The sequence below is a fragment of the Actinoplanes ianthinogenes genome (genome assembly GCF_018324205.1).
In the GTDB taxonomy this organism is placed as follows: domain Bacteria; phylum Actinomycetota; class Actinomycetes; order Mycobacteriales; family Micromonosporaceae; genus Actinoplanes; species Actinoplanes ianthinogenes.
In genome coordinates this window covers 2187501-2300878 of record NZ_AP023356.1, presented here as the reverse complement: position 1 = coordinate 2300878, position 113378 = coordinate 2187501, and the positions used below count along the sequence as shown (strand labels likewise).

Below are 113378 nucleotides of genomic sequence, written 5' to 3'. Positions count from 1 at the left end.
GGTGGCGACACTGATCGGCCGCGAGCCGGCCGACCAGTGGGAGGTGGTCACCTTCTCGCTCCCCGCCGAGCTGGCGAAATACGTGGTCGAGAAGGGCTCGATCACGGTCGACGGCGTCTCGCTGACCGTCATGGCGGTCACCGAGGACACCTTCTCGGTCGGGATGATCCCGGCCACCTCCAAGCACACCGTGCTGGGCAGCAAGGCCATCGGCGAGCCGGTCAACCTCGAGGTCGACGTGATCGCCAAGTACGTCGAGAAGATGCTGGGGAGCCGCAATGTCTGAGAGCATCGAGCGCGCGATCGCCGAGATCAAGGCCGGCCGGCCGGTGATCGTGGTGGACGACGAGGACCGGGAGAACGAGGGCGACCTCATCTTCGCGGCCGAGTACGCCACCCCGGAGCTGGTCGCCTTCATGGTCCGCTACACCTCGGGCTACATCTGCGTGGCGATCCCGGAGGCCGAGGCCGACCGGCTCGACCTGCCCCCGATGGTGCAGACGAATCAGGACAACCTCAAAACCGCCTATGCCGTGACCGTCGACGCGCGGCACGGCGTGACCACCGGCATCTCGGCGGCTGACCGGGCGCACACCATCCGGCTGCTCTCATCGGCCTCCAGCGGGCCGGCCGACTTCAACCGGCCGGGCCACATCGTGCCGCTGCGCGCCAAGCCGGGTGGCGTGCTGCGCCGGCCCGGGCACACCGAGGCCGCGGTCGACCTGGCCGTGCTCGCCGGTGGCCGGGCGGCCGGGGTCCTCTGCGAGATGGTCAACGACGACGGCACCATGCAGCGCCGCCCCGACCTGGAGAAATTCGCGGTCGAGCACGACCTGGTCCTGATCACCATCGCCGACCTGGTGGCCTACCTGGGCGATCGTGCGGAGAAGCAGGTCGAGCGGGTGGTGGAGACCGCGCTCCCCACCGAGCACGGCGTCTTCACCGCGGTGGGTTACCGCACCGCGGCGGACGACGGCGAGCACGTCGCGCTGGTCTACGGCGACCTGAGCGACGGCGAGGACGTGCTGGTCCGGGTGCACTCCGAGTGCCTGACCGGGGACGTCTTCGGCTCCCGGCGCTGCGACTGCGGCCCGCAGCTGGACGCCGCCCTGGAAAAGGTGGCCGCCGCCGGGCGCGGGGTGGTGCTCTACATGCGCGGGCACGAGGGGCGGGGCATCGGCCTGCTGCACAAGCTTCAGGCGTACCAGTTGCAGGACCGCGGGTTCGACACGGTCGACGCGAACCTGGAGCTCGGCCTGCCGGCCGACGCCCGCGACTACGGCACCGGCGCGCAGATCCTCTACGACCTCGGCGTGCGCTCGATGCGCCTGCTCACCAACAACCCGGCCAAGCGGGCCGGGCTGGAGGGCTACGGCCTGCGGGTCACCGGCCGCGAGGAACTGCCGGTCCGCCTGCACCCGGAGAATGTCCGATACCTGCGGACCAAGCGGGACCGGATGGGGCACCTGTTCGAGGCGTTGGGCTGACCCCGTACGCAAGCAGGGGTGAAAATGACGACAAAGGGGGGTTCAGATGGCCGGCTTCGGTGATCCGCACACACAGCCCGTCGATGCGGCCGGGCTGCGGCTCGGCATCGTCGGTTCGCGCTGGCACAACGACCTGGTCGACCACATGATCGACCGGGCCCGGGCGGCCGCCGAGGCGTGCGGCGTCACGGACCTCGTCGTGGCCCGGGTGGCCGGCTCGGTCGAGCTGCCCGTGGTCGCCCAGGCGCTGGCGAAACGCTGCGACGCCGTGGTCGCCCTCGGCGTGGTGATCAAGGGCGAGACGCAGCACTTCGAGTATGTCTGCGACGCCGTCACGGCCGGCCTGACCCGGGTCGCGCTGGACGAGCAGACCCCGGTCGCGCACGGCGTGCTCACGGTGCACAGCCTCGGCCAGGCCCGGGACCGGGCCGGCCTGGAGGACTCGATCGAGGACAAGGGCTGGCAGAGCACGGTCGCCGTGCTCGACGCCGCGCTCGCCATCCGTGAGATCCAAAAGGACTAGAGCCGACCGGCTTCGATGATGCGGGTCAGGAACTGCCTGGTCCGCGCTTCGACGGGGTCGCCCAGCACCTGCTCGGGCGGCCCCTGTTCGAGGACCCGGCCGGCTTCCAGGAACGCCACCCGGTCGGCCACCTGCTTGGCGAAACCCATCTCGTGGGTGGCCAGCACCATGGTCATGCCCTCGCCCTTGAGGTCACGGATCATGGCGAGCACCTCGCCGACCAGCTCCGGGTCGAGTGCCGAGGTGACCTCGTCGAGCAGCAGCAGCCGCGGGCTGTTGACCAGCGCCCGGACGATCGCCACCCGCTGCTGCTGGCCGCCGGAGAGCCGGTCCGGATACGCGGTGGCCTTGTCGGCCAGCCCAACCCGGCTCAGCCAGGCCATCGCCGTGTCGCGGGCCTCGGCGGCCGCCCGCTTGTGCACCCTCGTCGGGGCCAGGGTGATGTTGTCCAGCACGGTCATGTGCGGGAACAGGTTGTAGCTCTGGAAGACCAGGCCGATCTTCTGTCGTACCAGATCGGGGTTGATCCGCGGATCGGTGATCTCCTCGCCGTCCAGGTGGATCGTCCCGTCGTCGATCTCGGTGAGCAGGTTCACGCAGCGCAGCAGCGTCGACTTGCCCGAGCCGGAGGCGCCGATCAGCGCCACCACCTCGTGCTCGCCGACGTCCAGGCTGAGGTCGTCCAGGACCACGTGGCCGGTGAAGACCTTGCGGACGTTCCGGCAGGAGAGCAGCACGTCAGGCCCCCGCGTTCTGTGCCCGGGCCGCACGCAGCGTCACCCGGTCGGTGATGGCGATCAGCGGCAGGGCGAGCAGGATGAACAGCACGGCGGCCACCACGTACGGGGTGAAGTTCCCGCTCTTGGCCACCCCGATCTGCGCGGCCCGGATCGCGTCGATCGGACCGGCCAGCGAGATCAGCCCGACGTCCTTCTGGAGCGCCACGATGTCGTTGAGCAGCGGCGGGGTGACCCGGCGGACGGCCTGCGGCAGCACCACGTGCCGCATCGCCTGCCGGTAGCTCAGGCCCAGCGACCGGGCCGCCGCGACCTGGCTCGGGTGCACCGACTCGATCCCGGCCCGGAACACCTCGGCCAGGTACGCCCCGTAGGTGATCACGATGGCCGCCCCGCCCAGCACGACCACGTCCGGGGTGCCCTGCAACCGCAGCCCGGGGATGCCGAACGCGAACAGGTAGATCGCGATGATCAGCGGCAGCCCCCGGTACGAGTACGTGTACCCGGCGGCCAGCACCCGCACCGGGAAGGTGACCGGCCCGCGCAGCGTGCGCAGCACCGCGATCAGCAACCCGAGCGCGAGCGCCAGCGGCGCGCAGACCACGAACAGCCGCACGTTGAGCCAGAAGCCCTCCAGCACCGCCGGGAAGTACTCCCGCGCGACCGTCAGGTTGAAGAACGACTGCTTGACCCGGGGCCAGCCGGGTGACCCGGTGACCCCGAGGACGAGCAGGGTGCCGACCACCGCGGTGGATCCGGCGGCGAGCAGGACGGAGCGGATCGCCTGCCGGCGACGGTAGGCGAACCGCTCCCGCTGCCGCTCACTTGGCGCGTATGTCACTTGAGCTCGGGCGCCCCGGCGTCGGACAGCCAGGTCTTCTCCAGCACCGCGAGGGTGCCGTCACCGCGCAGCTGGTCGACGGCCTGGCTGACGCAGCCGGTCAGCTTCGAGCCCTTGTCGAGGACCAGGCCGAACTGCTCGGGCACGCCGACCTGCGGCACCTGGCCGACGATCACGCCGTCCTTGAGCTCGGCGCCGGTCATGTAGAACGCGGTCGGCAGGTCGACCACGATCCCGTCGACGGTGCCGTTCTCCAGCGCCTTCTTGGCGTCGTCGTTGTTGTTGAAGACCGACGGCTTGGTGGCCGGCTTGATGACGTCGGTGATCGCCTGGTAGCTGGTGGTGCCGACCTGGGCGCCGAGTTTCGCGCTGTTGAGCTCCGCCAGGGTCTTGGCGCCGGCGATCTTCGACTTCTTCGTCGTGATGACCGTCTGCCGGACCAGGTAGTACGGCGAGGAGAAGTCCACCGCCTGCTTGCGCTCGTCGGTGATGGAGAACTGGTTGATGTCGAAGTCGAACGCCTTGGGTCCGGGGGCGATCGCGTTGTTGAACGTCACCGACGTCCAGACCACGTTCTCCTTCGAGTACCCGAGCCGTTCGGCGACCTGGTAGGCCACCGCGGACTCGAAGCCCTGCCCGTTGGCCGGCTTGCTGTCTTTGAACCACGGCTCGTACGCCGGGTCGTCGGTGCCGATGGTGAGCTTGCCCGCGGCGACGGTGCCGAGGGCGCCGGACGGACAGGCGTCCGCCGAGGAGGAGGAAGGGGATGCGCCGGAGGCGTTGCTGTCCTCGACCGGGGAACAGGCCGTGACAGCGGTGAGCGCCAGTGCGGCGCCACCCACGAGGAGGGGGGTGAAACGGCTGACCATGCCGGGCAGCTTAAAAGACGTCCCACGGGCTGGGGGTGTTCGTCGTCAGACCGTAATGAGCTGCAACAATCGTTCCCCGTGAAGACGTTCGAAGAACTGTTCGCCGAGTTGCAGCGCAAGGCGGCGGAACAGACCCCCGGTTCGGGCACGGTCGCCGCGCTCGAACGCGGAGTCCACTTCATCGGGAAGAAGGTCGTCGAGGAGGCGGCCGAGTCCTGGATGGCCGCCGAGCACGAGGGCCCGGAACGGGCCGCCGAGGAGATCTCGCAGCTGCTCTACCAGGCACAGGTCCTGATGATCGCCACCGGCATCGAGCTCAAGGACGTGTACCGACATCTCTGACGTACGGCCCCAGGTCCGTCCGTCAGAGAACGAAGGAGCACGTCCCATGCTGCGTATCGCCATCCCGAACAAGGGCACTCTCTCCGCACCGGCGACCCAGATGCTGAAAGACGCCGGTTACCGTCAGCGCACCGACCCGAAAGACCTCGCCTGCCGTGACGAGGCCAACAACGTCGAGTTCTTCTACCTGCGGCCGCGCGACATCGCGACGTACGTCGCCTCGGGTGATCTGGATCTCGGCATCACCGGCCGCGACCTGCTGGTCGACTCCGGCGCTCCGGCGTCCGAGCTGCTCGACCTGAACTTCGGCAGTGCGACGTTCCGCTGGGCCGCCCCGGCCGGCACGCTGACGTCGGTGGAGCAGATCGCCGGCAAGCGGATCGCCACCGCGTTCCCCGGCCTGGTCGGCAGCTACCTGACCGAGCACGAGCTGAAGGCCGACGTGGTCCGCCTGGACGGCGCGGTGGAGAACGCGGTCCGCCTCGGTGTCGCCGACCTGATCGCCGACGTCGTGGAGACCGGCGCCACGCTGCGGCAGGCCGGCCTGGTGACGCTCGGCGAGCCGCTGATGCGCTCGTCGGCCATCCTGATCGGCCGCTCGGCCGAGCCCCCGGCCGCCGCCACCCAGCTGCTGCGCCGGCTCAACGGCGTGCTGGTCGCCCGCAACTTCGTGATGCTCGCCTACGACGTCCGGGCCGACCTGCTGGAGCAGGCCACCGGGCTCACCCCGGGCATCGAGTCGCCGACCGTCTCCCCGCTGCACCGGGAGGGCTGGGTCGCCGTGCAGGCGATGGTCCAGCGCAGCCAGGTGCACCGGGTGATGGACGAGCTGTACGAGCTCGGCGCGCGTGCCATCCTGGTAACCGACATCGCCAATTGCAGGTTGTGATGACTGACGTCGTTTTCCGCCCCAAGAAGATCCGCATGGTGGCCGCCCCGATCGCGGCCGCCGTGGCGATCTTCTTCACCGTGCTCAGCTTCGGGCTGCACGGGCAGGCCGGCTTCGAGAACGCCGGCCAGATCGGCTCGGGCAGTTTCCAGCGCGGCGACCAGGCCGCGATGATCGGCCTGGGCATCCTGATCGGCCTGGGCATCCTGGCGTTCTGCCGGCCCCGGGTCAGCGCCGACGAGCAGGGCGTGCACGTGCGCAACGTGGTCGGCGGCTACGACCTCCCGTGGACCGTGGTGCGCGCGGTGCGCTTCGACCGGAACTCGGCGTGGGCGCATCTGGAGCTGCTCGACGACGAGCAGGTGTCGATCCACGCGTTGCAGGCCGTCGACAAGGACTACGCGGTCGACGGAGTCCGGACGCTCCGGGCCCTGCATTCCGCTTCGCAAGAAGCCTGACCAGAGGCCTCCCGGGAGGCCTGATAGACTAGCGGGCAGTCGACCACGCCTTGCCTTGAGCAGGGCGCGAAAGAGGAGCCCGCTGGTTCCCACCCGAGTCACCGACTGTGGCCGGGTCCGGTCATCCGAGCAGGGATTATTCCCTGTCCGGGGCGCGTCCTCCCTTGGGCGCCGATGACCGGTCGAGCGGGCCTCGGCATGCATTTCTGAGCTAGCTACCTCAGAGTGCGGCCGAGGTCTTCTGCTTTCCCGGCCGTCCCGTGGTCCAGCGGGACGGTGAACTCGGGGCCGACCGACATTGGCAGAGTAGGTACGTTCTGAGGAGGCCCCATCAGCGTCGAACCACGCGTGAACGAACAGATCCGGGCTCGTGAGGTCCGTCTGGTCGGTCCGGAGGGTGAGCAGGTCGGCATCGTGCCGCTCGAGCGCGCGCTCCAACTGGCCGCGGACGTGGACCTGGACCTGGTCGAGGTTGCTCCGATGGCGCGGCCGCCGGTGTGCAAGCTCATGGACTTCGGCAAGTTCAAGTACGAGAGCGCACTGAAGGCCCGCGAAGCGCGGCGCAACCAGCAGCAGACCGTCATCAAGGAAATGAAGCTGCGGCCGAAGATCGACCCGCATGACTACGAGACCAAAAAGGGTCACGTGGTGCGGTTCCTCAAGGCGGGCGACAAGGTCAAGGTGACGATCATGTTCCGCGGCCGTGAGCAGAGCCGCCCCGAGCTGGGCTTCCGGCTTCTCCGCCGGCTCAGCGAGGAGATCTCCGAGCTGGGCTTCGTGGAGGCCAGCCCGAAGCAGGACGGTCGGAACATGATCATGGTGCTGGCGCCGCACCGGGCCACGAAGGCCGCTGCGGTCGCCGCCACGGCGGCCGGAGCCAAGCCCGCCCGTGAGCCGCGCGAGGGCGACGGTACCGAGGTGCCCGCCGCTCCTGCCGACACCACCGCAGATTAGACAGCTTTTCTGAGCGTCCCCCGGGCGTACGGAAAGATCATGAAAGAGGCGTTCTAAAGTGCCGAAGATGAAGAGCCACACCGGCATGGGTAAGCGGGTGAAGGTCACCGGCAAGGGCAAGATCGTGCGCGAGCAGACCGGCAAGCGCCACCTGCTGGAGCACAAGTCCTCCCACGTTACCCGCCGGATGACCGGCACTGTGGTGGTGGCGAAGGCTGACACCGCGCGAGTGAAGAAGCTTCTGGGCCGCTGACGCGCGCCTGACACGTTCCCCTGTAAGGAGTACTTGAAATGGCACGCGTCAAGCGGGCGGTAAACGCCCAGAAGAAGCGCCGCACCCTGCTCGAGACCGCGAGCGGCTACCGCGGTCAGCGCTCCCGCCTGTACCGCAAGGCCAAGGAGCAGGTGCTGCACTCGATGCAGTACTCGTACCGTGACCGCCGTGACCGCAAGGGCGACTTCCGCCAGCTGTGGATCACCCGTATCAACGCGGCCGCCCGCGCCAACGGGATGACCTACAACCGCCTGATCCAGGGCCTGAAGCTGGCCGAGGTCGAGGTCGACCGCAAGATCCTGGCTGACCTGGCGGTCAACGACGCCACCGCGTTCGCGGCCATCGTCGAGGTCGCTCGCGCGGCCGTCGCGGCCGAGGGCACCGGCGGCGCCGCCGCTCAGGCTGCCTGAGTTCGCGTTTTTCCGAGGCGCCCCCCGAGCAATCGGGGGGCGTTTCCCTTTGCCCCCGGAAGCCGGAGACATGTTCACACCGCGTACCCCGAGAATCGTCGCCGCTCGCCGCCTCCAGCGGCGCCGGGACCGTGACCAGGCCCGCCGCTTCCTCGCCGAGGGTCCGCAGGCCGTGCGTGAGGCCCTCGCGGCCGGCGTGGTCCTGGAGCTGTTCGGCACCCCGGCCGGCCTGGAGAAGCACGCCGAGCTGACCGCGCAGGCGCCGGAGGTCTCCCCGGTGACCGACGAGGCGCTCGCCGCGCTCGCCGAGACCGTGCACCCGCAGGGCATCGTCGCGCTCTGCGAGCAGGTCGACGTGTCGATCACCGAGGCCCTCGGCAAGCAGCCCCAGCTGGTGGCGGTGCTCGCCGAGATCCGCGACCCGGGCAACGCCGGGACCATCCTGCGCACCGCCGACGCCGCCGGCGCCGACGCGGTGATCTTCGCGGGTGACGCGGTCGACCCCTACAACGGCAAGTGTGTCCGGTCGTCGGCCGGCTCGCTGTTCCATGTGGACGTGGTCCGCGCCCCGCTCGGCGTGCTCGGCCTGCTCCAGGACTCGGGTCTGCAGGTCCTGGCGACCAGCGGCACCGGATCGGACGACGTTGACTCGCTGCTCGACGGCGGGCTGCTGAGCGGGCCGACCGCGTGGCTGTTCGGCTCCGAGGCGCACGGCCTGCCCGGTGAGCTGCTCAAGGCCGCCGACCGCCGGGTCCGGGTGCCGATCTACGGTGGCGCGGAGAGCCTCAACCTGGCCGCCGCGGCCGCGGTCTGCCTATACGCGAGTGCCCGCGCTCAACGGTGACGGTAGACTGGCCGCCATGTCAGGTCTGAGGGAACTGTTTAGCCGGCCCGCTGGTCGCGGGCGCCGGATCTGACACACTCCTGCGCGACTCCCGTGACCGGCGGGCTGCGGCCCAGCCGTGCCTCCGTACACTGCCGATGGTTACCCGGTGTGAGGGAGTTCGCCCGACCATGTCTTACCGCAACGATCCGTACGATCCGAAGCAGGCCGCCCTGCTCGCGCCCGAGGCCCTGGAGGCCGCGGTCGCCGAGGCCGAGAAGGCCTTCGCGCAGGCCACCGACCTCGACGCGCTCGCCGCGCTGAAGCCGGCGCACCTCGGCGACCGCTCGCCGGTGTCGCTGGCGCGCCGGGAGATCGGCTCGCTGCCCCCGGCCGCGAAATCCGACGCCGGCAAGCGGGTCAACGTGGCCCGCCAGGCCGTGCAGGCCGCATACGACGCCCGCCAGGCCGAGCTGGAGGCCGACCGCGCCGCCCGGGTGCTGGTCGAGGAGCGCGTCGACGTCACCCTGCCGTGGAACCGGCGCCCGCGGGGCGCCCGGCACCCGCTGACCACGCTGATGGAGCACATGGGCGACGTCTTCATCGGCATGGGCTACGACATCGTCGACGGTCCCCAGCTGGAGCTGGAGTGGGCCAACTTCGACGCGCTCAACATCGGGCCGGACAACCCGGTCCGCGGGGCCTCCGACACGTTCTTCGTGGACGTGCCGGGGCTGGTGATGCGGACCCACACGTCGCCCGGGCAGGTGCGCACCATGCTCAGCCGGACGCCGCCGATCCGGGTGGTGAGCCCGGGGCGGGCGTACCGGACGGACGAGCTGGATGCCACGCACACCCCGGTCTTCCACCAGATCGAGGGCCTGGTCATCGACGAGGGCATCACGATGGCCCACCTGCGTGGCACCCTCGACCACTTCGCCAAGGCGATGTTCGGCACGGAGGCGCGGACCCGGTGGCGGCCGCACTACTTCCCGTTCACCGAGCCGTCCGCCGAGTTCGACGTCTGGTTCGCCCAGCACCGCGACGGCCCGCGCTGGGTCGAGTGGGGCGGCTGCGGCATGGTCAACCCGAAGGTGCTGACCGCCTGCGGCATCGACCCGGCCCGGTACTCCGGGTTCGCGTTCGGCATGGGTGTCGAGCGGACCCTGATGTTCCGCAACGGCGTCAGCGACATGCACGACATGGTCGAGGGCGACGTGCGGTTCACCACGAACTTCGGAATGGAGTCCTGACGCAGATGAAGACGTCACTGTCGTGGCTGCGCGAGTACGTCGAGCTGCCCGCGGACCTCACCGCGGAGCGGCTCGACCTGGCGCTGACCAACCTCGGCATGGAGGTCGAGTCGATCGTCGACCAGGCCGGCACCGTCAAGGGCGACCTGGTCGTCGGCCGGGTGCTGACCATCGAGGAGCTGACCGGCTTCAAGAAGCCGATCCGGTTCTGCACCGTGGACGTCGGCCGCGCCGTGCCGCAGGAGATCGTCTGCGGTGCCCGTAACTTCGCCGAGGGCGACCTCGTGGTGGTCATCCTGCCCGGCGGTGAGCTGCCGGGTGGCTTCACGATCGGGGCGCGCAAGACGTACGGCCGCAACTCGCACGGCATGATCTGCTCGGCGCGTGAGCTGGGCGTCTCCGACGAGCACGAGGGCATCATCGTGCTGCCCGCGGGCACGGCGGCGCCCGGTGTCGACGCGCGCCCGGTCGTCGGCCTGGACGACGTGCTGGTCGAGGTGGAGATCACCCCGGACCGCGGCTACGAGATGAGCGTCCGCGGCATCGCCCGGGAGCTGGCCACCCACTTCGGCGTGGCGTTCACCGACCCGGCCGCGATCGAGGCCGCCGGCAGGACGGCGGATGTCCCGTGGGCGGTCACCGTCGAGGACACCGTCGGCTGTGACCGGTTCTCGGCCCGCGTGGTGCGCGGCATCGACCCGGACGCGAAGTCGCCCGAGTGGATGCAGCGCCGGCTCATCACCGCCGGGATCCGGGCCATCTCGCTGCCGGTCGACATCACCAACTACCTGATGCTCGAGTTCGGTCAGCCGATGCACGTCTTCGACCTCCAGCGGCTGCGCGGCGGCCTGACCGTGCGCCGCGCCCACCCGGGGGAGAAACTGACCACCCTGGACGGCGTCGCGCGGGTGCTCGACGCCGAGGACATGGTGATCTGCGACGAGACCGGGCCGATCTCGCTCGCCGCGGTGATGGGCGGCGAGACCAGCGAGTGGCAGCAGGGCACGGTCGACGTGCTCCTCGAGGCCGCGCACTGGGACCCGGTGATGGTCGGGCGTACCGCCCGCCGGCACAGGCTGTTCAGCGAGGCCGCCAAGCGCTGGGAGCGGGGCGTCGACCCGCAGCTCACGCTGGCCGCGCTGACCAAGGCGGTGGAGATCCTGACCACGTACGCCGGCGGCACCGCCGACGAGCGGGTCCTGGACATCGACCACGTCGTCCCGCCCGCCGCGATCCACCTGCCGGCCGACCTGCCGTCCCGGATCATCGGCCTGCCGTACTCGCCGGACCGGATCGCCGAGCTGCTGACCGCGGTCGGCTGCACGGTCGCCGGCAGCGACGTCGTCCCGCCGAGCTGGCGGCCCGACCTGCTCGCCCCGATCGACCTGGTCGAGGAGGTGGCGCGGCTCGGTGGGTACAACGACATCCCCAGCGTGCTGCCGCCGGCCGGGGCCAGCAAGGGCCTCACCCCGGCGCAGCGCCGCCTGCGCTCGGTCGGTCGCGCCCTCGCCGAGAACGGCTACGTCGAGGTGCTGTCCTACCCGTTCGTCGCGCCCGGCGCCGCGGACCTGCTCGGACTGCCCGCCGACGACCCGCGGCGCAGTGCGGTCCGGCTGACCAACCCGCTCTCCGAGGAGGAGCCGCTGCTGCGGACCAACCTGCTCGGCCCGCTGCTCGGCACGCTCAAGCGCAACCTGGGCCGCGGCCACCGGGACGTCGCGCTCTTCGAGACCGGTTCGGTGTTCCTGCCGCACCTGTCCGCGACCGCCCCGCCGGTGCTCGGCGTCGACCGGCGGCCCACCCCCGAGGAGTGGGCGCAGGCGAACGCGATCGTCCCGGAGCAGCCGTGGCATCTCGCCGTGGTCCTCGCCGGTGACGTGTCGCCGGCCGGCTGGTGGGGTCCGGGCCAGGCCGCGAGCTGGGCCGACGCCATCGAGGCGGCCCGGATCGCGCTCAGCGCCGCCGGTGTCCCGGCCCGGCTGGTCTCGGTCCGCGCGGCCGAGCAGGCGCCGTGGCACCCGGGCCGCTGCGCCGCGATCCTGGTCGGCGACGAGGTGGTCGGTTACGCGGGTGAGCTGCACCCGGCCGTGGTCTCCGCCCTCGAGCTGCCCAAGCGCACCAGCGCCATGGAGATCGACCTGGACGCCCTCCCGGACGCCGGGGTCGTCGACGCACCGACCATCTCCACGTTCCCGGCGGCCCTGATCGACGTGGCCCTGGTCCTGGACCGCACGGTCCCGGCCGGTGAGGTGCAGGCCACCATCGCCGAGGGCGCCGGGCAGCTGCTGGAGACGGTCGCGCTCTTCGACGTCTACGAGTCGGAGCAGCTCGGCGAGGACAAGCGCTCGCTGGCCTACAAGCTGACCTTCCGCGCCCCGGACCGCACCCTCACCTCGGAGGAGACGATCGCGGCCCGCGACGCGGCGGTCGCGCTCGCGGCCTCCCGTTTCGGCGCCACGCTGCGCGGCGCCTGACGGTTCGCCGAGGGACTCGCGGTTCGCCGCGAGTCCCTCGGCTCGCACTCGGCCGGGTCAGGAAACAGGCCTCAGTCCCACCAGAACTCCCACTCGGTCTGCCCGACGAGCTCAGTCGCATACTCCCTGACCTCGGTGATGCCGCCCACGGTGTCGGAGCAGAAGGCGAGATGCTCGGCGGCCAGCAGCTGCGCCGCCGGGAGATCGGCCGGCGGCGCGGCCACGCTGAGAATCATCTTGTCGAAGCCGAGTGACAGCAGCCGGACCCCGAAACGCTCCTCCCAGCTGCGCAGCACGGTGCAGAACTTGGCCGTGTCGTTCTCGTGGTTGACCGGCCCGGTCCAGCCGATCAGCGCCGGGATGTCGGCGGAGCGCTCACACCGGACCAGCCCGAGCCGCGCGCCGGTCATCCGCTCCGAGCCGGCCAGCAGCTCGGCCACCTCGGCGGCCCGCTGCTCCGGATCCACGCCACCGGCCGGGGCCGGCGTCAGCCCGGGCCACTCGGCCGGGAAGGTGGCGAAGTCGAACTCGTCCTCCTCCTCGGGCACCTGACCCTCGAACCACTCCCGCAGCAGGGCGGCCGGGTCGTGGTCCCCGGGCCTCGTCCTGATCAGGCGCGGATTGAGCTCGTCGGTCTCCCAGGGGCGCAGTGGCGGCTCGGCATAAAGCCCCCTCAGCAGCAACGGCCACAGGCCGCTCGCCGCGAACTGCGCGTGCACGGTGCTCCACCAGCCGGGCTCGACGGTCGGCCGGCTCACCCAGAGCAGCCCCTGCGCCGAGCGCCAGGCGCCGCCGACCGGGTCGTCATCCAGTTTCGGGCTCTCTCCCACGGACATGCGCCGAACCTACCGACCCGGTCTGACATTTCCGAAGCCGCGCTTGGTCATCGGCCTTTCAGCAGCTGCCGCGCCTGCGGCCGCTCCGCCGGATCCAGCCGGGCGCAACCGGACTCCAGGACCCGCCACGGCCCGGCCGCCAGCCCCGCGTCGATCGTCGACCGCACCGCGTCCACCCGATCCGGCGCGGTCGCGAAGAGCACCCGCAACCGCAGCCGATCACCCTCCACCGACCGCGCGGTGTGGTGCGACGCCCCACGCAGCGCCTCCGTGATCAGGGCGTCCGGCGCCGCGGGATCGGCCCCGGCATCGAGGACGACCGTGGCGTGGTGCGCGTAAACCTGCCGCATCCCGCCACGGTAGCCCGCGATCAGTCGATGGTGTGGCCGCCGTTCACCGTGATCCGCTCGCCGGTGATGAACCGCGACGCGTCCGACGCCACGAACGCCACCACGTCCGCGATGTCCTGCGGTGTGCCGATCCGTCCGAGCGGGACATCCGCGACATACCCGGCGGTGTCCGCGTCCCCGTGCCGCTCCACCGGGATCCACCCGGGCGCCACGACGTTCACGGTCACGCCGTCTCTGCCCAGCTCGCGAGCCCACGTCCGGGCCAGCCCCAGCTGCGCGCCCTTGGCCGCGTTGTAGGCCGACATCCCGGGCAGCGCCCGCTCGAACGCGTCCGAGCCGATGTGGATGAACCGGCCGCCGCCCAGTTCCCGCATCCCCGGCAGGGTCGCCTGCAACAGCAGCGTCGGACTCTTCACGAAGAACTCGAGCTGGTCCAGGTGATCCTGCCAGCTGACCTCCTCGGCCGGGGCGGTCGGCTGCGGGCCGGTGGCATTCGCCACCACGACCCGGATCGGCCCCAGGCTGTCGGTGGCCAGGGACACCATGTCGCGTACGCCGTCAGCATCCGTCACGTCGGCCTGAATCGCCACCGCCCGCCCGCCACCGGCGACGATGTCCGCGACCACGCGGTCGGCCCCGTCCCGGTCCGACCGGTAGTTCACCGCCACCGGCCACCCGTCCGCCGCCAGGCGCCGCGCGATGTGCGCCCCCAGTCCTCGCGATGCCCCGGTAATCAAAGCCGCGCCGTTGATCGTCACGCTGCCACCCTATGCGCGTGATCAAGGCCCGCTTCCCGGGCGGTCGCTCGGTTCGCTCCACGAGGAGGCCCGGTGGACGACCCCGCCGGTGTCCGGGTCCGAGGAGCCAGGGACACCGGCGAAGACTGCCTCAGTTCTTGGAGATGTAGAGGCGCTGCCCGGCCGGCCGGAACCCGACCCGCTCGTAGACCCGCCACGAGTCGTCCCCGGACGCCTCCAGCCAGGCGATCTCCACCCCGGCGCCGAAGAGCCGGCGGACCACCGCCGCGGTGATCGCCGCGCCCACGCCCTGCCGCCGGAAGGGTGAGTCGACGGCGATCCCGGCGACCTCACTGATCCCGTCGCTCGGCACGGACGACACCGCGCCACCGGCATAGCGGCCGCCGGTCGTCCGGGCGGCGACCAGGACTCCGCCGCGCTGCTGGTTGCGGCGCTGGCGGTCGGCCTCCGCCGGGTTCGGCGTGTAGAGCTCACCGAACGCCGCCGACTGCACCGCGATCATCCCGTGCAGTTCGTCGTCGCTGACCGGCTCGATCAGCGCGAAGCCGTCCGGGGTCGGCGGCTCGACGAACGTGGACGGGGTGCAGACCAGGTACTCGTGCCGGACCTCGACGGTGAATCCGGCTTCGATCAGCAGCTTCTCCAGTGCGGGGGCGCAGCTGACGACGTACTCAAGCCGGGGTTTGCGATCGCCGAAGGCCGCGACCAGGGCAGCGACATCGGCCGCGGTGATCTCCGCGCCGGGAACCGGCGTGGCGTAGTTGATGAACGGACTGTCCGAGCTGTCGTCGAACCCGATCACGAACGGCCCGCACTCGACGGCGTTCGGACGGTTGGCGAGGTTCGCGACAACGGCGCGCTGAATGCGCAGATCCATGGTGAGGTGACCCTTTCGAGGGCTCGAAAAAGAAAGAAAGAAGCGAGGGCAGACGTCTTAGCGGCAGAGGCCGCTGAGCACCGCGGGGATCACAGGCTTCACTCTTTCGAGCACTCGGGACCGCGCCGGACGCGCGATCTCGGCGAGAATCTATCAGGAAGCCGGCCGTGGCGCAGCAGCCGGACTGTGGTGTCCGGAAGTGTTCACCGCGCGCACGCCGAACTGCACGTTGTCCTTGGACACGTCCACGGTCGCCGTCCCGACCTTGCCGACCGCGACCGCGTCGGTCCAGTCCGCCGCCGTCGTCTCCCGCCACACGATCTCGTATCCGGCCAGGTCCGGCTCGCTGCCGACGGTCCAGCGCAGGGTGGTCCGGTTGGTCAGCTGGGTCGTGTCGATCACCACGTCCTTGGGCGTGCCGGGCGCGGTGGCGAGCGACCAGAGGGTCGCCGCGTTCACCCGGGCGACCCGGGCGATGTAGTCGAAGTCGCAGAATTCCACCAGATCGCCGTACTGGACGCCGTCCTGCACCCGGACGTCCTGGTGCTCGTGCGCGAAGTTCTCCCGCGGCTCGGTGAAGCGGGCCGCCGGATAGCCCCGGAGCAGGAACGAGATGTGGTCGCTGCCGCGCAGGTAGCGGTCGCGGCGCCAGACGACCCGCACGGTCGTGCCGGCCGGCTCGACCTCCTTGACGAACCTGCCGAGCTGGCGCGACGGGCCGTCGTTCTCCCCGCCGACGCTGCGCCGGACACTCGCCTCGGCCGCGGTCTCCGCGGTCGGCACCCCCTCGACGAAGAGCCGGACGGTGCGCGGGGAGGGGCGGCTGCCGTCGTGGGCATCCCCTGATCCGACTATGTCGTTGCTGAACATGCCCTGGATGTCCGCATTCTTGTCTTTGAATGACTGCGCCAGGTGGTCCGAGCCGTAGAGCCCCTGCTCCTCCCCGGCGACCGCGGCGAACACCAGGGTCGCCTGCGGCGCTCGCCGGGCGAGGACCCGGGCCAGCTCCATGACCACCGCGACCCCGGAGGCGTCGTCGTCCGCGCCGGGCGCATCACTGGTGAAGTCCAGCACGTCGGTGACCCGCGAGTCGTAGTGCCCGGTGACCACGTAGATCCGTTCCGGCGTCGCACTCCCGGGCAGCGTGGCGATCACGTTGGTGATGACCGTCGGCGTGGGCACCCGCGGCGACACCGGCTGCACGAAGGACTGAAGCTCGACCGTCATCCGGGTGCCGGCCGCGTACTCCTGGAGCCGGGCGTGGATCCAGTCCCGGGCCGCCCCGATGCCCCGGACCGGGTCGGTCTGCGAGGAGAGCGTGTGTCGCGTACCGAAATCGGCCAGCCGCCGCACCGTCTCCTCGATCCGGCGTGGGTCGATCTCCCGGAGGATCTCCCGCAGCGCGCGGTCCGGTGAGCGCCGGCGCGGGCCGGCCGCCTGCGCGGCCCGTGCCGACGCGGCCAGGGGCGCCGCGGCCGCGGCGGTCAGCAGAACACGCCGTCTCGTCATGCCTGCCACTCTGGTCCACGGTGGACGACGTGTCCATGACCGTCAATGTCAGATGGTGCCATGGAGGTAGCGCTGGACGGTCGGGCCGAGCCAGGCGACCGCGTCGTCGCGACCGAGATCGACCACCGGCGGCAGGCGCAGCACGAACCGGCACAGCGCGAAGCCCAGCATCTGGGTGGCGATCAGCCCGGCCCGGGTCGCGGCCGAGGCCGGGTCGGGGGCCAGCCGGGCGGTGACCGGGCCCAGCTGGGCGGCGAAGATCTGCTGCATCCGCAGCGACGCCGCCTCCTGGGTGACCGCGGCGCGGATCAGGGCGAGCAGGGTCTCGTCGCCCTCCCAGCGATCCAGGAAGTGCTCCACCAGCGTGGCGCCGCGCCGCTCGGCGGGCACCCCGTCGAGCGAGGGGAGCCGCAGGTCGAACTCGGCGGCCGCGGCGAACAGCTTCTCCTTGTTCCCGTAATAGCGCATCACCAGCGACGGGTCGATGCGCGCGTCGGCGGCGATGGCCCGGATGGTGGCCCGCTCGAACCCGTCGGCGGCGAACCGCTCCCGCGCGGCGGTCAGGATCGCGGCCCGTGTGGCGTCGGAGCGGCGTGGTCCGGTCATGCCGCCAACCTATGTCAACAAGTGTTGGCCAACAAGTGTTGACTCGATCTCGCATCCATGTCTACCGTTGTCAACAAGCGTTGGCAAAACCTAGGGAGGCAGTCGTGCACACCACCGTGGCGATCGTCGGAGCCGGCCCGACCGGCCTGCTGCTGGCCGGTGACCTGGCGCGGGCCGGCGTCGAGGTGACCGTTTTCGAGCGCCGGTCCGGCACGTCCAACCTGACCCGGGCGTTCGGCGTGCACGCCCGCACGCTGGAGGTCCTCGACGCCCGCGGGCTCGCCGACGAGTTGCTCACCACCGGGGCCCGGGTCGACAAGCTGCGCCTCTTCGACCGGATCAAGGTCGACCTGTCGCGGCTGCCGTCCCGGTTCCCGTTCCTGCTGATCACCCCGCAGTTCCACGTCGAGCGCCTGCTCGAGGAGCGCGCGATCAAGGCCGGCGCGCAGATCGTCCGGGGCGCCGAGCTGACCGGTCTGGATCAGGACACGCTCCGTTTCGGCAGCGAGACGGTCACCGCCGACTGGATCGTCGGCGCCGACGGCGTGCACAGCGCGGTCCGCGCGGCGGTCGGCCTGCCGTTCCCCGGCCGGTCGGTGCTCACCTCGATCATGCTGGCCGACGTGCGCCTGGCCACCCCGCCCGCCGAGGTGCTCGCGGTCAACGCGGTCGGCGACGCGTTCGCGTTCGTCGCCCCGTTCGGCGACGGTTGGCACCGGATCTTCGCCTGGGACCGCCGCAAGCAGGTCAGCGACCGCGAGCCGGTCACCCTCGACGAGATCCGCGCGGTCACCCGGCGCGCCCTCGGCACCGACTTCGGCATCACCGAGGCCCGCTGGATGTCCCGCTTCCACAGCGACGAGCGCCAGGTCCCGGCATACCGCACCGGAAACGTCTTCCTGGCCGGCGACGCCGCGCACGTGCACTCCCCGGCCGGCGGCCAGGGCATGAACACCGGCCTCCAGGATGCCGCGAACCTCTCTTGGAAACTCGCCGCCACCGTCCAGGGCTGGGCCCCGCCGGGCCTGCTCGACACCTACCAGTCCGAGCGCCACCCGGTCGGCAAACTGGTCCTGCGCAGCTCAGGCACCCTGATCCGGCTCGCCATGATCGAGTCGGCGCCCGCCCGCCACCTCCGCAACACGGTCGGCGCCGCCCTGATGTCGCTGCCCGCGGTCAGCCGCCGCGCCGCCGGCGTGCTCTCCGGCGTCGGCATCGACTACGCGGGCGCTCCGCGCACCGCGGACCTTCCGCTCCGCGACGGAGGCCGCCTCTACGAGTCGCTCCGCGCCGGCCGGTTCGTCCTGCTCACCGACGATCAACCCGCGGCGGGGTACGCCAACCGCCTCCTGGTCACCGCCCCGCAGACCCGGTCCCGCCCCGAGGCGACCCTGGTCCGCCCGGACGGCTACACCGCCTGGCAGGGCCCCGCCGCCGAAACCGGAGCCGCCCTGCACCGCCACCTCGGCCCGGCCTGACCCCCACCCACCGAACGGGCCGAGACCGCCCCATCACCCGAACCCGGCCGCCCGATCAGCTCGCCGCGATCGCGGCGAGGGATCAGCTCGCCGCGATCGCGGCCTCCACCCCGGTCTCATGCGGCCCGAGAAAGACCGGATCCCGCCGCGTCACCACATCGAACGCCGCCTTCACCGCGGCCCCCCACTCGCGAACCTCACCCCGCACCCACATCGGCTTGTAGACCCGGGCCGTGTCGTCCCCGACCCCGTCCGCCTCGACCCCCAGCGACCGGCACACCGCCACCGCCCGCGGCACATGGAACGACTGACTGACCACGATCGCCCGGCTCACCCCGAAGATCTTGTTGGCCCGGGCGCACGAGTCATAGGTGTCGAACCCAGCGTGATCAAGCACGATCTTGTCCGCCGGAACACCCCGGGCGATCAGATAGACCTGCATCGCCCCGGGCTCGTCATAAGACCATTCCGCGTGGTCCCCGGACACCAGAATCGCCTTGACCTTGCCCGCCTGATAAAGCTCCCGGGCAATGTCCAGCCGAGCCGCCAGAAACGCCGACGGCTCCCCGGGCGGATCCACCTGCGCCCCGAGCACCAACGCCACCGGCGCCGCCGGCACGTCCGCCGCCGCGTACACATGCCCGTCAGCACTGCTGCGAAGCCACAGATTCGCCGACGCCACCGTCACGATCGCGAGCACAGTGCCGAGCCCACCTGCGACAACAAGCCGACGAAACCAGCGGGACCGGCGAACCCGGCCAATCGAAATCTTGGGCACGCGCCCACTCTCCCAGCCCCCGGCAACCCCCACCTACCCCATCCGTGCCAACCGGCCGCCCGAAAAACCATCCCCGCTGCCGCGACACCAACCGCCCGTTTCCGGACCCTTTCTCGTACGACTGGAAGCCCCGTGCCAACCGGCCCGCGACGCTGCGGCCCACCCCGGACCGCCACGCGTGTCGTGCGGGTCCGCTCGCCCCACGCGACGCCCCGGCCCCCTCACGACCGCGACGCGCCCCCGCCCCCGGGCTGGCCATCACGGCCCTATCCCGCGCCCGGATACGGCCATCAGAACCAGCTCGAGGCTTTGGGCTGGCTTGTATGGCCGTTTCCGGTTGCGGGATAGGGCCGTGTGGACCAGCTCGGTCTTGGGCTGGCGTGCATGGCCGTATCCGGTCGCGTGATACGGCCATGAGGACCAGCCCGGCCTTGGGCTGGCTTTCTTGGCCCTATCCCGCGTCCGGATACGGCCATCAGAACCAGCTCGAGGCTTTGGGCTGGCTTGTATGGCCGTATCCGGTTGCGGGATAGGGCCGTGTGGACCAGCTCGGTCTTGGGCTGGCGTGCATGGCCGTATCCGGTCGCGTGATACGGCCATGAGGACCAGCCCGGTCTTGGGCTGGCTTTCTTGGCCCTATCCCGCGTCCGGATACGGCCATCAGAACCAGCTCGGGGCTTTGGGCTGGCTTGTATGGCCGTATCCGGTTGCGGGATAGGGCCGTGTGGACCAGCTCGGCTTTGGGCTGGCGTGCATGGCCGTATTCGGGCGCGGGATAGGGCCATGAGGGCCAGCCCGGACCTTGCGCGGCTGCCACTGGGAGTGCGGGCTGCGGGGGCGCGGCCGGACTGGGACGAGGCACCCGGGGTCGGGTGGCGTAGGACGGAACCGGCAGCATGGGCGCGTGGGCGACGATCTTTTTGTGCGATGGGCGGCCGAGGCGGACGGCGCGCGGGTCTGGCGGCGGCCCGGGGCGACCGTGGTGGCCTGTGCCGACCTGGCGCACTGGGACCGACTGGTGATGAGCGGCGACCCGGACGCGCTGGCCGGGCTGGTCCGCGAGGTGCTGCCCGAGGTGGGCGCGACGTTCCGGCCGTTCGGCCCGGAGGAGCTGGTCGCGGCGGTCGTCGCTCGCGCTCCTGAGCTGGAGGTCAGCGCCCACTTCGCGTGGATGGACATCACCGAGCCGATCGGCCCGGCGGCCGTGACCGAGCCGGGACCGACGGGGCAGAGCGGAACGGCCCGGTGGCTGGTTGAGGACGAGTGGCCCGAGGTGACGGCGCTGCTGGCGGAGTCCTTTCCGGATTCCTACGCGCGGCCCGGGGAGGCCGGCGTCCGGCGCTGGGCGGGGATCCGGGACGCGGACGGGCGGCTGGTCGCCGTCGCGGCGGACGCCTGGTCGACTTCGGCGATCGGGTTCCTTGCCGGGGTGACCACCCGCCCGGACGCCCGGGGGCGGGGACTGGCGGCGGCCCTGTGCCGGTTCGCCGCCGACGAGATGTTGATCGGCCGCGAGCGGGTGGCGCTGCTTGCCGACTACGTCAACGTGGCGGCGGTGGCCACGTACCGGAAATTGGGCTTTGAAATCCGCAGGGTGGCCGCGGCCCGGCAGCGATGAGAGACGCGGGTGGCCGCGGTCCGGCGGTTATGAAGCGTGGGGCGGGTGGCCGCGGCCCGGCGGTGATGAGCGTGGCGCGGGTGGCCGCTGCCGGCAGGGGACGAGGAGGGCGTGGGGGAGTGTCAGTGGGCGCGGCGGCCGGTCCAGAGCAGGTATTCCCAGTTCATAGCGCCGCCGCCGACGTCGAAGCGCTGGGCCAGCGCGGTCAGCGCCGCGTCGAGCGCCGCCACCCGTTCCGGCTCGGCCGCGATGTTGCGGTAGACCGCGATCGTCGGCCCGTAGTTCCGCTTGAAGTAGTCGACGAACGCCTCCGCCGTACCGAAATGATCGACCCGCAGGTCCCGGCGTTCCGCGCGGACCGCGACGGCCCGGTCCCCGAACAGGGTCGCGACGTGCGCCGGATCCCCCCAGCGCGGCGGCGGCGTGGCGCCGGGCGGCGGCGGAGCGGCGAACGGCTTCAGCGTCGCGAACATCTGCCCGATGAAGCCCTCCGGCGTCCAGTTCGCCAGCGCGATCGTGCCGCCCGGCCGGCACACCCGCAGCAGCTCGGCGGCCGCCCGCTCGTGGTGCGGGGCGAACATCACGCCGATGCAGGAGATCACCGTGTCGAACTCGGCGTCCTGGAACGGCAGCGCCTCGGCGTCGGCCTCGGTCCAGATCAGCTTCGCGTCGGCGCGCTGCTCGCCGATCCGGAGCAGCTCCGGGCTGAGATCACTCGCGGTCACCTCGGCACCGGTGTGGGCCGCCGGCAGGGCCGCGTTCCCGGTGCCGGCCGCGACGTCCAGCACCCGCTGCCCGGGGCCGATCCCGGCCGCCTCGACCAGGACCGGGCCGAGCGGGGCGACCACGTCGGCCGCCACCGTCGCATAGCTGCCGGACGCCCACATGGCACGGTGCTTGCTCTTGAGCTCGAAATCAGTCATGTCACCGACGGTAGGATTCGCGCCGGACCCGGCCTAGTACACGATCTGTACCGGAGGTGGTCGCCTTGGGAGCGTCCTACGGTCAGTTCTGCCCGGTGGCGAAGGCGATGGAGCTGCTCGACGAGCGCTGGACGCTGCTGGTGATCCGGGAGTTGATCTCCGGCAGCCGGCGCTTCAACGACCTGCGCCGCGGCCTGCCCCGGATGTCGCCGACGCTGCTGTCCCGGCGGTTGCAGCAGCTGGCCGCGGCCGGCCTGATCGAGCGGACCCCGACCGGCGCCGAGGTGGAGTATTCGCTGACCCCGGCCGGTCGGGAGCTGGAGCCGATCGTGCACGCCCTGGGCGTCTGGGGGACCCGCTGGATCCCGGAGATCGGCGACCCGGACCTCGACCCGAAACTGCTGCTCTGGGACATGCACCGCCGGGTGGATCACGAGGCGGTGCCGGACCGGCGGACGGTCCTGCGGTTCTGCTTCCCGGCGGCGGCGCGACCGGTCCGGGACTGGTGGCTGGTGATCACGCAGGGCGAGGCGGACGTCTGCGACGCCGATCCCGGGCACGAGGTGGACGTGCTGGTCACCGCGGATCTGCGGTGCCTGACCGACGTGTGGCGCGGCGCGCGCTCGTGGGAGTCGGCGCTGCGCTCCGGCGAGGTGAGCCTGGAGGGCCGGGAGGCGCTGCGACGCGCCGTCCCGGCCTGGTTCCAGTTGATGACGTTCGCGGCCGTCCCGAGACCTAGCTGATCCGGAACTTGGCGGACTGGAGGGCGGTCAAGCGCGAGTTCGGCCCGACCAGCAGCTCGAAGTCGCCGGGCTCGACCACCCGGACGCCGTCCGCGGTGACCAGCGTGCAGTCCGCGGCCGGGATCTCGATCTCCACGGTCACGCTCTCGCCGGCCGGCACGGTCACCTGCCGCCAGCTCTTCAGCTCGCGGTGCGCCCAGGTCACGCTGGTGACCAGGTCACTCACGTACGCCTGGACCGTCTCCAGCGCCGGCCGCGTCCCGGTGTTCGACAGCCGTACGGTAGCCCGCACCACCCCGTCCACCGGCACGTCCGGCTCCCCGATGGCCAGCCCGTCGTAGACCACCGTGGTGTAGCTGAGCCCCTCGCCGAACGCGAACAGCGGGTCCTGGGTCAGGTCGGCGTACCGGGAGCCGTGCTGACCGCGCAGCTGGTTGTAGTAGACCGGCTGCTGGCCGACGTGCCGGGCGGCCGAGATCGGCATCCGGCCGCTCGGCTCGATCAGCCCGAGCAGCAGCTCGGCGATCGCCTGCCCGCCGCGCATGCCGGGGTTGAACGCCTGCACGATCGCGGCCGCGTTCAGCGCCGACTCGGGCAGCGCCAGCGGCTTCGAGTTCACCAGCACGACGATCATCGGGGTGCCGGTGGCGGCCACCGCGTCCAGCAGTGCGATCTGCCCGCCGAGCAGCTCCAGCGTGGCGGTCGAGCAGCCCTCGCCGGTCAGGTTGACGGTGTCGCCGACCACGACGACCGCGTAGTCGGCGTCGGTGGCGGCGCGGACCGCCGCGTCCAGCTGCGCGGCGTCGACCGGCGCGGACTCGGCGATCGGCGGGCGCGGCTGCCCGTCCTGGAACGTCGGGCCCTCCGGGTCCGGCACCAGGTGCTGGATCTCGGCGCCCCGCTCGTAGGTGACCTCCCAGCCGGCCGGCACCGTGGCCCGGATCCCGTCCAGCACGGTCGCGGTCATCTCCCGCGGGTGGCCGTCCGGCATCCAGCCGACCTGGCCCGAGTTGCCGGCCCAGTCGCCGAGCTGGGAGGTGACGTCGTCCGCGTTCGGCCCGAGGACCGCGATCCGGCGGGTGGCGGCGGACGGGTCGATCGGCAGCGTGCCGTCGTTGCGCAGCAGCACCAGGGAGCGGCGGGCCACCTCGAGGTTGAGCGCGGTGTGCGCGGCGCTGCCGATCACCTCGCGCTGGCGCTCGACGTCGCCGGTCCGCGGGTTCTCGAACAGGCCCAGCTCGAACTTGAGGCTGAGGATCCGGCGGACCGCGGAGTCGATGTCGGCCTCGTCCAGCAGACCGCGTTCGATCGCCTCCTGGGCGCCCTCGAAGAACCCGGGGGTGGTCATCACCAGGTCGTTGCCGGCCTTGACGGCGAGCGCGGCGGCCTCGGCGTAGTCGGCGCAGACCTTCTGCTCCCAGACCATCCGGCCGACGTTGTCCCAGTCGGTGACCAGGGTGCCGGTGAAGCCCCACTCGCCCTTGAGCACGTCGTCGAGCAGCCACTTGTTGGCGGTGATCGGCACGCCGTCCATCGACTGGTAGCCGAGCATGAACGCCCGGCAGCCCTCCTTGGCGGCCCGCTCGAACGGCGGGAGGAACCAGGACCGCAACTTCCGGCGGCTGATGTCGGCCTCGCTGGCGTCCCGGCCGCCCTGGGTCTCGGAGTAGCCGGCGAAGTGCTTGGCGGTGGCCAGGATGCCGGTCGGGTCGGCCAGACCGTCGCCCTGGTAGCCCCGGATCATCGCGGCGCCGAGCTCGCTGATCAGCAGCGGGTCCTCGCCGAACGTCTCGTCGGTGCGGCCCCAGCGCAGGTCGCGGGAGATGCACAGGACCGGGGAGAAGGTCTGGTGGATGCCGGTGGCGGACACCTCGATCGCGGTCACCCGGGCGACCCGCTCGACCAGCTCCGGGTCCCAGGAGGCGGCCATGCCGAGCTGGGTCGGGAAGATCGTGGCGCCCGGCCAGAACGAGTGGCCGTGAATGCAGTCTTCCGCGGTGAGGAGCGGAATTTTCAGTCGCGTGCGGGCCAGCAGCTCACTGGCCTCGATCAACTTGGCCGGCGACGTGTGCAGGATGGATCCGGCCAGCTTGTCCTGGATGATCTCGGCCAGGTCCTGACGGGCGTCGAGCTGCAGCATCTGACCCACTTTTTCGGGCAGGGTCATCCGGCTGAGCAGGTCGTCCACCCGTGCCTCGACGTCGAGGGACGGATCGAGGTAAGGGAAGTCTGCGGGCACGCGGGCCTCCGGTCGTCACGACCGCGAAGCACGGTCTGCCAAACACGAACGACACGGAGTCTTCCAGTCCGGAACCGGTTCCGGCACCCCGGGTCGGTTCCGGAACTTTCTCCATTCCCCCGGACGGCTTGCTGACGGCAGGGGAAACATCCAGAAACGGGTGGGAACCCGAGCGGCAGATTCGCGTCGATCCGGGTAGGGTCCGAGAAGGTTCGAACGGATCGGAGCTTTTCGATCACTCTATGTGATCGTCCGGACGGCGTCGAGGGGGAGCATGGGTTCGGCCGACCTGGTGTTGCGAAACACCTCGCAAGCGATCGACCACATCTCGGGCATCTGTTTCAAAACCGGTCCACCGCGCCGCGTCGGCGTCGAGCTGGAATGGACCACGCACCGCGCCGGCGACCCGGCCGCCCCCGTGGGGGCCGACGAGCTGCGCGCCGCGCTGGGGGTGCACACGCCGGCCACCCTCGGCAACCCGGAGCCACGACCGTTGCCCGCCGGCGGCACGGTCACCGTCGAACCCGGCGGCCAGGTCGAGATCTCCTCGGCCCCGGCCGACTCCCTGACCGCCCTGCACGCCTCGGTCACCACCGACCACGCGGCCCTGACCGCGCTGCTCGCCCGCGCCGGCCTGGTCCTCGGCGACCGGGGCCTGGACGAGCACCGCGAACCCCGCCGGATCCTGGACACCCCGCGCTACGCGGCGATGGAACGCTCCTTCGACCGGGCCGGGCGCACCATGATGACCGGCACCGCCGGCCTCCAGATCTGCCTCGACGCGGGAGAGGCCGGCCAGGTCGCCGAACGCTGGGCGGCGCTGCACGAGTTCGGGCCGCCGCTGCTGGCACTTTTCGCCAACTCCCGGGTGCACGCCGGGCGGGACACCGGCTGGGCGTCCGCCCGGATGGCCGCCTGGTACGGCATCGACCCCCGCCGCGCCGGCCCGGTCCCGGGGAACAACCCCGCCCGGGACTGGAGCCGCTACGCCCTGAGCGCCCCGCTGCTCTGCGTGCGGCAGGACGGTGACCGCTGGGACGCCCCGCCCGGGATGACCTTCGCGGACTGGATCGAGGAGCACCGCCCCGGACGGCTCGGCGTCCGCCGGATCGGGTCGCGCCGGCCCCGCGTCGGTCGCCCGCCCACCGTCGCCGACCTGGATTACCACCTCAACACCCTGTTCCCGCCGGTCCGTCCCCGCGGCTATCTCGAGGTCCGCTACCTCGACACCCAGCCCGGGGGCGAGTGGATCGCTCCGGCCGCGGTCGTCACCACGCTGCTGGCGGACCCGGCGCTCACCGGACGGGCCAGGGAGATCGCCGCCCCGGCGGCGGGCCGGTGGCGGCCGGCCGCGCGCGCCGGGCTGCGGGATCCGGCCGTCCGGGCGGCGGCGGCCGGGCTCGCCGAGCTGGCCTGCCGGAACCTCGATCGCACCGGACTGCCGGCTGCCGTCCGGGAGGGGATCTCCGGCGTCCTCCAGCAGCGCCTCCAAGCAGAGCGGGAAGTGAAGGGAAGCACACGGTGACCACGGACAAGAATCTGATCGCGGCAGAACTGGAGCGGACCCGGGCCCGGACCGCCCTGCTCACCGACGCGGTCGACGACGACGATCTCGTGCAGCAGCACTCCCCGCTGATGTCCCCGCTGGTCTGGGACCTGGCGCACGTCGGCAACCAGGAGGAGCTCTGGCTGGTCCGGGACGTCGGCGGGCGGGACCCGCTGCGGCAGGACATCGACCACCTGTACGACGCGTTCAAGCACGCCCGGCGGGATCGGCCGGCGCTGCCGCTGCTCGACCCGGCCGAGGCCCGCACATACGTCGCGCAGGTCCGGGACAAGGCCCTGGACGTGCTGGACCGGGTGCGGCTGGACGAGCGGCCGCTGGTCGACGGCGGGTTCGCGTTCGGGATGATCGTGCAGCACGAGCAGCAGCACGACGAGACCATGCTGGCCACCCACCAGCTGCGGGCCGGCGGGCCGGTGCTCTCCGCTCCGCCGCCGCCGCCGCCCGGCAACCGGCGGGTGCGCGGCGAGGTGCTGATCCCGGGCGGGCCGTTCACCATGGGCACCGACACCGACCCGTGGGCGCTGGACAACGAGCGGCCGGCGCACGTGGTGGACGTGCCGGCGTTCCTGATCGACGCGGCGCCGGTGACCAACGCGGCCTACCTGGAGTTCATCGACGCCGGGGGATACCAGGACCCGCACTGGTGGAGTGCGCGCGGCTGGGCCCACCGGCAGGAGGCGGGGCTGACCGCGCCGATGCACTGGGCCGGCGAGGGGCTCGCGCGGCAATTCGGGCAGATCGTTCCGCTGGAGATGACCGCGCCGGTCGTGCACGTCAGCTACTTCGAGGCCGAGGCCTACGCGCGCTGGGCCGGGAAACGCCTGCCCACCGAGGCCGAGTGGGAGAAAGCCGCCCGCTGGGACCCGGAGACCGGCCGCTCGCGCCGCTTCCCCTGGGGCGACGACCCGCCCGGCCCGGAACACGCCAACCTCGGCCAGCGGCACCTCGCCCCGGCCCCGGTCGGCGCCTACCCGGCCGGCGCGTCGCCGCTCGGCGTGCACCAGCTGATCGGCGACGTCTGGGAGTGGACCTCGTCCGACTTCCACGGGCACCCCGGCTTCCGCGTCTTCCCCTACGCCGAGTACTCCGAGGTCTTCTTCGGCGGCGACTACAAGGTGCTGCGCGGCGGCTCGTTCGGCACCGACCGGGCGGCCTGCCGGGGGACGTTCCGCAACTGGGACCACCCGATCCGGCGGCAGATCTTCAGCGGCTTCCGCTGTGCCCGGGACCTGCTCTGATGTGCCGCCACCTGGCCTATCTGGGGCCGCCCGCGCGGCTCGCCGACCTGCTGTTCGACCCGCCGCACGCGCTGGCGCACCAGGCCTGGGCGCCCCGGGACATGCGCGGCGGCGGCACGATCAACGCGGACGGCTTCGGGGTCGGCTGGTTCGCCGGCGAGACCCCGATCCGCTATCGGAGCGCGATGCCGATCTGGTCGGACGCGGCGCTGCCGGCGCTCGCGGCGGCCACCACGTCCGGCGCGATCCTGGCGGCGGTCCGCTCGGCCACGGCCGGCATGCCCGTGGTGGAGACCGCGGCCGCGCCGTTCCTCGACGGCCGGTGGCTGATCAGCCACAACGGCGTGGTCCGGGGCTTTCCCGGCAGCCTGGCCGGGCTTGCCGCCGAGCTGCCGGTGCAGGAGCTGCTGACGCTGGAGGCACCGACCGACTCCGCCGCCCTGTCGCGATACATCGGGCACCACCTGCGGGCCGGGAAGCCGGTCGACGAGGTGGTCGCCACGCTCGTCGCCGAGATCCGCACGACCGCGCCCGGCTCCCGGCTGAACCTGCTGCTCACCGACGGCGAGCAGATCATCGCCAGCACGGCCGGCCACTCGCTCTCGGTCCGCGCCACCGCCGGCGCGGTCCTGGTCGCCTCCGAGCCGCTGGACGACGACCCGGCCTGGCGACCCGTTCCGGACAACCACCTGCTGATCGCCACGTCCACCGACGTATCACTGGGAGAGGTATGACTTCGCTGGAGAAGCATCTCGACGAGCGTGACCTGGCCCGGTCGCTGCGCACCGACGTGCGCGACGGCCTCACCGCCACCCCGAAACGCCTGCCACCGAAGTGGTTCTACGACGCCCGGGGCAGCCTCCTCTTCGAGGACATCACCCGGCTTCCGGAGTACTACCCGACGCGTACCGAGCGGGCCATCCTGGAGGCGAACGCCGCCGAGATCGCCCGGATCACCGAGGCGAAAACCCTGGTCGAGCTCGGGTCCGGCTCGTCCGAGAAGACCCGGCTGCTGCTCGACGCGATGCTCGGGCGGGGCACGCTCGGCGCCTTCGTCCCGCTGGACGTGTCCGAATCCGCCCTCCGCTCCGCGGTCGACGCGCTGACCGTCGCCTACCCCGGCCTGAGCATCACCGGCGTGGTCGGCGACCTGACCCGCCACCTGCGGCACCTGCCCGACGGCGACAGCCGGGTGGTGGCCTTCCTGGGCGGCACGATCGGCAACCTGATCCCGGCCGAGCGCTCCGCCTTCCTCACCGACCTGCGCGCCGCGCTGCACCCGGGGGAGTGGCTGCTGCTCGGCGCCGACCAGGTCAAGGACCCCGCGGTGCTGGTGCCCGCCTACGACGACGCGGCGGGCATCACGGCCGAGTTCAACCGGAACGTGCTGCGCGTCATCAACCGCGAGCTGCGGGCCGATTTTGATCCTCTCGCCTTCGACCACGTCGCGCGCTGGGACCCGGACCACGAGTGGATCGAGATGCGGCTGCGCTCGACCCGCGCCCAGCAGGTGCACATCCACGACCTGAACCTCACGGTCGGGTTCGCCGAGGGCGAGGAGCTGCGCACCGAGATCTCCGCCAAGTTCCGGCGCGCCGGTCTCACCGCCGAGCTCGCCGCGTCGGGCTTCGCCCTCCGCCACTGGTTCGCCGACCCGCGGGACTGGTTCGGCGTCGCTCTGGCCCAGGCCGCCTAGACGCTTTCGGTACGCCCGGAGCCCGGTCTCGTGGCAGCGCGTCGCGAGGCCGGCCCCGGCTGCGGGTCTTGACGCGGCGTGCGGTGATGGAACTCTCTCAGGAGAGAGGTGGGGGAGATGAGATTCGCGTCGCCGGACTGGCCGGGCTGGCGGGACCATCGGGCCGAGCTGCGGCGGGGGCTGGCCGCCGGGCGGCTCCCGATGATCGGGGTGCCGGGCGCGCCGGACGGTCGCATCGACGGGTGGGGCAGCAGCGACGACCTGCTGACCTCGGTGACCGTGCGATATGGCGACCCCGAGTCGTGGCTGGCCGTGGAGACCGCGCGGTGGGCCGGGACCGGTGGGGCGTCGGCCGGGCTGCGCGAGGTGCTCGAGGAGTTGCTGCGGGAGGCCGGCATCCGGTTCGCCGACGTGCCGTGGAGTGAGTCGCAGGCGCCGGTCCTGGTCGACGGGCGGGCGCTGACCGCTCAGGTGATGCACGCCGGAGCGGACTGGTGGGCGGCCCGGATCGTGCTGGAGGCCGGGTTGTTCGGCGAGGTGGAGGTGGGGCTCCGGGCGTACCGTAAGCGGTTTGAACCGCGCCTGGGGATGCTGCCCGGCGCCGAGATCGCCGAGATGCTCGACGCGCCGCTGCCGGAGCCGTCGCAGGAGCCGGAGCCGTCGCCCTCGCTCGAGCCGCCGGCCGGTGAGCCGCACCGGGTCCTGGTCGACATGGTGTTGCGGGAGGCGATCGAGTCGGAGGTCTGGCAGGCCGAGGGCGGTCCGGTGCCGCGGCTCCCGGCGTCGTGGCGTGCGCTGTGGGCGGCCGCGGTGGATCGCCAGGCGGAGCTGTCCGGCCAGTCGCGGGAGGCCGCCGACGCCGCGATCACCGACCTGTTGTCGCAGCTGACCACGCTGTCCCGGGAGGCGCCGTGGTTCCGCGCCGACGCGGGCCGCCGGGAACGCGCGATCAACGAGACCCTGCTCCACGTCACCGGCCTGTCGACGCGGGTGCCGAGCCGCCCGGCCCAGCAGGCGTGGCGCGCCCAGCAGGACGCGGCCCATCCCCGCAACGCCGCCGAGATCAAGGCCCGCATCGAGGCCAAGGCTCACTGGCTCAACGCCTGGCACACCTGGTCCCAGCGTCCCTGACCCATCCGGCGTGTCGATGGCCGCCTGGATCGTCGCTCCCTGCTCCTCGCCCACGGTCACCAGCCGGACGCCGGTGGTAACCGTCAGTCGACCGCGCAGGCGGTCGGGTCCAGGGTGCCGTCTCCGCATTCATGAGGTGAAGGGCGGCGCGGCGCGCGAAGGTGAGTCCGGGCACGGCGTGGTTGCCGTGGGGAATGTGAGTTGATACGGTTCTCTGCATAGTCATGCGGAGGTGGGTGTTCTCATGGGAGTCCGGGTCGCGGTTGCCGGAGCAAGTGGTTATGCCGGTGGAGAGTTGTTGCGCCTGCTCGCCGGGCACCCCGAGTTCGAGCTGATCGCGGCGACCGCGCACAGCCAGGCCGGGCAGCACGTGACGTCCGTGCACCCGCAGCTGGCCGGTCTCGACCTGACCCTCGGCACCACCGACGCGGCCACGCTCGGCGACGCTGACCTGGTCTTTCTCGCGCTGCCGCACGGGCAGTCGGCGGCCGTCGCGGCCCAGCTCGACGAGGGCGTCAAGGTCGTCGACCTGGGCGCCGACTTCCGGCTGGAGAGCGCCGAGCAGTGGACCCGTTACTACGGTGGTGGCCACGCCGGCACCTGGACCTACGGCCTGCCCGAGCTGCCCGGCGCCCGCGACGCGATCCGCGCCGCCGACCGGGTGGCGAACACGGGTTGTTATGCGGCCACCATCATCCTGGCCCTGGCCCCGCTGATCGCCGCCGGTGTCGCCGACCCGGAGGACGTGGTCGTGGTCGCCAGCTCCGGCACCTCCGGCGCCGGCCGCAACGCCAAGGCGCACCTGCTGGCCAGCGAGATCATGGGTGACCTCTCGCCCTACAAGGTGGGCGCGCACCAGCACGTCGCCGAGATCAAGCAGGCCACCGGCGCCGCGTCGCTGTCGATGACCCCGATCCTGGCGCCGATGCCGCGCGGCATCCTGGCGACCGTCACCACGAAGCGGCGCAACGGCGGCGACCCGCGCGAGGCACTCCAGGCGGCCTACGCGGACGAGCCGTTCGTGCACGTGCTGCCCGAGGGCGCTTGGCCGCACACCGCGGCCACCTCCGGTTCCAACTCGTGCCACCTCCAGGCCACGGTCGATGTCGACTCGGGCCGGATCATCGTGGTCAGCGCGCTCGACAACCTCGGCAAGGGCGCCGCCGGCCAGGCGGTGCAGAACGCCAATCTCATGTTCGGCCTGCCGGAGACGGCCGGCCTCAGCGTCTACGGAGTCGCACCGTGACCGTCACCCACCCGAAGGGCTTCAAGGCCTCCGGCGTCGCCGCCGGGCTCAAGGCCACCGGAAACCCGGATGTCGCCCTGGTCGTCAACGACGGCCCCGACTACACCGCCGCCGCCGTCTTCACCGGTAACCGGGTGAAGGCCGCGCCGGTGCTCTGGAGCCAGCAGGTCCTCCGGGGCGGCGTGGTCCGCGCGGTCGTGCTCAACTCCGGCGGCGCCAACGCCTGCACCGGCTCGCAGGGCTTCCGCGACACCCACGCGACCGCCGAGCACACCGCGTCGGTGCTGCGCTCGACCAAGAAGCTGATGATCGGCCCCGGCGACATTGCGGTCTGCTCGACCGGCCTGATCGGCGAGCTGCTCCCGATGGACAAGCTGCTGCCGGGCGTGAACGCCGCGGTCAAGGCGCTCGCCGCGGACGGCGGGCCGAAAGCGGCCGAGGCGATCATGACCACCGACACGGTGGCGAAGAACGCGGTGGCCCAGCGCGAGGGCTGGTCGGTCGGCGGCATCGCCAAGGGCGCCGGCATGCTCGCCCCGGCCCTGGCCACCATGCTCGTGGTGATCACCACGGACGCCTCGGCGGACAACGAGACCCTCGACGCGGCGCTGCGCGCGGCCACCCGGGTCACCTTCGACCGGATCGACGCGGACGGCTGCATGTCGACCAACGACACCGTGCTGCTCCTGGCCAGCGGCGCCTCGGACAGGCAGCCGACGCTCGCCGAGCTGACCGCCGCGGTCACCGAGGTCTGCCACGACCTGGCCCAGCAGCTGATCGCCGACGCCGAGGGCGCCACCAAGCACATCGCGATCGAGGTGGCCGGCGCCGCGAGCGAGGCCGACGCCGTGCAGGTCGGCCGGACCGTGGCCGGCAACAACCTGGTGAAGACCGCGTTCTTCGGCAACGACCCGAACTGGGGCCGCATCCTCGCCGCGGTCGGCACCACCAGCGCCGCCTTCGAGGCGGACCGGATCGACGTGGCGATCAACGGTGTGTGGGTGTGCAAGAACGGCGCCGCCGCCGAGGACCGGTCCAAGGTCGACCTCTCCGGCCGCGACGTGCGGGTCACCATCAACCTGCACGAGGGCGAGATGAACGCGACGATCTGGACCACCGACCTGTCGCACGCCTATGTTCACGAGAATTCGGCTTACAGCTCATGAATCCTCTTCAAAAGGCAGAAATCCTGATCGAAGCGCTCCCGTGGCTGGAGCGCTTCCACGGCGCGACGATCGTGGTCAAGTACGGCGGAAACGCCATGATCGACCCATCGCTCCAGCGCGCCTTCGCGACAGACATGGTCTTTCTCCGCCATGTCGGGATCAAGCCGGTCGTCGTGCACGGCGGCGGTCCGCAGATCAGCCGGATGTTGAAACGACTGGGCATCGAGTCCGAGTTCCGCGGTGGCCTGCGCGTCACCACGCCGGAGACGATGGAGGTCGTCCGGATGGTGCTGACCGGTCAGGTCGGCCGGGAGCTGGTCGGCCTGATCAACCAGCACGGTCCCTATGCGGTGGGCCTGTCCGGGGAGGACGCGGGGCTGTTCACCGCGGTCACGCGGGGGGCTCTCATCGACGGCGAGGAGGTCGACATCGGCCAGGTCGGCGACGTCGACCGGGTGAACACCTCGGCCGTGGACGACCTGATCGCGGCCGGCCGGATTCCGGTGATCGCCACCGTCGCCCCCGACGCCGGCGGCTTGCTGCACAACGTGAACGCGGACACCGCCGCCTCGGCGCTCGCGGTCGCCCTCGGCGCGCGCAAACTGGTCGTGCTGACCGACGTGCCCGGCCTTTACGCGAACTGGCCGGACACCTCGTCGCTGACCAGCGAGATCGACGCGGACAGGCTGGAGAAACTGCTGCCTTCCCTGGAGTCCGGGATGGTGCCCAAGATGGAGGCCTGCCTGCGCGCGGTGCGCGGCGGAGTCCCGTCGGCGCACGTCGTCGACGGCCGGGTCGCCCACTCGACGTTGCTCGAAGTCTTCACGGAAGAAGGATTCGGAACCATGGTGGTCCCCTCATGAGCCTGTCCGAGCGGTGGCAGGCGTCGATGATGAACAACTACGGCACGCCGTCGCTGGCCCTGGTCAAGGGCGAGGGCGCGGTGCTCACCGGCGAGGACGGCAAGGAGTACGTCGACTTCCTCGGCGGCATCGCGGTCAACGCCCTCGGGCACGCCCACCCCGGCGTGATCGCCGCGGTCACGAGTCAGATGCAGCAGATCGGGCACGTCTCCAACCTGTACATCGCCGAGCCCCCGGTCGCCCTCGCCGAGCTGCTCCTGGCCCTGGCCGGCCGCGCCGGACGGGTGATGTTCTGCAACTCGGGCGCCGAGGCCAACGAGGCCGCCTTCAAAATCTCGCGGCTGACCGGCCGCACCCACATCGTCGCCACCGAGGGCGCGTTCCACGGGCGCACCATGGGCGCGCTGGCCCTGACCGGCCAGCCGGCGAAACGGGATCCGTTCCAGCCGCTGCCGGCCGAGGTCACCCACGTCCCGTTCGGCGACGTCGCCGCGTTGGAGGCGGCGGTGACCACCGCGACCGCGATGGTGATCCTGGAGCCGATCCAGGGGGAGAACGGCGTGGTCGTGCCGCCGCCCGGATACCTGTCGGCGGCACGGGCGATCACCGAGAAGGCGGGTGCGCTGCTCGCCCTGGACGAGGTGCAGACCGGCATCGGGCGTACCGGCCACTGGTTCCACCACCAGAGCGAGGGCGTCGAGCCGGACGTCGTGACCCTGGCCAAGGGGCTCGGCGGTGGCCTGCCGCTGGGCGCGTGCATCGCGTTCGGCCGGGCCGCGGACCTGCTCACGCCGGGCTCGCACGGGACGACGTTCGGCGGGAATCCGATCGCCTGCGCGGCGGGGCTGGCCGTGGTCCGGACGATCGCCGGCGAGGGGCTGCTCGATCACGTCAAGCGCGTGGGGGAGCGGTTGCGGCGGGGGATCGAGGGACTGAACCACCCGTACGTCAAGCATGTCCGCGGCGCGGGCCTGCTCCTGGGCATCGTCCTGAACCGGCCGGAGTCCGCGGAGATCGCAGCGCAGCTGCGCGAAGCGGGTTTCCTGGTCAACCCGGCGAAACCGGACGTGATCCGGCTCGCCCCGCCCCTGATCATCTCCTCCGATCAGGCCGACGCCCTGATCGCTGCCCTGGACGGTATCCGGTGACCCTGCGCCACTTCCTCCGCGACGACGACCTGAGCCCGCAGGAGCAGTCCGAGGTCCTCGACCTGGCCGCCGCGATGAAGGCGAGCCGGTTCGAGCACACGCCGCTGGCCGGCCCGCGCTCGGTCGCCGTCTTCTTCGACAAGGCCAGCCTGCGCACCCGGCTGTCGTTCGAGGCCGGCATCGCCGAGCTGGGCGGCCAGCCGATCATCGTGGACACCCAGAACACCCACTTCGGCCGGGGCGAGAGCCTCGCCGACGCCGGCCGGGTCGTGTCCCGGTACGTGGCGGCCATGGTCTATCGCACCCACGGGGACGAGCGGCTCGCCGAGCTGGCCTCCGGCGTCGACGTCCCGGTGATCAACGCGCTCTCCGACGGGTACCACCCCTGCCAGCTGCTGGCCGACCTGCTGACCATCCGGGAGAAACTGGGGTCGACCCAGGGGAAGATCCTGGCGTACGTCGGCGACGCCGCCAACAACATGGCCCACTCCTACCTGCTGGCCGGCGCCACCGCCGGGATGCACGTGCGGGTGGCCGGCCCCTCCGGCTTCGACCCGGCCCCGTCCGTGGTCGCCCGCGCCGCGGAGATCGCCGCGTGGACCGGCGGCTCGGTCGAGGTGCTGCGCGACCCGCGTGAGGCGGTCGACGGCGCGCACGTGGTGGCCACCGACACCTGGACCTCGATGGGGCAGGAGGCCGACGGCAAGGACCGGCTCACCCCGTTCCGGCCGTACCAGATCAACAGCGCGCTGCTGGCCAAGGCCGCGCCCGAGGCGATCGTGCTGCACTGCCTGCCGGCGCACCGCGGCGAGGAGATCACCGACGAGGTGATGGACGGCCCGCAGAGCGTCGTCTTCGACGAGGCGGAGAACCGGCTGCACGCGCAGAAGGCTCTGCTCACCTGGCTGTTGGCGGTCAACCAGGCATGAGCGGTCCGATCACCAGGGCGGGGCGGCACGCCCGGATCGTGGAGCTGATCCGGAGCCGGACGGTGCGCTCCCAGACCGAACTGGCCGACCTGCTCGCCGCCGAGGGCGTGCAGGTCACCCAGGCCACGCTCTCCCGTGACCTGGAGGAGCTGAACGCGGTCAAGGTCAGCGGCGCCTACCTGATCCCGGAGGACGGCAAGCGGCCGCTGCGCGAGACCACCGGGCAGGGCCCGGCCCGGCTGATCCGGCTGCTCAAGGAGCTGCTCACCGGCGTCGACGCGAGCGGCAACATCGCGGTCCTGCGCACCCCGCCGGGCGCCGCCCAGTTCCTGGCCAGCGCGCTGGACCGCTCCGGCCTCGCGGACGTGGTCGGCACCATCGCCGGCGATGACACCATCCTGGTCGTGGCCCGGGACAACGGGCCCACCTCGGGCGCGGCCCTGGCCGAGAAACTCGGCAACTGGAGCCGGTCGGACGCCGATCCTCGTGAGGAGCACCAATGATCTTCTCGTCCGCGGTGGAGACACGTTTCCCCGACTTCGCCGACCACACCGGCAAGCTGACCGGACTCGGCGTGGAGTTCTTCCTCGCCTCCAACGAGACGGTCCGCCCGCAGCTCAACGAGCTGCCGTACGGCCACAAGCTGAACTGGCTCGACTTCACCGACACGTCCGAGCGGGACTGGTCGGTGCGGGACTTCCTCAACCTGTTCAACGTGATCAACGGCATCGCGTTCGGTGACCGGGGCATCCCGATGCCGCAGTGGGTGATGGTCGACCTGATCCTGATGCCGGCCGCCGCGCTGATCGCGAGCCTGCCGCAGGACGAGTTCGCGGCCATGGTCGAGCGCAGCACGTTCCGCTTCGACACCGACGTGAAGCAGCTGCTGCGCAAGGTGCAGGAGGACATGCGGGCCAGCGGATACACCGGCCCGGTCCCGGTCGGCGGCTACTGCGCGGCGCCCTCGGCCGAGCCCGGTCGCTGGGTCGGCTGGTCGCTGTGGTCGCTGATGCCGGCCGTCGGGCTCGGCAAGGCGGCCAAGGCGCTGGCACTCTCCGCGTACCGCGCGCAGAAACTGGACGGCGTCACCCAGTACGACAACAGCGCCCTCAAGGTGCACACCGAGTTCGGCGCGCTGAAGGTGCTGGTCGCCACCGTGCCGTTCCACACCTCGCCGGGCTCGTTCGTCTACCAGTCCGACCTCACCCTGCCGGCCGGTTTCCGGGATCCGGAGCCGACGTTCCTGCTCGACCCGTTCGACTACGACCGTCAGCAGGCGATGCAGAAGGACATCGAGGCGGGGCGCTGTGAGTTCTATGTCCTGCCGCCCGGGCACGTCCGGCAAGACGGTAAGACGTACGTGCCGATTCTCGAAAAGGAACTGTCCCGATGACCAAGCGCAAGATCGTTCTCGCCTTCTCCGGTGGGCTGGACACCTCGTACGCCCTCGTGGACTTCCGCGAGAAGGGCTGGGACGTGGTGACCGCCAACATCGACACCGGTGGCCTGCACAGCGGTGAGGCCGAGGCCGTCAAGGCCCGTGCCGAGGAGCTGGGCGCCGTCGAGCACCACGTGGTCGACGCCCGCGCCGAGCTCTACGACCGCGTCGTCACCTACGCGATCAAGGCGAACTACCTGCGCAACGGCGCCTACCCGTCGTGCGTCGGCGCGGAGCGGCTGATCCAGGCGGAGAAGGTCGTCGAGGTCGCCCTCAAGGTCGGCGCCACCGGCATCGCGCACGGCTCCACCGGCGCCGGCGCCGACCACGTCCGGTACGACGCGGTGATCCGCGCCCTCGCCCCGCACCTGGAGATCATCACCCCGGTCCGGGACGAGCGCCTGGTCCGCGAGGAGGAGGCCGAGTTCCTGCGCAGCCGCGGCTTCGCGGTCAGCGAGAAGGTCAAGAAGTACTCGATCAACGAGGGCCTGATCGGCACGTCGATCGGTGGTGAGGAGACCTACGGCTCCTGGGAGTACCTCCCGGAGGACGCCTGGACCTACACCAAGTCGATCGCCGACGCCCCGGACGAGGGTGTCGAGCTGCACCTCAGCTTCGACAAGGGTGTGGTGACCTCGGCCGTCGTGGACGGCGAGCCGCTGGTCTCCGAGGACGCGCCGAACTACGCGATCCTCTCCGCGCTCAACGTCCTCGGCGGCGAGCACGGCGTCGGCCGCGGCATCCACATGGGCTCCACCATGGTCGGCAACCTGGCCCGGGTCGGCTTCGAGGCCCCCGGCATGCTGATCCTCATCGCCGCCCACCGTGAGCTGGAGAAACTGGTCCTCTCCAACCGCCAGCAGGCCACCAAGGCCCAGCTCGGCAACACCTACGGCGACCTGCTCCACGAGGCCGTCTACTTCGACCCGATCATGGACGACTTCCGGGCGTTCCTGGACTCCAGCCAGACGAGGGTCACCGGCACCGTCCGGGTCAAGCTGCACAAGGGCAACATCGTCCTGCTCGGCTCGTCGAGCCCGCACAGCCTGCTGGACGCCGCGACCCGCGCGGGCATCGTGTACGGCCACGGTTCCTCGGCGTGGACCGGGGAGCAGGCGCGGGCCTTCGCCCACATGTATGCGATGCCGGGCAGCATCGCCCGCCTGGCCGCCTCGCCGGCCGAGTAGGGACCGCTTCACCCACGGCACGCCCACCGCTTCCGGTGGGCGTGCTTTCCTTTTCGGTACGCCTAGAGCGCGGTGGGTGGGGGCTCCGCCCGCAGGACGCGCTGAATCACCTCGTAGACCCGCTCCGGGGTGATCCCGTGCCGCTGAGCGATCCCGTTCACGTCGTGCCCGTCGGCGTACTCGGCGACGATGGCGTCCTCGTCGACGGCGGGCTGCGGCGGCGGGTAACCGGGCACCTGATGTCCGGGCGGTCCGTAAGCACCCGGCGGGGCGTAGTAGCCGGGTGGCAATGGTTGCCCGGGTGGCGGGTAGTAGGCCGGCGGCGCTTGCTGGGCCGGCGGTGGGTAGTAGGCCGGCGGTGTTGCTTGGGCGGGTGGCGCTTGGTAGCCCGGGGGTGCTGGCTGGGCCGGGGGCGCTTGCTGTTCCGGCGGTGGGTAGTAGCCCGGCGGTGTTGCTTGGGCGGGCGGCGCTTGGTAGCCCGGGGGTGCTGGCTGGGCCGGGGGCGCTTGCTGTTCCGGCGGTGGGTAGTAGCCCGGCGGTGTTGCTTGGGCGGGTGGCGCTTGGTAGCCCGGGGGTGCTGGCTGGGCCGGCGGCGGGTAGTGGGCCGGGGGCGCTTGCTGCTCGGGTGGCGGGTAGTAGCCCGGCGGCGAGGGATAGCCCTGCGGCGCGGGATATCCGGCCGGCGGGTAGTTGCCCGGCGGGGCGTAGTAGCCCGGCTGCGGCGGATGCTGCCCCGCCGGCCCGACCTCACGCTCGACCACCGCATAGACCTGCTCGACGGTCATCCCATAGCGCAGGGCGATGCTCTGCACGTCGTAACCGTCACCGAACTCGGCGACGATGCGATCCACCCAGCTCGGCTCAGCGTCGGTCACGTCGCCAACCTACCGGCCCTCGCCAAATCAGCGGGTCCGAAGCTGGATGGCCGCGACGATCACCGGGATCATGCAGACCGTCTGGACGGCCGCGTACCAGAACGGGCACACCCCGGGGATCAGGTCGATGCCGATGACGGCGATCGGCATGATCACGGTGAGCGTGCGAAGGCGGTCGAGGGCTTTCTCGCCACCGCGGGTCATCCGGTACAGCAGGACCGCCACGATCGGCAGCAGCGCGCCGCGGACCCACATGAACGTGTTCACCGAGTGACCGTGTATCGCGACGGCGGCCAGGCCCGCCAGCGCCGTGCTGCTCAGGACGGTGAAAGCCTTCATGCTGGTGGCGGCCTTGTCGAGGGCGGTGGTCGGAGCCTGCGTCCGCGTCGTGATGTCCATGCCGACGACGTTACGGAGCGTGCTCGGCGGGGAGTATCCGTCTGGGCGGAAGGCCGAGTGGGTCCAGGCCCACCGCACCTCGGGCCGCTCCGCCCCAGTCCCGTCAGCACCGCCTCCTCAGATCTCCGTCCGCGTCCGTGGCCCGTCAGGCAGGCGCGGCCGGTCGGCGATCACCCTCGGCGTCCGTGGCTCGTCGGGCAGGCGCGGCCGGTCGGCGAACACCCTCGGCGTCCGTGGTCCGTCCGGCGGGTGGGGCCGATCCGCGGTCGCACCCACGCCCGCAGGCCCGTCAGGCAGGTGGGGCCGATCCGCGACCACCCGCCCCGCCCGGAGCCCGCCGGGCGGTCCGGAGCACGGCGGGCGTCGCGCCGCTCGGCAGAGCTCTGCCAGGACGTACAAAATCGTGAGCGGTCCGAGCCACGCCGGGCCGCTGGCGAAAAGCGGTCGACTCGCCCGGGCCGCTGGTGAAAAGCGGTCGACTCGCCCGGGCCGCTGGTGAAAAGCGGTCAGCTCAACCGGACCGCGCCGGGCCGGCACTCACGGTGGCGTCGGGTCAGGTCGGTGGCGGCGGACCGCCACCGCGGGTGGTCGAACGTGAAACCCGCCTCCGTGAGGCGGCCCGGGACGACACGGCGGCTTTTCAGCAGCAGCTCGGTGTCGGTACGCAGGGCGAAGGCGCCGAGCTCGGCCATGCAGGCGGTGGCGGGCAGGCCGAGCGGCATCCGCCAGGCCGACCGCAGCTCGCGCATGAACTCGCGCTGCGGGAGGGGGCCGGGAGCGGCCAGGTTCACCGGACCGGTGAGGTCGTCGCGGTCGATCAGGAAGCGGACGGCGCGGACGAAGTCGTGGTCGTGGATCCACGACACGTACTGCCGGCCGCCGGCCACCGGGCCGCCGAGGCCGAGACGGGCGAGCCGGCTCAGCACGTCGAAGACGCCACCCCGGTCGGGGCTCATCACCATGGCCGAGCGCAGCGCGACCTTGCGGGTGTGCGGGGTCGCGGCCTGCTCCTGCGCGGCCTCCCAGTTCCGGTCGATCTCGATGCTGTAGGCCCAGTAGCCGGGAACGCCCTCCTCGTGGCCGCCGATCATGCCGGTGTCCTCGTCGTTGGCCGCGTCGAAGCGGTGTGCGTAGATCGTCGCGGTGCTCATCTGCAACCACACCCTCGGCGGGCGGACGGCCCGGGCGATGGCGTCGCCGACCGCGCGGGCCGAGTCGACCCGGGAATTCATCATGGCGGCCAGGTTCTCCGGGGTGTAGCGGCAGCTCACGCTACGGCCCGCCAGGTTGATGACGACGTCGCTGCCGTCGATCTCGTCGACCCAGTCACCCGGAGTCGAGCCGTCCCAGCGAACCTGACGCGCGCCCGGCGTCGCGTTCTCCCGCTCGACCTGATGCCCGTCCCGCCGGGCTTCGCGCGAGTCCCGGCGGCCTTCGCGAGAGTCCCGCCGGGCCTCGCGCGAGGCCCGCGGCGAGCGGGTCAGCACGACGACATCGTGACCCGCGGCGGTCAGCGCCCGATCCAGGATCGTGCCGACCTGCCCGGTACCTCCGGGAATGACGACCTTCATGAGACACCTCCGGTGCTTGAGCGATCGCTCAAACCGAAGCCTACGACGTTTTGAGCGATCGCTCAATCCGCCCCCATGACCGATTTTGACTCCCCCTTGCCATCCCATCGACGCCTCTCTATCGTCGGCAGGAAAGCGCTTTCCTGCCGATGGCCGCGGCTCCGCGCATCCCCCTTGAAGCGGAAGTGAGTCAAGCGATGAAACGACCAGTCCCCCTGCGGTGGCTAGCCGCGGGAGCCACCGCGGCCGTGAGCGCCGCGATAGTCCTGACCCTGCCGACGTCCTACGCGTTCGCCGCCGACAACCTGAGCCTCAGCGCCGGTGCGGACGGTTCCAGCAAGGCCGGCGGCACCAGCTACGGCAACGTCCGGGACGGCGATACCAGCACATATTGGGCGCCGGCCAGCACGACCGGGTACGTCTCGGTCAAGTGGAGCAGCGCCACCACGGTCTCCTCGGCCGTCATCAGGCAGGCCTCCGGCGGCGGCTCGATCACCGGCTGGCGGGTGCTCAACGCGGACAGCGGCGCCGTCCTGACCAGCGGCAGCGGCAGCCCGAGCAGCATCTCGTTCGCCTCGACCGCGCTGAAGAAGCTGACCTTCGAGATCACCGCCGCGTCCAGCGCGCCGCGGATCGCCGAGTTCGAGACGTACGCCGCGGGCGGCGGCACGACCCCGACGACCAGCCCGACCGCGAGCCCGAGCCCGACCGGCGGCGGCACCGGCACGCCGACCGGCACCTGGCCCACCTCGACCGGCTCGGTGAGCGTCTCCGGCACGATCTCCGTGTCCGGCACCTTCGACGGCGGCATGAAGACGTACTGCTGCATCGGCGACGGCTCGCAGAGCGAGTCACAGGACCCGATGTTCGAGATCGCCAACGGCGGCACCCTCCAGAACGTCATCATCGGCTCGCCCGCCGGTGACGGCGTGCACTGCAAGGGCACGTGCACCATCAAGAACGTCTGGTGGAACGACATCGGTGAGGACGCCGCGACCTTCCAGGGCGCCGGCGGCGGCACCAGCTACGTGATCGGCGGCGGCGCGCGGTCCGGCAGCGACAAGACGTTCCAGCACAACGGGAACGGGACGGTCAGCATCTCCGGCTTCTACCTGAGCGGCTCCGGCAAGCTGTACCGGGCGTGCGGCAACTGCTCCAGTTCCTACCAACGCAACGTCAAGATCGACAACGTGCTGCTGAACGACGTCGACATGGTCGCCGGGATCAACACCAACTGGGGCGACACCGCCACCATCACCCGCGTGACCCTGACCAACAGCGCCAGCGCCGTGGTCTGCGGCCAGTACAAGGGCGTCGCCAAGGGCAGCGAGCCGAGCTACCTCGGCGAGGGCTGGAACAACGCCAACTGCAAGGTCACCAAGAGCGACATCACCTACAAGTAGACGAGCTGGCGCCCACGGCCCTATCCGCGGCCCGGATAGGGCCGTCAGGGCCAGCCGGGGATTGTCGGGCTGGCGCTCATGGCCCTATCCGTAGCCGGGGTAGGGCCGTCAGGTCCAGCCGGGGATTGTCGGGCTGGTGCTCACGGCCCTATCCGTAGCCGGGGTAGGGCCGTCAGGTCCAGCCGGGGACTGTCGGGCTGGTGCTCATGGCCCTATGCCCGGCCGGGGTAGGGCCACCAGGTCCAGCCGGGAACTGTCGGGCTGGTGCTCATGGCCCTATGCCCGGCCGGGGTAGGGCTGTCAGGTCCAGCCCGGGACTGTCGGGCTGGTGCTCATGGCCCTATCCGTAGCCGGGATAGGGCTGTCAGGTCCAGCCCGGGACTGTCGGGCTGGTGCTCATGGCCCTATCCGTAGCCGGGATAGGGCCGCCAGGACCAGCCGGGAACTGTCGGGCTGGCGTCCACGGCCCTATGCCCGGCCGAGCCAGGGCCACCAGGTCCAGCCGGGAACTGTCGGGCTGGCGCTCACGGCCCTATCCCCGGCCGGGATAGGGCCACCAGGACCAGCCCGGGACTGTCGGGCTGGCGTCCACGGCCCTATGCCCGGCCGAGCCAGGGCCACCAGGTCCAGCCGGGAACTGTCGGGCTGGCGCTCACGGCCCTATCCCCGGCCGGGATAGGGCCACCAGGACCAGCCCGGGACTGTCGGGCTGGCGCTCACGGCCCTATTCGCAGCCGGGATAGGGCCATGGGCGCCAGCCGGGGTTGGGAACGGGGGACGGGCGCGTGGGTCCGCGCCTACTTCAGCCGACCGCCACACCCGTGAGGTCGCCAAGCGGCCGTGAGGCGGCCGGGCCTCGCGCTGCTCGGCAGAGCCTCACCCAGGTCGTACAAAATGGGGGCGATCAGCGCGGGACGACCTTCTCCACCGCCCACTGGCGCCACGTGTCCAGTTTGTGCTGGACGGTCGCGAGCTGCTCGCGGACCGGGCCCGGGCCGGTCGAACCCGGTGTCGTGCGGGCCGCGAGCGCCGAGGCGACCGAGAGCACCTCCCGGACCGACGGGTCGAGGTGCTCGCTCACCGTCTTGAGGTCGTCGTCGGTGAGGTCCTCCAGCTCGCACTCGCGGGCCGAGCAGAGCGCCACCAGCTTGCCGGTGATCTCGTGCGCGTCGCGGAACGGCACCCCGCGCCGGACCAGCCAGTCGGCCACCTCGGTGGCCAGCGAGAAGCCGACCGGGGCGGCGGCCGCGAGGCGGTCCACCCGGACGGTCATCGTGGAGATCATCCCGGCCAGGGCGGGGAGCAGCAGCTCCAGGGTGTCGACGGCGTCGAAGGCCGGCTCCTTGTCCTCCTGCATGTCCCGGTCGTAGGTCAGCGGCAGACCCTTGAGCATGGTCAGCACCGCGACCAGGCCACCGACCAGACGGCCGCTCTTGCCCCGGGCCAGCTCGGCGATGTCCGCGTTCTTCTTCTGCGGCATGATCGACGAACCGGTGGCGAACGCGTCGTCCAGCTCCACCCAGCCGAACTCGGTGGACGTCCAGAGGACGACCTCCTCGCCGAGCCGGGACAGGTGCACGCCGATCAGCGCGGTCACGAAGAGGAACTCGGCGACGAAGTCACGGTCGGCGACGGCGTCCATCGAGTTCGGCGCGGGGGCCGAGAAGCCCAGCTCCTTGGCGACGGCGGCCGGGTCGAGCGGCAGTGACGAGCCGGCCAGGGCGCCGGAGCCGAGCGGGCTGATCGCGGTCCGCACGTCCCAGTCGCGCAGCCGCTCCAGGTCGCGCAGCAGCGGCTGCACGTGGGCGAGCAGCCAGTGACCGAAACTGACCGGCTGCGCGTGCTGCACGTGGGTCATCCCGGGCGCCGGGGTGTCGACGTTGCGCGCGGCCTGCTCGGTGAGCGCGTCGGCCAGCTCGATCAGCGCGACGGCCACCCCGCGGGCGTGGTCGCGCAGGTAGAGCCGGAGGTCGGTGGCGACCTGATCGTTGCGCGAGCGGCCGGCGCGCAGCTTGCCGCCGAGCGCGCCGAGGCGCTCCAGCAGGCCGCGCTCCAGGGCGGTGTGCACGTCCTCGTCCTCGATGGTGGGACGGAACTCGCCGGCGGCGCAGGCCGACTCCAGATCGTCCAGCGCGGCCAGCATCCGGCCCAGCTCGTCGGCGTCGAGCAGTCCCGCGTTCGCCAGCACGCGGGCGTGCGCGCGGGAGGCGAGCAAGTCATAGGGCGCCAGCCGCCAGTCGAACTGGACGCTGACGCTCAACCGGGCCAGGGCCTCCGCCGGGCCACCGGCGAATCGCGCACCCCAGAGCCGGGTCGGCTCGTCACTCTCCGGCACACCTACTCCTTGATCATTCGGAAGATCGTCAGGAACTTCCACCTGACTTTAACGCGTGCATAATAATACCCCACGTCTGATAAAGTTGCATCATGGCTGATCTCGATCTCACCGGCGACGTCGTCGCCCTCACCCGCGTCATCTGCGACATCCCCTCGGTCAGTGGCGACGAGAAGGAGCTTGCCGACGCCGTCGAGGCAGCGCTTCGGAAATATCCGCACCTGGAGGTGCTGCGCGACGGTGACGCCGTGGTCGCCCGGACCAACCTGGGCCGTGCCACCCGGGTCGTGCTCGCCGGCCACCTCGACACCGTGCCGATCGCCGGCAACCTGCCGGTCGTCGAGGACGGCGACGTCCTGCGCGGCCGCGGCACCGTCGACATGAAGGCCGGCGTCGCCACCACGCTGCATCTCGCCGCGACGCTGACCGAGCCGCGCTACGACGTCACCTATGTCTACTACGACCACGAGGAGGTCGCCGCCAAGCTGAACGGTCTCGGCCGCCTCGTCCGCAACCACCCGGACTGGCTGGCCGGCGACTTCGCCATCCTCGGCGAGCCCAGCGACGGCACGGTCGAGGGCGGCTGCCAGGGCACCATGCGCGTGAAGATCACGGTGCCGGGCGTGGCCGCGCACGCCGCCCGCTCCTGGATCGGCAGCAACGCGATCCACAGCGCGGGCGGGGTTCTGGACGTGCTCCGAGCCTACGAGCCACGGCGCCCCGTCGTGGAGGGCCTGCACTATCGCGAGGGCCTCAACGCCGTGAAGATCGAGGGTGGCATCGCCGGCAACGTGATCCCCGACCTGTGCACCGTCTTCGTGAACTATCGCTTCGCCCCGGACCGCTCGGTCGAGGAGGCCGAGGCGCACCTGCGCGAGGTCTTCGCCGGCTTCGACCTGGAGGTCACCGACCGCGCCCCCGGCGCCCGCCCCGGCCTCGACAAGCCGGCCGCCAAAGAGTTCGTCGAGCTGGTCGGCCGCGTCCCGCAGGCCAAACTGGGCTGGACCGACGTGTCCCGCTTCGCCGCCCTCGGCATCCCGGCCGTCAACTACGGCCCCGGCGACCCGCTCCAGGCACACACCGACGGCGAGCACGTCCCGATCCCGGAGATCCGCACCGCCCTGCGGAACCTCACGACCTGGCTGAGCTGACCGCTTTCCACCAGCGGCCCGGCACGGTCCGGGCCGCTCACCATTTTGTACGTCCTCCGCAGAGCTCCGCCGAGCAGCGCGACGCCCGCCGCGCTCCGGACCGCCCGGCGGGCTCCGGGCGGGGCGGGTGGTGGCGGGAATCCACCGGCCTCGCTGTAACCGGCATCCGCTGCCGGGCGTGTAACCCCTGAGCGGCCGGATCCCGGGCCGCCATCGGGGGAGAGGGGCACCGTGGTCGAGTTACGCCAGGCACGCGACGTCGATCGGGATGGGCCGGCCGACCGGGACTTCGACAGTTTCTACGCCGCCCACTTCCAGTCGCTCACGATTCAGCTGTACGCCTACACCGGGGACCTGCTCAACGCCCAGGACGCCGTGCAGGAGGCGTTCCTGCGCGCACCCGCCCGGTGGAACCGGACGTCCGTCCTGGACGATCCGCTCGCCTGGGTGCGCCGGGTCGCCTGGAATCTGGCGACCAGCCAGTGGCGTCGCGCCCGCACCGCCGCGCTCTTCCTGCGCAGGCACCGCCTGGAGACCGTTCCGGCGCCCGGCCCGGACCGGGTCGCGCTGACCGCCGCGCTCGCCACCCTGCCCGCCCAGCACCGCCGGGTGGTGGTCCTGCACTACCTCGCCGATCAGTCGGTGCGGGACATCGCGGACCAGATCGGCGTGCCCGAGGGAACGGTCAAGGCGTGGCTGCACCGGGGGCGTACCGCGCTGGCCACGCGCCTCGCCGAGAAGGAGGACGAGAAATGACGACTTCCGGCCACGATCCGCTGACCACCGTGTTCGACGAGTTCCGCAGCCAGACGGCGACCCTGGTCAGGCCGGTCGGCGCGGAGCGCACCCGGGCGAGGCTGCGTACCCGCCGGCGCAACCGTGGTGCCCTGTTCGGGGCACTGGCCGTCCTGGTCGTCGCGATCTCGGTGGCCGCCGGCGCGGGTTTGACCGGCAACCGGCCCGGTCCCGCGACGAACTCGGCCGCGCCCGTCCCGAGCCCTTCCGGCTCCACGATCTACTTCGTCGGCCCGGGTGAGAAGACCGAGCCGTCGACGACCGCGCCGATCGGTGGCATCACCGAGAAGGATCTCTACTCGGCCACTCTCGACCTGCCCGCGTGGCCGGCCGGCCACTGTGCCGGCGGCCCGGTTCCGTTCCAGGACGGTGACACCCAGGACAACCGTGGCGCACTCTGGATCGCCGGGGTCGCCTACGCCGATGTCGATCGGGACGGCCGGGCGGAGACGTTCGCGCGGATCTTCTGCATGGGTGATCCGGGCCAGGAGGAGTCGCAGGTCCTGGCGTTCACGCCCGCGGAGGGCGGCGGGATCCGCACGATCGGCCCGGTGCTGCAGCAGACCGGCGGTGTGGTCGCCATCTGCGGGATACGCGCCGGCGCGAACGGCGCGATCCAGGTCGAGACCGCCGACTTCCCGGTGCCCTGGCACTGCGCCGATCCCACGTCGGCCGACCAGCGCTACGTCACCCGCCAGTGGCTCACGTTCACCTGGAACGGCTCCGGGTTCGTTCAGCAGGACGCGCCCGCGCCACCGGTCAACCCGTACGCCACCGATCTCCGGCTGACCAGCAGCAAGCTGGTGCTGACCAGGCAGAAGAACGGGCACTACACGGGTTCGATGACGCTGACCGTGCGCAACACCGGGGTCTCCGCCATCCCGTACCGGACCCAGACCGTCATCTCCACCGGCATGCGCTTGGTCGATCCGCCGCCCGGCTGCGCGGTGAGCCCGTCCGGCGGCGGGATGGAGGACGTCAACTGCACCGGCTCCCGACTGGCCGGCGGCGCCACCCGCACGCTGACCCTGAAGATCGACTCCCCTCGCCGCTACGAGCTCACCTATGTCCCGGACACCAACGTCCTGCCCGCGAAGGGCTACAACGATCCGAACCAGGCCAACGACCGAGCCGCACTCACCATCGAATTCCGCGACTAGGCCCCCGGGTCACCGGCGGGACGCCGGCTGCACCAGCCCGGGACCGCCCCGGTGCGGTGTGGCGACGTACCCCTGGTGGCCCCGCGGGAGCGCCGCCACGCACGCCGCCGAGCAGGCGTTGACCAGCAAAGGCAGCACGTCGGTGGCCACCGCCTGAGAGATCCACACCTGGTGCAGCTCGGCGCTGACCGGGCCGTCGCACACGCTGCACGTGCCGGCCCGATCGGTCCCGCTGACCGCGGGATCGAGCCGGGCGGGGTCGACCTCGCTCGCCGGGGGCAGGCTCGGGAACGGCGGCCGGAACTTGACGTTGCCGTACAGCACGCGGGTGCTGACCGTGCTCGCGCGCAGCCGGGTGCACCTGGTCAGCTCGTACGGATACCAGTGCAGCCGATGCGACGTGTACGGCTCGAACACCTCCAGGGCGGTCATCGCCCCGATCTCGGGCGGGAGCCGGACCAGGTTGGTGCCGTACAGCACGAGGTGCCGGACCTCGGTCAGGCCGGCGATCGTGGGTGGCAGCGTGATGATCTGCCGGCGCTCCTCGGGAGCCAACTCCACGAACGGCTTGAAGACCGGCCGGCCGTCCGCCGCGGCCTCGTCGATCAGCGCCAGCAGGTGCCGCCAGCCGGGGCTCGCGGTGTCCTGCCGGTCGGCGTGGAAGCTCACCTCGGCGGGCCGGGTTCGGGTCGAGTGCCCGACGCACCCGCAGCGGTCCCGGTCCGGCTGCGCCCCGGCGGGCCCGGCGGCGTCGGCGAATCGGTTCCCGAACACGCGTGGCTCCTCCATGGCATCGAAGCCTATGTCTGGCGTGGTCTACTTCTGCCATGCCGCCCACTGCCAAGGACCGCCTGACGGCCGTCGCCTTCCGCCGGCCGGTCGTGACGGCGCTGTGTCTGTTTCTGCTCATCGGCGCGGCGGGGGCGTTCGCCGGGTACCTCGTCCAGGAGCGGACCGACCTGGATCCGGTCCCGTTCGTCGTCGTCTTCGCGGGCCTGGGCGGTGTCCTGGCCTCAGGCTTCGTGACGCGGGCCGAGAGACGGAAACGGGCCCGCTGAATCGGACTGGACCGGTTCGGTGGCTGCCCTGAGCGCTGCCGAAACAGCCCCTGACAGGCGCCGTCATTCAGTGCAAGGACCCGGCAACAGTACTGCCGGTTGCCTTCGAGAACCGCCACAATCTGGGCGACAACCGGCACCGCGAGTTAACCGGTTCAGAAAAAATGTGATGTGTATCACTGATCCGTATGCGGCCCACCGGACAGGGTTTTTCCTGCGCTCGGTAACGGAGCAGACGCGGAAAGTACGATTTCGGCCATCCTGGGCTTGCCGGTTCTTGCCGGGAATGCCGTCGCCCGGCGCCAATTCCGGCAGCTCAGCCGCCGCGCGCGTCCTACCTGCGCCGGGACGTCCGCCCGAACGAGGCGGAGAACACGCTCTCTTGAGCAGTGACGCGAATTTCTCTGGCGGATCGTGCAAGAAGTTGCAGCAGGTTTCTTCAGGAAGCCGTCAGGCGGCCGAGATGTCCGCGGTCAGTTTCCGCCGGGCCGGCGCCATCGCGGTCGAGTTGCGGACCACCAGCTCCGGCCGGAAAAGGTACTCCGACCTGGGCGAACCGTGTCCGTTGATGTCGTCGACGAGGGAGCGGACGGCGGCCACGGCCATGGCCGCGACCGGCTGGCGCAGCGTCGTCAGCGGCGGATCGGTGAAGGCCATCAGCGGCGAGTCGTCGAACCCGATGATCGACACGTCGCTCGGAACATCCATCCCGCGGCGCCGCGCGGCCCGGATCGCGCCCAGTGCCATCATGTCGGAACCGCAGATGATGCCGGTGACGCCCTTGTTCAGCAGGCGCTCGGCGGCCACCTCGCCACCCTCGACGCCGAACAGCGTCAGCTCCACGAGATCGTCCACCTCGGACGCCGGAATGCCGAGTTCGCGCTGCATGGCGGCGCGGTAGCCGGCGAGTTTGCGCTGCACCGGGCTGAACCGGTGCGGGCCGGAGATCATGCCGATCCGGGTGTGGCCGAGCGACGCGAGGTGCCCGACCGCCAGGTCGCCGGAGAGCTGCTCGTCGCACGAGACGAACGGCGCGTCGATGCCGTCGGTGTGCCCGTTGACCAGCACGATCGGCAGCGGCCGGGCGAGCAGCCGAAGGTAGCGTTCGACGTCGGCGGTGGTGTCGGCGTGCAGGCCGGAGACGAACACGATGCCGGAGACCTGGCGGTCCAGCAGCATCTCCACGTACTCGTCCTCGGTGACGCCGCCGGGTGACTGCGTGCAGAGCACCGGCGTGTAGCCCGACTGGGCCAGCGTCGACTCGATGACCTGGGCAAACGCGGGGAAGATGGGGTTGTCCAACTCGGGCACGACCAGGCCGACCAGACCGGCGCTGCGTTTGCGCAGCCGCTCGGGGCGCTCGTAACCGAGCACGTCGAGGGCGGTCAGCACCGCCTGCCTGGTCTCCGCGGAGACGCCGGGGCGGTCGTTGATGACGCGAGAGACCGTCGCCTCGCTGACCTGGGCTTGACGGGCGATGTCCGCCATCCGTGCACGCATGTTGTCACTGTAGTGCCGAGCTGTTACCGGTCATCGCCCTGCAAGCCCTTCCATTGACTGCAAGAGCTTGCTAACGTCCCGGCAACAAGGACGACACCTTACCGATCTTGTGGGCGCCGAGCCATGGGCCGCGCTCAAGACACCCCTTTTCTCGCGCTAAATCCGTACATGAACGGGAGCATTTCCATGCGCATCCGTACTGCCGGTGTGATCGCCGCCAGCATGCTGTGCCTGGCCGGCGTGGCCGCCTGTGGCGACAGCAAGGACAACGACACCAAGGGCGGCAGCGCCCCCTCGGCCGCCGCGGCCAGCGGTGAACTGGTGATCTGGGCGGACGACAAGCGCTCCGCCGCCCTCAAGCCGTTCGCCGAGAAGTTCGGCAAGGAGAACGGCGTGACCGTCAAGGTCCAGGCCATCTCCAAGGACCAGCAGACCACCTTCCTCACCGCCTCCCAGCAGGGCAGCGGCCCGGACGTGATGGTCGGCGCGCACGACTGGATCGGCAACCTGGTGCAGAACGGCGCCATCGACCCGGTGCAGCTGACCGACGCGCAGAAGAGCGGCCTCCAGCCGGGCGCCCTGAAGGCGGTCACCTTCAACAGCCAGACCTACGGCGTTCCGTACGCGACCGAGAACATCGGCCTGATCCGCAACACCGACCTGGCCCCGACCGCACCGGCCACCATGGAGGACCTGGTCGCGCAGGGCAAGAAGCTGGTGTCGGAGAAGAAGGCCTCGGAGATCCTCTGCCTCCAGGCCGGACCGACCGGCGACGCCTACCACGCGTACCCGCTGTACGCCTCGGCCGGCGGTTACCTGTTCGGCACCACCGCGAGCGGCGACTACGACCCCAAGGACCTGGGCGTCGGCAAGCCGGGTTCGGTGGCCGCGTTCGAGAAGCTGCGCTCGCTGGGTGAGAAGGGTGACGGCGCCCTGAAGCGCTCGATCACGCCGGACAACTCGGTCGCCACCTTCACCGGCAAGAAGTGCGCGTTCCTGGTCTCCGGGCCGTGGGCGACCGCGGACGCCAAGAAGGCCGGCATCAAGTACGACATCACCGCCGTCCCGCCGTTCAAGGGCGCCAAGGAGGCGACCCCGTTCCTCGGCGTGCAGACCTTCTACGTCGCGTCGAAGGGCAAGAACAAGGCGCTCGCCCAGGAGTTCGTCACCAACTACGTGACCACCCCGGAGCTGGCCACCGCGCTGTACCAGGTCGACCCGCGTCCGCCGGCGCTGACCAGCGTCCTGGACTCGGTCAAGAGCAACGACCCGGACGTGGCCAAGTGGGCCGAGGCCGGTAAGAACGCCATCCCGCTGCCGGCGATCCCCGAGATGGCCGCCATCTGGGAGCCGTTCGGCAAGGCCGAGGCCGCCGTCATCGGTGGCGCCGACGCCAAGTCGACCGTCGACGCCGCGGCCAAGACCATCTCGGCCGCGATCAACAAGTAATGACGACGCAGCTCGAAGGGCCCGCGACGCGGGCCCTTCCCGCCCCCGAGGTAGAAGAGGCGAGGAGCACCTCGCTCCTGGGCCAAGTCGTCAAGATCGTGCTGCTCGGCCTGGTCGTCGCGACCGCGATCTGGGGCGCCTTCCCGCTGGTGGAGAACGAGTACTGGGCCGGCCTGGCCCTGCTGCTCGCGACCACGGCCGGTCTGCTCTACCTGTACCTCACGCCCCGCCACATCCCGGCCAAGTATCTGGTCCCGGGCACGCTCTTCCTGGTGGTCTTCCAGATCTTCCCGGTGCTCTACACGGCGAGCACGGCGTTCACCAACTTCGGGGACGGCCACCGGGGCAGCAAGGCCGAAGCGATCACCGCCATCCAGACCGCTTCGGTCACCCGGGTGCCCGGCTCCACCGAGTACCAGCTGAAGATCCTCACCAGGGGCGACGTGGCCACCGGCCCGCTGGCCTTCCTGATCACCGACCCGAAGACCGGGCAGGTGTCGATCGGGGACGGCGCCGGGCTGAAACCGGCCGACGCGGTTCCGCCGGCCGGGTACACCGTGCTCAACGCCGGTCAGGCCAGCGCGCGGAGCAAGGAGATCACCGACTTCGCGGTGCCGACCAGCACCGGCGCGATCCGGTCGTCGGGGCTCTCCCGGGCGTACGAGGGCAAGGCCGTGCGGGCCTACGACTTCGCGTCCGACAGCATCCGGGACACCACCGACGGCAAGGTGTGGAAGGCCGACGACGCGATCGGCTCGTTCGTCGCGGCCGACGGTGACCGGCTGGCCCAGGGCTGGAAGGTCGGCGTCGGGTTCAGCAACTTCACCCGGGTGCTCACCGACGACACCATCGCGTCGTCGTTCCTGGGCACGCTGGTCTGGGACTTCCTGTTCGCGATCGGGTCGACCGGCGGCACGTTCCTGCTCGGCATGTTCTGCGCGATCGCGCTCCAGTCCACCCGGATGCGCTTCCGCGGGCTGTACCGGATCCTGATGGTGCTGCCCTACGCCATGCCGTCGTTCGCGATGCTGCTGGTCTGGCGGGACATGTTCAACACCGACTTCGGCCTGATCAACAACGTGCTCGGCATCCACGTCGACTGGCTGGGCACGCCGATCACCGCGCAGCTGGCGGTGCTGCTGGTGCAGCTCTGGCTCGGCTACCCGTACATGTTCCTGGTGACCACCGGGGCGCTCCAGGCGATCCCGGCCGAGCTGACCGACGCCACCAAGGTCGACGGCGCCGGACCGTTCCAGGCGTTCCGGGCGATCAAGCTGCCGCTGCTGCTGGTCGCGCTGACCCCGCTGCTGATCTCGTCGTTCGCGTTCAACTTCAACAACTTCAACGCGATCTACCTGACCACCGAGGGTGGGCCGTTCCCGGCCGACAACCCGAACGCCGGCGCCACCGACCTGCTGATCACGTACACGTACCGGCTGGCCTTCGGCGGATCCGGCGCCCAGTACGGCTTCGCCGCGGCCATCTCGATCTTCATCTTCCTGATCGTGGCCGTCGTCTCCGGGGTGAGCTTCCGGCGCACCCGCGCCCAGGAAGAGGTTTACTCATGATCAAGTGGTTCCGGGACACGGGGTGGCGGCACCTGGTCGCCGTGCTGGCCGTGGCCTTCTCGCTGGGGCCGATCCTGTTCGTGTTCTCCGCGGCGATCAACCCGCTGGGCACGCTGTCGTCGAGCACCCTGGTGCCGAGCGGGGCGTCGCTGGACAACTTCGGCCGGCTGTTCACCGACACGAACTTCCCGCAGTGGTTCGTCAACTCGGTGGCGATCGCCGGCCTGGCCAGCATCATCTCGATCTTCCTGTCCGCGCTGGCCGCGTTCGCGTTCAGCCGGCGGCGGTTCCGGGGCCGCCGCTCCGGGCTGCTCTTCCTGCTGCTGATCCAGATGTTCCCGCAGTTCCTGGCCGTGGTCGCGCTGTTCCTGATCTTCTCGAAGATCACCGACCTGTGGCCGGGGATCGGCTTCAACACCTGGTGGGGCATGATCCTGCTCTACCTGGGCGGCGCGCTGGGCGTGAACACCTGGCTGATGAAGGGCTTCTTCGACACCGTGCCGAAGGAGCTCGACGAGTCGGCCACCGTGGACGGCGCCTCGCACACCGGGATCTTCTTCCGGATCCTGCTGCCGCTGGTCTCGCCGATCATCGCGGTCGCCGGCCTGCTCGCCTTCATCGGCACGATCAACGAGTTCCTGCTGGCCAACCTGTTCCTGCGGGACGGCGCCTCGAAGACCCTGGCGGTCGGCCTGTACGGCCTGGTCCAGGGCTCGGACCGGAACACCAACTTCGGGATCTTCTGCGCCGGCACGCTGCTGACCGCGATCCCGACCGTGGGTGTCTTCATGTACCTGCAGCGCTACATCGTGGAGGGCCTCAGCGCGGGCGCGGTGAAGGGATGAGCCGCCTGCTCCTGCCGCACCACGACGGTTCCGAGGGGTACGTCTCGAACCCCGCACCGGCCCTGGGCGAGACGGTTGCCGTCTTCGTCCGGGTGCCGGCCGGGACCCGGGTGTCGCGGGTGCACATGCGCTGGGTGCGCGACGGCGAGCCGGTCTTCACCTCGGCGGTGCTGGACCGGCGCGACGGGGGCGGGGACTGGTGGCGGGCCGAGCTCGAGGTCCGCAACCCGGTCACGCCGTACCGGTTCCTGCTGCGTACCGCGGGTGGCGCGGTGCGCTGGCTGACCGGCTGCGGCGTGACCCACCACGACGTCCCGGACGCGACCGACTTCCGCCTGGTCGCCTACGCTCCCGCGCCCGCCTGGGCGCGGGACGCCGTGGTCTACCAGATCTTCCCGGACCGGTTCGCGGCCTCCGGAAAAGGCGACAGACCGCTCCCGGACTGGGCGGTGGCCTGCGACTGGGACGAGCCGGTCGCGGCACATCCGCCGCTGGCCGGCACCCAGGTGTACGGCGGCGACCTCGACGGCGTCACCGAGCACCTGGACCACATCGCCGACCTCGGCGCGAACACCCTGTACCTGACCCCGTTCTTCCCCGCCACGTCGAACCACCGCTACGACAGCGCGAGCTTCGACCACGTGGATCCGCTGCTCGGCGGCGACCAGGCGCTGGTCCGGCTGTCCGAGGCGGTGCACGGCCGGGGCATGCGCCTGATCGGCGACCTGACCACCAACCACACCGGTGACGCGCATCCCTGGTTCCCGGACGAACGGGACCTCTACTACTTCACCTCGGACGGCGGCTACGAGTCCTGGCTCGGCGTGCCCAGCCTGCCCAAGCTCAACTGGGGCAGCCACGAGCTGCGCCGCCGCTTCGCCCGGATCGCCCAGCACTGGCTGACCTATCCGTACGCCCTGGACGGCTGGCGCATCGACGTGGCCAACATGACCGGCCGCCGCGGCGCCGAGGACTGGTCCCGCGAGGCGGCCGTGCTGCTGCGCCGCGCCGTGCAGCAGATCCGCCCGGACGCCCTGCTGATCGGCGAGCACGCCCACGACGCCACCGGTGACCTGGACCGCAACGGCTGGCAGGGCACGATGAACTACGCCGGCTTCACCCGCCCGGTGTGGAGCTGGCTGCGCGCCGCGGTGCTCCCGTTCGACGACTTCCTGGGCGTGCCGGGGGAGATCCCGGACCGGGACGCGGGCGCGCTGGTCGCCACGATGAGCGCGTTCGCCGCGCAGATGTCCTGGCGCTCGTGGACCAGCTCGTGGCAGATGCTCGGCTCGCACGACACGCCGCGGATCCGCTCGGTGGTCGGCGACGCGACCCGGCACGAGATCGCCACCGGTCTGCTGTGCACGCTGCCCGGCACTCCGATGATCTTCGCGGGCGACGAGCTGGGCCTGACCGGCGTCAACGGCGAACACTCGCGTACCCCGATGCCCTGGCGCCGGCCGGAGACCTGGGACCGGCGCACCCTCGGTGAGTACCACGCGTTGCTCGCGCTGCGCCGGGCCCGGCCCGCTCTGCGGGCCGGTGGCCTGCGCTGGGCGCACGCGGCCGGCGACACCCTCGCCTTCCTGCGCGAGTCGCGGGACGACGCGGTGCTGGTGGTGGCGCGGCGGGCGGCCGGGGAGCCGCTGCGGCTGGCCGGACTGCCGGCCGGGATCGACGGCGAAAACCTGTACGGCGGCGCCGACTCCCTCAAGGTCGGTACCGATGGATGTATCGAAATCAATGGAGACGGGCCTACCTTCCAGGTGTGGTCCGTCCGCCTTCAGATCTCTCCACCGAATCGGAAGGGTGCATAGTGGCATCGAGTAAAACGCGGCTGCGGGCCGCGCTGCTCAGCCTTCTTCTACCCCTGATCGTGGTCCCCGGCGCGGAGGCGGCGTCCGCCGCACCGGCCGAGCCGAGCGCCTCGGTCATCGCGAACTGGGGCTCCGACGAGCAGACCGGGACCAACGAGCAGTACTACTTCGTCCTGCCGGACCGATTCGCCAACGGCGACACGTCCAACGACCAGGGCGGCCTCAAGGGCGACCGGCTGTCGACCGGTTACGACCCCACCGACAAGGGCTTCTACCACGGTGGCGACCTCAAGGGCGTGATCGACAAGCTGGATTACATCCAGGGGCTCGGCACCACCGCGATCTGGCTCGCCCCGGTCTTCAAGAACCGTCCGGTACAGGGCAGCGGCACCGACATCTCGGCCGGCTACCACGGGTACTGGATCACCGACTTCACCCAGGTCGACCCGCACTTCGGGACGAACGCGGACCTGAAGAAGCTGGTCAAGCTCGCGCACCGGCGGGGCATGAAGATCTTCCTGGACATCATCGTCAACCACACGGCTGACGTCATCAAGTACCAGGAGAACAAGTACACCTACATCGACAAGGCCACCTCGCCGTACACCGACACCGAGGGCCAGCCGTTCGAGGACCGGAACTACGCCACCGGCCAAAACGGCTTCCCGAGCGTGGACAGCACCTCGTTCCCATACACGCCGGTCTACGCGACCAAGGCGGACGCCAAGGCCAAGACGCCGGCGTGGCTGAACGACGTGACCATGTACCACAACCGCGGTGACTCGACGTTCTCCGGCGAGAACAGCGAGTACGGCGACTTCTACGGCCTCGACGACCTCTGGACCGAGCGTCCCGAGGTGGTCCGGGGGATGACCAAGATCTACGCCGACTGGATCGGCTCCACCGGGATCGACGGTTACCGCCTGGACACCGTCAAGCACACCGACCTGGACTTCTGGCCGCAGTTCTCGGCGGGCATCCAGAAGGCCGCCACCAAGGCCGGCAAGAAGAACTTCTTCATGTTCGGCGAGGTCTACAGCGCCGACCAGGAGATCGAGTCCACCTACGTGCGCAAGGGCGAACTGCCCGCCACCCTGGACTTCTCCTTCCAGGAGGCGGCCCGGGCGTTCGTCACCGGCGCCGGCAACGCCACCGCGCTCTCCGGCCTGTACGCCAAGGACGACCTGTACACCACCGAGAGCACCAGCGCCGAGCGGCTGCCGACCTTCCTCGGCAACCACGACATGGGCCGGATCGGCTCGTTCATCGCGAGCGCCGCGACCGCCGACACCCAGCTCAAGCGCGACCAGCTGGCGCACGAGCTGATGTTCCTGACCCGCGGCCAGCCGGTCGTCTACTCCGGTGACGAGCAGGGCTTCACCGGGCCGGGCGGCGACAAGGACGCCCGCCAGGACATGTTCGCCAGCAAGACCGCGGACTACCTGGACGACGACCTGATCGGCACCGACCGCACCCACGCGGTCGACAACTACAACACCGCGCACCCGCTCTACCAGGCCATCTCGTCGCTCGCCAAGCTGCGCAAGGCGAACCCGGCGCTGGTGACCGGCGTGCAGACCACCCGGTACGCGGCCGAGGGCCAGGGCGTCTTCGCGGTCTCCCGGATCGACAAGAGCAAGCGGACCGAGTACGTGGTCGCGGCCAACAGCGCCACCACCACCCAGACGGTCAGCTTCGCCACCTCGTCGCCGGGCAGCACGTTCACCGGCGTCTACGGTGGTGCGGCGGCGACCACGGCGGGCGCGGACGGGAAGATCACGGTCACCGTTCCGGCGCTGTCCACCGTCGTACTGAAATCGGGGGGAAGCCTGCCGCTGCCGGCCGCCGCGCCCACCGTCAGCCTGACCACGCCGAAGGCGGGTGCCTCGGTGGCGACCCGGACCGAGCTGGTCGCCGAGACCACCGGTGACCCGCTCGCCACGGTGACCTTCGCGGCGCAGGTCGGCAACGGCCGGTGGGAGCTGCTGGGCACCGCCGACAAGGCGCCCTACCGGATCTACCACGACCTGGACGGGCTTGCCGGCGGCACGCCGGTGAAGTACAAGGCAGTGGTGCGGGACAGCAAGGGACGGCTGGCGTCGTCGAGCACGAGCATCACGGTCGGCACCCCGGCCGCGGCGTCCACGGTCGACTACGCGATCGTCCACTACCAGCGGCCGGCCGGCGGTTATGACGACTGGGGCCTCTACACCTGGGGCGACACCGACCCGTCGATGTCCACCACCTGGCCGAACGGGCAGCCGTTCGCCGGTGAGGACGCCTACGGCCGGTTCGCTTACGTCAAGCTCGCGCCGAACGCCAAGAGCATGGGCTTCATCGTCGTCAACAAGGACGGCGTGAAGGACACCGACGCCGACCGCTCGCTCGACCCGAACAAGAACCCCGAGGTCTGGCTCAAGCAGGGTGACGCCACGGTCTACACGACGCCGCCCGCGGTGAACCAGGATCAGTCGAAAGCGGTCATCCACTGGCGCAAGGCCGACGGCGACTACGACGGCTGGGGCCTGCACGTCTGGGACGGCGCCGCGACCGGCACCGACTGGGGCAGCCCGCTCAAACCCGCCAGGATCGACTCCTTCGGTGCGGTCTTCGAGGTGCCGCTCGCCGACGGCGCGGCCGGGCTGAGCTACATCATCCACAACGGCGACACCAAGGACCTGCCCACCGACCAGCGCCTGACCTTCGCGGACTCGACCCACGAGGTGTGGCTGCTCGCCGGGCAGGAGAAGCGGCTGCTGCCGCTGGTCAAGTCCGCTGGTGGCGGCGGCTCGACCGACCTGTCCAAGGAGTCGGCGGTCTGGATGGACCGCTCGACGATCGCCTGGCAGACCGGCACCGGCACGACGCTCCAGGAGGTCGGCGCCGGGACCGACGGCAAGGTCTACGACCTGGTCTACTCGCCGGCCGGCGGGATCGGGGTGGCCGACGGCGAGCTCACCGGGACGTTCTCGTCGGTCCGGCTCAGCTCGCGGCGTAACGGCCTCACCGAGAGGCAGCGGGCCGACTTCCCGCACCTGTGGCAGTACAGCGCCTTCACGCTGCCGAGGATCGATATCGCCGGCATTCTGCGCGGCCAGATCGTGATCACCGAGCGGGACGCCGCCGGGAAGCTGCTCGCGGCGACCGGAGTCCAGACGGCGGGTGCGCTCGACGACGTCTATGCGGCGGCGACCGGCGCGGACCTCGGCTACACCCACGGCCGGGTCTCGGTCTGGGCGCCGACCGCCCGCAGCGTCGAGCTGGAGGTCTACGACACCGCGTCGTCCGGCTCGGCGTCGCTGGTCGCGATGAACCGCGACAACCGGACCGGCGTCTGGTCCTCGCCCGTCGCCAAGAATCTGTACGGCAAGTACTACAAGTTCCGGGTCACCGCGTGGCAGCCCGCCGCGCAGAAGATCGTCACCGCGTCGGTGACCGACCCGTACTCGGTGGCCCTGTCGACGGACTCCAAGCTCAGCCAGTTCGCCGACCTCGGCGACCCGAAGCTGGCCCCGGCCGGCTGGGGTTCGCTCAGGAAGCCGGCCGCCACCGCGCCCGCGAAGATCCAGATCCAGGAGCTTTCGGTACGCGATTTCAGCATCGCCGACACGTCGGTTCCGGCAACGGAGCGCGGAACCTACGCCGCGTTCACCGAGACCGGCGCCAACGGGATGAAGCACCTGGCGGCCCTCGGCAAGTCCGGCGTCACCCACCTGCACCTGCTGCCGGTGTTCGACTTCGCGACCATCCCGGAGAACCGCGCCGACCAGGCCCAGCCCGACTGTGACCTGGCGTCCCTGCCGGCCGACTCGGACCAGCAGCAGGCCTGCGTGGCCAAGGTGGCCGGCTCCGACGGCTACAACTGGGGTTACGACCCGCTGCACTACACCGTCCCGGAGGGCGGCTACGCCGTCGACCCGGCCAACCGGACCAGGGAGTTCCGCTCCATGGTCGCCGGGATCAACAACGCCGGCCTGCGCGTGGTGATGGACGTCGTCTACAACCACACCTCGGCGGCCGGCGTCGACGAGAAGTCGGTGCTCGACCAGATCGTGCCGGGTTACTACCAGCGGCTGCTCGCCGACGGCTCGGTGGCCACCTCGACCTGCTGCGCCAACACCGCGACCGAGAACGCGATGATGGGCAAGCTGGTCGTCGACTCGATCGTGACCTGGGCCAAGCAGTACAAGGTCGACGGGTTCCGGTTCGACCTGATGGGCCACCACCCGAAGGCGAACATCCTGGCCGTCCGCAAGGCGCTGGACAAGCTCACCCTCCAACGCGACGGCGTCGACGGGAAGAACATCTACGTCTACGGCGAGGGCTGGAACTTCGGCGAGGTGGCGAACAACGCCCGCTTCGTCCAGGCCACCCAGGCGAACATGGCCGGCACCGGGATCGGCACGTTCAACGACCGGCTCCGGGACGCGGTCCGCGGCGGCGGCCCGTTCGACGACAACCCGCGGATCCAGGGCTTCGCCTCGGGCCTCGCGGACCAGCCGAACGGTGACGCGGTCAACGGCACGCCCGCCGAGCAGAAGGCGCGGGTGCTGCACTACCAGGATCTGATCAAGGTCGGTCTGACCGGCAACCTCGCCGGTTACACCTTCACCGCCAGCGACGGCAAGCTCGTCGCCGGTAAGGACGTCGACTACAACGGCGCCCCGGCGGGTTACACCGCCGCGCCGGACGAGGCGATCACCTACGTGGACGCGCACGACAACGAGATCCTGTACGACTCGTTCGCGTTCAAGCTGCCGCAGGCGACGAGCGCGACGGACCGGGCCCGGTCCCAGTCGGTGGCGCTGGCCACCACGGTGCTCGGCCAGGGCGTCGGCTTCGTGACCGCGGGCAGCGAGCGGCTCCGTTCCAAGTCCCTCGACCGCAACTCGTTCAACTCGGGGGACTGGTTCAACCAGATCGAGTGGGACTGCACCAAGGGCAACGGCTTCGGCAGGGGCCTGCCGCCCGCGGCGGACAACCAGTCCAAGTGGCCGTACGCCAAACCGCTGCTCGCCGACCCCGCCCTCAAGGCGGACTGCGCGGCGATCAACCTGGCCGACGCCCGTTACCAGGAGCTGCTCAAGATCCGGAAGTCCTCGCCGGTCTTCGGCCTGGCGACCGGCAAGCAGGTCCAGGACCGGGTGGCGTTCCCGCTCTCCGGCACGTCCGAGACGCCCGGCGTGATCACGATGACGCTGGACGCCCGTGGGCTGGGCGGCACCTTCAAGTCGATCACCGTAGTGTTCAACGCGACGGGGGCGACGACCACGCAGCAGGTCTCCGCGCTCGCCGGTAAGAAGGTCGCCCTGCACCCGGTGCAGCAGGCGTCCGCCGACCCGCTGGTCCGGACCGCGTCGTTCGCCTCGGCGACCGGCACGTTCACGGTCCCGGCGCGTACCGTCTCGGTGTTCGTCCAGAGCTGATGCCCCACTGAACGCCGGCCCCGCTCACCCGATCAGCCCGGGAGGGCGGGGCCGGTTCGTTTCCGGCGTCGCTTGGCGGCGACGGCGGCCGGGTCCACGTCCAGGTGCGCCCACTGTTCGGCCAGGCGCAGGCTGGTCTCCCGGCCGCTGGCCACGTGCTCGTGCGCCAGTGCCGCCGTCTTCTCCACGTCGCCGGCCGCGATCGCCTCGTAGAGTTCCTCGTGCTCCGCGCACTGCTGCGCCGGGTCGCGCTGCGCGGTCAGCCGGAACAGCCAGTGCGTCCGCGCCTCCAGCGGCCGCATCAGGCCGCTGAGCAGCGGATTCGCCGCCAGTTCGACGATGTCCGCGTGGAACCCGGCGTTCGCCGCGGCGATCCCGGCCTCGTCCCCGGCCGCCGTCGCCGCCCGGGCCGCCGCCAGCCGCTCCCGCAGCCGAGCCAGCCCGGCCTCGTCCCGCCGCTCCGCCGTGAGCCGAGCCGCGAGCGCCTCCAGCGCCTCCCGCACGTCGAAGAGGTCCCGCACGTCGGCCGGGCCGAACGGTGCGACCAGCGCGCCCCGGTGCGGCACCTGGAGCACCAGGCCGTCCGCTTCGAGCAGCCGCAGCGCCTCGCGCAGCGGGATCCGCGACACCTCCAGGTCCGCGGCCAGGTCGCGCTCCACCAGCCGTACGCCCGGCGCCAGCTCGATGGTCAGGATCCGGCGGCGTAACTCCTGATAGGCCCGGTCGCGCAGCGATGTCACGAAGCGCCCTCTCTGTTCGGTACGGCGTTCCCACCCTAGACGGATGCGGGGAGACCTAACGCCGCGCTAACAACCGCGAAACAGGGCGCTCCGAGACTGTCCTCCTTAACGGTATACCACTAACTCCCCCCGGAGGCGTTCCGATGCCGCGTACCGTTCCCCTTCTCGCCCTGATCACCGCCATGCTGGTCGCCGGTTGCTCGACCGGCGCCGACGACCAACCCGGCGCCTCCGACGCGATCACCGTCGGAGTCCTCTTCCCCGGCTCCCTCTCCGACGACGGGTTCATGGAGTCCGCGTACCTCGGCTACCAGCGCGCCGAGCAGACCCACGCCGGCAAGGTCACGCTGAGCAAGGCCGAGCAGGTCGCCACCGCCGACTACGAGGCCGCCCTGGTCCGCTTCGCGAGCAACGCGGACCTGGTCATCTCGCTCGGCGGCCAGACCGACGCCGCGGTCCGCCTGGTCGCCCCGCGCTTCCCGCAGGTGAAGTTCGTCGAGATCGGCGGCCCGGCCGACGGCACACCGCTCGCCAACCTCGCCCTCTACGACCCGCAGCAGGCCCAGGCCGCCTATCTGGCCGGCGCCGCGTCCGCGCTGCTCAGCAAGACCAAGAAGGTCGGCTTCGTGGGCGGCGCCGAGCTGCCGGCGATCGTGAACGCGGCCAGGGAGTTCGGCAACGGCGCGGCCGCGGCCGACCCGGCCGTGCAGGTGCTGACCCCGCAGTACGTCGGCGACTTCAACGACGTGGCCAAGGCCAAGCAGTCCGCGCTCGCCGACTACAGTGCCGGCGCCGACGTGCTCGGCCAGATCGTCAACCTCGGCAAGAAGGGCATGGCGCAGGCCGCCGCGCAGGAGAGGACCACGCTGATCGGCGGCCCGATCCCGCACGACTGCGGGAGCGACCCCGCCTATGCCGGCTTTGTCACGACCGACATCGGCGCGGAGATCGAGTACGCGGTCGAGCACCTCACCGCGAACACGTGGAAGGCGGAGAGCGTCAAGTTCGGCCTGAGCGCCGCGAAGCCGCACAACGACATCACGCTCTGCGCCGCCGACCCGGCGATCCAGGCGAAGCTGGACGCGATCAAGGCGGACGTGGCGTCCGGGAAGACCACCACGCTGTGACCGCCCTGGAGATCACCGGCCTGACCAAGGCCTACGGAGCGGTCCGCGCGCTCGACGGCGTCGACCTCAGCGTCGCCGCCGGGACCGTGCACTGCGTGCTCGGCGAGAACGGCGCCGGAAAATCCACCCTCTGCCACGCGGTCGGCGGTTCGGTCGCGGTCTCCTCGGGTTCGATGCGACTTTTCGGTACGCCCTATGCCCCCCGCCGCCCGAAGGACGCCCTGGACGCCGGGGTGGCGATGGTCCACCAGCACTTCAGCCTGGTGCCCACGCTCACCGTCGGGGAGAACCTGCGCCTGCTCCGGCTGCGCGACCTCCCGGCCCGCCTGGCCTGGCTGGGCGACGAGTTCGGCCTCACGGTCCCGTCCGGCTCCCGGGCCGGTGACCTCCCGGTCGGCGCCCGCCAGCGGGTCGAGATCGTCAAGGCCCTGCTCCGCGACCCGCGCCTGCTGATCCTCGACGAGCCCACCGGGGTCCTGGCGCCGGCCGAGGTCGACGCCCTGCTCGGCACCTGCCGCAAGCTCGCCGACGCCGGGCGGGCGGTGGTCCTGGTGACCCACAAGCTCGGTGAGGTGTCCCGGGTCGCCGACGCCGCGACCGTGCTGCGCGGCGGCCGGGTGGCCGGCGCCGGCCTCACCGACCTCAGCCCGTCGGTGCTGGTCCCGCTCATGATCGGCCGGCCCGCGGACTCCCTCGCCCCGGCCCTCGCCGGCACCCTCGGCGTGCCGGCCGCCGACGCGGCACGCACCGGAAGCCCCGGCCCGGCGCGCACGCAGAGCCCCGAGAACCGCGGCCCGGCGCGCACGCAGAGCCCCGAGAACCGCGGCCCGGCGCGCACGCAGAGCCCTGAGAACCGCGGCCCGGCGCGCACGCAGAGCCCTGAGAACCGCGGCCCCGCGCGCACCGGAAGCACCGGAAGCACCGGAAGCACCGGAAGCCCCGGAAGACCGCACCCCGGTGAACCCGTCCTCCGGATGCGCGACATCTCGGTGGGCCGCCACCTCGACCGGGTCAGCCTCGACGTCGCGCCCGGCGAGATCGTCGGCGTCGCCGGGGTCGAGGGCAACGGCCAGACCGAGCTGATCCACGTCCTCAGTGGCGCCCTGTCACCGGACACCGGCACGGTCACCCTGGCCGGCACCGACCTGACCCGGGCCACCCCGGCCCGGCGGACCGCGGCCGGCCTCGGCGTGATTCCCGAGGACCGGCACCACGAGGGCTGCGTGCCGGCGCTCGACGTGGCGACCAACCTCTACCTCGGACGGCTGCGCGAGTTCCGGCGGTTCCGGGTGCTGCTGGACCGCCGCCGCATGCGCCGCGCCGCCACCGCCACGATCACGCGGCACCGGATCAGCGCGCCCGGCCCGGCCGCCCCGATGTCCGCGCTCTCCGGCGGCAACCAGCAGAAGGTGGTGCTGGCCCGGGAACTCGCGCTCGACCCGCTGGTCTGCCTGGCCGCCGCACAGCCCACCCGGGGACTCGACGTCGGCGCGGTCGACGCGGTGCTGGCCCGGATCCGGGCGGCCGCCGCGTCCGGCGTCGCCGTGCTGGTCGTCTCCAGCGAACTCGGCGAGCTGCTCGCGCTCTGCGATCGGGTCGTGGTGGCCTACCGCGGGACGCTCTCCGCTCCGATCGACACGTCCGATCCGGACGCCCACGACCGGGTCGCGCACCTGATGCTCGGCACGGACCGCGAGGCCGCCGCATGACCGCCACCGTCGTCCGGCATCCGCTCGTGGTCGGCGCGGGCGCGGCCGTGCTGGCCGCCGGGGTGGGACTGCTGCTCGCGGCCGGGGCCGGCACCGCACCCGGCACGGCGGCCGGGGCGCTGGCCGAAGGGATGGGCGGCTCGGCGTACGCGAGGGGAAGTTCGCTGAACGCCGCGGCGGTGCTCGCCCTGATCGCGGTCGGGTTCACCGTCGCCCACCGCGCCGGCCTGGTCAACGTCGGCGGCGAGGGCCAGCTCAGCGTCGGCGGGGTGGCCGGCGCCGCGGCCGGCCTGGCCCTGCCCGCCGGCGTGCCCTCCTGGCTCGGCGTCCCGCTCGTGCTGACCGCCGGATTCGCCGCCGGCGCCGCCTGGGCCGCGATCGCCGGGCTGCTCAAGGCCCGGCGCGGCACCAGCGAGGTGATCACCACGCTGCTGCTGAACTTCGTCGGCGCCGGCCTGCTCGCGCTCAGCGTGCACGAACAGGCCCTGCTCCGCCAGCCGGTCACCTCGGCCGAGACGCTCCCGCAGTCCGCCCCGCTGCCCGACGGCGCCCGCCTGCCGCTGATCGGCTCGGTCGCCTCACCCGCCACCCTGATCGTCCCGCTCGCGGTGCTCGCCGCGCTGCTCGCCGCGCTGGTCCTGCGGCACACCGGCACCGGCCTGCGGCTGACCGCGATCGGTCACTCGCCGGCTGCCTCGGCCCGGCTCGGGCTGCGGGTCGGGCGCCTCGAAGCCGGTGGCCTCGCGGTCGCCGGCGGCCTCGCCGGTCTGGCCGGCGCCGCCCTGATCGGCACCGCCCCCTACGTGCTCGCCGAGCACTTCACCTCGGGATACGGCTTCGCCGGCCTGGTCGTCGGCCTGCTCGCCCGCGGTTCGCTCACCGCCGTCCTGGGCCTCGCGCTGCTCTTCGGCGCCCTCGCCAACGGCGGCCTCAACCTCCAGCTGGCCGCGAACGTCCCGGCCGCTTCCGTTCAGGTGGTGCAGAGCCTGCTGGTCCTGCTGATCGCGGCCGCCATGCTGTGGACCCGGTCGAGGGACACCCGATGAGCGCCGTCCTCGAAGAGGTCCTCGCCGGGGGCGTGCGGCTCGCCGCGCCGCTGCTGCTCGCCTCGGCCGGCGAGCTCGTCAGCGAACGCGCCGGTGTCCTCAACCTCAGCGTCGAGGCGATGATGCTGACCGGCGCGTTCGCCGGCGCGGCCGGGGCGATGACCTCCGGCAGCGCCCTGGTCGGCGTGGGGTGCGCCCTGGTCGCCGGCCTGCTCGTCGCCGCCCTGCAAGCGCTGCTCAGCGTCACCCTGCGTGCCGATCAGATCGTCACCGGCATCACCGCGAACGCCCTCGCCCTCGGCGCGACCACCTACGGCGCCCGGCTGCTGTTCGCGGACGGTGCCGCCGGCAGCCTGCCCGGTTTCGGCCCGGCCGCCATCCCGCTGCTGTCCCGGATCCCGCTGCTCGGGCCCGCGCTGTTCGACCAGACGCCGCTCGGCTACCTGGCGTTCGCCCTGGCCATCGGCCTCGCCTTCGGCCTCGGCCGCAGATTCTCCGCCGGGCTCACGATCGACGCGGTCGGCGAGGACGCGGTCATCGCGGACCGCTTCGGCCTTCCGGTACGCCGGGTCCGGCACGCCGCGATCCTGCTCACCGGCCTCACCGCCGGGCTGGCCGGCGCCGACCTCGCCCTCGCCGAAGTGCACACGTTCAGTGACAACATCACCGGCGGCATCGGCTACCTGGCCGTGGTCGCCGTGATCGCCGGCCGCTGGCGCCCCTGGCCCACGATGCTCGCCTGCGTCTTCTTCGGCATCGCCCAGTCCCTGCCGTTCGCCCCCCCGGCTCTCGGCCTGCACGTCCCGGCCGCCCTCCTGGTCACCCTCCCGTACGTGATCGCCCTCCTGGCCGTCAGCGGCCTGGTGGGTCGCAGCCTCGCCCCCTCCGCCCTGACCGTCCCTTTCGCCCGTTGACCCCAGCCGGACGTTCTACGACTTGGGAGCGCCATGACCCTCATCCTGACCCGCTCCGACGTGCTCGCGCTGCTCCGCTGCGAGGACGTCATCGCCGCGGTCGAACGGGCCCACCTGGACCTGGCCCACGGCCGCGCCGCCCTTCCCGCACCGGCCGCCGCCCGCCTCGGCGACGCCACCTTCCTCGCGATGACCGCCGCCTCCGCCCCGCTCGGCCTGGCCGGTGTCAAACTCCTCGCCGACCTCCCGGGCAACCGCCAGCGCTCCACCGTCCTGGCCGTCGACGCCGGCTCCGGCGCCTGCGCCGCCCTGATCGACGGTGCCGCGCTGACCCGGTTCCGCACGGCCGCCGCCACCGCGGTCGCCACCCGGGCCCTGTCCCGCCCGGACTCCCGGGTGCTCGGCCTGCTCGGCGCCGGCCCGCTGGCCTGGGCACACGCCCAGGCACTCGGCGCGGTCCGCGACTTCGACCGGGTCGTCCTGTGGGGCCGCACCCCGGCCAAGGCCGCCGCGCTGGCCGACCGGATCACCGGCGACCTGGGTCTGCCCGCGGAGGTGCTGTCCGGGCCCCGCGACGTCACGCTCGCGGCCGACGTCCTCTGCACGCTGACACCGTCCCGCCATCCGCTGGTCCACGGCGACTGGTTCCTGCCCGGCCTGCACGTCAACGCGGTGGGCGCGCCGCCCCGCCCGGACCACCGCGAGATCGACGCCGCCGGCATCGCCCGCGCCCGGGTGATCGTCGACTCCTCGGCCACCGCGCTGCACGAGTCCGGCGAGGCGGTCCAGGCCATCGCCGACGGCGCCGTGACCGCCGGCCACTTCGGGGTGGAGCTCGGTGCCGTGCTGGCCGGGCACGCTCCCGGCCGTCAGTCCGCGGACCAGGTCACGCTCTTCAACTCGGTCGGCGTCGGCCTGCAGGATCTGGCCACCGCGCACCTGCTGATCACCGAGGCGACCCGCCGTGACCTCGGCACGCGCCTCGACCTGGCGGGTTGACCGCACAGCCCGGCAGGCACGGCCACCGCGGGGACCGTCATGCCCGGCCGAGGGGTCCGTGGGCGGAGCACTCCACGGCCGGGCTGATCCGGCACGACAACCGTGAGGTGCTTCACCACGGGGCCGAGCCGGCCCTGCTCCGCGACCTCCACCTGCGCCGCTGAGCGCTGCGGGGAGTGCTCCGGGCGTACCGTCAATCGGGTCTGCGAAGCGGTCTCAGCCGTGCCGGGTCCGCAAGTGGTCGTCGAACCCGTCGCAGAGGTCCTGGCAGGAGCGGAAGCGGCGCTCGCGGTCGTGTGCGGCCAGGTGCGCGACCGCGCGAGGGTCGGGAAGGACCTCGGCGCCGAGCCATGCGACGCGGTCCAACCGGGTCCGCAGGCCTGGGGCGCCGCCCAGGAACAGTCCCCGGCGCCAGCCGGCCTCCTCGTCCCACACCAGGGCGGTGCCACCGTCCAGCCGGATCGTCGCGTCGCGCGGGTTCCGTGGGTCCAGCCAACTGCCCTGAACGTGGTAGCCGGCCGCGATCAACGCCGCCACCGTGTCGGTGAGGTAGGGGCGAAGCCGGTCGAGCAACGGATCCGGGTGTGCGCTGGGCATGCGTTCGTCAGCCACGTCGCCGTCCCTTCTAGACGTCTTCGTGGATTCTCACGCAGAAGTCGGATCAGGTCACCGTGCGTATCTGAAGCGACTTAATGGAAGAACCGCGTGGATACTGAAATCCAATACCATCGATCTATATTTGCGTCACGTGACGTTTCGCTGGAAAAGCGCGTTCGATGGATAGGGGACATTGGCGTAGCGGACGAAGTCGAAGCCGATGTTCTTGTAGTAGCCGTGCAGACCGTCGTTGGTCCCCCACACGTCGATGCGCGTGCACCGCGCGCCGTAGGTGTCCACCGCCCGCCGGGTCGCCCAGTCGATCAGGGCCGCGCCCAGACCCCGGCCCGCATGGGCGCGAGCCACGACCAGCCGGTGGAGATAGGCGGCGGGCTCCTTCCGCTCGTCCTCCGTCCACAGGAAGTCCGCGCCCGTCTGCCGCAGGGTCACCGTCGCCGCCAGGGCGCCGGTGGCCTGGTCGCAGACGACGAACGTCGCCTCGTCCGCCAGGCCCTGCTTGACCCGGGCGTCGCGCGCCTCTCTGGTGGGCCAGGGTTTGAGCCATTGGTCGGTGTCCTTGGTACGGAGCCATTCCGCCCGGGCGTCGATCAGGTCGACGAGGCCTTGGAAATCGTCGCGGGTCGCGGTGCGCGGCTCGCTGAGTGCGTGGTGGACCATGACTCCCATTCGTTTCTGCCGGTGGAGCCCGCGCCACCGGCGACCGTGGGCGGGGGAGCCGGCCGATGACGGGGAGTGCGGTGCTGCGAGGGGGGTTTCCGGGTTACGGAGTGGCGTCGCCGTTCTCGCCGAGGGGCGCCGGAGAGGTGATCTCCTTCGGCACGTCGCCGATGTTGTAGACGAGGCGGTTGCGGTCGGCCGGCCAGACCGTGACGGTGCACCGGATCGGCAGGCCGGATCGTTCGTATGCCGTCCGGATCGTCTCGATCACCGAAACGCCGACCTCCGGCAGTTTGAAGAAGGCGATCTCGCCCTCGTTGGGCGGGCGGGCGCTCACCTGGTCGCGGTAACCGGCTTGCTCGAAGCCGAGCGTCTCGGCGACATACCGCACCGTGCCCTGCTCGATGTCGACCGCCTGGATCAGCAACGGAGCCTTCGGCACGAACTCGATCGGGTAGAACGAGGTCTGCATCGACCACGGCTTCTTGTCGATGGTCAGCACCTGATGCCGGCAGACCACCTGGGCCTTGACGGGGAGCTGCAACTCGCGAAGGGCTACCCCGGTGGCCGTCTGGATCTCCACCCGCGGTGTGCTGGCCTCCGGTTTGCGCTGCTGGGCCAGGGCGGCCGACCGGTACGCGATGCCCTCACCGCCGCCCAGGCCGGACTCGGTGTCGGTGGAGAGGGTGATCTGGAACGGGTCGATCCGGTCGGTCACGAAGGTGCCCTGACCGGGTCGGGTGATCACCAGGCCCCGGGTGGTCAGCGAGCGGATCGCGTCCCGCACGGTGTTGCGTGAGGCGTTGTTGAACCTCTCGCGCAGCTCCAGCTCCGTGGGCAGTTTGGCGCCCGGTTCGAGCTCGCCGCTGTCGATCTGGCGCCGGAGATCCTCGGCGATCTGCTTGTACATCGGCTCGGCCATCGGTCGCCTCCCGGTCAGCACGAGGTTGGGATGAGTCCACGGGACGGTATCAGGCGTGTGGTTGGGATGTCAGGTCCCAGTCGGTTTACGAGTGGCTAGCGACCGGGTACTCTCGATAATCATTGGGGAGGTTGGGATGTTTGGTATCAGCTACCTAACCCAGATGAGTCTAGCCGTTCCGCCTGAAGGTTTCATCCGTATCAGCCACCTCGTCTCAGGCGCGTCGCGCCCGGCCGGCTCGTGGCGAAACGCCCTGGTTTCAACGGAAGGATCCCGGTCATGACGCACCCGAGCGCTGGTCAGGGCGAGTCCTGCCCGGCGTGCCGGCGGCGGATGTGGATCATCTACCTGATGCTCTCCGCCGCGATGTTGCTGACCTCCGCGGCGGTTTTCGTCCGCGCGGTCTGGCCCTGCTGAGCACTGCTGTCGGAGAGCCGACTGCGAGCCGCAGACATCCGGATGAAGGATTGGTTCTCGGCGGTGACTCTGCGACGATCGACAGACATCGAGCCGTGTCGGTCGACCGGGGGTGATCGCACTGCGGGTCTTTCTGATCACCGCGGCGGTCGCCGCGGGCACGGCGGTGCTGCAAGTGTGGCTCAAGCTCATTTCCCGGACGCCGCGCAAGGGTCGGCGTACCGGCCTCGAGATGGAAGACGCGCTCTGGTGGACCGACTGGGTTGTCGCCGCCACCTTCGCGCTGGTGGGCTCGGTGGTGGCGGCAGCCCGGGACACGACGAAAGACGTGCCCCTGCCGCAGGCCGTGGTCGCGGTGGGGGTGCTCTTCTTCGGGTTCAGCGTGATGCCCTACGGCTTGAAGATGGTGGCCTATGACCAGGATGCGAGGATCAAGGGCTGGTGGTGGATCTGGGCTGCCAACGGTGTGGCGAGCCTTATCCTGCTCAGTGCTGTGGCCGCCGGGGTGAAGATCTATGGCTGACCCCGAACCGCCGCCGGCGAAAGATCACCACGGCGTGCAGCGACCCGGTCTCGCCATCGCGCTGCTCTCGGCGACCGCGCTGGCCTCGGTCGCGGCGATCGTGGTCAGTCTCGGCCGCGACGCGCTCACCGTCATCGCGGCCACGCTGACCATCGCGTCCGCGCTAACGCTCATCGCGTTCCAGGCGTCCCGTGGCCGGCGCCGATGAGGAGGCGTCTTGGCCGGTGAGTCGAGATATCGCGAGATCGCCGACGACCTCCGCGGCAAGATCAACTCCGGCGAGCTCCCGGCCGGGGCGCAACTGCCCACCGAGGCCGAGTTGGTCGAGGCCTACGGCGCGTCGCGCAACACGGTCCGGGAGGCGATCAAGCTTCTCGTCACCCGGCATCTGGTGAAGAAGACACCGGGAAGTGGCACCTTCGTGCTGGAGCCGGTGGTCCCGTGGGTCCACACCATCAGCGAGGACCCGAGCACCGGCTTCGGCGGCGGCGAGGGACGCTCCTGGGCGGCCGAGGTCACGTCGCGGGGGCGGGTTCCGTCGATGTCCGACGTCGCCGTGAAGATCGTCCAGCCCTCGCCGGACGTGGCGGAGGCATTGGGGCTCGAGGCTCCCCAGGGGACCGATGGCAGGAGGCTCCGGGTCATCGAACGTTCCCAGGAGCTCTTCATCGACGGCTCGCCGTCACATCTGCAGACCACCTACTACCTGGATCTGCGCAAGGAGGGGGCGGAGGAGTTGGAGAGCCCCGAGGGGCTTCCCGAGGGCATGCTCGCCTATCTCAGCCGGACCTTGGGGATCACGCAGGTCGGGTGGATCGATCGACTCGAGTTGCGGCAGGCGACCGAGGCGGAACGAAGGTTCTTCGGCCTGAGCGACGACGCCCCGCGATGCGTCGTCGAGCAACGGCGCCGGTCCTACGACCAGGCGCAGCGACCGTTCCGGCTGACCATCACGGTGTACCGGCCGGGCACCCAGTTCGAGGTCGTCTCGGGCAAGGTGCCGGGCCGGGCGGACCCGGGCTGATCAGCGGGCGGTGGGCAGGGCCGGGGTGGAGAGGCGGGTGTAGAGGTCGGCGGCCGGCTCCGGCCGGCCCAGGTGGTAGCCCTGGGCGAACTTGCAGCCCATGACGGTCAGGAGGTTCAGCTGGGAGGCCTCCTCGACGCCTTCCGCGACCACCCGCAGGCCGAGCGTGTGACCGAGCTGGATCACCGCGTTGACCAGCTCCTGCTGGCGGCCGTTGCCGACCAGGCCGTCGATGAACGAGCGGTCGATCTTGAGGACGTCGACCGGGATGTCGCGGAGGTAGCCGAGCGACGAGTACCCGGTGCCGAAGTCGTCGATGGCGATCTTCACGCCGAGTTCGCGCAGCTCCTCGAGGCGGGGTGAGGTGACGGCGAGGTCGCGCATCAGCACCGTCTCGGTCAGTTCCAGCACCAGGCAGTGCGGGGAGAGACCGGTGCTGGACAGCGCGTAGGCGACCTGGTCGGTCAGGTCCGGCACCTCCAGGTGCGCGGCGGAGAGGTTGACACTGACCCAGGCCGGTGCGGTCGCCGGGTCCTCGTCCTGCCAGTTCTTGACCGCGCGGCAGGCCTCCAGCAGCACCCAGCGGTCGATGTCGACGATGACGCCGGTCTCCTCGGCGAGCGGGATGAACGAACCGGGCATCCGCAGCCCCTGCTCCGGGTCCTGCCAGCGGACCAGGGCCTCGGCGCCGGCCATCTGCCCGGCCGCGACGCCGACCACCGGCTGCAGGTGCAGCCGCAGCTCACCGCGGTGCACCGCGTCACGCAGCCGGGCCTCCTGGTCCAGGCGGTTCAGCAGCTGCTCGTGCATCTGCGTCTCGAAGGTCAGGAAGCGGTTCTTGCCCTGGTCCTTGGCGGCGTACATGGCCACGTCGGCGTTGCGCAGCACCTCGTCGGCGTCGGCGTAGGCGGCCGCGTCGGGGACCACGCCGATGCTCACCGAGACCAGCGCCTCGCGGTGGTGGATCAGGAACGGCCGGGAGAGGCTCTCCAAGCAGGCGCGGGCCAGCCGCTCGACGGTCGCCTGGTCGGCGTCCTCGAGCAGCACGGCGAACTCGTCGCCGCCGAGCCGGGCCACGGTGTCCAGCGGGCGCAGCGCGCCGGTCAGGCGTTCGGCCGCGGTGCGCAGCAGCATGTCACCGGCGTTGTGGCCGAGGCTGTCGTTGACCCGCTTGAAGCCGTCCAGGTCGAGGTAGAGCACGGCGAGCGGCTCGCCGGTGGCCCGGGACCGGGTGAGCGCGTGCTCCAGCCGGTCGAGCAGGAGTTTGCGATTGGGCAGGTTCGTCAGGCCGTCGTGCAGGGCCTGGTGGCGCAGGTCGTGTTCGAGCGCGCGTTGCCGGCTGACGTCCCGCAACACCACAACGGCGCCCAGCGTACGCCCAGCCTTCTGAATCTGGCTGGCGGTGTACTCGACCCGGACACTCGTACCGTCCGGCCGCTGCAACGACACCTCCCGGGTGCCCGGGCTCAGCGCGTCACCCGCCTCCGGCACCAGCACCGAGGCGTCCTGCTGGAGCAGCCCGTTCACCCCGAGCCCGGTGATCCGCCCGGCCGCGTCGTTGGCGAACGCGATCTTCCCGTCGGCGTCCAGCCCGCAGATGCCCTCACCGGCGTTGGCCAGGATGCTGTCGGTGTACTCCTTGGCCAGGATCTTGCGGGCGGACCGGTCGAGCTGCTCGGCCATCGCGTTGAAGGCGCGGGCCAGCCGCCCGATCTCGTCGGTCTGGTTCTCGGTGGGCACCCGGTGGGTGTAGTCGCCGGTGCGGACCACGCCGACCGCGGTGGTCAGCGAGGTGATCCGCCGGGTCAGCGAGCCCGCCAGGTACCAGCCGAGGACCAGCACGGCCAGGAAGGCGATCACGGCGACGCCGAGAATGACGTACTGGGCCCGCCGGGCGGAGTTCAGCATCTGGTCGTAGAGCGGGGTGTACTCCAGGACGACCGCGCCGAGGGGCTGGTTGCGCGCGCCCTCCATCCGCACCACGACCTGTTTGATGCCGGCCGGGTAGTCCTCGCTCGTCTCCACGAAGGTGCGTGACCGGCCGTCGGCGATGGTCTTGCCGACCTGGTTGCCGAGGTCGTGGTCGAAGACCGTGCCGACGTTCTCCGGCACGGCGTCGCCGAGGATGGTCTTGCTGATGTCCACCGCGACGATGTCCCGGTGCTGGTTGTCGTGCAGGCGCTCGATGTAGTTCCGCAGCGCGTTCGGGCTGTTGTACAGCGGGTAGGTGACTTCGCCCGGGTTGTCGACCGGCAGCCCGAGGGCGACATCCTTGCCGATGCCCCGGGCCACCTGGGCGGCCTCCAGGGCGGCGGCGTGCTTGGCCGACGACATGTCGGTGATCCAGGCGGTGGCCGCGGTGGCGACCACCAGGCAGGCAACCACCAGGTAACCCGCTAGGAGCTTCCGGCGAACGCTCATCCGACCCCTCTTTCACCGACCTTGTAAAGATCGGCATATCGGGCCGGACCCTGAGGTCAGGTGTGCAGGGCGGGGGTAGCGAGCCGGGAGCGAAGCTGGGCGACCGGCTCGGGGGAGCCCGGGTGGCGGCCCCGGGTGATCTCGTCGCCGAGCACGGTCAGCAGGGTGACCGCGTCCCCGGCGGCGGACCGCACCGCGACGGCGACCTGGACGCCGAGCTCGCGGACCTCGGCCAGGTGGCCCGCGGCCCGGGTCACGTCGCGCAGCACCGCCGTCCCGGTCACCTCCAGGATCAGGCTGCCGGGGGCGAGGCCGGTGGCCGCCAGGGCGTAGGCGACCCGGTCGGCCAGGTCCGGCTCGGCCAGGTGCGCGGCCGAGAGGTTGACGCTCACCCAGCCCGGCGCGGTGGCCGGATCCTCGTCCTGCCACTGCTTGACCGTCCGGCAGGCCTCCAGCAGCACCCACCGGTCGATCTCCACGATCACCCCGGTCTGCTCGGCGATCCGCAGGAACGAGGCGGGCATCCGCAGCCCGTGCGCCGGGTCCTCCCAGCGGACCAGGGCCTCGACCCCGGTCAACCGGCCGTCCGGCACGCCGGCCACCGGCTGGAGATGCAGCCGCAGCTCGCCCCGGTGCACCGCGTCGCGCAGCCGGGACTCCTGGTCCAGCTGCTCGTGCATCCGCTCCTCGAACGGCAGCCAGCGGTTCTTGCCCTGGCCCTTGGCCGCGTACATGGCCACGTCCGCGTTGCGCAGCACCTCGTCGGCGTCGGCGTACCGGCCCGCGTCGGGGACCACGCCGATGCTGACCGAGACCAGGCCCTCCCGGTTGTTCAGCACGAACGGCTGGGACAGCGCGTCCAGGCAGGCCCGCGCGAGGCGTTCCACGGTCGCCTGGTCGGCGTCCTCGAGCAGCACGGCGAACTCGTCGCCGCCGAGCCGGGCCACGGTGTCCTCCGGGCGGAGCGCGCCGGTCAGGCGCTGGGCGGCGGATTGCAGCAGCAGGTCGCCGGCGTCGTGGCCGAGGCAGTCGTTGACCCGCTTGAACCCGTCCAGGTCGAGGTAGAGCACGGCGAGCGGGGCGCCGCCGGCCCGGGCCGCCCGGTGCGCCTCGGCCAGCCGGCTCAGCAGCAGCTTGCGGTTGGGCAGCCCGGTCAGGGCGTCGTGCAGCGCCTGGTGGCGCAGGTCGTACTCGAGGGCGCGCTGGCGGCTGACGTCGCGGAGCACGATGACCGCGCCCAGGGCCCGGCCCGCCTTCTCGATCTCGCTGACCGTGTACTCCACGCGTACCGTCGAACCGTCCGGACGCTGGAGGCGGCCTTCCGTGGTGCCGGGTTTGAGGCCGAGCGATTCCGGCAGCAGCACCGCGGCGTCGCGTTGCAGCAGGCCGGCCACCCCGAGCCCGGTGATCCGCCCGGCGGCCGCGTTGGCGAACGCGATCCGGCCGGTGGCGTCCAGCCCGCAGATGCCCTCGCCGGCGTTGGCCAGGATGCTGTCGGTGTACTCCTTGGCGAGGATCTCCCGCGCCGACCGGTCGAGCCGCTCGGCCATCGCGTTGAAGGCCAGGGCGAGCCGGGAGATCTCGTCGGTGTCGGTGGGGTCCGGCAGCCGGTGCGTGTAGTCGCCGGTGCGGATCACGCCGACCGCGGCGGTGAGCTTGGTGATCCGCCGGGTCAGCGAGGTGGCGAGCACCGAGCCGAGCAGCAGGACCAGGACGAACGCGATGCCGGCGGTGATGAACAGGATGGTCTGCGCGTCCCGCGCGCCGGACATCATCTGCTGGTACAGCGGGGTGTACTCGACGATGACCGCCCCGATGACGTCGCCGTTGCGCCCGATCATCGGCACCACGACCTGCCGGATGCCCTCCGGGTGGGACGGGCTCTTCTCCACGAAGACCAGGGACTTGTTCTCCCGGATGCTGCGGGCCACCTCACCCTTGTCGTGGGTGTAGACCAGGCCCACGTTGTCCGGGTCGGTGTCGCCGATCACGTACTTCGCGTAGTCGACCGCGATCACGGTGCGGTGCTGGGTCTCCCGCAACCGCTTGAGGTACTGCTGGAGTCCCGACGGGCTGTAGTACAACGGCGGCTGGGAACCGCCCTCGACCGTGCCGGGCAGGCCGAACACGATGTCCTTGCCGATGCCCCGGGCCACCTGGGCGGCCTCGATGGTCGCGGCGCGGCGGGCCGACGTCTGGTCGGTGTACCAGGCGATCAGCGCGGTGGCCGCGACCATGAGCGCCACCACGAGGTAACCGCCCAGCAGCTTCTGCCGTACGTTCATCCGGCCCTTCCCCTCGCAGACCTGTCCCAGATCGGCGAGCGGAGGGGCGAGATGAGGGTCAGACCGAAACGGCCTCGCGGTCGAGCTCGGGGGCGGCCGGCGTGCGCCTCGCGCGGCTCTTGCCGATCAGGCCGACCGCGACCGCCACCAGCACCGACGCGGCGGCGACCACGCCGACCACCATGGTGGGCAGGTCGAAGAGCTTGAGCGAGCTGGCCAGCAGCACGATGATCAGCGCGGACCGGACCAGGCCGCCGGGGGCCCGCGAGGAGATCCGGGAGCCGATCAGCACGCCGGGGATCGAGCCGAGCACCACCGCGCCCGCGATGCCCCACTGCATGTCGCCGAACAGCATGTGGCCCAGCGCGGCGGCGGTGACCAGCGGGATCGCCTGGACCAGATCGGTGCCGACCAGGTCGTTGGCGCGCAGCATCGGATACAGCGCGAGCAGCGCCACGATGATCAGGGAGCCGGAGCCGACCGAGGTGAGCCCGACGACCAGGCCGCCCATGATGCCGACCAGCAGGGTCGGGATCGGCTTGACGGTGATCGCCGGGGCCGGGCCGTCACCGTCCCGGCGGCTGATCCACGCCTTGAGCAGCATGCCGCCGACGGCCAGCAGCAGCGCCACGCCCAGGGCGATCTTGACACCGTGCTGCAGCGACTCGTCGTCGCCGAACGCGCGCAGCAGCAGCACGCCGAGGAAGGCGCTGGGCACGCTGCCGGCGCAGAGCCAGGCGACCAGCGTCCAGTTGACCGTGCCGCGCTTGGCGTGCACCGCCCCGCCGAACGGCTTCATGATCGCGCTGGCGACCAGGTCGCTGCCGATCGCGGCGACCGGGTTGATGCCGAAGAAGAGCACCAGGATCGGCGTCATCAGGGCGCCGCCACCCATGCCGGTCAGGCCGACGACGATCCCGACGCCGAGACCGGCGAGCGCCATGGTGAAATCCATGGGCGGAAGTCTGCAAGACGATCGCCCACCTTGTCTACTAAATCAGTTGAGATTGTCGAGTTTCTCGCGTCCTGGGATGCGCGAGCAGCAGGACCACGTCGCTTTCGGTCAGCGGGCGCGCGAAGTGATATCCCTGTGCGAATCGGTAACCGGCCTGATGCAGGCGTTCGGCCTGCTCAGCGGTCTCCACGCCCTCGGCGACGGCCTGGATCCGCAGGCCGCGGGTGATCCCGATCAGCCCGTCCACGATCACCGCCTGCGGGCTCGCCGTGGTCACCCCGTCGACGAACGACTTGTCCACCTTCAGCCAGCTGACCGGCGTGCCGACGAGCAGGCTCAGCGACGACTGGCCGGTGCCGAAGTCGTCCAGCGCGATCTGCAGGCCGAGCTCGTCGAGCCGGCGGACCGCCTCCAGCGCGGCGCCGGTGCCGAGCACCGCGGTCTCGGTCACCTCGATCACCAGCTTCGCGGGATCCAGGCCGGTGGTGACGAGCAGCTCGGCCACCTCGTCCGGGAAGCCCGGCTCGTTCAGCTGGCGGGCGGAGACGTTCACCGACACCTTGGCCGGCGCGGCCGGGCCGAACTCCTGCTGCCACGCGACGATCTGCCGCATCGCCTGGGTGAGCACCCAGCGGCCCACCTCGATGATCTGGCCGGTGTGCTCGGCCAGCGGGATGAAGTCGGCCGGCGAGACCAGTCCGTGCTCCGGGTGCCGCCAGCGGACCAGGGCCTCCAGCCCGGCGAGCCGGCCGGTGGGCAGCTCGACGATCGGCTGGTAGAGCAGGAACAGCTCGTCGCGGGTGATGGCCTGGCGCAGGTCGGCGCTGAGCCGCGCGTCGGTGTCCGCCCGCGCGTCCATGATCGGGTCGAACCAGGTCCAGCGGCCGCCGCCGGCGTTCTTGGCCGCGTACATCGCCACGTCGGCGCGGCGCAACAGCTCCTCGGCGGTGTCGCCGGGCGCGCTCAGGGTGACGCCGGCGCTGATCCGCGGCGCCATCTCCCGGCCGTCGAGCAGCACCGGCTGCTGCACCCCGGCCAGCAGCCCGCGCAGCAGGTCCTCGGTCGCGTCCGGGTCGGCGCCGGGCAGCAGCAGGGTGAACTCGTCGCCGCCGAGCCGGGCCACGGTGTCCTGCGGGCGCAAGCCCTGCCGCAGCCGGGTGCTGATCGTGCGCAGCAGGGCGTCGCCGGTCTCGTGCCCGTGCCGGTCGTTGACCACCTTGAAGTCGTCCAGGTCGAGCAGCACCACGACGAACGGTTCGCCACCGGCGAGCTGGGCGCCGAGGCGGGCGGAATACGCCGGCCGGTTGGTGATCCCGGTCAGCGGGTCGTGGGTGACCTGGTGATCCAGCTCCTTCTGGTACGCCCGCAGCTGCGACAGGCTGGCGTCGACGGTGTCCAGCAGCCGGGCGTTGTCCCGCAGCGTGCTGATCTGCCGGACCACCACGAGCACGGTCAGCGCGGTGGCGGCCAGCGCCATCACCGCGTGGCCGCCGCCGTCGGGCAGCTCGGCGGCGAGCACCGTGGCGTACAGCGCGGCGACCGCGACGTAGGGCAGGACGCTGAACCGGCGCGACCGGGCCGAGCGCCCGGCCACCGGTGCGTTCCGCCGGCGCCACTGGCGCCGGGCCGCCAGCACGCCGGAGGTCTGCGACAGCGGGATGGCGAGCAGCGAGGTGCTCAGGTACGGCCGGTCGGCCAGCAGCGGCGCGATGCCCCCGGTGCTCGCGGCCAGCGCGACACCCGCCGAGAACAGGTGCAGCGAGCCGCGGTCCAGCCGCCCGGCGCCGGCGAAGGCCACCTTGAGGAAGGTGACCAGCGCCATCGTGGCGAACCCGATGATGCCGAGGACCGACGCCGGGGTGGCGGTCGGCGAGCTGCCGAGCTCGACCCGGCTCAGCCAGAAGTACCAGGCCAGCACCCCGCCGGTGACCAGCACGATGGCGGTGTCCAGGCCGAACCGCAGCCAGTCGGTGGCGGACCGCTGCCAGGCCGGCAGCCGCAGCAGCGCCCCGAGCAGGATGATCAGCACCACGCCGAAGATGCCCTGGGTGCGGGTGCTGAGCGCCTGGGACGGCGCCGGCCCGCCGAGCGCGTCGTCCATGCTGCTGAGCGTGCCGAGGACCAGAAGTGCCCCGGACACCCCGAACCAGCCCCAGAACGTGCGGTTGTCCCGGTCCAGCTCCGGGGCGCGGGCCAGCCGCCAGCACTCGTGGGTGAAGATCGCCGGGAGGATCGGGAGCGGGAGCCAGCCGATGATCGGGTGCGACCAGACGTGTCCGAGTCCGATCAGGAACCAGGCCAGTGCGAACGCGAACAGGCCGACGGCCACCGCGGAGGGGCCGTCGATCCGGCGCGGCACACGGGTCGGAAAGGGCACGGCACTTTCATCGGACGCGGGGCTGAGCGATGAAGAGAAAGCCTTGTTGCTTCAGGCACGGTCCCGGCCGACCGATCAGAGACCCCGTGGACGAACCGTTGCTGGAGATGCTGCGTGACGACCTGACCCGTCGGGTGAGCTCGGTCACCGCCACCATGACCGACACGCTGCGGCTGCTTGCCATGGCTCGTGAGCTGGCCGGCGACCGGCCCGGCGGGGACGCGCTGGGCGCCGCGATCGCCGAGCTCACCGCGGCCCGGGACGGCCTCATGAGCCGTCCGTGAACGACTCCCAGTCGAGGCCGAGCTTGCGCAGCCGGCGCAGCAGGCCGGGGTGGCGGACGCCGACGTACATCTCGTACCAGTCGGCGTCGTCCTCGCCGATCACCACCACGATGCTCGGCCCGGCGTAGCAGCGGGTGAACAGCGACGGCCAGCGCATCGGCCGCAGCGGCACCCGGCGCAGCGGGGCGATCACCCGCCGGGCCTGCGGCGTGTCGACGAACGCCATCCCGCCCAGCGGGCCGTCCATCGCGGCCCGGGCCAGCGTGGACTGCAGCAGGTAGCCGCCGAGCCGCTCCCGCTCCGGGAGCAGCCGGTCGCTGAGCCCGTCGTAATAGACCCGCGGGTCGTCGTCCTCGGGGTCCATCAGCAGGGTGAAGACCCCGTCGCCCTCCTGACCGAAGGTGAGCAGGTCGTCGGGGCGTCCGGGGAGGGCCTCGGGGTAGATCTGGCAGGACAAACCGTACACTTCGGGACGTCCGGCGGCGGCCCGGTGGAAGGCGCGCAGCGCGGCCGGTCCGGCCGCGTGCCGGGCCGTCTCGACCGGCTCGATCTCGGCGTGCCGGGCCGTCTCGACCGGCTCGATCTCGGCGTGCCGGGCCGTCTCGTGCGGCTCGATCTCGGCGTGCCGGGCCGTCTCGTCCGGCTCGATCTCGGCGTACCAGCCGGCGATGAACCGCTCCATCGCCCCGATCGGGTCGTGCCCGGCCAGGTCCAGCCAGTCCAGCCCGGGAGTCACCTGGCCGAGCAGGTCGGGCGGGATCGGCGTCTCGAAGCTGAGCCGGATGTCGTGCAGCGCCCCGCGCCGGTAACTCAGCTCGGCGGCCTGCGCCACGCCGAGCGCCAGGCAACCCTCCGGCAGCCGGGCGAACGCGTGCACGGCCGGCCGCAGCACCCCCGCCAGCCGCTCCTCGACCAGCTCGGGGAACGGCTCAGACAGAACCATCGCCGTGCCGCTCTCCGACCGGCCGATCACCACCAGGGTGTCCGAGCCGACCGCGAAGGCGGCGTCCGCGCCGGTCAGCAGCGTCGCCCCCGGTCCGGCCAGGGCGAGCGCCTCCGGCTCGGCGACCACCGACCAGAGTTCGATCTCCACCGCCACACGGTAGACGCCCCGGCAAGCCCGGGAGCGCACAGTGACGCCGCGCACAGTGATGCAGCCCTCACGCCGCTCGGCGTGGACTTATCGTCCCGTTGGCCGCCCGTACACATCTCGCCGGTAAACCGGTGCCATGGGCGAAGTGCGCTGTGTGATCCACCGTTCTCCGGGCAAGGCCGCGTCGACCGTCTTCCTGCACCTGGCGGGCTGTTTCGACCGGAGGTCCGGCAACGAGCTGCGCCGGGAGCTGCGACAGGCCTTCGACCGGGCGCGCGGCGCCCGGATCGTCGTCGACGTGGCCGGAGTCGACCTGATCGGCAGCGAGTGCATCGAGGTGCTCCTGGTCGGTTACACCCGCGCGCTGCGCGGCGGCCACGGCTACGAGGTGGTCAACGCCGAGGGGCACGTCCAGCAGGCGCTGGAGGCGACCGGCCTGTGTCCGCGCCCCTTCGTCCCGGCCGTCGAGGCGGAGCTGGCCGCGCTCGGCTGACCGATACCGCACCTATAGCACCGACGGCCGGCCGCTCGCGTATATGTCGCTTTGAGTCCCGGGAGTCGGGATTTCACAGCGACCTAACCGCGAGAACAAAAAGTAAACGTACGATCGACGTCGGGTTACCAGAACAGCCCCTCCGGCTCGGTGCCGAGCCTACGATCGAGTCCGTCCGTGCTCGGTCGAGCGGGGCCACCGTGGCAATGGTGCGGGGGATTCGGAGGCTCTCCATGCACGATCAGGTGCTGACCTTGATGGACGACTGTCTCAACAAGATGTTGCTGCTGCGCGCCGACCTGGCCGCCGCGCGGTGTGTCGAGCTCGGTGAGCGACGGGCGATCGCGCTCGAGGCCATCGACGCCGCGGAGGTGTTCGCCGCGTCAGCCGCGCTCGCCATCGGCGAGTCGGCTCCCGCGCCGGGCGGGTTTCTCAGCCAAGCCGCCTGAGCGCGCTTGCCGGGGCGCACTCCCGCGCGTCCCGGCAAGCTACCGGCGAGTTAACTAACACCGTCTTCGATGAAGGCCCGTCGAACATCCGACTGATCCCATTCATGACAGTCTCTGTCTCTGCTAGAGAGAACGGCATGACTGTCCTCCCAGACGCGCCGGTCGACCGGCGTACCGTCCTGCTCGCCGGTTTGTCCGCCGGCGCCGGCGCGGTCGCCGTCGCCGCACTGCCCTCGGCCGCCACCGCGGCCGACGCCGTCTTCCAGCACGGGGTCGCCTCCGGCGATCCCCTTCCCGGCGGCATCCTGCTGTGGACCCGGGTCACTCCCACCCCCGAGTCGGCGCCGGCCTCCGGCCTCGGCCCGCGGGTCGACGTCACCTGGCAGATCGCCACCGACGCCGGCTTTGGCGCCGTCGTGGCGGCCGGCACGGTCAGCACCGGACCGGAGCGCGACCACACGGTCAAGGTGGACGTCGGCGGGCTGAGCCCGGCCACCACGTACTGGTACCGCTTCGGGCTGAACGGCGCCTGGTCGCCGACCGGCCGCACGATGACCGCCCCGGCCGCCACCGACGCCATCGCCCGGCTCCGGGCCGGCGTGGTGAGCTGCGCCAACTGGGAGGCCGGCTGGTTCGCGGCGTACCGGCACCTGGCCGAGCGCGGCGACCTCAACCTGGTGATCCACCTGGGCGACTACATCTACGAGTACGGCACCGGCGAGTTCGACGCCGGCGGCAAGGTGGTCCGCAAGACCGCCCCGGAGCACGAGACGCTGACGCTGGCCGATTACCGGATCCGGCACGCGCTCTACAAGACCGATCCTGATCTGAAGGCTCTGCACGCCTCGGTGCCGTGGATCATCACGTGGGACGACCACGAGGTGGCCAACGACATGTGGAGCGGGGGAGCGGAGAACCACACGCCGGGCACCGAGGGCGACTTCGCGGCACGGGTCGCGGCGTCCCGGCAGGCGTACGCCGAGTGGATGCCGGTGCGGCTGGCCGCCGACGGGCACATCTACCGCCGGCTGCGGTACGGCGACCTGTTCGAGCTCTCCATGCTGGACCTGCGGACGTATCGCTCGCAGCAGGTGAGCGGCACCGGCGTCGACGACGAGGACCGGACGATCGCGGGCGCGGACCAGCTGTCCTGGCTCACCGACGGCCTGGTCGGCTCGACCGCGCTCTGGAAGCTCGTCGGCAACCCGGTGATGATCTCCCGGCTGGACGTGCTGACCCTGCCGGCCTGGCTGCTCGGCCCGCTCGGCAAGCTGATCGGCGTCCCGCAGAACGGCGTGGTGCTCAACGCCGACCAGTGGGACGGCTACAACGCCGACCGCGAGCGCCTGGTCGACACGCTGCGCGCGCACCGGACCAGGGACGTCGTCTTCCTCACCGGTGACATCCACACGAGCTGGGCCAACGAGCTGACCACCAGGGACACCGGCATCGCCGACCCGGCCGCCGCCGAGTTCGTCGTCCCGTCGGTGACCAGCGACAACATCAACGACTTCCTGGGCACGTCGGCCGGCGGCCCGCTCAGCCTGCTGGCCGCGAGCCTGATCAAGGCGACCAATCCGCACGTGAAGTGGGTGGAGACCGACGGGCACGGCTACGGCGTGCTGGAGGTGACCCGGTCCCGCTGCCGGATGGACTGGTACCACCTGGCCGACCGCACCAAGAAGGACACCGCCGCCCGGTGGGTGCAGGGCTGGTCGGTCGGCCGCGGCTCGTCGAAGATCCGCAGGGAAAGATCGGCGCTCTAGGTCGTCGTTCCGGGATCCGGCCGCACCCCGGCCGGATCCCGGAGCACGAGCTAACAGCGCTCGGCCCGCACCGGGCTGGTCTCGTTCCAGATCGGCTGCGGCTCGAACGTCAGCGGCCCGTCGTCGGCCACCTCCGCGAGGTCGACGTCGGCCGCGTAGTCGAAGTTGGTCCGCAGGCGCACGAAGAGCGTGCCGCTCAACGCGCCGGGCGGCGTCTGCTCGGTGAAGTCCGGCGGCACGACGCCGACGACCACGGTGGGTGTCGCCCGCACCGGATCGGCCGCCCGGATCTCCCACAGCACCCCGGTGTCGCCGGCGATCCGCAGATACGACAGGTAGCTGTCCGCGCCGCACTGGCCCCCGATGTCGAGCGTCAGCCGCCCGTCGCTCATCCGCGCGGTCAGCCACCGCTCGTCGCCGAGAGCCCAGTCCCTCAGTTGACAGCCGCCGATGACCACCAGAAGCGCGAGCAGCAGCGCCACCGCGGTCCCCGAGCGATTCGACACCTGTCCATAGTGGCCTGCCGCGACGGCGTGCGGGTCCGCCGAACGTGCACGGCGGGCCCGCGAAACGGGCCCGCCGTGGGTGGGGTCCCGGCTAGCCGACCGTGTACGCGCGGACGATCGTCACCTGCGCGTACGCGCCCTTCGTGGTGGTGATCCGGCTGCGCAGGGTGACCGCCCCGCTCGCCGGGTTGGCGACCGTCGCCTGCCAGGTGCCACCGGTCCTCCGCACCGGCATCGACCGCCACGTCCGGCCGCCGTCGTAGGACGCCTGCAAGGTGACCGTTTTCGCGGTGACCTTGCCCAGCACCAGGTCCGGGTCCCAGGTCTGCCGGTCCGGGCGGATCTGCACGACCGTGGTCCCGGAGGCCCGGCCCTGGTTGCGCAGGGTCAGCCCGGCCGGCACCAGGCGGGGCAGGATCACGTCCGCCACCCTGGGCTTCGCCTTCGGGTCCAGTTTCATCCGGAAGACCGCCTGGGTCGTGGGGGAGAGCAGGTCGGCGGGGTAGATCAGGCCGGGCCGGTAGCGCTGGGCGTCGACCTGGAGCGTGTACCACCCCTTGGTTTTGATCTTCGCGTAGAAGCCCGAGTCGTGGTCGCCCCAGGTCTGCCGGGTCTGTTTCTTGACCACCCGGTGCTTGCTGTCGTACAGCGTGACCAGGGACTTCTGGCTGGCCTCGAACGCGGCCGGGTTGGCCGGCTCGGTGAACATGTGGTCCGCGCCGAACCGGAACCGGCTCGCCGTCATCTCCGGCAGCTGGATTCCGGGTCCCCAGGCAGCGGTGAAGAACGATCGGCTGTACGAGCGACCCGCCGCCAGTGTCAGGTTCCGGCTGTCGAAACCGATCGACGGCGACTCACCGCTGCGGGTCACCCCGGACCAGTCGGCGGTCAGCGTCCACTTGCCCGCCGTCGCGTGCACCCGCACCGAGCCGGGTGTCGTCTCCAACTGGGTCGCGATGCCGTAACCGGCGTGGCACCCGGTCCGTTCCTGGATCTCCACACGGACCCGGTCGCCGCCGGCCGGCCCGCGGCGGGCCCAGGCGGTGACGGTGGCCAGCGAGGCGGTCGTGAAGGTGCGGCGGACCCCGGCCGGGACGGTGCGCCGGGCCGGGGCGGACACCATCCACAAGTCACCACCGAAGCCGTTCTGCCAGGCCGCCGCGTACGCGAACCGCAGGTGCTTGGAGCTGTTGGGGATGACGAAGAGCTTGCCCGGGTGGTTCCACGCGGCGACGTTGATCGGCGCACTGTCCCCGGCGCAGATGGCCGCGCGGACGGTCCGCTCGTAGGTGTCCGCCGGCGGACGGTCGAGCCCGACCAGGACCGGCTTGCCCTTGCGGGCGTCGATGGTGGTGCTGGTCGCCCTGGTGCCGACCTTGACGATCGTGGCGCCCAGGGTGTCGGTGCCGAGGGAGTCGGTGCCGTCCTTCGGGTTCCACATGTCGGTGACGACGGCGTAGGTGCCCTTGTGCAGAGTCTTCGCCTTGAAGCTGGGCACCGTCCAGCTCTGGTTGGTGGCCAGGTCGATGATCTGCACCGAGGCGCGGAACACCTTGCCGGACCGGTCGTATGTCTTGACGGTGAGCTTGCCCGACGCGGCCGAGGCCGACCCGGTGGTGCTCAGCAAAGTCACCGGCAGCAGCGCGGCGATCGCGGCTGCCAGGAGGGGGATTCGTCGCAAAGTTGCCCCGATCGATGAACAAAGAGAGCGCGATGTTAACAGCGATCATGACCGCCGCGCGGTGCCTCGTTGTTCGATCGATGGGCGAAGGGACAGGGTCAGGTCTCATGATCGGTGGCGCGGGCCGCGCACAGGAACGCGCCGCCGACCGCGAAAGCCCCCAGCACCGACAGGGAGATCTGCTGCTCGTGGTCGAGCTGCCGGTCGTAGGTCGCCTCGGACACCACGGTGATCTTGTCGTGATCGTTCAGCACGTACTTCCCGTCGCGGACTTCCGGGTTCCCGTCCAGCTTGATGAAGGCCAGCACGATCGCCAGCCAGAATCCGAAGAACACCAGCCCGGCCATGATCGCCGCCCAGACCGGCACGTGCGGCGGCACCCAGGACGCCAGGCTCCACAGCCGCCGCGGTTGCTGGGTCCGGTAGGCACGCCGGTTCGCCAGGATCCCGGCCGCGAAGCCGGGCACCGTCAGCAACGCCGCGATGCCGACGGCGACCACCGCATTCACCGGCCGATGCCCGGCGGCGAGCGCCACCACCAGCGCGCCCGACCACAGCACCGCGCCACCGCACAGCACGCTGTACCCGAGCAGCCCCCGACGCGACATCATCACCGGAAACGCTAGTGCCCGCCCGGCCGGCCCGGGGACGTTTCAGCGCACCCGTACCGGCAGGTCGTAGGTGTCGCCCCGGACCATCGGGTGCACGCCCTCCCGGCAGCGCACCAGGTAGTCGCTCAGCGGCGACTTCATCACCCGGTAGTCGTCGTAGTGGATCGGCAGGGTCACCCGCGGCCGGATCAGCCGGGTCAGCGCGGCGCCCTGCCGGCCGTCCATGGTCACCAGCAGGCCCAGGATCCGGGTCCCGCCCAGATGCAGCAGCATGGCGTCGATCTCGCCGCAGCGTTGCCGGATCTCGCCGAGCCACGGCCGGTACAGGGTGTCGCCGGTGACGTAGAGCCGGATCATCGGCCCGCCGTCCCGCTCCCACTCGATCAGCGAGCCCATCACGTCCGGCAGCAGCCGGTCGACCAGGCCCGGCCCGTGCCGGCCGGGGAGTGCGGTGACCCGCAGCGTCTGCCCGGCCCGCCGCCACTCCTGCGCGTCCCAGGTGGGCAGGCCGCGGACGCCCGTCCAGTCCCGGCGCAGCCGGCGTCCGGCCTGCGGGGTGGTGAGGATCGGCAGGTCCCGCGGGATGCTCCGGCGGGCCGCCCGGTCGAAGTGGTCCCCGTGCAGGTGGGAGAGGAGGACGGCGTCCGGGGCGGGCAGATCCGCGTACGCCATGGCCGGGTCGGTCAGCCGCCGCGTCCACATGCCGTAACCGAGGTGGACGCGACTGCCGGCGTGCCCGAAAGCGGGGTCGGTGAGCAGCGTGAAGTCGCCGAGCCGGAGCAGCGTCGTGGCGTTGCCGATGAAGGTGACGGTGGCCTGCGGTGTCATCTCGCGCGACTACCCGTGCACGGGGACGCGAAACTCTGCTAGCCTGGCTGATTGTCGCATCTAAACGTGCGACGAGCCGGAAGAGCCACCATCAGATTACCTCCGGAGGCATCGCGTGTCAAGCCTGTCAAGTCTCGACGAGGAACAATCCCACCTGAGCGTGATCTACGGCCGCCTCGACGAGCTGCGGGCGCAGGCCCGGGACCGGCTCGCCGAGACCCAGCGCAGCCGCGGCGGCACCAAGGAGTCCCTCTCCATGCGGGACGCCGCCGCCTACGGATACGCCGAGCGCCTGGCCCAGTACGAAGCCGTCGAACAGGGCCTCTGCTTCGGCCGGCTGGACCTGCGCGACGGCGACCGCCTGCACATCGGCCGGATCGGCATCCACGACACCGACCACCCGCTGCTCGTGGACTGGCGTGCCCCGGCCGCCCGCCCGTTCTACGTGGCCACCGCCATCACCCCGTACGACGTGACCCTGCGCCGGCACATCCGCACCCGGGACCGGACGGTCGTCGAGCTGAACGACGAGATCCTCGACCTGGACGCGGCCGGCGACCGCAACCTGGTCGGCGAGGCGGCCCTGATCACCGCCCTGGACGCGAAGCGCACCGGGCGGATGCGCGACATCGTCGAGACCATTCAGGCCGAGCAGGACCGGGTGATCCGCGCCGAGCCGGGTGGCGTCCTGGTCGTCCAGGGTGGCCCGGGCACCGGCAAGACCGCGGTCGCGCTGCACCGTGCCGCCTATCTGCTCTACACGTACCGGGAGCAGCTGTCCGCCCGGGGCGTCCTGATCGTCGGCCCGAACGCCACGTTCCTGCGCTACATCTCCCAGGTTCTGCCCTCGCTGGCGGAGACCGGCGTGCTGCTCGCCACCATGGGCGACCTCTTTCCCGGGGTGACCGCGCATCACCCGGAGAGCCCGGCCGTCGCCGAGGTGAAGGGCCGCGCCGCGATGGTCGGCGTCCTCGCCGAGGCGGTCCGGGCCCGGCAGCGGGTCCCCGCCGAGCCGATGGAGATCGAGGTCGACGGGCACGTGCTGCGCCTGACCGCGGCCGACTGCGAACCGGCCCGGCAGCGCGCCCGGGCCTCCGGGCTGCGCCACAACCTGGCCCGCCCGATCTTCGTGACCGGGGTCCTCGACGTGCTCGCCGCCCAGGTCGCCGACCGGATCGGCGACGACCCGTTCTGGGACGATCCGCTCGGCGCGGACGACGCGCTCGCCTCGCCGAACGTGCTCGACGACGCCGACCGGGCCGACATCCGCGCCGATCTCGCCGGGAACCCGCGGGTGCGGGCCGCGATCGACGCGCTGTGGCCGGTGCTCACGCCGGCCGGGCTGCTGACCGATTTCTACGCGACCAGCGACGAGGGGTCACTGCTGTACCGGCCGCCCGGCGCCGGCTGGACGCCCGCCGACGTCCCGCTGCTCGACGAGGCCGCCGAGCTTCTCGGCGACGACGACCGGGCGGCCCGCGCCGCGGCCGCCCGGGACCTGGCGACGCGGCTCTCCTACGCCCAGGGCGTCCTGGACATCACGGCGGGTTCCAAGTCGTACGAGCTGGAGGACGACGACGAGGCGGCGATCCCGAACATCGCCGACATCATGCAGGCGGACATGCTCGCCGAACGTCTGAGCGACCGGGAGCACCGGACCGCCGCCGAGCGGGCCGCCGCCGACCGGGACTGGGTTTTCGGGCACGTGATCGTCGACGAGGCGCAGGAACTCTCGCCGATGGCGTGGCGGCTGCTGATGCGCCGCTGCCCGAGCCGGTCCATGACAGTGGTCGGTGACCTCGCGCAGACCGGCAGCCTGGGCGCGCCCGCCGGCTGGGCGGACGTGCTGGCGCCGTACGTCGCGGACCGGTGGCGGCTGGCCGAGCTCACGGTCAGCTACCGCACCCCGGCCGAGATCATGGATTACACCCGGGATCGGCTCGCCACGGCCGACCCGGCCATCGTCCCGCCCCGGCCGGTCCGGTCCACCGGGGTGCCACCCTGGGAGGCGAGCGGTCCGCTGTCCGACCTGGTGGCGCGGGTCGCGTACGAAATCGGCGCGGCCGGAACCGGACGCCTCGCCGTGATCGTGCCCGCGGACCTCCTGCCCACCGTGGCCGCCGCCCTGCCGCAACTGACCAGCGGCCCGGCGCCGGACCTGGAGGAACCCGCCGTCCTGCTGACCGTCGCCCAGGCCAAGGGCCTGGAGTTCGACACCGTCGTGGTCGTCGACCCGGACCGCATCCTGGCCGACTCCCCGCGCGGCGCCAACGACCTTTACGTCGCCCTCACCCGCCCCACCCAGCGCCTCGGCGTCTTCAGCCTCCACCCTTGACGCCTGCGCCGGCCGGTCAGGCCGGCGCGGGACGCTTCTTCGGCGTGTGCCGGCGATAGGCGCTCACCGTCGGATCGCCGGCCAGCCAGAACCGCCACGGCACGTCGTGCGCGGCGGTGACCCCGACCCGCGGCCCCGCCTCGATCATCCCCACGGTGCTCTCCGGCGGGGTCAGCGTCGCCGGCCCGGTCCCGTCCACCACCGACGTGTCGTTGGCGCTCCGGTTTAGGTCCAGGACCTGCATCAACTTGGCCGGGCCGGCCGCCAGGCCGACGTCCTCGCGGGCCGCGGGGCGGCGGGACCGGGCGATCTCCAGCCCGTCCACGACCTCCCCGGCCCGCAGCAGGACCGCCGCCGCGCGCCCCTGTTCGCCGCAGACGATGTTGGCGCAGAAGTGCATCCCGTAGATCTGATAGACGTACAGCCGCCCGGCCGGTCCGAACATCACCGCGTTGCGGTGTGTCACCCCGCGATGGGCGTGGCTGGCCGGATCCTCGCCGAGCCCGCTGTAGGCCTCGACCTCGGTGAGCCGCACGGTCACCCCGTTCGCCGTGAGCCGCCACCCGAGCAGCTCCCGCGCCGCCACGTCCACCGCCTCGGCCGGCAGCTCCATCCACCCGAACGTCACGTACCCACCCAACCACAGCCCTTACGTCGATCAAAAACCGACAAAGCCACCCCATTTTCGGTACGCCCAGAGAACCGCGCCCGAGCGAGCCCGCCCGACACCCGCCCGCCCAGCACCCGCCCGCCCGACACCGGCCCGCCCAGCATCCGCCTGCCCAGCATCCGCCCGCCCAGCACCCGCCCGCCCGACACCCGCCTGCCCAGCATCGTCCCGCCCAGCCGGCCGGCACCGGCGCGCGTGCCGGTTGATCAGTCGGCTGCGGCCGGGCTCGATCGGGTGGCGCCGCACGGGTCGTCGGGGTCGACCGCCCGCATGATCCGCCGCCCGATGTCTCGCAACTGCCGGGTCTGCGCCTTGGTCAGCTGGTCGAAGACCAGGCCGCGAACCTCCGCGACGTGCCCCGGCGCGGTCGCCACCACCTTGTCCCAGCCCTCGTCGGTGAGCAGGGCCAGCGTGTAGCGCCCGTCGGCAGGATCCGGTGTGCGGCGGACCCACCCCTTTTTCTCCAGGCGGCCGACCGCCTGGGACAGCCGGGCGAGGGAGCCCTCGGCGAGCACCGCGAGAGTGCTCATCCGCAGCGTCCGATCGGGTGCCTCGGAGAGTCCGGCGAGAATCCCATATTCAAAATGGCTGAGGCCGGCGTCGCGCTGCAACTGGGCGTCGAGCGCGGACGGGAGCCGCATGAAGAGGCTCATCAGGGCCAGCCAGGCTTCGCGTTCCTCGCTGCTCAGCCACTGCGGCTCGGAGGTCTCCATGCCCCGAGCATAGCTCAATCGTTTAACCCTCAATTGCTTGCATGTTTAAGTCATTGGGTCTAGCTTTCGCTCAACTGTTGAAGTGAAACGAGGGATCATGAACGTCGTTCTGTGGATCATCGCGGGCCTGCTCGCCGCCGCTTTCCTGGCCGCCGGTGCGATGAAGGTGCTCCAGCCCCGGGAGAAGCTGATCGCGTCCGGGATGGGCTGGGCCGCCGACTTCGGCGACGGCCAGGTCAAGCTGATCGGCGTGCTGGAGATCCTCGGCGCGATCGGCCTGATCCTCCCGGCGGCGCTGGACATCGCCCCGGTGCTGGTCCCGCTGGCCGCGCTCGGCCTGGTGATCATCATGATCGGCGCGATCGTGGTGCACGCCCGCCGCAAGGAGACCCAGGCGCTGCTGCCCAGTGCGGTCCTGCTGGTGCTGGCCGCGGTGGTGGCCTGGGGCCGCTTCGGTCCCTGGTCCTTCTGATCGTTACCGGACCGCTTCGTCACCGGGAGCGCGCTCCCGGTGACGTACGTGTTACCGGTCGGTATAGTTCGCCGCCTTGGGGATGGGGAGCGAACTGATGGCGCAGGCAGGGGAGCCGCGGGGCAACGAGGAGGAAGCCGCCGCGACCACATCGGAGACGGCCGCGGAGCCGGCTCCGGCGGCGGCGGGGGAGATCAGTCCGGAGGTGATCGAGCTGCTCCGGGCCGCCACCGCGAAACGGGATCGCCCGGAGCCGTCCGCCGACAACTCCGTGACCCGGGTTCTTCCTACGGTGACGAGCAAGGCCGCGAAGCCGGAATCCGGCGCGCGGGGAGCCGAGCCGGAATCGGCCGGCCCGAGCCCGGCGGAGAAGAAGCCGGAATCCGGTCCGAAGGACGTCGGGCGAGAAGCGGCCGAGACCGGACCGGCGGAGGAGGCGCCCACCGGCGCGAACCCCGTCGCGGCCGCGCCCGCGGTGAAGCCCGCGGCGCCCGGCGGCCTTGCCAAACCGGCTCCGGCCGCGGTGAAGCCCACCGCGCCCGCCGGGCCCGCGAAGTCGGCTCCGCCGGTGGCCGTTCGTTCCGGCGGGACCGCCGATGGGGCGCAGGCCGACGGCGGGCCGCGCTCCGGGCGTACCGAAAGAATGTGGGCATCCTGGTCGCGCCGGACCTGGGTGACCGGCGGCGGCATCGCGGCCGTCGTGCTGCTCCTGGGCGTCTGGGCCGTGAGCGGGAGCGGCGGCGTCGACCCCCTCCCCGGCGCCACGACCGAGGCCGTGGTCGCCCCGCTCGTCCCGCCCACCTCCGCCTCGCCGACGGGTAGCGTCGCCCCGCAGGCCGCGACCCGCCCGGCCCGCACCGCCGCGGACCTCGACCAGGTCTGCGGGAACACCTACTTCCCGGCGGCGCCGAAGTTCCGCGGCAAGGGCCCGCACCCGATCGTGATCAGCGTGCGGGACCGGCTCGACCTGGATCAGCGGTCCACCCGGACGCTGAACCGGTACGCCTACGGCTCGAAGCTCGCGCAGCGCACCTGGGCCCCGGCCGCGGCCAAGGCGGAGCTGGTCGCCTGCGTGGATCTGGTCGGCGGCGGCGCGAAGGTCAAGGACTGCCCCGGTGACGGCAAGACCAAGCTGCCGCTCCAGGTGGGCCGATACCGGCTGAGCCTGTACGAGGCGGCGACCCGCCGCAAGATCGCCGAGGTCGCGCTGGAGGGCGCCGAGAAGGCCTGCCCCTGGGTGGTGATGACGGGCGCCGACGCCACCCTTTACACCACGATCGGGGACGACCAGCTGTACCGCGTGCTGCGGCCGCGGGTGGTTCAGGGCGCCGCCGGGTCGGCCCAGCCCAAGAAGCGGTCGTAGAGGTCGGCGGGTGGGCCGCCGCTGCCTGCGGCCCAGTCGTCGATCGCCTCGATCATGCAGGAGCCGAGGTAGACCGCGAGGCCGTGCGGGAACTTCTGGTACTGCTCGCCGAGCTCGACCTTGGCGGTGGCGCACGGCCACGGCTGGCCGCAGACCCGGCAGTCCCACGTGGGGCGCTCACCGACGTGTTCGGTCCGCGGCACGAGCATGTGATCCTTACCTTCCGCTATCCGGCAGCTACACAATGGAGCCTCGCGTGCCTTAGGCTCGGACTCAAGCCACGCTCGCGAGAATCTCAGAAATGGATTCTCGCCGTCTCGATGCAGGCGTTCGGATCGTCTCGTTCGAGACATCCGGACGGCGTGGCGGGTGATCGACACGTCGCCAGGCGGGGCGGCGTGCAGCGGGAGGGGTTGGGCCGGCATGTCCGAGACGGGGTCGACGGTTCCGAGACGGCAGGTCGGGCGGCTGCTGCGACAGTTGCGTGAGCAGGCCGGCATCTCGCTGATGGCGGCGGCCCAGGAGCTGGAGTTCTCCCGCGCCCGGATGTACCGGATCGAGAACGGTGAGGTGCCGGTCCGCAAGCACGACGTGATCGCCATGTGCGGGGTGTACGGCGCGCCCGGCCACATGACCGAGGTGCTGATCGGCCTCGCGCAGGAGTCCAAGGCCAAGGGCTGGTGGCACGCGTACGGCGACGTCGTCCCCGCCTGGTTCGAGCTCTACGTCGGGATGGAGCAGGCCGCGTCCCGGCTGCGCCAGTTCGCCCCGAGCGTGATCCCCGGCCTGTTGCAGACCCGGGAGTACGCGGAGTTCGTCTTCGGCCGGTGGCACGGCGAGGACCCGGCAGCGGTGGAGAACGCGGTGGCCGTGCGGCTGGAGCGGCAGTCCCTGCTGCGCCGTGCCCGCCCGAAGCCGCCGCGGCTGGAAGTGATCATCGACGAGGGCGTGCTGCGCCGGACCATCAGCGACACCCTGGGCATGCAGAAGCAACTGGCCCACCTGGTGAACGTCTCCACCCGGCCGGACATCGGCGTCCGGGTGATCCCGTTCGGTGCCGGTCCGCACCAGGCGGCCAGTTCCGGACAGTTCACCATCCTGGAGTTCCCGGCCGTCGGGACGGCGTCGCCGGAGCCCACCACCATCTATTGCGAGAACCTCACCGGGGCGCTCTACCTCGATAAAATCGCCGAAGTCGAGACGTACGAGACGATCTGGGCCGCTTTGGAGGCGGTCGCGCTGAGTCAGTCCGATTCCGATGACCTCATCGGCAAGATCATCAAGGAGAGCGATGGCTGACCTGACCGGTGCCGTCTGGCACAAGAGCACCTGGAGCGGTGGCAACGGGGGCGACTGCGTCGAGGTGGCCACCAACCTTCCGGGCATCGTGGCGCTGCGGGACACCAAGGACCCGGCCGGCGCCACCCTGGTCTTCACCCGTGCGGAGTGGGACGCGTTCCTCGCCGGAGTGCGGGCCGGCGAATTCGATCTTGAAGTCGACTGAACTTTATGAGTCTGTGAGCCGTACCTTAAGGAATCCTTTTCTCCGCCGATCTCACCCGGCCGGTCGCGCATAGTCGTGGGGCGTCGTCCCCTGCCCGACTCACCGAGGTGAATATCCGTGTCGCTCTCCGCTGCCGCCCGTCTCAGATACACCCTGGTGGCGGGCTCGACAGCCGTGGTCATCGGCGCCGGCTTCATCTCCGCCGGCATCTTGCAGCGCCCCTCGGCCGACCCGGTCCCGCAGTCCGCGGACGTCCCGCTCGCCGCCGCTGCCGCCCCCAGCGGTGACGCCGGGCTGCCGGCGGCCGGCGACCCGCTGCCGTCGTCCACCCCGTCGCCCGCGAGCAGCCGGACGACCTCACCCACCCCGCGGGCCACCGTCAGCAAGAAGGCCGCCACCACCCCGGCGACCACGCGGAGCACCACGAAGGCGAAGAAGACCACCGAGGCGGTCCCCGACTCCACCGTCCCGGCCACCGCGGACACCATCCTCGACCTGGTGCTGGCTCACATCAACCAGGCCCGCGCCGACGAGGGGCTGGCCGCGCTCACCCTGGACACCAAGCTCTCCAAGGCGTCCGCCATCCACAACCAGCTGATGATCGACGGCTGCGGCCTCTCGCACCAGTGCCCCGGCGAGGGCGGCATCGGCACCCGGTTCAGCGCCCAGGGCGTCTCCTGGAGCAGCGCCGGCGAGAACATCGGTTACGGCTCCAGCGGCAGCAGCGCCGCCGACAAGGTCAAGGCGGCCAACGGCCTGACCGACTCGATGCTCGCCGAGGTCGCGCCGAACGACGGTCACCGCAAGAACCTGCTCAGCAAGAGCTTCACCAAGATCGGGCTGAGCGTGGTGCGGGACGGCAAGGGCATCACCTGGATGGTCCAGGACTTCGTCGGGTGATAGACATGCCCGGTGAGGCGGTCCGCGGCTAAGCGCGTTGAGGTCCTGGCGGCGGCCGGTGAGGTGGTCGCCGCGCGCGGTGCGGACGCCACCCGGTTCAGCGACGTGACCGCCGCGACCGGCGTCGGCGTCTCCACACTCCAGTACTACTTCGGCACCCGCGAGGACATGCTCATCGCGGTCTTCCGGCACGCCGCCGAGCGCGAGTTCGAGCTGGTCGGCGAGAGCCTGGCCGGCCTCACCGACCCGTGGGAGCGGCTGCTGGCGATCGCCCGGCACCTGGGCAGCGACCTCTCCTGGCGGCTCTGGGTGGAGAGCTGGCGCTGGGCGTCCCGCGACGCCGAGGTGCGGGCCGACGTGCTCGCCGACTACACCCGCTGGCGGGAGCTGATCGCGGCCAACATCGAGGCGGACGACCCGATGCGGGTGGCCCGCCAGGTGCTCGCCCTGATCGACGGGCTGGCCCTGCCGGTGGTGCTCGGCGACCCGGACGTCGACCGGGCCGCCGCGAACGAGCTGCTGGAGGACGCGTTAGCCCGGCTGCTGGGTCGTTCCCCGGCCCTCTAGCAGCGGCGTCGACCGCTTCCAGCGCGGGCCGTCGCCGTCCTTGCGCCGCCGCGCCATCCCGGAGAGCGCCTCCAGGACCACCCGGTTGCCCAGCATCGCGGTGATCTCGGCGTGGTCGAACGGCGGCGACACCTCGACGATGTCCATCCCGACCACCGGCAGCTCGTGGCAGATCCGGGAGACGCTGTCGAGCAGCTGCCGGGCGGTGAAGCCACCCGGCTCCGGGGTGCCGGTGCCGGGCGCGTGGCCCGGGTCGCAGACGTCGATGTCGACCGAGAGGAAGACGCCGTCGCAGCCGTCCATCGCGATCTCGAACGCGCTGTCCAGCACCGCGTCCAGCCCACGCTCGACGATCTCGCTCATGTGGAACGAGTTCATCCGCTGGTCGGCCATCCAGTCCAGGATCTCCGGGCCGGGCCAGTAGCCGCGCAGGCCTAGCTGGAGGAACCGGTCGCCGCGGACGGCGCCCGACTCGATCAGCCGGCGCATCGGCTGGCCGTGGCCGTAGAGCGAGCCGAACTCGATGTCGCCGGTGTCCGCGTGCGCGTCGAAGTGGATCACCGAGATCCGCTGGGGGGTGTGCGCGCTCGCGACGCCGGCGACGTCCGGCCAGGTCACCGTGTGGTCGCCGCCCAGGATCAGCGGGATCGCGCCGTGTTTGGCGATGAAGCCGACGGCCTCCTCGATGGTGGCGCAGCTGCGCTGGATCTCGCCGCTGAACACCTCCAGGTCGCCGGCGTCCTTGACGGTCAGGTCCGGGCCGAGCGCGTCGACCCGCATCGCCATGTGCGGGCGGGAGCTGTCGTGCGCCAGGTAGTCGGTGCCGCGGATGACCTGCGGGCCGAACCGGGCGCCGGGGCGGTGCGAGGTGCCGCCGTCGAACGGGGCGCCGATGATCACCACGTCGGCGTCCTGATAGGTCGACGGCTCCCGCCAGTCGCAGTCGGGGACTCCGAGGAACGTGTAGTCCGGCCCGAACATCGGTCCATAGCGCGTCATGTTCTGCATCCTTCCCGGCTGGCGGTGTCGCCGGGGACTGTATCGTCATACTGTATGGCCGTACAGTTTGGGTGAGGCCGTAAGGTTCAGCGGTGCTCGAATTGCTGAAATCCCTCCTGCGCCGGATCCTCGGCGAGCCGGCTTCGCGACCCGCCGCGCGCTCCCACCGTTCCGAGCCGTCCGCACCCGCCGCGCGGTCCCACCGTTCCGAGCCGTCGGCACCCTCCGCGCCGCACGCACCCGCCGCGCCGTCCGCGCCCCCGCGGTCGCGCGCGCCGCGGAAGCCGGCGGCCCCGCCCGCAGCGCCTGCCGCGCCCTCGCGCCCGCGCGTGTCGGACAAGCCGGCCGCTCCGCAGTCCCGGGTCCCACGCCCGAGGCCACCCCGCCACGTCCCCACCGAGCACCACAGCTCCCGCACCATCGCCTACGCCCCCGACCTCGACGGCGACGCCGACCCGGGTGAGATCGTCTGGACCTGGGTCCCCTACGAGGACGACCCCAGCCAGGGGAAGGACCGTCCGGTCCTGGTCGTCGGCCGGGACGGCGCCACCCTGCTCGGCCTGATGCTCTCCAGCCAGAGCGACCGCGACGGCCAGCGCAACTGGCTCGCGCTCGGGGCCGGCGAGTGGGACCGCACCCAGCGCCCCAGCTGGATCCGCCTGGACCGGGTCCTGGAGGTCGAGGAGGACGGCATCCGCCGCGAGGGCGCCATCCTGGACCGGGCCCGGTTCACCCGGGTGGCGGCCACGCTCCAGCGGGATTACGGCTGGGCATAACCGGACAAGCGGCTAGCGTTGCGGACATGGAAAAGGACGTCATGGCCGGTTTCGGCGGCAAGCAGGCCTGGATCGCGGTGGCCGGCCGCGACCAGGGCGCGGTCCTGACCGCTCTCGGCCTGCGCGACCTGGGCCCGGTCCGCTGGCGCGACGGTCTCGATCTGGCGCACCTGACCGGCGACCGGGTGGTGGTCACGCCGCCGCTGCCCGGCGCCCGGGACACCCTCTGGGTGCTCGCCGCCGGTCACTGGCTGATCTCCCCGGGCCCGGACGTGGTGGCGCTCTCCGCGGAGCTCGGCACCGAGGTGCAGTATTTCGCGACCCACCGGGTAACCGAGTTGCATCGATGGCAGCGCGCGGTGGAGGGTGATCTTGTGCGGGCCTTCGGATACGTGGGGCAGACCGGCGAGGTCACCTCGTGGTTCGGCGAGCCCGGTCCGGCCGAGCGCGAGGCGGGCCTGCCTGGCACGCTGGACGACGAGTCCACGGTGCTGGTGGCCGAGCGCGACGTGTTCCGGGTGGCCGGCGCCTGGAGCATCGACCCCACCACCCTGACCGGTCCGGCGCCCGGCCCGCTGCGCGTCGGCGCGGCCGGCTGACCGGCGAGGAGGCCGTCCACATGCGCAAATACGTGATCATGGGAGTTCAGGGCAGCGGCAAGGGCACCCAGGGCCAGCTGCTGGCCCGGGACCTGGACCTGGTGCACATCAGCGTCGGCGACATCTTCCGCTGGCACGTGCGCAACCACACCAAGATGGGCGCCCAGGTCCGCCGGATCATGGCGGCCGGCGACCTGGTCGGCGACGATCTGGTCGAGTCGGTCGTCCGGGACCGCCTCGACGAGCACGACTGGAACTTCGGCTTCGTCATCGACGGCTTCCCGCGCAACGGCCGGCAGGCCGAGTTCTTCATGGAGTCCTACGACCTCGACGCGGTCATCCACCTGGAACTCCCCGACGACGAGGTGCGCCGCCGCGTCCTGAGCCGCCGCCTCTGCCCGAACTGCGGCATGGACTACAACCTGATCGCCGACCGCCCGGAGCAGGAGGGCCGCTGCGACATCTGCGGCCACGAGCTGGTCACCCGCGCCGACGACACCCCGCAGGCCCTGGAGGCCCGCCTCCGCGACTACCACGAGAAGACCCGCCCGGTCCTGGAGCTCTTCCAGCGCAAGGAGGTCGTCCACGACGTCGACGGACGGCCCCCGGTCGACGAGGTCCAGTCCGCCATCCGCAAAACCCTCGGCCTCCCGCCCTACGTCCCCGCCCAGGACCACTGAAACCCTCTTTCGGTACGCCCTGAGCCCCACCCACCCGCATTTCCGCGCCCCCTCCCGCCGGAGGCGCCCGGCCGCTGTCGTGGGTCGCGGGTGGCCAGCGGCGGCCCCGATTCCCGAGCCGCCCATCCCACCCCCCGCAGTACCCCGCCCTGCCCAGCCCCGCCCGGCGCTCGCAGCCGTTGTCCGGCCGGATACGGCGCGCAGCGCCAGCCAAGGTTGTCGGGCTGGCGCTCACGGCCCTATCCGAGCCCGGGATAGGGCGGTCTGGGCCAGCCAAGGTTGTCGGGCTGGCGTTCACGGCCCTATCCGAGCCCGGGATAGGGCGGTCTGGGCCAGCCGGGGTTGTCGGGCTGGTGCTCACGGCCCTATCCGAGGCCGGGATAGGGCGGTCTGGGCCAGCTGGGGGTGTCGGGCTGGTGCTGGTGGTCCTGTGTGGGGTCGGGTTGGGGCGGTCTGGGCCAGCTGGGGGTGTCGGGCTGGTGCTGGTGGCCCTATCCGAGGCCGGGTTAGGGCGGTCTGGGCCAGCTGGGGGTGTCGGGCTGGTGCTGGTGGCCCTGTCCGAGGTCGGGATAGGGCGGTCTGGGCCAGCCGGGGTGCATACGCGGGGTGGCGGGGGCTTTAGGCCGGGACTGGGTCGCGGTCGCGGGCCGGGGCGGGCCAGGTGATCACCACGAGGACGGCGGCGACGGCGAGGACGGCGGCCAGCACCCGATAGCCGACGGTCAGGCCGGCCAGGAAGTCGGCGGGGGAGCGCAGCGCGTGGTGCGCGGTGAGGATGGTGCCGATCAGCGCGACACCGAGGGCCGCACCCACCTCACGGGCGGCCGAGTTCAGCCCGGAGCCGAGCCCGGCGCTGCCGGCCGGCAGCCCGGCCAGGATGCCGCCGGTCAGGGCCGGCGCGCACAGTCCCATGCCGGCCGCCATCAGCAGCAGGTAGCCCGCGTAGACCGGGTACGGCGTCCCGGCGTCCACGGTCGACAGCAGGAGCAGCCCGGCCACGATGGCGGCGAGCCCGGTCCCGATGACCGGGCGAGGGCCGTATTTCTGGGTCAGCGGCACCGCCCGGCGCGAGACGACACCCATCCCGATCGCGAGCGGGCCGATGGCCAGGCCGGTGAGCAGCGTCGAGTATCCCTTGACGTCCTGGAGGAACTGGGCGTTGACAAAGAAGAGGCCGAACAGGGCGAAGAACGTGGCGCCGACACCGAGCGCGCCCGCGCGTACCGAAGGAATCGTGAAGATCCTGGGGTCGAGCAGCGGCTTGCGGGAGCGCAGCGCATGCGCGGCGAAAGCGGTCAGCACGAGCAGCCCGGCGGCGAAGGAGGCCAGCACCAGGGTGTCGGTCCAGCCGCGCACGGGGCCCTCGATGATGCCGTGGAGGACGGCGAACAGGCCGCCGGTGAGCAGCGCCGTGCCGATCGGGTCGACCGAGGCGTCGTGCCGGGGAGCACGCGGGACGTAGAGCGCGACGCCGGCCACCAGCAGCGCCGCCACCGGGACGAAGGTCAGGAACAGCGCCGGCCAGTCGAACCACTGGAGCACGGCGCCGGCCACCAGGTTGCCGACCATGCCGCCGAAGCCCATGCAAGCGGTCCACAGGGCGATCGCCTGCGGGCGGCGCTCCGGCCGGGTGGCGTGCAGCAGCAGGGCCAGGGTGGCCGGCTGGGCGAGCGCCGCCGCGACCCCGCCGATCGCCCGGCCCGCCTGGAGCACCGCGACGTTCGGCGCGAGGGCGCTGACCAGGTTCGCCGCGCCGAACAGCGCCAGACCGGCGAGCAGCACGCCTTTGCGGCCGTATCGGTCGCCGAGCGCGCCGGCCGGGATCAGCAGCCCGGCGAAGGCCAGCACGTAGGCGTCGACGATCCAGACCAGGTCGCTCGCACCGGGGTGCAGGTCGCTCGCGGCGAGCTGCGGGATGGCCAGGTTGATGCCCGCGACCAGCGACTGGAGGACCAGCACGGTCAGGCACATCAGGACCAGCGTGGAGTTCTCACGTCTCATGGCAGCGACGCTAGGATCGGCCATATCTAACGTCAAATGCATGCTTCACAACGGAAGGTTGCGTCGGACGCAATGAATCTGGACCTGAACTTGCTGTTCGCCCTGGACGCGCTGCTGGAGGAGGGCAGTGTCGGCGGCGCGGCCCGGCGGCTGCACCTGTCCGAGCCGGCGACGAGCCGCGCGCTCGGGCGGATCCGGGCGGTGCTCGGCGATCCGGTGCTGGTCCGCTCCGGGCGGCAGATGGTGCTCACGCCGCGCGCGCAGGAGCTGCGCACCGAGGTGCACGCGCTGGTCGAGCGGGCCCGGGCGGTCTTCACCCCGCCCGGTCCGCCGGACCCGGCCACGCTGCGGCGGGTCTTCACCGTGCTCGCCGACGACGTGGCGGTCGCCTTCGGCCCGGAGTTGCTGGCCCGGGTGCAGGCCGCGGCGCCCGGCGTCACGCTGCGCTTCCTCGGCGAGGACCCGGCGGCCGACGGCGAGGCGCAGCTGCGGGACGGCCAGGCCGACCTGGACATCGGCGTGGTGGTGGACGCGCCGCCGGAGATCGTGGTCGAGCCGCTGTTCACCGACCGGATGGCCGCCGTCGTCCGGGCCGGGCACCCGCTCGCCACCGGTGCGCTCACCCCGGAGCGCTACGCCGCGGCCGTCCACGTCAGCGCGTCCCGCCGGGGCAGGCTCACCGGGCCGATCGACGAGGCGCTCGCCGAACTGGGGCTGACCCGGCAGGTCGCGCTCGCCGTCCCGACCTTCGGCGCCGCCCTGGTGGTGGTCGCCCGGACGGATCTGGTGGGCCTGATGCCGTGGCGGCTCGGCCGGCACGCCATCGAGGCGCTCGGCCTGGTCGCGCTCGACCCGCCGGTCGCGCTGCCGGCCAAGGAGATCGCGATGGCCTGGCACCGGCGTTACGAGGCCGACGGCGCGCACCGCTGGCTGCGCGACCGGGTCCGGGAGACCGTGACCGGCCTCGCCGCCGAGTGACCCCCGGGTGTGCCCGGAACCCACGCGCGCACCCCATCGGCCAGGCAAAAACCAACACAACCAGGCATTCATGATCCTCTAGATCGCTACGTCGGGTGCGCCCGTTTCACGTAATACACCGCATTTGTCGACAAGAATCTCGCCGGTAAGGAGACCGAAATCTCTTTGACATATTGCGCTCGGGCAGAAGCGGGCGTAAACAAAGACAAAGCAAAATCAACGGCTGGACGGTGAGCGATGTACGCGGAGGAGCGGCAGCAGGAGATCGTGCGGCGCGCCCGCGCCGAGGGCCGGGTCGACGTGGTCACGCTGGCGGACAGCTTCGCGGTCACCGCCGAGACGATCCGGCGCGACCTCACGGTCCTGGAGCGGGCCGGGGTGCTGCGCCGGGTGCACGGTGGAGCGATCCCGGTCGAGCGGCTCGGCTTCGAGCCCGCCCTGGCCACCCGCGACGCCGTGCTGATCAGCGAGAAGGAGCGGATCGCCAAGGCCGCGTTGGCCGAGGTCCCGGACGAGGGCGCGATCATCCTGGACGCCGGGACGACGACCGCCCGGCTGGCCCAGTTGCTGCCCGCCGACCGGGAGCTCACCGTGGTGGTCAACTCCCCGGTGCTGGCCGCGATGCTGGGCATCAAGCCGAACCTGACGGTGCTGCTGCTCGGCGGCCGGGTCCGCGGCAAGACGCTGGCCACGGTGGACGACTGGGCGCTGCGGCCACTGTCCGAGATGTACGTCGACGTGGCCTTCATGGGCACCAACGGCTGCACCGTCGAGCGGGGCATGACCACCCCCGACCCGGCGGAGGCCGCGGTCAAGCGGGCGATGATCGCCGCCGCCCGCCGGGTGGTGCTGCTCGCCGACCACACCAAGATCGGTAACGACTATCTGGCCCGGTTCGGCGGCGTCGCCGAGCTGGACCTGCTGATCACCGACAACGGGCTGGACCACGAGCTGGCCGCCGAGGTCGAGTCCACCGGCGTGCGGCTGGTCCAGGCATGATCCTCACCGTCACGCTCAACCCCAGCGTCGATCGCGCCCTGGAGGTCGACGCGCTGGTCCGCGGCGAGGTGCTGCGGGCCGTCGGGTCGCACATCGATCCGGGCGGCAAGGGGGTCAACGTCTCCCGGGCGCTGCTCGCCAACGGCCTCAAGTCGACCGCGGTGGTGCCGGCCGGCGGCGCCGAGGGCGAGCAGCTGGTCGACCTCCTCAAGGGGGAGGGCGTCGACATGCTGGCCGTCCCGATCGTCGGGCGGACCCGTTCCAACATCACCCTGGCCGAGCCGGACGGCACGGTCACGAAGATCAACGAGGCCGGGCCGGTGCTCTCGGCCGCCGAGTTCGCCGAGGTCAGCGACGCGGTGCTGACCGCCGCCCGGTCGAGCGACTGGGTGGTGATCTGCGGCAGCCTGCCGCCCGGGCCGTCCGTCCCGGCCTTCGCGGCACTCTGCGAGCGGCTGGTCGCGGCCGGTGCCCGGCTGGCCGTCGACTCCAGCGGCCCCGCCCTGCTCGCCGGGGTCGACGCCGGTGCCACCCTGGTCAAGCCGAATCGGGAGGAGCTGGCCGAGGCGGTCGGCCGCGAGCTGAGCACCCTGGGCGACGTCGTCGAGGCCTGCGCCCGGCTGCGCGCGGCCGGCGCCGGGACGGTGCTGGCCAGCCTCGGCGCGGACGGCGCGGTCCTGGTCGAGGAGTCCGGCGTGCTGGCCGGGACGTCGCCGGTGACCGTGCCGCGCAGCACCGTGGGCGCGGGGGACGCGCTGCTGGCCGGGTTCCTCGCGGCCGGCGCGCGCGGCGAGGCCGCGCTCGTCGAGGGACTCGCCTGGGGCGCGGCCGCGGTGAGCCTGCCGGGCAGTCGCATGCCAGGACCACAAGACCTTGACCGTACGACGGTACGGCTCGACGCCCGGCCGGATCTGTCCCGTCCGCTCGGGCGCGGCTGAGGGCGTACCGGAAAGCGGCGAGCGCAAGCGGAAGCGGCCGTGAGGTCGCGGACGACGGCTACCCGGAGCGATCCGGATTTATCCCTACTAAGCGGTATGAACCTGGCTTTTCACTGCGGGGGCGCGTCACGGCCCCAGTAATCGAATGGAGATCTCAATGGCCTCTACATACACCCCCGAGGTCACCGGGACCAGCTTCCGTGCCCGGGTGCAGAAGCTCGGTGGCTACCTGGCCGGCATGGTGATGCCCAACATCGGCGCGCTGATCGCCTGGGGCCTGATAACGGCGATGTTCATCCCGGTCGGCTGGATACCGAACGAGAACCTCGCCCAGCTCGTCGACCCGATGATCAAGTACCTGCTGCCGGTGCTGATCGGTTACACCGGCGGCCGGATCGTGCACGGCCAGCGTGGCGCCGTGGTCGGCGCGATCGCCACCTTCGGCGTGGTGGTCGGCGCGGAAGTGCCGATGTTCCTCGGCGCGATGATCATCGCCCCGCTCACCGCGTGGGTCCTGAAGATGTTCGACAACGCGATCGACGGCAAGGTCAAGCCGGGCTTCGAGATGCTGATCGACAACTTCTCGGCCGGCATCATCGGCGCGGGCTTCGCCATCCTCGGCAAGCTCACCATCGGCCCGGTGGTCAGCGCGCTGACCAAGGCGGCCGGCAACGCCGTCGACTGGCTGCTCGACCACAGCCTCATGCCGCTCGCCTCGATCCTGGTCGAGCCGGCCAAGGTGCTGTTCCTGAACAACGCGATCAACCACGGCGTGTTCGGCCCGCTCGGCGTGCAGCAGGTGCAGGAGCACGGCAAGTCGATCCTGTTCATGATCGAGTCGAACCCCGGCCCCGGCCTCGGCCTGCTCACCGCGTTCCTGTTCTTCGGCCCGCGAGCACTGCGCCCGACCGTCCCGGCCGCGATGATCATCCAGTTCCTCGGCGGCATCCACGAGATCTACTTCCCGTACGTGCTGATGAAGCCCCGCCTGATCCTCGCGATGATCGCCGGCGGCATGTCCGGTGTGGCCACCTTCATGATCACCGGGACCGGCACCGTCGCCACCCCCGCGCCGGGCAGCATCTTCGCCTACTTCGCGGTGACCGCGAAGGACGGATACGTCGGCATGATCCTCGGCGTGATCATCTCGGCCGCGGTCACCTTCGGGGTCGCCGCCGCCCTGCTCGGATTCGGCAAGCTCAAGTCCGACCAGGAGCCGGAGGAGGTCGCCGAGGAGGCCGTCGCCGACGAGGCCATCCTGGCCGCCGAGACCGCGGGCACCCAGCACCCGGCCGCCGCCCCCGCCAAAGAAACCGCGTAAGGAGAGCCCGTCATGGCCACCATCAACGGCAAGGACATCCACAAGCTGGTCGTCGCCTGCGACGCCGGCATGGGCAGCAGCGTCATGCTCGCGAGCACGCTGAAGAAGCAGCTCGGCAAGACCGGCGTCACCGTGGAGCACACCCCGGTGAACTCCATCCCGGCCGACGCCGACCTGGTGGTCTGTCACAGCGGCCTGGCCGCCCGGGCCCGCTCGGTGGCCCCCGGCAAGCCGATCGTGCCGTTCACCATCTTCCTGGGCGACCCGGCGGTCACCAAGGTGGTCAAGGCCATCCAGCAGGGCACCGACCTCAATGTCTGAGCTGCTGGACCGGCGGGCCATCCGACTGGCCGAGACGGCGGCGGACCGCGACGACGCGATCCGCCGCACCGGACAGGCACTGGTGGAGATCGGCGCGGTGGAACCCGGCTACGTCGACACCATGCTCGCCCGCGAGCGGTCGATCTCCACGTATGTCGGTGAGGGCGTCGCCATCCCGCACGGCACCCTCGGCGGCAAGGACCTGGTCAACCGGGACGCGTTGTCGGTGCTGCGCTTCCCGGACACCGTGGACTGGGACGGCGAGCCGGTGACCCTGTGCGTCGGCATCGCCGCCAAGGGGGACGGGCACGTCGAGCTGCTCGCCGCCCTCGCCGAGATCCTGCTCGACGAGGACCAGGCCCGCGAGCTGCGCGAGGCCACTGACCCATCAACGGTGATCCGGTTGCTCGGGTCGATCAAGGAGGAGTCCGAGTGAAGGTCGTGCGATTCCACGCTCCCGGCGACGTCCGCTTCGAGGACGCGCCGGAGCCCGAGGCCGGACCGGGCGAGGTGAAGATCCGGGTCCGGAACTGCTCCACCTGCGGCACCGACGTGAAGATCTCCAAGTTCGGGCACCACCACATCCACCCGCCGCGGGTGATGGGCCACGAGATCGCCGGCGAGATCGTCGCGGTCGGCGACGGCGTCGAGGGCTGGGCCGCCGGCGACCGGGTGCAGGTGATCGCGGCGATCCCCTGCGGGGAGTGCGACGAGTGCGTACGCGGCCGGATGACCATCTGCCCCAACCAGGTGTCGATGGGCTACCACTTCGAGGGCGGCTTCGCGCAGTACATGGTCGTACCGAAAGAGGTCCTCAAGGTCGACGGCCTGAACCGCATCCCGGCGAACGTCTCGTTCGCCGAGGCCTCGGTGGCCGAGCCGCTGGCCTGCGCGCTCAACGCGCAGAACCTGGCCCGGGTCGGTGACGGCGACGACGTGGTCGTGATCGGTTCCGGTCCGATCGGCTGCCTGCACGTCCGGCTGGCCCGGGCCCGCGGCGCCGCCCGGGTCTTCCTGGTCGAACTGAGCCGGCAGCGCCTGGAGATGGCCGCCGACCTGGTCAAGCCGGACGCGGCGATCTGCGCGGCCGAGGTCGACGCGATCGAGGCGGTCCGGGAACTCACCGGCGGGCGCGGCGCCGACGTGATCATCACGGCGGCGGCCTCCGGCAAGGCGCAGGAGCAGGCCCTCCAGATGGCGGCCCGGCAGGGACGGATCAGCTTCTTCGGCGGGCTGCCCAAGGACAAGCCGACCATCACCTGCGACTCGAACCTCGTGCACTACCGCGAGCTGATGATCATCGGCGCCAACGGCTCCAGCCCGGCGCACAACAGGCAGGCGCTCGACCTGGTCGCCACCGGCGCGGTCCCGGTCGCCGACCTGATCACCCACCGGCTTCCCCTTGACCAGGCGATCGAGGCGTTCGGCATCGTCGAGCGCGGCGAGGCCATCAAGGTCACCATCGAACCCTGAGGGGGTCTCATGTCCACGCGTACGGTCGCCGTCGGCTCCGCGAGCGGGTTGCACGCCCGTCCCGCCAAGATCTTCGTGGAGGCGGCCGCGAAGGCCCCGGTGAAGGTCACCATCCAGGTCGCCGGGAAGAAGCCGGTGCCGGCCAAGAGCATGCTGTCGGTGCTCGCGCTCGGCGCCAAGCAGGGCACCGAGGTGACCCTGGCAGCCGACGGCGACGGCGCGGAACAGGCGTTGAACGACCTGGCCGCGCTGCTCGCCCGGGACCTGGACGCCGACGATGCCTGAGAGCCTCTCCGGTATCGGGGTGTCCGCGGGTGTCGCCGCCGGTCCGCTGCTGCGGATCGCGGCGGCGCCGGCGCTGCCCGCTCCGGTGCCGGTGACCGATGCCGGGGCGGAGGTGGAGCGGGCGTACGCGGCCCTGGCCGAGGTCGTCGCGGACCTGGAGCGGCGAGCGGACCGGGCGTCCGAGGCGACCGTGGCCGAGGTGCTGCGGGCCGAGGCGATGATGGCCGGGGACGAGGAGCTGCGCGAGGCGGTCCGGGAGAACGTCGAGGAGGGCAGCGACGCGCCGCACGCGATCGACGCGGCGTTCGGCACCTTCCGGGAGATGTTCGCCGAGGCGGGTGGGTATCTGGCGGAGCGGGTCGCGGATCTGGACGATCTGCGGGACCGGGCGGTGGCGGTGCTGCTGGGGCTGCCGATGCCGGGGGTGCCGCAGCCGGGGCATCCGTTCGTGCTGGCGGCTCGGGATCTGGCGCCGGCGGACACCGCCGATCTCGACCCGGCGCAGGTGCTGGCGCTGGTGACGGAGGTCGGGGGGCCGACGAGTCACACCGCGATCCTGGCCCGGGCTCTGGGGTTGCCGGCGGTGGTCGCCTGCCGCGGGGTGCTCGGCATCCCGGAGGGCAGCCTGGTGCAGGTGGACGGAGCGTCGGGGCAGGTTGAGGTCGGCACCGAATTTTCCGTGCGTCGGGCGGAAAATCGCGTCATGACCGAAATATCCGGACCGGGGCGCACCTCCGACGGGCACGCGGTGAAACTGCTCGCCAACGTCGGCTCCGCCAAGAACGTGCCGGCCGCCGACCAGGCGCACGCCGAGGGCATCGGCCTGTTCCGCACCGAACTGCTCTTCCTCGACCGCACCTCCGAGCCCTCCCGGGACGAGCAGATCACCGCGTACCGGGAGGTCTTCCGGGCGATGGCCGGCCGCCGCGTGGTGATCCGCACGCTGGACGCGGGCGCCGACAAGCCGCTGCCCTTCCTGCATCAGGAGGGCGAGCCCAATCCGGCCCTCGGCGTGCGCGGACTCCGCGTGGCACGGCAGCGCCCACAGGTGCTCACCACCCAGCTCGCGGCGATCGCCGCGGCGGCCGGGGACACCGGCGCGGACGTCTGGGTGATGGCGCCGATGGTGTCGACGCTCGCCGAGGCGACCGAGTTCGCGGCCGCGGTGCACGAGGCCGGGCTGCCCCGGGCCGGCGTGATGATCGAAGTGCCGGCCGCGGCGCTGCGGGCGGCCGACCTGCTGCGGGTGGTCGACTTCCTGAGCATCGGGACGAACGACCTGAGCCAGTACACGTTCGCGGCCGACCGGATGTGCGGCGACCTGGCGGAACTGCTCGACTACTGGCAGCCGGCGCTGCTTCAGCTGGTCGGGATCTGCGGGGAGGCCGGGCGCGCGGCCGGCAAGCCGATCGGGGTGTGCGGGGAGGCGGCGGCGGACGCGGCGCTGGCGCCGGTGCTGGCCGGGCTGGGGGTGAGCAGCCTGTCCATGTCGCCTCGGGCGCTGTCCGGGGTGCGGGCGTCGCTGGCGCGGTATTCGTACGCCGAATGTCGCCGCCTCGCGGAGCTCGCCGTGGCCGCGCCGGACGCGGCCACGGCTCGCAAGGTGGTCAGTTGAAGGGGAACCCCGGGGGGAAATCGGCTGATAAATCAGACTCGTCGGTCATGAGGCGGATGACCTCGAGCGCCACCTTCGGCGTCCCCGGCGTGCCCTCCACCACGATGACCCGCTTCTTGGTGTCGTCCCGGTAGCCCGCCTCGATCCGGTACGTGTACCGGTTCTTGGTGGTGCCCGCCGGCGCGTAGCGAGGCCGCAACGACTGGAACGCCGGGCTGGAGGCCAGCCGCAGCACCTCCGCCTCGTCCCGGGAGGAGGCGCCGACCTGGGTGTACACCGACTGGCCGCCGTGCCTGCCCCCGGTGCGGACGACGACGACCGCGACCGCCCTCTTCGTGACGGGTTTGGCGACGGGGGCGGCGGCGGTCTGCGGCGCCGGCTCGGTGGCCAGCGCCGCCCCCGCCGTTCCCGCGACACCGGCCAGTACGGCGGTGAGACTCAGTACCAACTTACGCATGCGACCACAATATCGGGCATAAGGGTGCGAATCAGGCCAACGACGCGAGGCGCTTCTCCACCACCCGGCAGACCTCCTCCACCACCGCGAAGCGCGCGTACCCCTTGTCGTCCCCCGGGATCACGTGCCAGCGCGCCTTCGGCTGATCGGTACGCGTCACCATCTCCTCGATCGCCTCGGCGTACGCCTGCCGCTTCTCCCGGTTGCGCCAGTCCTCATCGGTCAGCTTCCACGCCCGCAACGGATCGTTCGCCCGGTCCTCGAACCGCCGCAGCTGCTCCTCGTCGGACACGTGCATCCAGAACTTGATCAGGATCATGCCCTCGGCGGTCAGCGTCCGCTCGAACTCGTTGATCTCGTCGTACGCCCGTTTCCACTGCTCGTCCGTGGCGAACCCCTCCACCCGCTCGACCAGGACCCGCCCGTACCAGGACCGGTCCAGCACAGCCATCCCGCCGAACCCGGGCAGCACGGTCCAGAACCGCTGCAGGAAGTGGTGCCGCTTCTCGTCGTAGGTCGGCGCGGCGAACTGCGCCACCCGCACGTGCCGCGGATCCAGCGGCGCGACCAGGCGCTTGATCGCCCCGCCCTTGCCGGAGGCGTCCCAGCCCTCGAACAGCACGCAGAGCGGAGGCCCGAGTTCCTTCTCCCCGACCTGCCCCTTGATCTGGCCGCCCAGGATCAGCCGCAGTCGCAGCAGCCGCTCCTGCGCCTCGGCCAGACGAGCCGCGGCCTTCTTCTTGCTGATCTCATGCGGTGGTTTCGCGCTACCCAGGTGACCCATCGGATCAGCATCCCCGAAACCCGGTGTGCCGCGCATTCGGCGGTGCGGGAGAATCCGTGCGTGACTCTCGTAGACGACCTGATGTGGCGTGGACTGATCCAGGACTCGACCGACCCCGACGAGCTGCGCAAGGCACTCGACGGCGGCTCGATCACGTTCTATGTCGGTTTCGACCCCACCGCCGCCTCGCTGCACGTCGGTCACCTCATGCAGGTCTGCACCGCGCGCCGGTTGCAGCAGGGCGGGCACAAGCCGCTGCTGCTGGTCGGCGGCGCGACCGGGCAGATCGGCGACCCGCGCGAGTCCGCCGAGCGCACGCTGAACCCGCCCGAGGTCGTCGAGGGCTGGGTGCGGCGCATCCGCGAGCAGCTCTCGCCCTTCGTCACGTACTCCGGCGAGACCGCCGCGACCCTGGTCAACAACCTGGACTGGACCGGCTCGGTCTCGGTCGTCGACTTCCTCCGTGACGTCGGCAAGCACTTCCCGGTCAACAAGATGCTGGCCCGCGACGTGGTGCGCAACCGGCTGGAGAGCGGGATCAGCTTCACCGAGTTCAGCTACCAGCTGCTGCAGTCCAACGACTTCTACGAGCTGCACGTGCGCCACGGGTGCCGGCTCCAGTTCGGTGGCTCCGACCAGTGGGGCAACATCACCGCCGGCGTCGACTTCATCCGCCGCCGCGGCGCCGGTCCGGTGCACGCCTTCGTCACTCCGCTGGTGCTCAAGTCCGACGGCACGAAGTTCGGCAAGACCGAGGGCGGCGCCGTCTGGCTCGACCCCACCATGACCACGCCGTACTCCTTCTACCAGTTCTGGATCAACAGCGACGACCGCGACGTCAGCCGCTACATGCGCTACTTCAGCTTCAAGACCCGCGAGGAGCTGGAGGAGCTGGAGAAAGCGACCGCCGAGCGCCCGCAGGCCCGCCTCGCGCAGCGTGCGCTCGCCGAGGAACTGACCGCTTTGGTTCATGGCGAGGAGGAGGCGCGGCAGGCGATCGCCGCCAGCCAGGCCCTCTTCGGCAGAGGTTCGCTGGACGAGCTGTCCGCCGACACGTTGCGCGCCGCTCTCTCCGAGGCAGGACTGCTTTCGGTACGCGGTGAGCTGCCGACCGTGGGCGCGTTGCTGAAGGAGTCGGGTCTCGTGGCGAGCGCGAACGAGGCCCGTCGCACGATCAGCGAGGGCGGCGCCTACCTGAACAACGAGCGCATCACCGACGGGGAGGCGACCGTGCCCGTGTCCGCGCTGCTGCACGGGAGGTTCCTGGTGCTGCGGCGGGGGAAGCGGACCTTCGCCGGCGTGGAGCTCTCGGCCTGATCCCGGAGTCCCGGTCCCCCGTTCGGGGGCCGGGATTCTTTCTTTCCCGGGTTGGCACGTGGCGTTCTGCCCGGGTTGCTCCTTTTATGGAGCCACCGATGATCGGCTGAAATGGCGCTGACCTGAGGTTTCGTGCTTTCCCGAGGGTGTGATGACGGTCGCTGGGCCCGGATTTGGTGTTGCTGGGAGCGGCGAGTAATGTTGTCCGAGCCGCCAGGGAGACGGGCGAGCGAACGGGACCTGAACGTGGGGCTCGGAGCGGCCGTCCTGACGGAACAACCCATCAAGATCGCATGGTCTACGGTCGTGCGGTTTTCTCGGTGTCGGTTGAATTCGGGTTGCGAAACGCGGATTTGACGTTCTGGGAATGGCGGGTAAAGTAGAGCGAGTGCCCCGGACGGCGGGCCGCGAAATGCGGTTTTCTGGATGGTGTGCGGTTGTTCTTTGAGAACTCAACAGGGTGCTTGAAAAGCCAGTGCCAATTATGGCAATACCCCGGCTGATCGCTTCGGTGGTCAGTGGGAGATTCCTTTGGCAACATTTTTTGTTGCCGGGATTCATGTTTTTCAACAGATTTTGTTGGAGAGTTTGATCCTGGCTCAGGACGAACGCTGGCGGCGTGCTTAACACATGCAAGTCGAGCGGAAAGGCCCTTCGGGGTACTCGAGCGGCGAACGGGTGAGTAACACGTGAGTAACCTGCCCCAGACTTTGGGATAACCCTCGGAAACGGGGGCTAATACCGGATATGACTCCTGGTCGCATGGCCGGGTGTGGAAAGTTTTTCGGTTTGGGATGGACTCGCGGCCTATCAGCTTGTTGGTGGGGTAATGGCCTACCAAGGCGACGACGGGTAG

General features: G+C 71.4%; 109 protein-coding genes and 1 rRNA gene (2 of these 110 cut by a window edge). 72 read left to right on the top strand and 38 right to left on the bottom strand.

Features of this window, described 5'->3' with window-relative positions:
* The 3 genes in view from Aiant_RS10575 to ribH are tightly spaced (at most 46 nt apart) and all read left to right on the top strand, a layout consistent with a single transcriptional unit that may run on beyond the window.
* Positions 1-286, top strand: the 3' end of a protein-coding gene (locus Aiant_RS10575; protein ID WP_189333376.1) for a riboflavin synthase. The gene continues 314 nt to the left of window position 1, outside the view; the window shows 286 of its 600 coding nt (coding positions 315-600); its start codon lies beyond the left edge, outside the window; the stop codon is at positions 284-286.
* Positions 279-1487, top strand: coding sequence for a bifunctional 3,4-dihydroxy-2-butanone-4-phosphate synthase/GTP cyclohydrolase II (locus Aiant_RS10570; protein WP_189333377.1), 1209 nt, complete (start codon positions 279-281; stop codon positions 1485-1487). The genes Aiant_RS10575 and Aiant_RS10570 overlap by 8 nt, the downstream gene beginning before the upstream one ends.
* Before the next feature lie 46 nt (positions 1488-1533).
* On the top strand, positions 1534-2010 hold the full coding sequence (gene ribH, locus Aiant_RS10565) for a 6,7-dimethyl-8-ribityllumazine synthase (protein WP_189333378.1): 477 nt from the start codon (positions 1534-1536) through the stop codon (positions 2008-2010).
* On the opposite strand, the gene Aiant_RS10560 is transcribed toward ribH, so the two are convergent.
* The 3 genes from Aiant_RS10560 to Aiant_RS10550 are packed head-to-tail and all read right to left on the bottom strand — an operon-like array spanning position 2007 to position 4457.
* Positions 2007-2747, bottom strand: a complete 741-nt coding sequence (locus Aiant_RS10560) for an amino acid ABC transporter ATP-binding protein (RefSeq protein ID WP_189333379.1) — start codon at positions 2745-2747, stop codon at positions 2007-2009. The two genes, ribH and Aiant_RS10560, sit on opposite strands and share 4 nt — an antisense overlap.
* Before the next feature lies 1 nt (position 2748).
* Entirely contained in the window at positions 2749-3588 is an 840-nt protein-coding gene (locus tag Aiant_RS10555) for an amino acid ABC transporter permease (protein WP_189333380.1), read from the bottom strand.
* A complete protein-coding gene (locus Aiant_RS10550) occupies positions 3585-4457 on the bottom strand; it encodes an ABC transporter substrate-binding protein (RefSeq protein WP_189333381.1) in 873 nt (290 codons plus the stop codon). The genes Aiant_RS10555 and Aiant_RS10550 overlap by 4 nt, the downstream gene beginning before the upstream one ends.
* Positions 4458-4535: 78 nt before the next feature.
* Between Aiant_RS10550 and Aiant_RS10545 the strand changes: the two genes are divergently transcribed.
* The 9 genes from Aiant_RS10545 (at position 4536) to pheT (ending at position 12334) form a co-directional block, all read left to right on the top strand.
* A complete protein-coding gene (locus Aiant_RS10545; RefSeq protein ID WP_189333382.1) occupies positions 4536-4799 on the top strand; it encodes a phosphoribosyl-ATP diphosphatase in 264 nt (87 codons plus the stop codon).
* Positions 4800-4845: 46 nt separating this feature from the next.
* Positions 4846-5688 (top strand): ATP phosphoribosyltransferase, encoded by an 843-nt coding sequence (gene hisG / locus Aiant_RS10540; protein ID WP_189333383.1) that lies wholly within the window; start codon positions 4846-4848, stop codon positions 5686-5688.
* Positions 5688-6146 carry a PH domain-containing protein gene (locus Aiant_RS10535; protein ID WP_189333384.1) on the top strand — a complete coding sequence of 153 codons (459 nt, stop codon included), beginning with the start codon at positions 5688-5690 and terminating at the stop codon, positions 6144-6146. Before hisG ends, Aiant_RS10535 begins: the two co-directional genes overlap by 1 nt.
* Positions 6147-6494: 348 nt before the next feature.
* Complete coding sequence (gene infC, locus Aiant_RS10530; RefSeq protein WP_189333385.1) at positions 6495-7100, top strand: translation initiation factor IF-3; 606 nt, start codon at positions 6495-6497, stop codon at positions 7098-7100.
* Between the two features lie 58 nt (positions 7101-7158).
* Positions 7159-7353 (top strand): 50S ribosomal protein L35, encoded by a 195-nt coding sequence (rpmI, locus tag Aiant_RS10525; protein ID WP_185045693.1) that lies wholly within the window; start codon positions 7159-7161, stop codon positions 7351-7353.
* A 38-nt stretch (positions 7354-7391) separates the two neighbouring features.
* Entirely contained in the window at positions 7392-7784 is a 393-nt protein-coding gene (gene rplT / locus Aiant_RS10520; RefSeq protein WP_014693392.1) for a 50S ribosomal protein L20, read from the top strand.
* Between the two features lie 70 nt (positions 7785-7854).
* Positions 7855-8628, top strand: a complete 774-nt coding sequence (locus tag Aiant_RS10515; RefSeq protein ID WP_189333386.1) for a TrmH family RNA methyltransferase — start codon at positions 7855-7857, stop codon at positions 8626-8628.
* 170 nt (positions 8629-8798) lie between these two features.
* Entirely contained in the window at positions 8799-9860 is a 1062-nt protein-coding gene (gene pheS, locus Aiant_RS10510; RefSeq protein ID WP_189333387.1) for a phenylalanine--tRNA ligase subunit alpha, read from the top strand.
* Between the two features lie 5 nt (positions 9861-9865).
* A complete protein-coding gene (gene pheT / locus Aiant_RS10505; protein ID WP_189333388.1) occupies positions 9866-12334 on the top strand; it encodes a phenylalanine--tRNA ligase subunit beta in 2469 nt (822 codons plus the stop codon).
* A 71-nt stretch (positions 12335-12405) separates the two neighbouring features.
* Here the strand turns inward: pheT and Aiant_RS10500 are convergent, their stop codons facing one another.
* From Aiant_RS10500 to Aiant_RS10475, 6 genes are all read right to left on the bottom strand, one after another.
* On the bottom strand, positions 12406-13170 hold the full coding sequence (locus Aiant_RS10500; protein ID WP_189333389.1) for a DUF4253 domain-containing protein: 765 nt from the start codon (positions 13168-13170) through the stop codon (positions 12406-12408).
* 47 nt (positions 13171-13217) lie between these two features.
* A complete protein-coding gene (locus Aiant_RS10495) occupies positions 13218-13520 on the bottom strand; it encodes a hypothetical protein (RefSeq protein ID WP_189333390.1) in 303 nt (100 codons plus the stop codon).
* Between the two features lie 20 nt (positions 13521-13540).
* Entirely contained in the window at positions 13541-14278 is a 738-nt protein-coding gene (locus Aiant_RS10490; protein WP_189333391.1) for an SDR family oxidoreductase, read from the bottom strand.
* A 130-nt stretch (positions 14279-14408) separates the two neighbouring features.
* The gene (locus Aiant_RS10485; protein WP_189333392.1) at positions 14409-15155 is read right to left on the bottom strand and encodes a GNAT family N-acetyltransferase; all 747 of its coding nucleotides are present in this window, start codon (positions 15153-15155) and stop codon (positions 14409-14411) included.
* A 153-nt stretch (positions 15156-15308) separates the two neighbouring features.
* Complete coding sequence (locus Aiant_RS10480; protein ID WP_189333393.1) at positions 15309-16664, bottom strand: M20/M25/M40 family metallo-hydrolase; 1356 nt, start codon at positions 16662-16664, stop codon at positions 15309-15311.
* 48 nt (positions 16665-16712) lie between these two features.
* The gene (locus tag Aiant_RS10475) at positions 16713-17270 is read right to left on the bottom strand and encodes a TetR/AcrR family transcriptional regulator (RefSeq protein WP_189333394.1); all 558 of its coding nucleotides are present in this window, start codon (positions 17268-17270) and stop codon (positions 16713-16715) included.
* A 104-nt stretch (positions 17271-17374) separates the two neighbouring features.
* Between Aiant_RS10475 and Aiant_RS10470 the strand changes: the two genes are divergently transcribed.
* On the top strand, positions 17375-18748 hold the full coding sequence (locus tag Aiant_RS10470) for an FAD-dependent monooxygenase (protein ID WP_229830722.1): 1374 nt from the start codon (positions 17375-17377) through the stop codon (positions 18746-18748).
* An 82-nt stretch (positions 18749-18830) separates the two neighbouring features.
* Here Aiant_RS10470 and Aiant_RS10465 read toward each other — a convergent pair whose 3' ends face one another.
* Positions 18831-19526 (bottom strand): SanA/YdcF family protein, encoded by a 696-nt coding sequence (locus Aiant_RS10465; RefSeq protein ID WP_189333396.1) that lies wholly within the window; start codon positions 19524-19526, stop codon positions 18831-18833.
* A 904-nt stretch (positions 19527-20430) separates the two neighbouring features.
* Between Aiant_RS10465 and Aiant_RS10460 the strand changes: the two genes are divergently transcribed.
* Entirely contained in the window at positions 20431-21144 is a 714-nt protein-coding gene (locus tag Aiant_RS10460; protein WP_189333397.1) for a GNAT family N-acetyltransferase, read from the top strand.
* 122 nt (positions 21145-21266) lie between these two features.
* Here Aiant_RS10460 and Aiant_RS10455 read toward each other — a convergent pair whose 3' ends face one another.
* Positions 21267-22067 carry a class I SAM-dependent methyltransferase gene (locus Aiant_RS10455; protein WP_189333398.1) on the bottom strand — a complete coding sequence of 267 codons (801 nt, stop codon included), beginning with the start codon at positions 22065-22067 and terminating at the stop codon, positions 21267-21269.
* 65 nt (positions 22068-22132) lie between these two features.
* Here Aiant_RS10455 and Aiant_RS10450 point away from each other — a divergent pair, with 65 nt between their 5' ends.
* Complete coding sequence (locus Aiant_RS10450) at positions 22133-22810, top strand: winged helix-turn-helix transcriptional regulator (RefSeq protein ID WP_189333399.1); 678 nt, start codon at positions 22133-22135, stop codon at positions 22808-22810.
* Here the strand turns inward: Aiant_RS10450 and Aiant_RS10445 are convergent.
* The gene (locus Aiant_RS10445; RefSeq protein WP_189333400.1) at positions 22803-25049 is read right to left on the bottom strand and encodes an exo-beta-d-1,3/1,6-glucosidase; all 2247 of its coding nucleotides are present in this window, start codon (positions 25047-25049) and stop codon (positions 22803-22805) included. The genes Aiant_RS10450 and Aiant_RS10445 overlap by 8 nt on opposite strands.
* Positions 25050-25323: 274 nt before the next feature.
* Here Aiant_RS10445 and egtA point away from each other — a divergent pair, with 274 nt between their 5' ends.
* From egtA to argG, 13 genes are all read left to right on the top strand, one after another.
* Entirely contained in the window at positions 25324-26574 is a 1251-nt protein-coding gene (gene egtA / locus Aiant_RS10440) for an ergothioneine biosynthesis glutamate--cysteine ligase EgtA (RefSeq protein ID WP_189333401.1), read from the top strand.
* Positions 26571-27854, top strand: coding sequence for an ergothioneine biosynthesis protein EgtB (gene egtB / locus Aiant_RS10435; RefSeq protein ID WP_189333402.1), 1284 nt, complete (start codon positions 26571-26573; stop codon positions 27852-27854). Before egtA ends, egtB begins: the two co-directional genes overlap by 4 nt.
* Entirely contained in the window at positions 27854-28588 is a 735-nt protein-coding gene (egtC, locus tag Aiant_RS10430; RefSeq protein ID WP_189333403.1) for an ergothioneine biosynthesis protein EgtC, read from the top strand. The genes egtB and egtC overlap by 1 nt, the downstream gene beginning before the upstream one ends.
* Complete coding sequence (gene egtD, locus Aiant_RS10425) at positions 28585-29550, top strand: L-histidine N(alpha)-methyltransferase (RefSeq protein ID WP_189333404.1); 966 nt, start codon at positions 28585-28587, stop codon at positions 29548-29550. Before egtC ends, egtD begins: the two co-directional genes overlap by 4 nt.
* A gap of 117 nt (positions 29551-29667) precedes the next feature.
* Positions 29668-30681, top strand: coding sequence for a hypothetical protein (locus tag Aiant_RS10420; protein ID WP_189333405.1), 1014 nt, complete (start codon positions 29668-29670; stop codon positions 30679-30681).
* Positions 30682-30925: 244 nt separating this feature from the next.
* Positions 30926-31927: an N-acetyl-gamma-glutamyl-phosphate reductase gene (gene argC, locus Aiant_RS10415; protein WP_189333406.1), complete on the top strand. Its 1002-nt coding sequence runs from the start codon at positions 30926-30928 to the stop codon at positions 31925-31927.
* Positions 31924-33093 carry a bifunctional glutamate N-acetyltransferase/amino-acid acetyltransferase ArgJ gene (gene argJ, locus Aiant_RS10410; RefSeq protein ID WP_189333407.1) on the top strand — a complete coding sequence of 390 codons (1170 nt, stop codon included), beginning with the start codon at positions 31924-31926 and terminating at the stop codon, positions 33091-33093. Before argC ends, argJ begins: the two co-directional genes overlap by 4 nt.
* Positions 33090-33956: an acetylglutamate kinase gene (argB, locus tag Aiant_RS10405; RefSeq protein WP_189333408.1), complete on the top strand. Its 867-nt coding sequence runs from the start codon at positions 33090-33092 to the stop codon at positions 33954-33956. The genes argJ and argB overlap by 4 nt, the downstream gene beginning before the upstream one ends.
* Complete coding sequence (locus tag Aiant_RS10400) at positions 33953-35104, top strand: acetylornithine transaminase (protein WP_189333409.1); 1152 nt, start codon at positions 33953-33955, stop codon at positions 35102-35104. Before argB ends, Aiant_RS10400 begins: the two co-directional genes overlap by 4 nt.
* The gene (gene argF, locus Aiant_RS10395; protein WP_189333410.1) at positions 35101-36033 is read left to right on the top strand and encodes an ornithine carbamoyltransferase; all 933 of its coding nucleotides are present in this window, start codon (positions 35101-35103) and stop codon (positions 36031-36033) included. Before Aiant_RS10400 ends, argF begins: the two co-directional genes overlap by 4 nt.
* Positions 36030-36536: an arginine repressor gene (locus Aiant_RS10390; protein ID WP_189333411.1), complete on the top strand. Its 507-nt coding sequence runs from the start codon at positions 36030-36032 to the stop codon at positions 36534-36536. Before argF ends, Aiant_RS10390 begins: the two co-directional genes overlap by 4 nt.
* Positions 36533-37426 (top strand): hypothetical protein, encoded by an 894-nt coding sequence (locus tag Aiant_RS10385; RefSeq protein WP_189333412.1) that lies wholly within the window; start codon positions 36533-36535, stop codon positions 37424-37426. Before Aiant_RS10390 ends, Aiant_RS10385 begins: the two co-directional genes overlap by 4 nt.
* A complete protein-coding gene (gene argG / locus Aiant_RS10380; RefSeq protein ID WP_189333413.1) occupies positions 37423-38658 on the top strand; it encodes an argininosuccinate synthase in 1236 nt (411 codons plus the stop codon). The genes Aiant_RS10385 and argG overlap by 4 nt, the downstream gene beginning before the upstream one ends.
* A gap of 62 nt (positions 38659-38720) precedes the next feature.
* Here argG and Aiant_RS10375 read toward each other — a convergent pair whose 3' ends face one another.
* The 3 genes from Aiant_RS10375 to Aiant_RS10365 all read right to left on the bottom strand — a co-directional run bounded on the left by Aiant_RS10375 (position 38721) and on the right by Aiant_RS10365 (position 41503).
* Positions 38721-39533 (bottom strand): hypothetical protein, encoded by an 813-nt coding sequence (locus Aiant_RS10375; protein WP_189333414.1) that lies wholly within the window; start codon positions 39531-39533, stop codon positions 38721-38723.
* 27 nt (positions 39534-39560) lie between these two features.
* On the bottom strand, positions 39561-39932 hold the full coding sequence (locus tag Aiant_RS10370; protein ID WP_189333415.1) for a hypothetical protein: 372 nt from the start codon (positions 39930-39932) through the stop codon (positions 39561-39563).
* A gap of 506 nt (positions 39933-40438) precedes the next feature.
* Complete coding sequence (locus Aiant_RS10365) at positions 40439-41503, bottom strand: epimerase (RefSeq protein WP_189333416.1); 1065 nt, start codon at positions 41501-41503, stop codon at positions 40439-40441.
* Between the two features lie 248 nt (positions 41504-41751).
* Between Aiant_RS10365 and Aiant_RS10360 the strand changes: the two genes are divergently transcribed.
* A complete protein-coding gene (locus Aiant_RS10360) occupies positions 41752-42906 on the top strand; it encodes a pectate lyase (RefSeq protein ID WP_229830724.1) in 1155 nt (384 codons plus the stop codon).
* A 904-nt stretch (positions 42907-43810) separates the two neighbouring features.
* Here Aiant_RS10360 and argH read toward each other — a convergent pair.
* The gene (gene argH, locus Aiant_RS10355; RefSeq protein WP_189333418.1) at positions 43811-45241 is read right to left on the bottom strand and encodes an argininosuccinate lyase; all 1431 of its coding nucleotides are present in this window, start codon (positions 45239-45241) and stop codon (positions 43811-43813) included.
* A 92-nt stretch (positions 45242-45333) separates the two neighbouring features.
* Between argH and dapE the strand changes: the two genes are divergently transcribed.
* The 3 genes from dapE (at position 45334) to Aiant_RS10340 (ending at position 48347) form a co-directional block, all read left to right on the top strand.
* Positions 45334-46392, top strand: a complete 1059-nt coding sequence (dapE, locus tag Aiant_RS10350) for a succinyl-diaminopimelate desuccinylase (RefSeq protein WP_189333419.1) — start codon at positions 45334-45336, stop codon at positions 46390-46392.
* Positions 46393-46623: 231 nt separating this feature from the next.
* On the top strand, positions 46624-47148 hold the full coding sequence (locus Aiant_RS10345) for a SigE family RNA polymerase sigma factor (protein WP_189333420.1): 525 nt from the start codon (positions 46624-46626) through the stop codon (positions 47146-47148).
* Positions 47145-48347, top strand: a complete 1203-nt coding sequence (locus Aiant_RS10340) for a hypothetical protein (protein ID WP_189333421.1) — start codon at positions 47145-47147, stop codon at positions 48345-48347. Before Aiant_RS10345 ends, Aiant_RS10340 begins: the two co-directional genes overlap by 4 nt.
* A 9-nt stretch (positions 48348-48356) precedes the next feature.
* On the opposite strand, the gene Aiant_RS10335 is transcribed toward Aiant_RS10340, so the two are convergent.
* The gene (locus tag Aiant_RS10335; RefSeq protein WP_245006650.1) at positions 48357-49121 is read right to left on the bottom strand and encodes a leucine-rich repeat domain-containing protein; all 765 of its coding nucleotides are present in this window, start codon (positions 49119-49121) and stop codon (positions 48357-48359) included.
* A 53-nt stretch (positions 49122-49174) separates the two neighbouring features.
* Here Aiant_RS10335 and Aiant_RS10330 point away from each other — a divergent pair, with 53 nt between their 5' ends.
* Complete coding sequence (locus tag Aiant_RS10330; protein WP_189333422.1) at positions 49175-49405, top strand: hypothetical protein; 231 nt, start codon at positions 49175-49177, stop codon at positions 49403-49405.
* 450 nt (positions 49406-49855) lie between these two features.
* Here Aiant_RS10330 and Aiant_RS10325 read toward each other — a convergent pair whose 3' ends face one another.
* Positions 49856-50905 carry a LacI family DNA-binding transcriptional regulator gene (locus Aiant_RS10325; protein WP_189333423.1) on the bottom strand — a complete coding sequence of 350 codons (1050 nt, stop codon included), beginning with the start codon at positions 50903-50905 and terminating at the stop codon, positions 49856-49858.
* Between the two features lie 186 nt (positions 50906-51091).
* Between Aiant_RS10325 and Aiant_RS10320 the strand changes: the two genes are divergently transcribed.
* From Aiant_RS10320 to pulA, 5 genes are read left to right on the top strand one after another with little or no spacing between them, the layout of a single operon-like run.
* Positions 51092-52354 (top strand): sugar ABC transporter substrate-binding protein, encoded by a 1263-nt coding sequence (locus Aiant_RS10320; RefSeq protein WP_189333424.1) that lies wholly within the window; start codon positions 51092-51094, stop codon positions 52352-52354.
* Complete coding sequence (locus tag Aiant_RS10315; protein WP_189333425.1) at positions 52354-53922, top strand: ABC transporter permease subunit; 1569 nt, start codon at positions 52354-52356, stop codon at positions 53920-53922. Before Aiant_RS10320 ends, Aiant_RS10315 begins: the two co-directional genes overlap by 1 nt.
* Positions 53919-54767, top strand: a complete 849-nt coding sequence (locus Aiant_RS10310; protein WP_189333426.1) for a sugar ABC transporter permease — start codon at positions 53919-53921, stop codon at positions 54765-54767. Before Aiant_RS10315 ends, Aiant_RS10310 begins: the two co-directional genes overlap by 4 nt.
* Positions 54764-56584: a glycoside hydrolase family 13 protein gene (locus Aiant_RS10305; RefSeq protein WP_189333427.1), complete on the top strand. Its 1821-nt coding sequence runs from the start codon at positions 54764-54766 to the stop codon at positions 56582-56584. Before Aiant_RS10310 ends, Aiant_RS10305 begins: the two co-directional genes overlap by 4 nt.
* Entirely contained in the window at positions 56584-62010 is a 5427-nt protein-coding gene (gene pulA, locus Aiant_RS10300) for a pullulanase-type alpha-1,6-glucosidase (RefSeq protein WP_229830726.1), read from the top strand. The genes Aiant_RS10305 and pulA overlap by 1 nt, the downstream gene beginning before the upstream one ends.
* 32 nt (positions 62011-62042) lie before the next feature.
* Here pulA and Aiant_RS10295 read toward each other — a convergent pair whose 3' ends face one another.
* On the bottom strand, positions 62043-62750 hold the full coding sequence (locus Aiant_RS10295; protein ID WP_189333429.1) for a GntR family transcriptional regulator: 708 nt from the start codon (positions 62748-62750) through the stop codon (positions 62043-62045).
* A 143-nt stretch (positions 62751-62893) separates the two neighbouring features.
* Here Aiant_RS10295 and Aiant_RS10290 point away from each other — a divergent pair, with 143 nt between their 5' ends.
* The 5 genes from Aiant_RS10290 to Aiant_RS10270 are packed head-to-tail and all read left to right on the top strand — an operon-like array spanning position 62894 to position 68545.
* Entirely contained in the window at positions 62894-63877 is a 984-nt protein-coding gene (locus Aiant_RS10290) for a BMP family ABC transporter substrate-binding protein (RefSeq protein WP_189333430.1), read from the top strand.
* Positions 63874-65586, top strand: coding sequence for an ABC transporter ATP-binding protein (locus Aiant_RS10285; protein WP_212847040.1), 1713 nt, complete (start codon positions 63874-63876; stop codon positions 65584-65586). Before Aiant_RS10290 ends, Aiant_RS10285 begins: the two co-directional genes overlap by 4 nt.
* Positions 65583-66632 carry an ABC transporter permease subunit gene (locus Aiant_RS10280; RefSeq protein ID WP_189333431.1) on the top strand — a complete coding sequence of 350 codons (1050 nt, stop codon included), beginning with the start codon at positions 65583-65585 and terminating at the stop codon, positions 66630-66632. Before Aiant_RS10285 ends, Aiant_RS10280 begins: the two co-directional genes overlap by 4 nt.
* The gene (locus tag Aiant_RS10275) at positions 66629-67546 is read left to right on the top strand and encodes an ABC transporter permease (RefSeq protein ID WP_189333432.1); all 918 of its coding nucleotides are present in this window, start codon (positions 66629-66631) and stop codon (positions 67544-67546) included. The genes Aiant_RS10280 and Aiant_RS10275 overlap by 4 nt, the downstream gene beginning before the upstream one ends.
* Before the next feature lie 33 nt (positions 67547-67579).
* A complete protein-coding gene (locus tag Aiant_RS10270) occupies positions 67580-68545 on the top strand; it encodes an ornithine cyclodeaminase family protein (protein ID WP_189333433.1) in 966 nt (321 codons plus the stop codon).
* Between the two features lie 216 nt (positions 68546-68761).
* Here Aiant_RS10270 and Aiant_RS10265 read toward each other — a convergent pair whose 3' ends face one another.
* The 3 genes from Aiant_RS10265 to Aiant_RS10255 all read right to left on the bottom strand — a co-directional run bounded on the left by Aiant_RS10265 (position 68762) and on the right by Aiant_RS10255 (position 70742).
* Positions 68762-69157, bottom strand: coding sequence for a DUF6292 family protein (locus Aiant_RS10265; protein WP_189333434.1), 396 nt, complete (start codon positions 69155-69157; stop codon positions 68762-68764).
* A gap of 132 nt (positions 69158-69289) precedes the next feature.
* Complete coding sequence (locus tag Aiant_RS10260) at positions 69290-69820, bottom strand: GNAT family N-acetyltransferase (RefSeq protein WP_212847036.1); 531 nt, start codon at positions 69818-69820, stop codon at positions 69290-69292.
* A 103-nt stretch (positions 69821-69923) separates the two neighbouring features.
* Positions 69924-70742, bottom strand: a complete 819-nt coding sequence (locus Aiant_RS10255; RefSeq protein WP_189333436.1) for a GntR family transcriptional regulator — start codon at positions 70740-70742, stop codon at positions 69924-69926.
* Positions 70743-71021: 279 nt separating this feature from the next.
* On the opposite strand from Aiant_RS10255, the gene Aiant_RS10250 reads away from it, so the two are divergent.
* The 4 genes from Aiant_RS10250 to Aiant_RS10235 all read left to right on the top strand — a co-directional run bounded on the left by Aiant_RS10250 (position 71022) and on the right by Aiant_RS10235 (position 72706).
* Positions 71022-71159, top strand: coding sequence for a hypothetical protein (locus Aiant_RS10250; RefSeq protein WP_189333437.1), 138 nt, complete (start codon positions 71022-71024; stop codon positions 71157-71159).
* Between the two features lie 112 nt (positions 71160-71271).
* Complete coding sequence (locus tag Aiant_RS10245) at positions 71272-71682, top strand: hypothetical protein (protein ID WP_189333438.1); 411 nt, start codon at positions 71272-71274, stop codon at positions 71680-71682.
* Positions 71675-71890, top strand: a complete 216-nt coding sequence (locus Aiant_RS10240; RefSeq protein WP_189333439.1) for a hypothetical protein — start codon at positions 71675-71677, stop codon at positions 71888-71890. The genes Aiant_RS10245 and Aiant_RS10240 overlap by 8 nt, the downstream gene beginning before the upstream one ends.
* Before the next feature lie 9 nt (positions 71891-71899).
* On the top strand, positions 71900-72706 hold the full coding sequence (locus Aiant_RS10235) for a GntR family transcriptional regulator (protein WP_189333440.1): 807 nt from the start codon (positions 71900-71902) through the stop codon (positions 72704-72706).
* On the opposite strand, the gene Aiant_RS10230 is transcribed toward Aiant_RS10235, so the two are convergent.
* From Aiant_RS10230 to Aiant_RS10215, 4 genes are read right to left on the bottom strand one after another with little or no spacing between them, the layout of a single operon-like run.
* A complete protein-coding gene (locus Aiant_RS10230; RefSeq protein ID WP_189333441.1) occupies positions 72707-75127 on the bottom strand; it encodes a putative bifunctional diguanylate cyclase/phosphodiesterase in 2421 nt (806 codons plus the stop codon).
* 56 nt (positions 75128-75183) lie between these two features.
* Complete coding sequence (locus Aiant_RS10225) at positions 75184-77412, bottom strand: putative bifunctional diguanylate cyclase/phosphodiesterase (RefSeq protein ID WP_189333442.1); 2229 nt, start codon at positions 77410-77412, stop codon at positions 75184-75186.
* Positions 77413-77470: 58 nt separating this feature from the next.
* The gene (locus Aiant_RS10220; RefSeq protein WP_189333443.1) at positions 77471-78367 is read right to left on the bottom strand and encodes a sulfite exporter TauE/SafE family protein; all 897 of its coding nucleotides are present in this window, start codon (positions 78365-78367) and stop codon (positions 77471-77473) included.
* Positions 78368-78404: 37 nt separating this feature from the next.
* Positions 78405-80744, bottom strand: a complete 2340-nt coding sequence (locus Aiant_RS10215; RefSeq protein WP_189333444.1) for a putative bifunctional diguanylate cyclase/phosphodiesterase — start codon at positions 80742-80744, stop codon at positions 78405-78407.
* 86 nt (positions 80745-80830) lie between these two features.
* On the opposite strand from Aiant_RS10215, the gene Aiant_RS10210 reads away from it, so the two are divergent.
* Positions 80831-81028 (top strand): hypothetical protein, encoded by a 198-nt coding sequence (locus tag Aiant_RS10210; protein WP_189333445.1) that lies wholly within the window; start codon positions 80831-80833, stop codon positions 81026-81028.
* Here the strand turns inward: Aiant_RS10210 and Aiant_RS10205 are convergent.
* The gene (locus Aiant_RS10205; RefSeq protein WP_229830728.1) at positions 81012-82121 is read right to left on the bottom strand and encodes a hypothetical protein; all 1110 of its coding nucleotides are present in this window, start codon (positions 82119-82121) and stop codon (positions 81012-81014) included. The two genes, Aiant_RS10210 and Aiant_RS10205, sit on opposite strands and share 17 nt — an antisense overlap.
* A 136-nt stretch (positions 82122-82257) precedes the next feature.
* Here Aiant_RS10205 and Aiant_RS10200 point away from each other — a divergent pair, with 136 nt between their 5' ends.
* From Aiant_RS10200 to Aiant_RS10190, 3 genes are all read left to right on the top strand, one after another.
* Positions 82258-82614: an STAS domain-containing protein gene (locus Aiant_RS10200; protein ID WP_189333447.1), complete on the top strand. Its 357-nt coding sequence runs from the start codon at positions 82258-82260 to the stop codon at positions 82612-82614.
* A gap of 233 nt (positions 82615-82847) precedes the next feature.
* Positions 82848-83063 carry a hypothetical protein gene (locus tag Aiant_RS10195; RefSeq protein WP_189333448.1) on the top strand — a complete coding sequence of 72 codons (216 nt, stop codon included), beginning with the start codon at positions 82848-82850 and terminating at the stop codon, positions 83061-83063.
* Between the two features lie 137 nt (positions 83064-83200).
* Positions 83201-84829: an alkaline phosphatase D family protein gene (locus Aiant_RS10190; protein ID WP_229830730.1), complete on the top strand. Its 1629-nt coding sequence runs from the start codon at positions 83201-83203 to the stop codon at positions 84827-84829.
* Between the two features lie 50 nt (positions 84830-84879).
* Here Aiant_RS10190 and Aiant_RS10185 read toward each other — a convergent pair whose 3' ends face one another.
* The 4 genes from Aiant_RS10185 to Aiant_RS10170 form a co-directional block, all read right to left on the bottom strand.
* Complete coding sequence (locus Aiant_RS10185; protein WP_189333450.1) at positions 84880-85335, bottom strand: hypothetical protein; 456 nt, start codon at positions 85333-85335, stop codon at positions 84880-84882.
* Positions 85336-85426: 91 nt separating this feature from the next.
* Positions 85427-87016: a hypothetical protein gene (locus Aiant_RS10180; protein WP_189333451.1), complete on the bottom strand. Its 1590-nt coding sequence runs from the start codon at positions 87014-87016 to the stop codon at positions 85427-85429.
* A 98-nt stretch (positions 87017-87114) separates the two neighbouring features.
* Entirely contained in the window at positions 87115-87627 is a 513-nt protein-coding gene (locus tag Aiant_RS10175; protein WP_189333452.1) for a hypothetical protein, read from the bottom strand.
* 42 nt (positions 87628-87669) lie between these two features.
* On the bottom strand, positions 87670-88455 hold the full coding sequence (locus Aiant_RS10170) for an MBL fold metallo-hydrolase (RefSeq protein ID WP_189333453.1): 786 nt from the start codon (positions 88453-88455) through the stop codon (positions 87670-87672).
* A gap of 115 nt (positions 88456-88570) precedes the next feature.
* On the opposite strand from Aiant_RS10170, the gene Aiant_RS10165 reads away from it, so the two are divergent.
* Entirely contained in the window at positions 88571-90790 is a 2220-nt protein-coding gene (locus tag Aiant_RS10165; RefSeq protein ID WP_189333454.1) for a HelD family protein, read from the top strand.
* 16 nt (positions 90791-90806) lie between these two features.
* Here Aiant_RS10165 and Aiant_RS10160 read toward each other — a convergent pair whose 3' ends face one another.
* Positions 90807-91403 (bottom strand): DNA-3-methyladenine glycosylase, encoded by a 597-nt coding sequence (locus tag Aiant_RS10160; protein WP_189333500.1) that lies wholly within the window; start codon positions 91401-91403, stop codon positions 90807-90809.
* 263 nt (positions 91404-91666) lie between these two features.
* Positions 91667-92173, bottom strand: coding sequence for a MarR family winged helix-turn-helix transcriptional regulator (locus Aiant_RS10155; protein WP_189333455.1), 507 nt, complete (start codon positions 92171-92173; stop codon positions 91667-91669).
* Positions 92174-92270: 97 nt separating this feature from the next.
* Here Aiant_RS10155 and Aiant_RS10150 point away from each other — a divergent pair, with 97 nt between their 5' ends.
* Entirely contained in the window at positions 92271-92645 is a 375-nt protein-coding gene (locus tag Aiant_RS10150; protein WP_189333456.1) for a DoxX family protein, read from the top strand.
* A gap of 97 nt (positions 92646-92742) precedes the next feature.
* Complete coding sequence (locus Aiant_RS10145; protein ID WP_189333457.1) at positions 92743-94008, top strand: hypothetical protein; 1266 nt, start codon at positions 92743-92745, stop codon at positions 94006-94008.
* On the opposite strand, the gene Aiant_RS10140 is transcribed toward Aiant_RS10145, so the two are convergent.
* A complete protein-coding gene (locus Aiant_RS10140) occupies positions 93966-94217 on the bottom strand; it encodes a hypothetical protein (protein WP_189333458.1) in 252 nt (83 codons plus the stop codon). The two genes, Aiant_RS10145 and Aiant_RS10140, sit on opposite strands and share 43 nt — an antisense overlap.
* Positions 94218-94431: 214 nt before the next feature.
* Between Aiant_RS10140 and Aiant_RS10135 the strand changes: the two genes are divergently transcribed.
* The 4 genes from Aiant_RS10135 to Aiant_RS10120 all read left to right on the top strand — a co-directional run bounded on the left by Aiant_RS10135 (position 94432) and on the right by Aiant_RS10120 (position 96979).
* Entirely contained in the window at positions 94432-95307 is an 876-nt protein-coding gene (locus tag Aiant_RS10135; protein ID WP_189333459.1) for a helix-turn-helix domain-containing protein, read from the top strand.
* Complete coding sequence (locus tag Aiant_RS10130) at positions 95300-95512, top strand: DUF397 domain-containing protein (protein WP_189333460.1); 213 nt, start codon at positions 95300-95302, stop codon at positions 95510-95512. The genes Aiant_RS10135 and Aiant_RS10130 overlap by 8 nt, the downstream gene beginning before the upstream one ends.
* 117 nt (positions 95513-95629) lie before the next feature.
* Positions 95630-96412: a CAP domain-containing protein gene (locus Aiant_RS10125; protein WP_189333461.1), complete on the top strand. Its 783-nt coding sequence runs from the start codon at positions 95630-95632 to the stop codon at positions 96410-96412.
* 12 nt (positions 96413-96424) lie between these two features.
* Complete coding sequence (locus Aiant_RS10120) at positions 96425-96979, top strand: TetR/AcrR family transcriptional regulator (RefSeq protein ID WP_189333462.1); 555 nt, start codon at positions 96425-96427, stop codon at positions 96977-96979.
* Here the strand turns inward: Aiant_RS10120 and speB are convergent.
* Positions 96944-97978: an agmatinase gene (gene speB / locus Aiant_RS10115; protein ID WP_189333463.1), complete on the bottom strand. Its 1035-nt coding sequence runs from the start codon at positions 97976-97978 to the stop codon at positions 96944-96946. The two genes, Aiant_RS10120 and speB, sit on opposite strands and share 36 nt — an antisense overlap.
* Before the next feature lie 329 nt (positions 97979-98307).
* Between speB and Aiant_RS10110 the strand changes: the two genes are divergently transcribed.
* Genes Aiant_RS10110 through Aiant_RS10100 form a run of 3 tightly spaced genes read left to right on the top strand, consistent with a single transcriptional unit; the run spans position 98308 to position 100033 of the window.
* Positions 98308-98754, top strand: a complete 447-nt coding sequence (locus tag Aiant_RS10110; RefSeq protein WP_189333464.1) for a type II toxin-antitoxin system PemK/MazF family toxin — start codon at positions 98308-98310, stop codon at positions 98752-98754.
* A gap of 26 nt (positions 98755-98780) precedes the next feature.
* Positions 98781-99353: a hypothetical protein gene (locus Aiant_RS10105; protein ID WP_189333465.1), complete on the top strand. Its 573-nt coding sequence runs from the start codon at positions 98781-98783 to the stop codon at positions 99351-99353.
* A 20-nt stretch (positions 99354-99373) separates the two neighbouring features.
* Positions 99374-100033, top strand: a complete 660-nt coding sequence (locus tag Aiant_RS10100; protein WP_189333466.1) for an adenylate kinase family protein — start codon at positions 99374-99376, stop codon at positions 100031-100033.
* A 618-nt stretch (positions 100034-100651) separates the two neighbouring features.
* Here Aiant_RS10100 and Aiant_RS10095 read toward each other — a convergent pair.
* Positions 100652-102034 carry an MFS transporter gene (locus tag Aiant_RS10095; protein WP_189333467.1) on the bottom strand — a complete coding sequence of 461 codons (1383 nt, stop codon included), beginning with the start codon at positions 102032-102034 and terminating at the stop codon, positions 100652-100654.
* 72 nt (positions 102035-102106) lie between these two features.
* Between Aiant_RS10095 and Aiant_RS10090 the strand changes: the two genes are divergently transcribed.
* From Aiant_RS10090 to ptsP, 9 genes are all read left to right on the top strand, one after another.
* Positions 102107-103012, top strand: a complete 906-nt coding sequence (locus Aiant_RS10090; protein ID WP_189333468.1) for a LysR family transcriptional regulator — start codon at positions 102107-102109, stop codon at positions 103010-103012.
* 237 nt (positions 103013-103249) lie between these two features.
* On the top strand, positions 103250-104011 hold the full coding sequence (locus tag Aiant_RS10085; protein WP_189333469.1) for a DeoR/GlpR family DNA-binding transcription regulator: 762 nt from the start codon (positions 103250-103252) through the stop codon (positions 104009-104011).
* A complete protein-coding gene (gene pfkB / locus Aiant_RS10080) occupies positions 104008-104949 on the top strand; it encodes a 1-phosphofructokinase (RefSeq protein WP_189333470.1) in 942 nt (313 codons plus the stop codon). The genes Aiant_RS10085 and pfkB overlap by 4 nt, the downstream gene beginning before the upstream one ends.
* A 157-nt stretch (positions 104950-105106) precedes the next feature.
* Complete coding sequence (locus Aiant_RS10075; protein WP_189333471.1) at positions 105107-106270, top strand: PTS transporter subunit EIIC; 1164 nt, start codon at positions 105107-105109, stop codon at positions 106268-106270.
* Positions 106271-106282: 12 nt separating this feature from the next.
* Complete coding sequence (locus Aiant_RS45575; RefSeq protein ID WP_189333472.1) at positions 106283-106591, top strand: PTS sugar transporter subunit IIBC family protein; 309 nt, start codon at positions 106283-106285, stop codon at positions 106589-106591.
* On the top strand, positions 106584-107027 hold the full coding sequence (locus tag Aiant_RS10070; RefSeq protein ID WP_189333473.1) for a PTS mannitol transporter subunit IIA: 444 nt from the start codon (positions 106584-106586) through the stop codon (positions 107025-107027). Before Aiant_RS45575 ends, Aiant_RS10070 begins: the two co-directional genes overlap by 8 nt.
* On the top strand, positions 107024-108064 hold the full coding sequence (locus Aiant_RS10065) for a zinc-dependent dehydrogenase (RefSeq protein ID WP_189333474.1): 1041 nt from the start codon (positions 107024-107026) through the stop codon (positions 108062-108064). Before Aiant_RS10070 ends, Aiant_RS10065 begins: the two co-directional genes overlap by 4 nt.
* A gap of 9 nt (positions 108065-108073) precedes the next feature.
* Positions 108074-108349 (top strand): HPr family phosphocarrier protein, encoded by a 276-nt coding sequence (locus Aiant_RS10060; protein WP_189333475.1) that lies wholly within the window; start codon positions 108074-108076, stop codon positions 108347-108349.
* Positions 108342-109964, top strand: a complete 1623-nt coding sequence (gene ptsP / locus Aiant_RS10055) for a phosphoenolpyruvate--protein phosphotransferase (protein ID WP_189333476.1) — start codon at positions 108342-108344, stop codon at positions 109962-109964. The genes Aiant_RS10060 and ptsP overlap by 8 nt, the downstream gene beginning before the upstream one ends.
* On the opposite strand, the gene Aiant_RS10050 is transcribed toward ptsP, so the two are convergent.
* Both Aiant_RS10050 and Aiant_RS10045 read right to left on the bottom strand, forming a co-directional pair.
* A complete protein-coding gene (locus Aiant_RS10050; protein ID WP_189333477.1) occupies positions 109957-110421 on the bottom strand; it encodes a hypothetical protein in 465 nt (154 codons plus the stop codon). The two genes, ptsP and Aiant_RS10050, sit on opposite strands and share 8 nt — an antisense overlap.
* A gap of 31 nt (positions 110422-110452) precedes the next feature.
* Positions 110453-111205: a polyphosphate kinase 2 family protein gene (locus Aiant_RS10045; protein WP_189333478.1), complete on the bottom strand. Its 753-nt coding sequence runs from the start codon at positions 111203-111205 to the stop codon at positions 110453-110455.
* Positions 111206-111286: 81 nt separating this feature from the next.
* On the opposite strand from Aiant_RS10045, the gene tyrS reads away from it, so the two are divergent.
* Both tyrS and Aiant_RS10035 read left to right on the top strand, forming a co-directional pair.
* The gene (tyrS, locus tag Aiant_RS10040; RefSeq protein WP_229830741.1) at positions 111287-112522 is read left to right on the top strand and encodes a tyrosine--tRNA ligase; all 1236 of its coding nucleotides are present in this window, start codon (positions 111287-111289) and stop codon (positions 112520-112522) included.
* A 576-nt stretch (positions 112523-113098) separates the two neighbouring features.
* Positions 113099-113378, top strand: a 16S ribosomal RNA gene (locus Aiant_RS10035) (it continues 1234 nt past the right edge of the window).

Coding starts and splice junctions, on each gene's coding strand:
- Aiant_RS10570 (WP_189333377.1), top strand. CDS start 279: ATGTCTGAGAGCATCGAGCGCGCGATCGCCGAGATCAAGGCCGGCCGG.
- ribH (WP_189333378.1), top strand. CDS start 1,534: ATGGCCGGCTTCGGTGATCCGCACACACAGCCCGTCGATGCGGCCGGG.
- Aiant_RS10550 (WP_189333381.1), bottom strand. CDS start 4,457: ATGGTCAGCCGTTTCACCCCCCTCCTCGTGGGTGGCGCCGCACTGGCG.
- hisG (WP_189333383.1), top strand. CDS start 4,846: ATGCTGCGTATCGCCATCCCGAACAAGGGCACTCTCTCCGCACCGGCG.
- Aiant_RS10535 (WP_189333384.1), top strand. CDS start 5,688: ATGACTGACGTCGTTTTCCGCCCCAAGAAGATCCGCATGGTGGCCGCC.
- rplT (WP_014693392.1), top strand. CDS start 7,392: ATGGCACGCGTCAAGCGGGCGGTAAACGCCCAGAAGAAGCGCCGCACC.
- Aiant_RS10515 (WP_189333386.1), top strand. CDS start 7,855: ATGTTCACACCGCGTACCCCGAGAATCGTCGCCGCTCGCCGCCTCCAG.
- pheS (WP_189333387.1), top strand. CDS start 8,799: ATGTCTTACCGCAACGATCCGTACGATCCGAAGCAGGCCGCCCTGCTC.
- pheT (WP_189333388.1), top strand. CDS start 9,866: ATGAAGACGTCACTGTCGTGGCTGCGCGAGTACGTCGAGCTGCCCGCG.
- Aiant_RS10500 (WP_189333389.1), bottom strand. CDS start 13,170: ATGTCCGTGGGAGAGAGCCCGAAACTGGATGACGACCCGGTCGGCGGC.
- Aiant_RS10495 (WP_189333390.1), bottom strand. CDS start 13,520: ATGCGGCAGGTTTACGCGCACCACGCCACGGTCGTCCTCGATGCCGGG.
- Aiant_RS10485 (WP_189333392.1), bottom strand. CDS start 15,155: ATGGATCTGCGCATTCAGCGCGCCGTTGTCGCGAACCTCGCCAACCGT.
- Aiant_RS10480 (WP_189333393.1), bottom strand. CDS start 16,664: ATGACGAGACGGCGTGTTCTGCTGACCGCCGCGGCCGCGGCGCCCCTG.
- Aiant_RS10475 (WP_189333394.1), bottom strand. CDS start 17,270: ATGACCGGACCACGCCGCTCCGACGCCACACGGGCCGCGATCCTGACC.
- Aiant_RS10455 (WP_189333398.1), bottom strand. CDS start 22,067: ATGACTGATTTCGAGCTCAAGAGCAAGCACCGTGCCATGTGGGCGTCC.
- egtA (WP_189333401.1), top strand. CDS start 25,324: ATGGGTTCGGCCGACCTGGTGTTGCGAAACACCTCGCAAGCGATCGAC.
- egtC (WP_189333403.1), top strand. CDS start 27,854: ATGTGCCGCCACCTGGCCTATCTGGGGCCGCCCGCGCGGCTCGCCGAC.
- egtD (WP_189333404.1), top strand. CDS start 28,585: ATGACTTCGCTGGAGAAGCATCTCGACGAGCGTGACCTGGCCCGGTCG.
- Aiant_RS10420 (WP_189333405.1), top strand. CDS start 29,668: ATGAGATTCGCGTCGCCGGACTGGCCGGGCTGGCGGGACCATCGGGCC.
- argC (WP_189333406.1), top strand. CDS start 30,926: ATGGGAGTCCGGGTCGCGGTTGCCGGAGCAAGTGGTTATGCCGGTGGA.
- argB (WP_189333408.1), top strand. CDS start 33,090: ATGAATCCTCTTCAAAAGGCAGAAATCCTGATCGAAGCGCTCCCGTGG.
- Aiant_RS10400 (WP_189333409.1), top strand. CDS start 33,953: ATGAGCCTGTCCGAGCGGTGGCAGGCGTCGATGATGAACAACTACGGC.
- Aiant_RS10390 (WP_189333411.1), top strand. CDS start 36,030: ATGAGCGGTCCGATCACCAGGGCGGGGCGGCACGCCCGGATCGTGGAG.
- Aiant_RS10385 (WP_189333412.1), top strand. CDS start 36,533: ATGATCTTCTCGTCCGCGGTGGAGACACGTTTCCCCGACTTCGCCGAC.
- argG (WP_189333413.1), top strand. CDS start 37,423: ATGACCAAGCGCAAGATCGTTCTCGCCTTCTCCGGTGGGCTGGACACC.
- Aiant_RS10370 (WP_189333415.1), bottom strand. CDS start 39,932: ATGGACATCACGACGCGGACGCAGGCTCCGACCACCGCCCTCGACAAG.
- Aiant_RS10365 (WP_189333416.1), bottom strand. CDS start 41,503: ATGAAGGTCGTCATTCCCGGAGGTACCGGGCAGGTCGGCACGATCCTG.
- dapE (WP_189333419.1), top strand. CDS start 45,334: ATGGCTGATCTCGATCTCACCGGCGACGTCGTCGCCCTCACCCGCGTC.
- Aiant_RS10340 (WP_189333421.1), top strand. CDS start 47,145: ATGACGACTTCCGGCCACGATCCGCTGACCACCGTGTTCGACGAGTTC.
- Aiant_RS10330 (WP_189333422.1), top strand. CDS start 49,175: ATGCCGCCCACTGCCAAGGACCGCCTGACGGCCGTCGCCTTCCGCCGG.
- Aiant_RS10325 (WP_189333423.1), bottom strand. CDS start 50,905: ATGCGTGCACGGATGGCGGACATCGCCCGTCAAGCCCAGGTCAGCGAG.
- Aiant_RS10320 (WP_189333424.1), top strand. CDS start 51,092: ATGCGCATCCGTACTGCCGGTGTGATCGCCGCCAGCATGCTGTGCCTG.
- Aiant_RS10315 (WP_189333425.1), top strand. CDS start 52,354: ATGACGACGCAGCTCGAAGGGCCCGCGACGCGGGCCCTTCCCGCCCCC.
- Aiant_RS10310 (WP_189333426.1), top strand. CDS start 53,919: ATGATCAAGTGGTTCCGGGACACGGGGTGGCGGCACCTGGTCGCCGTG.
- Aiant_RS10305 (WP_189333427.1), top strand. CDS start 54,764: ATGAGCCGCCTGCTCCTGCCGCACCACGACGGTTCCGAGGGGTACGTC.
- Aiant_RS10290 (WP_189333430.1), top strand. CDS start 62,894: ATGCCGCGTACCGTTCCCCTTCTCGCCCTGATCACCGCCATGCTGGTC.
- Aiant_RS10280 (WP_189333431.1), top strand. CDS start 65,583: ATGACCGCCACCGTCGTCCGGCATCCGCTCGTGGTCGGCGCGGGCGCG.
- Aiant_RS10275 (WP_189333432.1), top strand. CDS start 66,629: ATGAGCGCCGTCCTCGAAGAGGTCCTCGCCGGGGGCGTGCGGCTCGCC.
- Aiant_RS10270 (WP_189333433.1), top strand. CDS start 67,580: ATGACCCTCATCCTGACCCGCTCCGACGTGCTCGCGCTGCTCCGCTGC.
- Aiant_RS10260 (WP_212847036.1), bottom strand. CDS start 69,820: ATGGTCCACCACGCACTCAGCGAGCCGCGCACCGCGACCCGCGACGAT.
- Aiant_RS10255 (WP_189333436.1), bottom strand. CDS start 70,742: ATGGCCGAGCCGATGTACAAGCAGATCGCCGAGGATCTCCGGCGCCAG.
- Aiant_RS10250 (WP_189333437.1), top strand. CDS start 71,022: ATGACGCACCCGAGCGCTGGTCAGGGCGAGTCCTGCCCGGCGTGCCGG.
- Aiant_RS10240 (WP_189333439.1), top strand. CDS start 71,675: ATGGCTGACCCCGAACCGCCGCCGGCGAAAGATCACCACGGCGTGCAG.
- Aiant_RS10230 (WP_189333441.1), bottom strand. CDS start 75,127: ATGAGCGTTCGCCGGAAGCTCCTAGCGGGTTACCTGGTGGTTGCCTGC.
- Aiant_RS10225 (WP_189333442.1), bottom strand. CDS start 77,412: ATGAACGTACGGCAGAAGCTGCTGGGCGGTTACCTCGTGGTGGCGCTC.
- Aiant_RS10220 (WP_189333443.1), bottom strand. CDS start 78,367: ATGGATTTCACCATGGCGCTCGCCGGTCTCGGCGTCGGGATCGTCGTC.
- Aiant_RS10200 (WP_189333447.1), top strand. CDS start 82,258: ATGGGCGAAGTGCGCTGTGTGATCCACCGTTCTCCGGGCAAGGCCGCG.
- Aiant_RS10195 (WP_189333448.1), top strand. CDS start 82,848: ATGCACGATCAGGTGCTGACCTTGATGGACGACTGTCTCAACAAGATG.
- Aiant_RS10190 (WP_229830730.1), top strand. CDS start 83,201: ATGACTGTCCTCCCAGACGCGCCGGTCGACCGGCGTACCGTCCTGCTC.
- Aiant_RS10175 (WP_189333452.1), bottom strand. CDS start 87,627: ATGATGTCGCGTCGGGGGCTGCTCGGGTACAGCGTGCTGTGCGGTGGC.
- Aiant_RS10170 (WP_189333453.1), bottom strand. CDS start 88,455: ATGACACCGCAGGCCACCGTCACCTTCATCGGCAACGCCACGACGCTG.
- Aiant_RS10160 (WP_189333500.1), bottom strand. CDS start 91,403: ATGGAGCTGCCGGCCGAGGCGGTGGACGTGGCGGCGCGGGAGCTGCTC.
- Aiant_RS10155 (WP_189333455.1), bottom strand. CDS start 92,173: ATGGAGACCTCCGAGCCGCAGTGGCTGAGCAGCGAGGAACGCGAAGCC.
- Aiant_RS10150 (WP_189333456.1), top strand. CDS start 92,271: ATGAACGTCGTTCTGTGGATCATCGCGGGCCTGCTCGCCGCCGCTTTC.
- Aiant_RS10145 (WP_189333457.1), top strand. CDS start 92,743: ATGGCGCAGGCAGGGGAGCCGCGGGGCAACGAGGAGGAAGCCGCCGCG.
- Aiant_RS10140 (WP_189333458.1), bottom strand. CDS start 94,217: ATGCTCGTGCCGCGGACCGAACACGTCGGTGAGCGCCCCACGTGGGAC.
- Aiant_RS10135 (WP_189333459.1), top strand. CDS start 94,432: ATGTCCGAGACGGGGTCGACGGTTCCGAGACGGCAGGTCGGGCGGCTG.
- Aiant_RS10130 (WP_189333460.1), top strand. CDS start 95,300: ATGGCTGACCTGACCGGTGCCGTCTGGCACAAGAGCACCTGGAGCGGT.
- speB (WP_189333463.1), bottom strand. CDS start 97,978: ATGACGCGCTATGGACCGATGTTCGGGCCGGACTACACGTTCCTCGGA.
- Aiant_RS10105 (WP_189333465.1), top strand. CDS start 98,781: ATGGAAAAGGACGTCATGGCCGGTTTCGGCGGCAAGCAGGCCTGGATC.
- Aiant_RS10100 (WP_189333466.1), top strand. CDS start 99,374: ATGCGCAAATACGTGATCATGGGAGTTCAGGGCAGCGGCAAGGGCACC.
- Aiant_RS10095 (WP_189333467.1), bottom strand. CDS start 102,034: ATGAGACGTGAGAACTCCACGCTGGTCCTGATGTGCCTGACCGTGCTG.
- Aiant_RS10090 (WP_189333468.1), top strand. CDS start 102,107: ATGAATCTGGACCTGAACTTGCTGTTCGCCCTGGACGCGCTGCTGGAG.
- Aiant_RS10085 (WP_189333469.1), top strand. CDS start 103,250: ATGTACGCGGAGGAGCGGCAGCAGGAGATCGTGCGGCGCGCCCGCGCC.
- pfkB (WP_189333470.1), top strand. CDS start 104,008: ATGATCCTCACCGTCACGCTCAACCCCAGCGTCGATCGCGCCCTGGAG.
- Aiant_RS10075 (WP_189333471.1), top strand. CDS start 105,107: ATGGCCTCTACATACACCCCCGAGGTCACCGGGACCAGCTTCCGTGCC.
- Aiant_RS45575 (WP_189333472.1), top strand. CDS start 106,283: ATGGCCACCATCAACGGCAAGGACATCCACAAGCTGGTCGTCGCCTGC.
- Aiant_RS10070 (WP_189333473.1), top strand. CDS start 106,584: ATGTCTGAGCTGCTGGACCGGCGGGCCATCCGACTGGCCGAGACGGCG.
- Aiant_RS10060 (WP_189333475.1), top strand. CDS start 108,074: ATGTCCACGCGTACGGTCGCCGTCGGCTCCGCGAGCGGGTTGCACGCC.
- ptsP (WP_189333476.1), top strand. CDS start 108,342: ATGCCTGAGAGCCTCTCCGGTATCGGGGTGTCCGCGGGTGTCGCCGCC.
- Aiant_RS10050 (WP_189333477.1), bottom strand. CDS start 110,421: ATGCGTAAGTTGGTACTGAGTCTCACCGCCGTACTGGCCGGTGTCGCG.
- Aiant_RS10045 (WP_189333478.1), bottom strand. CDS start 111,205: ATGGGTCACCTGGGTAGCGCGAAACCACCGCATGAGATCAGCAAGAAG.
- tyrS (WP_229830741.1), top strand. CDS start 111,287: ATGTGGCGTGGACTGATCCAGGACTCGACCGACCCCGACGAGCTGCGC.